Annotated in this window: 104 protein-coding genes (2 of these 104 running past the window's edge); 45 read left to right on the top strand and 59 right to left on the bottom strand. The window is 67.8% G+C overall.

Annotated elements, in window-relative coordinates; translation table 11 throughout:
• Nucleotides 1–99 carry the 3' portion of a LysR family transcriptional regulator gene (locus tag V1Y59_RS01205; protein ID WP_330503000.1) on the top strand. The gene continues 870 nt to the left of window position 1, outside the view, so the window shows 99 of its 969 coding nt (coding positions 871–969); its start codon lies beyond the left edge, outside the window; it ends in the stop codon at nt 97–99.
• Between the two features lie 12 nt (nt 100–111).
• Here the strand turns inward: V1Y59_RS01205 and V1Y59_RS01200 are convergent, their stop codons facing one another.
• The 9 genes from V1Y59_RS01200 to V1Y59_RS01160 form a co-directional block, all read right to left on the bottom strand.
• Nucleotides 112–1,326 (bottom strand): vWA domain-containing protein, encoded by a 1,215-nt coding sequence (locus V1Y59_RS01200; protein ID WP_330502999.1) that lies wholly within the window; start codon nt 1,324–1,326, stop codon nt 112–114.
• 4 nt (nt 1,327–1,330) lie between these two features.
• The gene (locus V1Y59_RS01195; protein WP_330502998.1) at nt 1,331–2,212 is read right to left on the bottom strand and encodes an AAA family ATPase; all 882 of its coding nucleotides are present in this window, start codon (nt 2,210–2,212) and stop codon (nt 1,331–1,333) included.
• Nucleotides 2,209–2,811 (bottom strand): nucleotidyltransferase family protein, encoded by a 603-nt coding sequence (locus V1Y59_RS01190; protein ID WP_330502997.1) that lies wholly within the window; start codon nt 2,809–2,811, stop codon nt 2,209–2,211. Before V1Y59_RS01190 ends, V1Y59_RS01195 begins: the two co-directional genes overlap by 4 nt.
• Nucleotides 2,808–3,734, bottom strand: a complete 927-nt coding sequence (locus V1Y59_RS01185) for an XdhC family protein (protein WP_330503229.1) — start codon at nt 3,732–3,734, stop codon at nt 2,808–2,810. Before V1Y59_RS01185 ends, V1Y59_RS01190 begins: the two co-directional genes overlap by 4 nt.
• A 39-nt stretch (nt 3,735–3,773) precedes the next feature.
• A complete protein-coding gene (locus V1Y59_RS01180; RefSeq protein WP_330502996.1) occupies nt 3,774–6,173 on the bottom strand; it encodes an aerobic carbon-monoxide dehydrogenase large subunit in 2,400 nt (799 codons plus the stop codon).
• Entirely contained in the window at nt 6,170–6,661 is a 492-nt protein-coding gene (locus V1Y59_RS01175) for a (2Fe-2S)-binding protein (protein WP_330502995.1), read from the bottom strand. Before V1Y59_RS01175 ends, V1Y59_RS01180 begins: the two co-directional genes overlap by 4 nt.
• 33 nt (nt 6,662–6,694) lie before the next feature.
• Nucleotides 6,695–7,588 (bottom strand): FAD binding domain-containing protein, encoded by an 894-nt coding sequence (locus V1Y59_RS01170; RefSeq protein ID WP_330502994.1) that lies wholly within the window; start codon nt 7,586–7,588, stop codon nt 6,695–6,697.
• 10 nt (nt 7,589–7,598) lie between these two features.
• Nucleotides 7,599–8,747 (bottom strand): XdhC family protein, encoded by a 1,149-nt coding sequence (locus tag V1Y59_RS01165; RefSeq protein ID WP_330502993.1) that lies wholly within the window; start codon nt 8,745–8,747, stop codon nt 7,599–7,601.
• Nucleotides 8,748–8,901: 154 nt separating this feature from the next.
• A complete protein-coding gene (locus tag V1Y59_RS01160) occupies nt 8,902–9,396 on the bottom strand; it encodes an NUDIX hydrolase (protein ID WP_330502992.1) in 495 nt (164 codons plus the stop codon).
• Nucleotides 9,397–9,510: 114 nt separating this feature from the next.
• On the opposite strand from V1Y59_RS01160, the gene V1Y59_RS01155 reads away from it, so the two are divergent.
• The 5 genes from V1Y59_RS01155 (at nt 9,511) to rsgA (ending at nt 14,276) form a co-directional block, all read left to right on the top strand.
• On the top strand, nt 9,511–11,214 hold the full coding sequence (locus V1Y59_RS01155; protein ID WP_330502991.1) for a nucleobase:cation symporter-2 family protein: 1,704 nt from the start codon (nt 9,511–9,513) through the stop codon (nt 11,212–11,214).
• A gap of 50 nt (nt 11,215–11,264) precedes the next feature.
• Nucleotides 11,265–11,501, top strand: coding sequence for a hypothetical protein (locus V1Y59_RS01150; RefSeq protein WP_330502990.1), 237 nt, complete (start codon nt 11,265–11,267; stop codon nt 11,499–11,501).
• Between the two features lie 2 nt (nt 11,502–11,503).
• Complete coding sequence (locus V1Y59_RS01145) at nt 11,504–11,890, top strand: VOC family protein (RefSeq protein ID WP_330502989.1); 387 nt, start codon at nt 11,504–11,506, stop codon at nt 11,888–11,890.
• Between the two features lie 78 nt (nt 11,891–11,968).
• Nucleotides 11,969–13,234, top strand: a complete 1,266-nt coding sequence (aroA, locus tag V1Y59_RS01140; RefSeq protein ID WP_330502988.1) for a 3-phosphoshikimate 1-carboxyvinyltransferase — start codon at nt 11,969–11,971, stop codon at nt 13,232–13,234.
• 1 nt (nt 13,235) lies between these two features.
• On the top strand, nt 13,236–14,276 hold the full coding sequence (gene rsgA / locus V1Y59_RS01135; RefSeq protein WP_330502987.1) for a ribosome small subunit-dependent GTPase A: 1,041 nt from the start codon (nt 13,236–13,238) through the stop codon (nt 14,274–14,276).
• A gap of 23 nt (nt 14,277–14,299) precedes the next feature.
• Here the strand turns inward: rsgA and V1Y59_RS01130 are convergent, their stop codons facing one another.
• Nucleotides 14,300–15,712 (bottom strand): chloride channel protein, encoded by a 1,413-nt coding sequence (locus V1Y59_RS01130; protein ID WP_330502986.1) that lies wholly within the window; start codon nt 15,710–15,712, stop codon nt 14,300–14,302.
• 148 nt (nt 15,713–15,860) lie between these two features.
• Here V1Y59_RS01130 and V1Y59_RS01125 point away from each other — a divergent pair, with 148 nt between their 5' ends.
• Nucleotides 15,861–16,781: a sugar phosphate isomerase/epimerase family protein gene (locus tag V1Y59_RS01125; RefSeq protein WP_330502985.1), complete on the top strand. Its 921-nt coding sequence runs from the start codon at nt 15,861–15,863 to the stop codon at nt 16,779–16,781.
• A gap of 44 nt (nt 16,782–16,825) precedes the next feature.
• Here V1Y59_RS01125 and V1Y59_RS01120 read toward each other — a convergent pair whose 3' ends face one another.
• On the bottom strand, nt 16,826–17,839 hold the full coding sequence (locus V1Y59_RS01120; protein WP_330502984.1) for a substrate-binding domain-containing protein: 1,014 nt from the start codon (nt 17,837–17,839) through the stop codon (nt 16,826–16,828).
• 259 nt (nt 17,840–18,098) lie between these two features.
• On the opposite strand from V1Y59_RS01120, the gene iolC reads away from it, so the two are divergent.
• From iolC to V1Y59_RS01100, 4 genes are read left to right on the top strand one after another with little or no spacing between them, the layout of a single operon-like run.
• Entirely contained in the window at nt 18,099–19,100 is a 1,002-nt protein-coding gene (iolC, locus tag V1Y59_RS01115) for a 5-dehydro-2-deoxygluconokinase (protein WP_330502983.1), read from the top strand.
• Nucleotides 19,097–19,981, top strand: a complete 885-nt coding sequence (gene iolB, locus V1Y59_RS01110) for a 5-deoxy-glucuronate isomerase (RefSeq protein ID WP_330502982.1) — start codon at nt 19,097–19,099, stop codon at nt 19,979–19,981. The genes iolC and iolB overlap by 4 nt, the downstream gene beginning before the upstream one ends.
• A complete protein-coding gene (gene iolD / locus V1Y59_RS01105) occupies nt 19,978–21,942 on the top strand; it encodes a 3D-(3,5/4)-trihydroxycyclohexane-1,2-dione acylhydrolase (decyclizing) (RefSeq protein ID WP_330502981.1) in 1,965 nt (654 codons plus the stop codon). Before iolB ends, iolD begins: the two co-directional genes overlap by 4 nt.
• Nucleotides 21,939–22,997: a Gfo/Idh/MocA family protein gene (locus tag V1Y59_RS01100; protein ID WP_330502980.1), complete on the top strand. Its 1,059-nt coding sequence runs from the start codon at nt 21,939–21,941 to the stop codon at nt 22,995–22,997. Before iolD ends, V1Y59_RS01100 begins: the two co-directional genes overlap by 4 nt.
• Before the next feature lie 201 nt (nt 22,998–23,198).
• Here V1Y59_RS01100 and V1Y59_RS01095 read toward each other — a convergent pair whose 3' ends face one another.
• From V1Y59_RS01095 to hpf, 9 genes are all read right to left on the bottom strand, one after another.
• A complete protein-coding gene (locus V1Y59_RS01095; RefSeq protein ID WP_330502979.1) occupies nt 23,199–24,401 on the bottom strand; it encodes a fatty acid desaturase family protein in 1,203 nt (400 codons plus the stop codon).
• Nucleotides 24,402–24,469: 68 nt separating this feature from the next.
• Nucleotides 24,470–25,795, bottom strand: a complete 1,326-nt coding sequence (locus V1Y59_RS01090; protein ID WP_330502978.1) for a fatty acid desaturase family protein — start codon at nt 25,793–25,795, stop codon at nt 24,470–24,472.
• A 180-nt stretch (nt 25,796–25,975) separates the two neighbouring features.
• Entirely contained in the window at nt 25,976–27,073 is a 1,098-nt protein-coding gene (locus V1Y59_RS01085; protein WP_330502977.1) for a GNAT family N-acetyltransferase, read from the bottom strand.
• A 97-nt stretch (nt 27,074–27,170) separates the two neighbouring features.
• Complete coding sequence (locus V1Y59_RS01080; RefSeq protein WP_330502976.1) at nt 27,171–28,295, bottom strand: ferredoxin reductase; 1,125 nt, start codon at nt 28,293–28,295, stop codon at nt 27,171–27,173.
• 105 nt (nt 28,296–28,400) lie between these two features.
• A complete protein-coding gene (locus tag V1Y59_RS01075) occupies nt 28,401–28,967 on the bottom strand; it encodes a DUF6912 family protein (protein WP_330502975.1) in 567 nt (188 codons plus the stop codon).
• 66 nt (nt 28,968–29,033) lie between these two features.
• Nucleotides 29,034–30,515, bottom strand: a complete 1,482-nt coding sequence (locus V1Y59_RS01070; protein WP_330502974.1) for a wax ester/triacylglycerol synthase domain-containing protein — start codon at nt 30,513–30,515, stop codon at nt 29,034–29,036.
• 117 nt (nt 30,516–30,632) lie between these two features.
• Complete coding sequence (locus V1Y59_RS01065; protein WP_330502973.1) at nt 30,633–31,199, bottom strand: Rv3235 family protein; 567 nt, start codon at nt 31,197–31,199, stop codon at nt 30,633–30,635.
• Between the two features lie 72 nt (nt 31,200–31,271).
• Nucleotides 31,272–34,136: a preprotein translocase subunit SecA gene (gene secA / locus V1Y59_RS01060; protein ID WP_330502972.1), complete on the bottom strand. Its 2,865-nt coding sequence runs from the start codon at nt 34,134–34,136 to the stop codon at nt 31,272–31,274.
• Nucleotides 34,137–34,245: 109 nt separating this feature from the next.
• Nucleotides 34,246–35,049 carry a ribosome hibernation-promoting factor, HPF/YfiA family gene (gene hpf / locus V1Y59_RS01055; protein WP_330502971.1) on the bottom strand — a complete coding sequence of 268 codons (804 nt, stop codon included), beginning with the start codon at nt 35,047–35,049 and terminating at the stop codon, nt 34,246–34,248.
• Nucleotides 35,050–35,574: 525 nt separating this feature from the next.
• Here hpf and V1Y59_RS01050 point away from each other — a divergent pair.
• The gene (locus tag V1Y59_RS01050) at nt 35,575–36,213 is read left to right on the top strand and encodes a ComF family protein (RefSeq protein WP_330503228.1); all 639 of its coding nucleotides are present in this window, start codon (nt 35,575–35,577) and stop codon (nt 36,211–36,213) included.
• Between the two features lie 19 nt (nt 36,214–36,232).
• On the opposite strand, the gene lpqB is transcribed toward V1Y59_RS01050, so the two are convergent.
• The 3 genes from lpqB to mtrA all read right to left on the bottom strand — a co-directional run bounded on the left by lpqB (nt 36,233) and on the right by mtrA (nt 40,444).
• On the bottom strand, nt 36,233–37,942 hold the full coding sequence (gene lpqB / locus V1Y59_RS01045; protein WP_330502970.1) for an MtrAB system accessory lipoprotein LpqB: 1,710 nt from the start codon (nt 37,940–37,942) through the stop codon (nt 36,233–36,235).
• Nucleotides 37,943–38,030: 88 nt separating this feature from the next.
• Entirely contained in the window at nt 38,031–39,770 is a 1,740-nt protein-coding gene (mtrB, locus tag V1Y59_RS01040) for an MtrAB system histidine kinase MtrB (protein ID WP_330502969.1), read from the bottom strand.
• Nucleotides 39,767–40,444 carry an MtrAB system response regulator MtrA gene (gene mtrA / locus V1Y59_RS01035; RefSeq protein WP_004023513.1) on the bottom strand — a complete coding sequence of 226 codons (678 nt, stop codon included), beginning with the start codon at nt 40,442–40,444 and terminating at the stop codon, nt 39,767–39,769. Before mtrA ends, mtrB begins: the two co-directional genes overlap by 4 nt.
• Nucleotides 40,445–40,562: 118 nt before the next feature.
• On the opposite strand from mtrA, the gene V1Y59_RS01030 reads away from it, so the two are divergent.
• The gene (locus V1Y59_RS01030; protein WP_330502968.1) at nt 40,563–41,198 is read left to right on the top strand and encodes a dTMP kinase; all 636 of its coding nucleotides are present in this window, start codon (nt 40,563–40,565) and stop codon (nt 41,196–41,198) included.
• A 68-nt stretch (nt 41,199–41,266) separates the two neighbouring features.
• Nucleotides 41,267–41,974, top strand: coding sequence for an Rv0361 family membrane protein (locus V1Y59_RS01025; protein WP_330502967.1), 708 nt, complete (start codon nt 41,267–41,269; stop codon nt 41,972–41,974).
• Between the two features lie 184 nt (nt 41,975–42,158).
• Here the strand turns inward: V1Y59_RS01025 and ahcY are convergent, their stop codons facing one another.
• From ahcY to V1Y59_RS00965, 12 genes are all read right to left on the bottom strand, one after another.
• Complete coding sequence (gene ahcY, locus V1Y59_RS01020) at nt 42,159–43,631, bottom strand: adenosylhomocysteinase (protein ID WP_330502966.1); 1,473 nt, start codon at nt 43,629–43,631, stop codon at nt 42,159–42,161.
• A 58-nt stretch (nt 43,632–43,689) separates the two neighbouring features.
• Nucleotides 43,690–43,872 carry a methionine/alanine import family NSS transporter small subunit gene (locus V1Y59_RS01015; RefSeq protein WP_330502965.1) on the bottom strand — a complete coding sequence of 61 codons (183 nt, stop codon included), beginning with the start codon at nt 43,870–43,872 and terminating at the stop codon, nt 43,690–43,692.
• Nucleotides 43,869–45,428, bottom strand: a complete 1,560-nt coding sequence (locus V1Y59_RS01010) for a sodium-dependent transporter (RefSeq protein WP_330432659.1) — start codon at nt 45,426–45,428, stop codon at nt 43,869–43,871. The genes V1Y59_RS01015 and V1Y59_RS01010 overlap by 4 nt, the downstream gene beginning before the upstream one ends.
• A gap of 192 nt (nt 45,429–45,620) precedes the next feature.
• Nucleotides 45,621–45,920: a WXG100 family type VII secretion target gene (locus tag V1Y59_RS01005; RefSeq protein ID WP_330432660.1), complete on the bottom strand. Its 300-nt coding sequence runs from the start codon at nt 45,918–45,920 to the stop codon at nt 45,621–45,623.
• 52 nt (nt 45,921–45,972) lie between these two features.
• The gene (locus V1Y59_RS01000) at nt 45,973–46,296 is read right to left on the bottom strand and encodes a WXG100 family type VII secretion target (protein ID WP_330502964.1); all 324 of its coding nucleotides are present in this window, start codon (nt 46,294–46,296) and stop codon (nt 45,973–45,975) included.
• 123 nt (nt 46,297–46,419) lie between these two features.
• On the bottom strand, nt 46,420–47,250 hold the full coding sequence (locus V1Y59_RS00995; RefSeq protein WP_330502963.1) for an ESX secretion-associated protein EspG: 831 nt from the start codon (nt 47,248–47,250) through the stop codon (nt 46,420–46,422).
• A gap of 1 nt (nt 47,251) precedes the next feature.
• Nucleotides 47,252–48,307, bottom strand: coding sequence for a PPE domain-containing protein (locus V1Y59_RS00990; RefSeq protein ID WP_330502962.1), 1,056 nt, complete (start codon nt 48,305–48,307; stop codon nt 47,252–47,254).
• 57 nt (nt 48,308–48,364) lie between these two features.
• Nucleotides 48,365–48,670: a PE family protein gene (locus V1Y59_RS00985; protein WP_330502961.1), complete on the bottom strand. Its 306-nt coding sequence runs from the start codon at nt 48,668–48,670 to the stop codon at nt 48,365–48,367.
• Between the two features lie 60 nt (nt 48,671–48,730).
• Nucleotides 48,731–50,086: a hypothetical protein gene (locus V1Y59_RS00980; RefSeq protein ID WP_330503227.1), complete on the bottom strand. Its 1,356-nt coding sequence runs from the start codon at nt 50,084–50,086 to the stop codon at nt 48,731–48,733.
• Between the two features lie 23 nt (nt 50,087–50,109).
• Nucleotides 50,110–50,418, bottom strand: a complete 309-nt coding sequence (locus tag V1Y59_RS00975) for a type VII secretion target (protein ID WP_330432666.1) — start codon at nt 50,416–50,418, stop codon at nt 50,110–50,112.
• 108 nt (nt 50,419–50,526) lie between these two features.
• A complete protein-coding gene (locus V1Y59_RS00970; protein WP_330432667.1) occupies nt 50,527–50,853 on the bottom strand; it encodes a YbaB/EbfC family nucleoid-associated protein in 327 nt (108 codons plus the stop codon).
• A gap of 10 nt (nt 50,854–50,863) precedes the next feature.
• Nucleotides 50,864–51,334, bottom strand: coding sequence for a hypothetical protein (locus V1Y59_RS00965; RefSeq protein WP_330502960.1), 471 nt, complete (start codon nt 51,332–51,334; stop codon nt 50,864–50,866).
• 314 nt (nt 51,335–51,648) lie between these two features.
• Between V1Y59_RS00965 and V1Y59_RS00960 the strand changes: the two genes are divergently transcribed.
• Complete coding sequence (locus V1Y59_RS00960; protein ID WP_330502959.1) at nt 51,649–52,869, top strand: CaiB/BaiF CoA transferase family protein; 1,221 nt, start codon at nt 51,649–51,651, stop codon at nt 52,867–52,869.
• A 427-nt stretch (nt 52,870–53,296) separates the two neighbouring features.
• The gene (locus V1Y59_RS00955) at nt 53,297–54,685 is read left to right on the top strand and encodes a MinD/ParA family ATP-binding protein (protein ID WP_431309077.1); all 1,389 of its coding nucleotides are present in this window, start codon (nt 53,297–53,299) and stop codon (nt 54,683–54,685) included.
• Here the strand turns inward: V1Y59_RS00955 and V1Y59_RS00950 are convergent.
• The gene (locus V1Y59_RS00950) at nt 54,682–55,314 is read right to left on the bottom strand and encodes a DedA family protein (protein WP_330502957.1); all 633 of its coding nucleotides are present in this window, start codon (nt 55,312–55,314) and stop codon (nt 54,682–54,684) included. The genes V1Y59_RS00955 and V1Y59_RS00950 overlap by 4 nt on opposite strands.
• Nucleotides 55,315–55,609: 295 nt before the next feature.
• On the opposite strand from V1Y59_RS00950, the gene V1Y59_RS00945 reads away from it, so the two are divergent.
• Nucleotides 55,610–56,659 (top strand): alpha/beta fold hydrolase, encoded by a 1,050-nt coding sequence (locus V1Y59_RS00945; RefSeq protein ID WP_330503226.1) that lies wholly within the window; start codon nt 55,610–55,612, stop codon nt 56,657–56,659.
• A 24-nt stretch (nt 56,660–56,683) separates the two neighbouring features.
• Here the strand turns inward: V1Y59_RS00945 and V1Y59_RS00940 are convergent, their stop codons facing one another.
• The 9 genes from V1Y59_RS00940 to infA form a co-directional block, all read right to left on the bottom strand.
• Nucleotides 56,684–58,708 carry a sugar phosphate isomerase/epimerase and 4-hydroxyphenylpyruvate domain-containing protein gene (locus V1Y59_RS00940; RefSeq protein ID WP_330503225.1) on the bottom strand — a complete coding sequence of 675 codons (2,025 nt, stop codon included), beginning with the start codon at nt 58,706–58,708 and terminating at the stop codon, nt 56,684–56,686.
• A 78-nt stretch (nt 58,709–58,786) separates the two neighbouring features.
• Nucleotides 58,787–59,656: a tRNA pseudouridine(38-40) synthase TruA gene (gene truA / locus V1Y59_RS00935; RefSeq protein ID WP_330502956.1), complete on the bottom strand. Its 870-nt coding sequence runs from the start codon at nt 59,654–59,656 to the stop codon at nt 58,787–58,789.
• 18 nt (nt 59,657–59,674) lie between these two features.
• The gene (rplQ, locus tag V1Y59_RS00930) at nt 59,675–60,310 is read right to left on the bottom strand and encodes a 50S ribosomal protein L17 (RefSeq protein WP_330502955.1); all 636 of its coding nucleotides are present in this window, start codon (nt 60,308–60,310) and stop codon (nt 59,675–59,677) included.
• A 57-nt stretch (nt 60,311–60,367) separates the two neighbouring features.
• Nucleotides 60,368–61,420, bottom strand: coding sequence for a DNA-directed RNA polymerase subunit alpha (locus V1Y59_RS00925; RefSeq protein ID WP_164308738.1), 1,053 nt, complete (start codon nt 61,418–61,420; stop codon nt 60,368–60,370).
• An 89-nt stretch (nt 61,421–61,509) separates the two neighbouring features.
• Nucleotides 61,510–62,115: a 30S ribosomal protein S4 gene (gene rpsD / locus V1Y59_RS00920; RefSeq protein WP_330432676.1), complete on the bottom strand. Its 606-nt coding sequence runs from the start codon at nt 62,113–62,115 to the stop codon at nt 61,510–61,512.
• A 25-nt stretch (nt 62,116–62,140) separates the two neighbouring features.
• Nucleotides 62,141–62,548: a 30S ribosomal protein S11 gene (gene rpsK / locus V1Y59_RS00915; protein WP_330432677.1), complete on the bottom strand. Its 408-nt coding sequence runs from the start codon at nt 62,546–62,548 to the stop codon at nt 62,141–62,143.
• On the bottom strand, nt 62,548–62,916 hold the full coding sequence (gene rpsM, locus V1Y59_RS00910; protein WP_330432678.1) for a 30S ribosomal protein S13: 369 nt from the start codon (nt 62,914–62,916) through the stop codon (nt 62,548–62,550). The genes rpsK and rpsM overlap by 1 nt, the downstream gene beginning before the upstream one ends.
• A gap of 200 nt (nt 62,917–63,116) precedes the next feature.
• Nucleotides 63,117–63,230 carry a 50S ribosomal protein L36 gene (gene rpmJ / locus V1Y59_RS00905; RefSeq protein ID WP_040515091.1) on the bottom strand — a complete coding sequence of 38 codons (114 nt, stop codon included), beginning with the start codon at nt 63,228–63,230 and terminating at the stop codon, nt 63,117–63,119.
• 75 nt (nt 63,231–63,305) lie between these two features.
• Nucleotides 63,306–63,527, bottom strand: a complete 222-nt coding sequence (gene infA, locus V1Y59_RS00900) for a translation initiation factor IF-1 (RefSeq protein ID WP_005170487.1) — start codon at nt 63,525–63,527, stop codon at nt 63,306–63,308.
• Nucleotides 63,528–64,018: 491 nt separating this feature from the next.
• Here infA and V1Y59_RS00895 point away from each other — a divergent pair, with 491 nt between their 5' ends.
• From V1Y59_RS00895 to fdhD, 14 genes are all read left to right on the top strand, one after another.
• Nucleotides 64,019–64,876: an MlaE family ABC transporter permease gene (locus V1Y59_RS00895; protein WP_330502954.1), complete on the top strand. Its 858-nt coding sequence runs from the start codon at nt 64,019–64,021 to the stop codon at nt 64,874–64,876.
• A gap of 4 nt (nt 64,877–64,880) precedes the next feature.
• Entirely contained in the window at nt 64,881–65,936 is a 1,056-nt protein-coding gene (locus V1Y59_RS00890) for an MlaD family protein (protein ID WP_330502953.1), read from the top strand.
• The gene (locus tag V1Y59_RS00885; RefSeq protein ID WP_330502952.1) at nt 65,933–66,961 is read left to right on the top strand and encodes an MlaD family protein; all 1,029 of its coding nucleotides are present in this window, start codon (nt 65,933–65,935) and stop codon (nt 66,959–66,961) included. The genes V1Y59_RS00890 and V1Y59_RS00885 overlap by 4 nt, the downstream gene beginning before the upstream one ends.
• Entirely contained in the window at nt 66,949–68,064 is a 1,116-nt protein-coding gene (locus V1Y59_RS00880; RefSeq protein WP_330502951.1) for an MCE family protein, read from the top strand. The genes V1Y59_RS00885 and V1Y59_RS00880 overlap by 13 nt, the downstream gene beginning before the upstream one ends.
• Entirely contained in the window at nt 68,064–69,179 is a 1,116-nt protein-coding gene (locus V1Y59_RS00875; protein ID WP_330502950.1) for an MlaD family protein, read from the top strand. The genes V1Y59_RS00880 and V1Y59_RS00875 overlap by 1 nt, the downstream gene beginning before the upstream one ends.
• Nucleotides 69,176–70,225, top strand: coding sequence for an MlaD family protein (locus V1Y59_RS00870; RefSeq protein WP_330502949.1), 1,050 nt, complete (start codon nt 69,176–69,178; stop codon nt 70,223–70,225). The genes V1Y59_RS00875 and V1Y59_RS00870 overlap by 4 nt, the downstream gene beginning before the upstream one ends.
• Complete coding sequence (locus tag V1Y59_RS00865; RefSeq protein WP_330502948.1) at nt 70,222–71,190, top strand: MlaD family protein; 969 nt, start codon at nt 70,222–70,224, stop codon at nt 71,188–71,190. Before V1Y59_RS00870 ends, V1Y59_RS00865 begins: the two co-directional genes overlap by 4 nt.
• A 38-nt stretch (nt 71,191–71,228) precedes the next feature.
• Nucleotides 71,229–72,077: a hypothetical protein gene (locus V1Y59_RS00860; RefSeq protein WP_330502947.1), complete on the top strand. Its 849-nt coding sequence runs from the start codon at nt 71,229–71,231 to the stop codon at nt 72,075–72,077.
• Nucleotides 72,078–72,080: 3 nt separating this feature from the next.
• A complete protein-coding gene (locus V1Y59_RS00855; RefSeq protein ID WP_330432687.1) occupies nt 72,081–72,917 on the top strand; it encodes an MlaE family ABC transporter permease in 837 nt (278 codons plus the stop codon).
• Nucleotides 72,918–72,953: 36 nt separating this feature from the next.
• Nucleotides 72,954–73,340 (top strand): phage holin family protein, encoded by a 387-nt coding sequence (locus V1Y59_RS00850; RefSeq protein ID WP_330432688.1) that lies wholly within the window; start codon nt 72,954–72,956, stop codon nt 73,338–73,340.
• 53 nt (nt 73,341–73,393) lie between these two features.
• Nucleotides 73,394–74,053: an SIMPL domain-containing protein gene (locus V1Y59_RS00845; protein ID WP_330503224.1), complete on the top strand. Its 660-nt coding sequence runs from the start codon at nt 73,394–73,396 to the stop codon at nt 74,051–74,053.
• A 36-nt stretch (nt 74,054–74,089) separates the two neighbouring features.
• Nucleotides 74,090–74,560 carry a nuclear transport factor 2 family protein gene (locus V1Y59_RS00840; RefSeq protein ID WP_330502946.1) on the top strand — a complete coding sequence of 157 codons (471 nt, stop codon included), beginning with the start codon at nt 74,090–74,092 and terminating at the stop codon, nt 74,558–74,560.
• A gap of 109 nt (nt 74,561–74,669) precedes the next feature.
• Nucleotides 74,670–75,119, top strand: a complete 450-nt coding sequence (dtd, locus tag V1Y59_RS00835) for a D-aminoacyl-tRNA deacylase (protein ID WP_330502945.1) — start codon at nt 74,670–74,672, stop codon at nt 75,117–75,119.
• Between the two features lie 53 nt (nt 75,120–75,172).
• Entirely contained in the window at nt 75,173–76,006 is an 834-nt protein-coding gene (gene fdhD, locus V1Y59_RS00830) for a formate dehydrogenase accessory sulfurtransferase FdhD (RefSeq protein WP_330502944.1), read from the top strand.
• Between the two features lie 54 nt (nt 76,007–76,060).
• Here fdhD and map read toward each other — a convergent pair whose 3' ends face one another.
• From map to V1Y59_RS00780, 10 genes are all read right to left on the bottom strand, one after another.
• The gene (gene map / locus V1Y59_RS00825; RefSeq protein WP_330502943.1) at nt 76,061–76,855 is read right to left on the bottom strand and encodes a type I methionyl aminopeptidase; all 795 of its coding nucleotides are present in this window, start codon (nt 76,853–76,855) and stop codon (nt 76,061–76,063) included.
• 31 nt (nt 76,856–76,886) lie between these two features.
• On the bottom strand, nt 76,887–77,441 hold the full coding sequence (locus V1Y59_RS00820) for an adenylate kinase (RefSeq protein WP_330432695.1): 555 nt from the start codon (nt 77,439–77,441) through the stop codon (nt 76,887–76,889).
• Nucleotides 77,438–78,763 carry a preprotein translocase subunit SecY gene (secY, locus tag V1Y59_RS00815; protein ID WP_330432696.1) on the bottom strand — a complete coding sequence of 442 codons (1,326 nt, stop codon included), beginning with the start codon at nt 78,761–78,763 and terminating at the stop codon, nt 77,438–77,440. Before secY ends, V1Y59_RS00820 begins: the two co-directional genes overlap by 4 nt.
• A gap of 252 nt (nt 78,764–79,015) precedes the next feature.
• Complete coding sequence (gene rplO / locus V1Y59_RS00810; protein WP_330502942.1) at nt 79,016–79,456, bottom strand: 50S ribosomal protein L15; 441 nt, start codon at nt 79,454–79,456, stop codon at nt 79,016–79,018.
• Nucleotides 79,456–79,638 (bottom strand): 50S ribosomal protein L30, encoded by a 183-nt coding sequence (gene rpmD, locus V1Y59_RS00805; protein WP_330432698.1) that lies wholly within the window; start codon nt 79,636–79,638, stop codon nt 79,456–79,458. The genes rplO and rpmD overlap by 1 nt, the downstream gene beginning before the upstream one ends.
• A 5-nt stretch (nt 79,639–79,643) precedes the next feature.
• Complete coding sequence (rpsE, locus tag V1Y59_RS00800) at nt 79,644–80,291, bottom strand: 30S ribosomal protein S5 (protein ID WP_330502941.1); 648 nt, start codon at nt 80,289–80,291, stop codon at nt 79,644–79,646.
• 46 nt (nt 80,292–80,337) lie between these two features.
• The gene (gene rplR / locus V1Y59_RS00795; RefSeq protein WP_330502940.1) at nt 80,338–80,742 is read right to left on the bottom strand and encodes a 50S ribosomal protein L18; all 405 of its coding nucleotides are present in this window, start codon (nt 80,740–80,742) and stop codon (nt 80,338–80,340) included.
• A 3-nt stretch (nt 80,743–80,745) separates the two neighbouring features.
• Nucleotides 80,746–81,282 carry a 50S ribosomal protein L6 gene (gene rplF / locus V1Y59_RS00790; RefSeq protein ID WP_330502939.1) on the bottom strand — a complete coding sequence of 179 codons (537 nt, stop codon included), beginning with the start codon at nt 81,280–81,282 and terminating at the stop codon, nt 80,746–80,748.
• A 12-nt stretch (nt 81,283–81,294) separates the two neighbouring features.
• Entirely contained in the window at nt 81,295–81,693 is a 399-nt protein-coding gene (gene rpsH / locus V1Y59_RS00785) for a 30S ribosomal protein S8 (RefSeq protein WP_330432702.1), read from the bottom strand.
• A 461-nt stretch (nt 81,694–82,154) separates the two neighbouring features.
• Entirely contained in the window at nt 82,155–82,823 is a 669-nt protein-coding gene (locus V1Y59_RS00780) for a hypothetical protein (RefSeq protein WP_431309070.1), read from the bottom strand.
• Between the two features lie 95 nt (nt 82,824–82,918).
• On the opposite strand from V1Y59_RS00780, the gene V1Y59_RS00775 reads away from it, so the two are divergent.
• From V1Y59_RS00775 to V1Y59_RS00725, 11 genes are all read left to right on the top strand, one after another.
• The gene (locus V1Y59_RS00775; protein ID WP_330502938.1) at nt 82,919–84,022 is read left to right on the top strand and encodes a PQQ-dependent sugar dehydrogenase; all 1,104 of its coding nucleotides are present in this window, start codon (nt 82,919–82,921) and stop codon (nt 84,020–84,022) included.
• Nucleotides 84,023–84,095: 73 nt separating this feature from the next.
• Complete coding sequence (locus V1Y59_RS00770) at nt 84,096–84,425, top strand: cupin domain-containing protein (RefSeq protein ID WP_330502937.1); 330 nt, start codon at nt 84,096–84,098, stop codon at nt 84,423–84,425.
• Nucleotides 84,426–84,539: 114 nt separating this feature from the next.
• Nucleotides 84,540–88,256: a nitrate reductase subunit alpha gene (locus V1Y59_RS00765; RefSeq protein WP_330502936.1), complete on the top strand. Its 3,717-nt coding sequence runs from the start codon at nt 84,540–84,542 to the stop codon at nt 88,254–88,256.
• Complete coding sequence (gene narH, locus V1Y59_RS00760) at nt 88,256–89,920, top strand: nitrate reductase subunit beta (protein WP_330502935.1); 1,665 nt, start codon at nt 88,256–88,258, stop codon at nt 89,918–89,920. Before V1Y59_RS00765 ends, narH begins: the two co-directional genes overlap by 1 nt.
• Complete coding sequence (narJ, locus tag V1Y59_RS00755) at nt 89,917–90,597, top strand: nitrate reductase molybdenum cofactor assembly chaperone (protein WP_330502934.1); 681 nt, start codon at nt 89,917–89,919, stop codon at nt 90,595–90,597. Before narH ends, narJ begins: the two co-directional genes overlap by 4 nt.
• Before the next feature lie 5 nt (nt 90,598–90,602).
• Complete coding sequence (narI, locus tag V1Y59_RS00750) at nt 90,603–91,349, top strand: respiratory nitrate reductase subunit gamma (protein ID WP_330502933.1); 747 nt, start codon at nt 90,603–90,605, stop codon at nt 91,347–91,349.
• Between the two features lie 22 nt (nt 91,350–91,371).
• On the top strand, nt 91,372–92,610 hold the full coding sequence (locus tag V1Y59_RS00745) for a nitrate/nitrite transporter (protein WP_330502932.1): 1,239 nt from the start codon (nt 91,372–91,374) through the stop codon (nt 92,608–92,610).
• A 182-nt stretch (nt 92,611–92,792) separates the two neighbouring features.
• Nucleotides 92,793–93,905 carry an endonuclease domain-containing protein gene (locus tag V1Y59_RS00740; protein WP_330502931.1) on the top strand — a complete coding sequence of 371 codons (1,113 nt, stop codon included), beginning with the start codon at nt 92,793–92,795 and terminating at the stop codon, nt 93,903–93,905.
• 11 nt (nt 93,906–93,916) lie between these two features.
• On the top strand, nt 93,917–94,579 hold the full coding sequence (locus tag V1Y59_RS00735; protein WP_330502930.1) for a MarR family transcriptional regulator: 663 nt from the start codon (nt 93,917–93,919) through the stop codon (nt 94,577–94,579).
• Nucleotides 94,579–97,812: a helicase HerA domain-containing protein gene (locus tag V1Y59_RS00730; protein WP_330502929.1), complete on the top strand. Its 3,234-nt coding sequence runs from the start codon at nt 94,579–94,581 to the stop codon at nt 97,810–97,812. The genes V1Y59_RS00735 and V1Y59_RS00730 overlap by 1 nt, the downstream gene beginning before the upstream one ends.
• Before the next feature lie 104 nt (nt 97,813–97,916).
• Nucleotides 97,917–98,519, top strand: coding sequence for a DUF4262 domain-containing protein (locus tag V1Y59_RS00725; RefSeq protein ID WP_330502928.1), 603 nt, complete (start codon nt 97,917–97,919; stop codon nt 98,517–98,519).
• 108 nt (nt 98,520–98,627) lie between these two features.
• Here V1Y59_RS00725 and V1Y59_RS00720 read toward each other — a convergent pair whose 3' ends face one another.
• From V1Y59_RS00720 to rplN, 4 genes are read right to left on the bottom strand one after another with little or no spacing between them, the layout of a single operon-like run.
• Complete coding sequence (locus tag V1Y59_RS00720) at nt 98,628–98,813, bottom strand: type Z 30S ribosomal protein S14 (protein ID WP_160900647.1); 186 nt, start codon at nt 98,811–98,813, stop codon at nt 98,628–98,630.
• A complete protein-coding gene (rplE, locus tag V1Y59_RS00715) occupies nt 98,813–99,394 on the bottom strand; it encodes a 50S ribosomal protein L5 (RefSeq protein WP_330432715.1) in 582 nt (193 codons plus the stop codon). Before rplE ends, V1Y59_RS00720 begins: the two co-directional genes overlap by 1 nt.
• A gap of 2 nt (nt 99,395–99,396) precedes the next feature.
• Nucleotides 99,397–99,714, bottom strand: a complete 318-nt coding sequence (rplX, locus tag V1Y59_RS00710) for a 50S ribosomal protein L24 (RefSeq protein WP_235724966.1) — start codon at nt 99,712–99,714, stop codon at nt 99,397–99,399.
• Nucleotide 99,715: 1 nt separating this feature from the next.
• The gene (rplN, locus tag V1Y59_RS00705; RefSeq protein ID WP_330432716.1) at nt 99,716–100,084 is read right to left on the bottom strand and encodes a 50S ribosomal protein L14; all 369 of its coding nucleotides are present in this window, start codon (nt 100,082–100,084) and stop codon (nt 99,716–99,718) included.
• 470 nt (nt 100,085–100,554) lie between these two features.
• On the opposite strand from rplN, the gene V1Y59_RS00700 reads away from it, so the two are divergent.
• The 3 genes in view from V1Y59_RS00700 to V1Y59_RS00690 are tightly spaced (at most 56 nt apart) and all read left to right on the top strand, a layout consistent with a single transcriptional unit that may run on beyond the window.
• Nucleotides 100,555–114,264: a non-ribosomal peptide synthetase gene (locus V1Y59_RS00700; RefSeq protein WP_431309076.1), complete on the top strand. Its 13,710-nt coding sequence runs from the start codon at nt 100,555–100,557 to the stop codon at nt 114,262–114,264.
• A gap of 56 nt (nt 114,265–114,320) precedes the next feature.
• Nucleotides 114,321–114,563 (top strand): MbtH family protein, encoded by a 243-nt coding sequence (locus V1Y59_RS00695; RefSeq protein ID WP_330502926.1) that lies wholly within the window; start codon nt 114,321–114,323, stop codon nt 114,561–114,563.
• Nucleotides 114,541–115,343, top strand: partial view of an ABC transporter ATP-binding protein gene (locus V1Y59_RS00690; RefSeq protein WP_330502925.1) — the 5' portion only. The gene runs 271 nt beyond the window's last position; the window shows 803 of its 1,074 coding nt (coding positions 1–803); the start codon lies at nt 114,541–114,543; its stop codon lies off the right edge, out of view. Before V1Y59_RS00695 ends, V1Y59_RS00690 begins: the two co-directional genes overlap by 23 nt.

The following is a 115,343-nucleotide window of genomic DNA, read 5'->3' as shown; positions in this document are numbered from 1 at the left end:
TTCGTCGCGACTCCCAAGGCGATGCAGGCGATGCTGCGCGGATCGGGCGTGCCGGTGAAGAACTTTCGGCCGGCCGTCTATGTCACGCTGTGGAACTGAGGCGATTCGCGATCATCTCCGGCGTAGCTCGGTGATGGCGGTGACCACGTCCGCCAGATCGTGGACGGTGGCGGCGGGCACCATGCGATCGCAGTACGGCAGGGCGGCGGCCATCCCACCGACCAGGGGTTCGTATCCCTCCTCGCCGGCCCGCGGGTTGAGCCAGAGCACCGCGAATGCGCGCCGCGCGATGCGCGCCATCGCCCTGTCCATCCGCGCCGGATCATCGGAATCCCAGCCGTCGGAAGCGATCACGCAGATAGATCCGCGCAAGGTCTGGGCATGCCGCGAGGCAACCAGCGCATCGAGGCTGGCCGCGATCCTGGTGCCGCCGAACCGGTCCACCACCTTGGCCCCGGCTTCCTCGATCGCGTCGTCGATCGACGACCTGGCCAGGATCGGCGTCATCCGGGTCAGTCCGGTGCCGAATGCGAAGGTCTCCCCGCGTCCACGGCGCGACAGGGCTCGCATCACGTGCAGATACGCGCGCGTGTAGGCCTGCACGGATTGCGACACGTCGCAGATCATCACGACGCGTCGGTCACGGGGCGTCGGTCCCTTGTAGACCACATCGGCGACCTCCCAGCCGGTGTGGCGCGAGCGCGCCAGAGTCCGGCGCAGGTCGATACGCCGACCGTCGGCGAGTGGTCGCTCACGACGGCCCCGGCGCCGCGGCCAAGCGGCGATCGCGCTGTCCAGCCAGGCCTCGACCTGGCGGAGTTGATCGGGGTCAAGCCGATCGAACGGAAGTCGGGAGATCGACTCGATCGAGCTCGGCCTCGGGATCCAGACCGGCGCGCCGGCCTCGTCGTCGACGGTATCCCCGTCGGCCGACATCCGGGGCAAGGTCGCCCACGGCAGATCCTCCGATGCGGCCGCGGCACCGCCCCGGGCGCCGGTCGCCGCATGCTCGAGACGTCCGCGTGGAGCAGACGCCGAGCCGCGCATCGCGACCGGATCGAGAGAGAACACCGCATCGTCGAATACCGCGGCGAACACCGCGTCGAAAGTTCGGAGATCGGATCGTCTGCACACCAGCGTGATTCGCGCACACCAGTACAGCGTTCGCCGGTCGGACACCCGGCCGCGAGGTAACTCGCCGAGAGCGCGGCAGAACACCGCCGCATCGGAATGGCCGACGGGCACACCCGCGGTGCGGAGACGATCGGTGAATCCGGCGGCGAACGCGGCGCGATCCACCCGGCCCAGAACCGGTGCGCCGGTCACGGCGTCACCGCACGTCCCCGCTCTCGAGCGCGCCCACCAGGGTGTCCCGATCGTCGGGGGTCTTGACCAGCGTGCCGAGCGTCGGTGCGACGGCGTCCGGGACAAGTTCGGCGACTCCGAGAGTGATGAGAGCCGACACCCAGTCGATCGCCTCGGCGATGCCCGGCGGTTTGTCCAGGTCGAGTCCGCGGACCCGGCCGACGAACACCGACGCGTCAGCGATCAGACTGTCGGGTGCGCCCGGCACGGTCCGGCGCAGGATCGCGGCCACCTGTGCTGCGCCGGGATAGGCGATCCAGTGATACAGGCAGCGACGCCGCAGAGCCTCGTGCAGTTCGCGGCTGCGGTTGGAGGTGAGCACGACCAGCGGACGCCGATCGGCCCGAATCGTGCCGATCTCGGGGATGGTGACCGCACCCTCACCGAGGAACTCGAACAGCAGCGCCTCGAATTCGTCGTCGGCACGGTCGATCTCGTCGATCAACAACACCGGCGGTCGCGGCCCACGATGACGGATCGCCGCCAGCAGGGGGCGTTCGGACAGGTACTCGGGCGCGTAGAGGTCGGCGTCGGCGAGTGCGTGACCACGGGTCTCGGACATCTTGATGGCCAGGAGTTGACGCTGATAGTTCCATTCGTACAGGGCATCGTGCGCCGCGAGGCCCTCGTAGCACTGCAGGCGGATCAGATCGGTGTCCAGAACTGTCGCGAGCGCCGTGGCGGCCGACGTCTTGCCCACGCCCGGTTCACCTTCCAGCAGGATCGGCATCCCCATCGATGTCGCAAGGAACAGCGCGGTCGCCAGTCCCTCGTCGGCGAGATAGTCGACGGCATCGAGATCCCGCGTGACCTGCTCGGGCGATTCGAACAGCCGGGCACCGCTCATCGCAGACGCACCTCGGCGGACCGCTCGACAAGCCTGCGGTAGTCCTCTTCGGTGTCGACATCGAGTGGGGTGTCCTCGTCGATGTCGACGGTGACGAGCGCGGGACCGGCCGCGTCGATGAGCTTCCAGACCCCTTTGTCGCCATGCAATTGCTCGATGTCGGGAATGATGCTGCGCCCCAGCCAGAACGGATGGCCGAGACCGTCGCGATAGCGGACGGCACCGAGGCGCGTTCCGGGTGCCGCGGCCAGCAATTCCCGAACCGCTGTCCGGCTGATCCCGGGCTGATCGCCCAGGAGCAGCACGGCGCCGTCGGCGGCGGGGTCGAGGACTCCGACCGCCCGCCGAATCGACGACGAGCAGCCCGATCGATGAACATCGTTGCGCACCACGGTGACACCACGCAGATCCACCTGCTCGACGATGTCGTCGGCGAACGCGCCGAGGGTGACGATAATCTGGTCGAACCCCTGGTTCCGCACGGTGTCGAGCGTCGCACCCAGCAACCTCGTCCCCGCATAGGGCAGCAACTGTTTCGGACGCCCCAGGCGACGGGATCCGCCTGCCGCGAGCACCACGGCGCACACCGGTGCGGTCATCGGGCTGCCTGCAGACCACCGGCGGAACGGGCGATGAAGGTGTCGCGGCATCCCTTACAGCAGAACCAATGTCGGCCGGTGTCGTCGACGTGCTCCGGGGTGTCGTCGGCGACGAGGATGGTCATCCCGCAGATCGGGTCGATCTCCCGCCGCGCCGCCGCGCCCGACCCGGCGATCCCGTCACGGCGGACGGCGGCCACCAACTCCGCGAACACCGACAGCGCAATCTCGGCCGGGGTGCGGGCACCGATGTCGAGGCCGACCGGCGTGTGCACGCGTTCGCGCTCTGCGGTCGTCAGACCCATCGCGTCCAGCACCGCGGCGCCACGCTTCCGACTGGCCACCAACCCGACGAACGGGACGCCGGAATCCAAAGCCCGGCGGATCATCCCGCTCTCGTCTCCACCATGGGTCGCGACGATCGCGGCGACCGCACCCCCGAACCCATCACGATCCGCAACCTCGAGCTCATCGACACCCACCTGGGCGATGTCGAAACCGAGCAGCCGCCCCTGGTCGACGACGGCCCGGGCGATGGGTGTCTCCCCGACGACGTGGACGACCGGCGGTGGTAGCACCGGCTCGATGAATATCTCCAGGGCCCCGCCGGACAGGCACGGATTGACCGCCACTCGCGCGCCGGGTGCCTCGGGGTAGGGCTCGGCGTCGCCCGGCAGAATCCGCAGCAGGACCCCTTGCCCCTCGGTGATCGCGTCGACGGCGGCGAGGCGCACCGACTCCGCCGCACATTGGCCGCCGGCGAAGCCATCCATGCGGCCATCGGCGGTCACCAGCGCATGATCACCCGGATGCGCCGACGTCGGCTGCGCAGCGCGCACCACGGTTGCGTGCGCGAACGGAATCCGTTGTCCCGCGTAGTCGGCGGCCAACTCGGCCAGCGATCTCCGATCGTCGGGTGTCATCATCGGTTCCTCTCGTCGCAGTTCACGCGTGGGTCGGGGTCAGATCGGCGGACGCGCCCGTCCCTGCATCGCCTCCCACACCCGTGATGGCGTTAGCGGCATGTCGGCGTGCCGGATCCCGTAGGGCGCCAGGGCGTCGATCACGGCGTTCACCACCGCCGGCGGTGAACCGACCGTCGCGGACTCCCCCACCCCCTTGGCGCCGATCGGATGATGCGGCGACGGCGTCACCGTGTACCCCGTCTCCCAGTGCGGCACCTCGAGAGCGGTCGGGATCAGATAGTCCATGAGCGAGCCGTTGAGGCAGTTGCCGGACTCGTCGAACTCGATCACCTCCATCAGCGCCATCCCGACGCCGTCGGTCAATCCGCCGTGCACCTGACCTTCGATGATCATCGGATTGATCCGGGTGCCACAGTCGTCGACGGCGACGAACCGGCGCACCTTCACGACCGCGGTGTCGGGGTCGATGTCGACCACGCAGATGTAGGCGCCGAACGGGTACGTGAGGTTGGCCGGGTTGTAGACCACCGATGCGTCCAGTCCCCCCTCGACACCGGGCGGCAGATCACCGGCACCGTGTGCGGCCATCGCGATCTCCGCGATCGTCACCGACGTACCCGGGTCACCCTTGACCCCGAAACTCCCCTTCTGCCACTCGAGGTCGGCCACCGACACCTCGAGCATGCCCGACGCGATGAGTTTCGCCTTGTCTCTGATCTTGCGTGCGGCCATCGCCGCGGCCGCACCGGACACCGGGGTGGACCGACTGCCGTACGTGCCCAACCCGAACGGCGTGTTGTCGGTGTCGCCGTGGACCACGTCGATGTCGTCGGGCGCGATGCCGAGTTCCTCGGCGACGATCTGCGCGTAGGTGGTTTCGTGGCCCTGCCCCTGCGACTGCACCGACAGCCGGACCACCGCCTTGCCGGTTGGGTGCACGCGCACATCGCATCCGTCGGCCATGCCGAGACCCAGGATGTCCATGTCCTTGCGGGGGCCGGCGCCGACCGCCTCGGTGAAGAACGCCACCCCGATGCCCATCAACTCGCCGCGATCGCGTTTGGCGGCCTGCTCCGCAAGGAGTCCGTCGTAGTCGGCGATCCGCATCGCCTCGGTCATCGCCGCGTCGTAGTCACCGGAGTCGTAGACCCACCCGGTCTTGGTGGTGTACGGGAACTGGTCGGGTTGGATGAAGTTCTTGCGTCGCAGGGCGATCTGGTCCATCCCGAGTTCGGCGGCGAGACAGTTCACCAGGCGTTCGACGAAGTAGACCGCCTCGGTGATCCGGAACGAGCACGCGTAGGCCACGCCGCCGGGCGCCTTGTTCGTGTAGACCGCGGTCATCGAGCAGTGCGCGGCCTCGAGTTGGTAACTGCCGGTGAAGACTCCGAAGAAGCCGGCGGGGTACTTCACCGGCGCGGCGACACCGTTGAAGGCGCCGTGATCGGCGAGCACGTTGCTGCGGATGGCCAGGATGCGTCCGTCGCGGGTGGCGGCGATCTCGCCGCGCATCACGTAGTCGCGGGCGAACCCGGTGCTCGTCAGGTTCTCGGTGCGGTCCTCCATCCATTTCACCGGCTTGCCGGTCACGATCGACCCGACGACCGCGCAGACGTATCCCGGGTAGATCGGCACCTTGTTGCCGAATCCGCCGCCGATGTCCGGGGAGATCACCCGGATCTTGTGTTCCGGGATGCCGGCGACGATGGCGTACAGGGTGCGGTGGGCGTGCGGCGCCTGCGAGGTGGACCAGAGGGTGAGTTTGCCATCGACCCTATCGAAATCGGCCACCGCACCGCAGGTTTCCATCGGCGCGGGATGCACGCGCGGGTAGACCATGTCCTGTGTGACGACCACGTCGGCCTCGGCGAACACGGCATCGGTGGCCGCTTTGTCGCCGGTCTCCCAGTCGAAGATGTGGTTGTCGGTCTTGCCGTCGAGGTCGTCGCGGATCACCGGCGCCGAGGGTTCCAGGGCCTTGCGCACATCATGCACCGGGTCGAGGATGTCGTAGTCGATGTCGATGAGTTCGAGGGCATCCCGTGCCGTGTAGCGATCTTCGGCGACGACCGCGGCGACCTCCTGCCCCTGGAAGCGGACCTTGTCGGTGGCGAGCACCGCCTGGACGTCGCCCGACAGCGTCGGCATCCAGTCCAGGCCCAGCCCTTTCAGCGTCTCCCCGGTGATGACGGCCTTGACCTTCGGCAGCGCCTCGGCCGCCGTGGTGTCGACGTTGACGATCCGGGCGTGGGCCACGGGCGACCGCAGGATCGCCATGTGCAGCATGCCGGGCAGTTGGACGTCGTCGACGTATCGGCCGAGGCCGCGGATGAAGCGCGGATCCTCCTTGCGGAGCATCCGCCCGTAGCCGACCGGTTTCTGGTTGTTGTCGACGAGATCCGCCGCAGCGGGTTCGGGAGGTGTCGTGAGAGTCATCGGATCGCTCCTTCGGTATCGGCAGCGTCCCCGGCATGCCGGGCCGCCCACTGCACCGACCGCACGATGGTGGTGTAGCCGGTGCAGCGGCAGATCTGACCGCTGATCGCCTCCCGGATCTCGTCCTCGGTGGGATCGGGGTTCTCGTCGAGCAGTGCCCGCGCGGTCATCAACATGCCGGGTGTGCAGAAACCGCATTGCAGCCCATGGCATTCCATGAATCCCTGCTGCAGCGGGTCGAGGGTGGTGCCCTGCTCCAGCCCCTCGACGGTGCGCACCTCGTGCCCGCCTGCCATGGCGGCGAGAATGGTGCACGACTTCACCGGGCGCCCGTCGATCTGCACCACACACGTGCCGCAGTTGCTGGTGTCGCAGCCCCAGTGGGTTCCGGTGAGCGCGAGATGGTCACGCAGGAAATGCACGAGCAGCAGACGCGGCTCGACGTCGCGGGACACCGATTCGCCGTTGACGGTCATCGTCACTTGCATCGAATTCTCCTCTGGGTCAGGGCTGTCGGGAGTTCAGGTTCCGGCGCCGGCGGTGGCGTCGATGCCGAGTCGCCGGGCACTGCGCCGCAGCGCCCGCCGGGTCAGTTCGTCGGCGAGATGCCGTTTGTACTCGACGGTTCCGCGGCCGTCGGTGACCGGCTCACATGCCTGCGCGGCGATCTCACCCGCGCGGGTCCATGCGTCCTCGGTGGGCGGCCGGCCGCGCAGCGCCTCCGAGATCGCCGGAATCCCGGTGGTGTTGGCGCCCACCGCCGCCAGCCCCACCCGCGCGTCGGCGACCACCCCGTCGGCCAACCACAGCGCCGCGCCCGCGGCGACGACCGCCCAGTCACCTGCGCGTCGTTCCACCTTCTCGTAGGCGCTCGCCCCACCGGCCCGAACCGGAATCCGCACCTCGGTGAGCATCTCGTTCTGTTCGACCGCGGTCTCGTACGGGCCGCGATGAAACTCTTCCATGGTGACCACGCGCTCGCCGTCGGCGCCGCGGATGACGCAGCTCGCGTTGAGGGTGGTGCACACACTGGACAGATCCTCGGAAGGGTCTGCCTGACACAGCGATCCGCCGAGGGTCCCACGATTGCGGACGACGGGGTCGGCGATCACCTTCTCCGCGTCGCGGAAGATGGGGAAGGCCTCGAACAGTGGTTCGTTGGCCAGGAGTTCGCAGTGGCGGGTCAGCGCACCGATGCGCACGTCGTCGTCGGTGAAGCGGATGTAGCCGAGTTCGTCGTGCAGGTCGTTGATGTCGATCAGGTACTCGGGGGTGGCCAGGCGCAGCTTCATCATCGGCAGCAGGCTGTGCCCGCCGGCGATGAGCCGGGCCTCGTCGCCGAGTCGGCCGAGCAGTCCGATGGCGTCGTCGACACTGGTCGCACGCTCGTACTCGAAGGGTGCCGGAACCTGCATGATGTCTCCTCTAGGGCGAGCTGACGGGGCTGCGGACGATGTCGGGGTGGATGTGGTCGGCGAGGCGGGTGAGGTTGATCCCGCTGCCGCCGCGTCGGACGGCGATGATCTCGGCGACGATGGAGACCGCGGTCTCGGCGGGCGTCCGGGCGCCGAGGTCGAGGCCGATCGGCGAGTGCAGCCGAGCGAGGTCGGCCTCGGTTGCCCCGTCGTCGCGCAGCCGGCGCAGTCGGTCGTCGTGGGTGCGCCGCGAGCCCATGGCGCCGATGTAGACGCCCGGCGGTGTCTCGAACGCCGCCCGCAATGCCGGCACGTCGAACTTCGGGTCATGGGTGAGAACGCAGATCGCAGCCCGCGAGTCGACGCGGCCGGCCGCGAGTTCGTTGCGCAGGTAGCGGTGTGGCCAGTCCACGACGACCTCGTCGGCGGCGGGGAAGCGGTGCCGCGTGGCGAACACACCGCGGGCATCGCACACGGTCACGTGGTAGCCGAGGGAGGCCCCGGCCTCCGCGACGGCCGCGGCGAAGTCGACCGCACCGAACACGATCAGCCGCGGCGGCGGGGCGAAGCTGTTGACGAACACCGCGATGTCCTCACCGGTCCGGAGTCCGCCGGCGCCGTACCGCAGCGTCGTCGACTCGCCGAGGTCGAGCAGACCCCGCGCGTCCTGCGCCACCACGCGGTCGAGGTCTGCGTCGCCGAGCGTGCCGCCCACACCGTCGGGCGTGACGACGAGGTGCCCGCCCACCGGCGGGTCCGCATGCTCCGAGGAGGTCACGGTCGCAGTCGCCACGGGCCGTCGTGCCGCGACGGCGTCGGCGAGCTGGTCGAGTGCGGGCCAGGTCGTCGCGGACACCGGTTCGCAGAACACGTCGAGCGTGCCGCCGCAGGTGAGGCCGACGGCGAAGGCGTCGTCGTCGGCGATCCCGTACCGCTCGGCGGTCGGCCGTCCCGTCCGCATCGCGTCACCGGCGAGTTCGTACACGGCCCCTTCGACACACCCGCCCGACACCGACCCGACGACCGTGCCGTCCTCCAGCCGCAGCATCGCGGCTCCCGGTTGCCGCGGGGCCGATCCGAAGGTCGCCACGACGGTCGTCAATCCGACCGTCTCGCCGTTGCGCCAGCGTTCCACCAGCACGGGCAGGACGTCTTTCATGTGCACATCCTCGATTCAGCGGACAGGGCTGTGTTCCGCGTCACAGGGCCGTGATGGTGTCCAGTCTGCGCCGGTTCCGCCCGGCGTCAACCCAAACCTCAGTATTCGCTGAAGTCAGGGCATCCTCACCTGCAACCGCGGCGGCAACATGCGGTCACAGCGCGGACAGCAGACGGTCGACGAACGCCGCCTGGGCGGGATTGAGCGCAGCGCGTGCGGTCGCCGGATCGACCCACTCGGCTCGATCGATCTCGGGGAACTCCTGGAATCGTCCGGACCGCGGCGGCCACTGCATCTCGAAGGTATTGCTGACCAGCGTCTCCACGTCGAAGTCACCTTCGATCGCGAATCCGGTGACGACCTTGCCACTCTTCAGGGTCACCTCGCCGAGTTCGATGACCGGCCCATCGGGCGGCGGGCTGCCCATCTCCTCGGCGAACTCACGACGCGCCGTCGCCAGCGGCGTCTCGTCGGGTTCGTACAGGCCCTTCGGGATCGACCAGGCCCCGGCGTCCTTGCGCGCCCACAGCGGCCCGCCGGGATGCGCGATCAGCACCTCGACGCCGCCATCTGCGCCATGGTCCGGGCCACCGTCCACCCGTCGATACAGCAGCAGACCCGCACTGCGCCGATTCGTCTGACGTGCCATCGCACCATTGTGCGCATACCGCGATGGTGACGTGCCGCACGATATATCTTCGCCGAAACATCACCGTCATACGATTGCGCCACAACGGAAACGACTGGCTCGTACACACTGCATATGGCGGTTCTCGACACGATCAGGCGCGGCAAGACTACACCTCATCCGGTGGATGAGATACCGCCGTTGGCCAAGCTCCTCCCCCTCGGTCTCCAGCACGTTCTCGCGATGTACGCCGGCGCCGTCGCGGTGCCGCTGATCGTCGGCGGAGCGATGGTCAGCGCAGGTCAGCTGGAACAGGGTGACATCGTCCACCTGATCATGGCCGACCTGTTCGTCGCCGGTATCGCGACGATCCTGCAGGCCGTCGGCTTCTGGCGATTCGGTGTGCGGCTACCCCTGATGCAGGGTGTCACGTTCGCAGCCGTCGGGCCGATGATCACCATCGGCCAGAGCCACGGCATCACCGCGATCTACGGATCGGTGATCTGTTGCGGCCTGTTCATGATCCTGGCCGCACCCGTTGTCGGGAAGCTCATCCGGTTCTTCCCGCCATTGGTCACCGGCACCATCATCCTCATCATCGGCGTATCGCTGATGCGCGTCGCCGCGGGCTGGTTCGGCGGCGGTACCGCAACCGGCGAGGACTTCGGTGAGCCCAAGGCGATCGCCTTCGGCTTCTTCACCCTCGCGGTGATCATCGCGCTGGAACGGTTCGCGCCGGGCCCGATCAAGCGCGTCTCGGTGCTGATCGGTCTGGTCATCGGCACGCTGGTCTCGCTGCCGTTCGGGATGGCGAACTGGGATGCCGTCGGCGAGAACCCCTGGGTCGGCATTCCCCAGCCCTTCCAGTTCGGTATGCCGACCTTCGAGATCTCCTCGATCATCGCGCTGATCATCGTGGCGCTGGTGATCATGACCGAGACGACCGGCGACATCGTCGCGGTCGGTGAGATCGTCGACAAGAAGATCACGCCGCAGAAACTCGCCGACGGTATGCGCGCCGACGGCCTCGGAACAGTACTCGGCGGTGTTTTCAACACCTTCCCGTACACCGCGTTCGCGCAGAACGTCGGCCTCGTGGCGATCACCGGCGTCAAAACCCGTCACGTCGCCACCTGCGCGGGCATCATCCTGGTGATCCTCGGACTGCTGCCGAAGATGGCGGCCGTCGTCGAGGGCATCCCGATGCCGGTGCTCGGCGGCGCCGGTGTCGCGTTGTTCGGCATGGTCGCCGCCAGCGGTGTGCGGACGCTGAGCAAGGTCAAGTTCAACAACACCAACGTGCTGGTCGTGGCCATCTCGGTGGGTGTGGCGATGCTGACCGAGGCGAAGCTCTACTACACCAACCGCGACCTGGGCGACGCGCCGGTCAACGTGTCGCTGGACCTGTATCACCAGTTCCCGGACTGGTTCCAGACCATCTTCCACTCCGGCATCTCCGCCGGCGCGCTGACCGCCATCCTGCTCAACCTGTTGCTGAACACCCGCAGCACCTCACCCGACCCGGTCGACTACCACAACACCGGCGAGATCGAGGTCGCCGACCCGACCGGCGCGAACCTCGCCGCCTCGGACTCGATCCGCGCCGCCGCGTTCGATCCGCGCGACGCGCTCGCCGCCGCCGACCCGGATTCGCCGCCGGACACCCTGCGCTACCTCGCCGAACACGATCCGGATCTGCATCCGTTCATCGTCACCAACCCGTCGGCGCCGAAAGACCTGTGCGACTGGATCAAGGAGCAGGGTGACCCCAAGGTCCTCCGCTTGTTCGAGACGTGGGACTCGCACACCGACGGCGGGTTCACCAGGCGCGGCTCCTGACCCTGCTCGGGTAACCCCTACGCGGGGCCATATCGGTTTATCGTTGGTTCATGTCCGACAGCCCCCGCGACGATCACCATCCGGCCGACGCCCTCCTCGACGACGACCCGGACAAACCGCACGAATACCCGCACGACTCGGCGTTCGCCTTCGGTGACGCCCAGGCAATCGGCGAGACCGCCCGGATCGCCAAGGAGAAAGCGATCTACGAGGCCTCCCGGCACGGTCACGACATCAATCGGGGCCACGCGGTGGGCGGCACCGACGGGTCGACCGACGGACAGTAGGCGTGGAGGTTCTGAGCAGTCGGGTCCTGCTGCGGTCGGCCGATCCCGAGCGGCTCCAGACGTTCTACCGGCACCGGCTGAAGCTCGCCGTGGCCCGGGAATATCCCGGCGGGGTGGTGTTCCTCGCGGGCAACGGGCTGATCGAGGTGCCCGCACACATGAGCGACGACGTGGGGACCGGCGGGGGCGCCGACGCCGCGCTGTGGCTACAGGTCCGCGACATGTCGGCCGCAGAAACCGAGCTCCGCGCAGCCGACGTCGACATCGTGCGGGAGGCCCGCACCGAACCCTGGGGCCTCGTCGAGATGCACATCGCCGACCCCGACGGCCGGACGATCATCCTCGTGGAGATCCCGGCCGATCACCCGCTGCGGCGGGACACCCGGTGACCGCGGCATCCCGGTGACAGCAGGCACGGTGACCGCAGGCACGGTGACCGGGCGATCGCCCATGACAGACTGGACCGCATGAGTATCTGGGGTGCGCCCACCGTGACGTCGCCGGTCGAGGCCACCGTGGAGCTGCCCGGCTCGAAGTCGATCACCAACCGGGCGTTCATCCTGGCGGCCCTCGCGGACGGTCCCTCCACCGTGCGCGGCGCGCTGCGCAGCCGCGACACCAATCTCATGCTCAGCGGGCTCAGCGGGCTCGGCACCGGTGTGCAGGTCGATCCCGACGACGAGACCACGGTGCTGATCACCCCCCAGGCCATGCGCGGAGCCGACGTCTACTGCGGCCTGGCGGGCACCGTCATGCGGTTCCTGCCCCCGGTGGCCGCCTTCGCGCACGGAACGGTCACGTTCGACGGCGACGAACAGGCCCGTACCCGCCCGCTGTCCACCATCCTCGACGCGCTGCGCGACCTCGGTGTCGCGGTCAGCGGAGAACGGCTGCCGTTCACCATCGACGGCACCGGCGCCGCGCCCGGCGGCGAGGTCACCATCGACGCGTCGGCGTCGTCGCAGTTCGTGTCGGGTCTCCTGCTGTCGGCGGCCCGATTCGACGACGGCGTCACGGTGCGCCACGTCGGTCCCCCCGTCCCGTCGATGCCACACATCGACATGACCGTCGACATGCTGGCCGAATCGGGTGTCGTCGTGCAACGCCCGAACCCCGAGACGTGGCGGGTGCCGTCGTCGGCCATCACGGCACTCGACCGTGACATCGAGCCGGACCTGTCGAACGCCGCGGCATTCCTCGCCGCCGCAGCCGTCACGAACGGGTCGGTGACGGTGCCGCGCTGGCCGTCCGCCACCACCCAACCCGGCGCCCAGATCGTCGACGTCCTCGCCGAGATGGGTTGCGCCATCGAGCTTTCCGGCGGCGCGCTGACCGTGCGCGGCCCGGAGAAGCTCACCGGCATCAACATCGACCTGCGTGCCATCGGCGAGCTGACCCCCACCATCGCCGCGCTGTGCGCGCTCGCCGACGGCGAGTCGGTGCTGTCGGGTATCGCACACCTGCGTGGTCACGAGACCAACCGCCTGGCCGCACTGACCACCGAGATCAACCGGCTCGGCGGCGACTGCACCGAGACCGACGACGGACTGCGGATCGCCCCGGCGACCATGCACGGCGGAGTCTGGGAGTCCTACGCCGACCACCGGATGGCGACCGCCGGAGCGCTCGTCGGCCTGGTGGTGCAGGGCGTCACCGTCGCCGATGTGGAGACCACACAAAAGACGCTGCCGGACTTTCCGGGCATGTGGCAGAAGATGATCGGGCATCCCTGAGGTGAGCCGGCGCGCCTCGAGCTACGACGAGTCCGACGTCCGGATACGTCCCGGCAAGGGCAGCCGACCACGCACCAAACAACGACCCAGCCACGACGACGCCGTCGACGCCATGGTCACTTCCGTCGACCGCGGCCGCTGGGGCTGCGTGCTCGACGGCGACCCGGATCGACCGGTCGTCGCGATGCGGGCTCGTGAACTGGGCCGGACGCCGGTGGTCGTCGGCGACCAGGTGTCCGTCGTCGGGGATCTGACGGGACGGCCGGACACGCTGGCGCGCATCGTGCGGGTGGCCGACCGTACGACCGTGCTGCGCCGCACCGCCGACGACACCGACCCGTATGAGCGCATCGTCGTGGCCAACGCCGACCAGCTGCTGATCGTCACCGCGCTCGCCGACCCGCCGCCGCGGACCGGGTTCGTGGAACGTGCCCTCGCCGCCGCCTACGTCGGCGGGCTCACCCCGATCCTGTGCCTCACCAAGTCGGACCTGGCACACCCGGCCGAGTTCGCCGGCGCGTTCGACGACCTCGGGCTGCCGATCGTCCTCGCCGGGCGTGACGACCCGCTCGACACGGTCAGCGGGATCCTCGACGGACACATCACGGCGCTGATCGGGCATTCCGGCGTCGGCAAGTCGACGTTGGTGAATCGTCTTGTGCCGGAGGCGGAACGGGCCACCGGCGAGGTCTCCGGCGTCGGTAAGGGACGCCACACCTCCACCCAGTCGGTGGCGATTCCGCTGCCCGGCACGCGCTCGCCGGAGCAGGGCTGGGTGGTGGACACCCCGGGCATCCGGTCATTCGGCCTCGCACACGTCGGACCCGACGACATCGTCGACGCCTTCGACGATCTCCGCGACGCCATCGAGGAATGTCCCCGTGGCTGCACACATCTGGGGCCGCCCGCGGATCCGGAGTGCGCCCTCGACGACCTCGAAGGACCGTCGTACCGTCGCGCGATGGCGGTGCGGCAGCTGCTGCTCGCGGTGTCCGGGCAGGTGGCCGAGGAGACCGAGGTCTCACCGCCGCCGGCCGAGTAGTGACCGTGGTCGGTGCCGGCGGGTCAGCTCACCGACTCCGCCAGCGACCCGCCGGTGTCGCGTCGGCGCGACAGCGCCGCGGTGGTCAGCCAGGCGGCGATCACCCCGAGCACCGCCGCGGGGACCGCATCGAGACCGACCGTTCCGGTCAGCAACATGCTGAACAGAAGCGAGCTGAAGACGAAGCCAGTTCCGGCGGTCATGCCCGCGGCCGCTCCGACGGCCAGCGCCCACGTGATCGAACAATCGAACACCAGGCAGCCGACCGACGCGAGGGCCACCCCGATGAAGATCGCCGGGAAGACCGGGCCGCCACGGAAACCGCAGCCCAGACAGATCGCGTAGGCAACCGCCTTGAAGACGAGGATCACCACCAGCGCCCCCACACTGGTCTCCGCCAGCACCAGCGGAACCGCTGTCTGGCCGGAGAACAGGATGTCGTCGGTGTCGGCGCCCAATGCGCGCGCCGCGAGTGCCAACAGACCGACCGCGAGCCCGCCGGCCAGCAGCAGGCCGTAGCGTCGCATCCGGTCGGCGGATGCGACCCGGTCGATCAGCTCGGCGGCCTTCTTGACCTGGAACATCAGGAGCGCCACGACGACACCCACGACGATCGCGAGCAGCAGGTCGATCACGCGCGTGCCCACGTAGTCGGGCATCTCCGGGACCGCCAACGTCATGACGCCCAGACCACCCCAGTCCCCCAGTCCGATGAAGACGATGTAGCCGATCGCCGCCGCGACGAGCCCGGGTAGCAATGCCGGCAGCAAGGCCGCACCGGCGGCCAGGCCGGCTTCCAGCAGCAGCAGACCGGCCACGAGCGGGCCGCCGAACAAGGCGGACACAGCCGAGAACGACCCCGCGGTCGCCAGCACCCGCTGGCCGGCCTCGGGCACCTTGGCGAACGGCACCACCAGCATGCCGACTGCCGATCCCAGTGCGATGAGCGGGGCTTCCGGTCCGAGGACGGCCCCGAACGCCAAGGTTCCGACCGCGGCGAGTGCGATACCCGGAGCGTGCTGCCACGGTGTCGGCGTGACGCCGACACCGTCGAGCGGTGAATGGCCGCCGTTGCCCGGCAGCAACGCGGTGGCCAGTGCGACGAGGATCGCACCGACCAACGGCAGACCGATCACCAGATACCACGGTGGTTCGCCGAGTCCGAGATGCTCCGGCAGATCGGTCCACAACAGCTCTTCGAGCCAGTGCACCGCACCCAGGAACGCCCACGCGAGCAACGCCGCCGGGATGCCGATCGCGGCGCCGAGGCCGATCAGCTTGAGGTAGAACACCCCTTCCTGCCGATCGGGATGAAGTTCCTCGGTGGTGCTCGGCCGTAGTCCTTCGGTCACCGGAGGAGCATCACCGGTGTCATGGGCGTTCTGGTCGGCAGCATAGGCGTCGTCGGTGTTCGCTTCGTCATCGGCCGAGCTCATCCGGCGACCCCTTCCTCTTGGGCGTGTGGCCGACTCACAATATCGGTGATCGCCGGTCGGCGCGGGCGTCACGTCCGGTGGCACACGCACCGCACCACGTCCGACGAACCGGGAGCGCCCACCGAAGTCGTTCGGCCACAATGAAGAGGTGGAGGAGTACGAGGTTCGAGACGGAGGAGCAGCCATCGACGGCGGCCGGATCGCCGCCGCCCCGATCTCGTGGGGCGTCTGCGAAGTTCCCGGATGGGGTTACCAGCTGAGCCCCGAACGCGTTCTGTCCGACATGCGCGATCTGGGTGTCACCGCGACCGAGACCGGACCGGAGGGCTTCCTCCCCGCCTCACCGGACCGACTGCACGACGTGCTGGATGCCTATGGGCTGCGTTGCGTCGGTGCCTTCATCCCGCTCGTTCTGCACCGCGACGATTCCGACCCGACACTTGCGGTGACCGAACTCCTGGATCGGCTCGAGGCATCCGGCGGCGACGTCGCGGTGCTCGCGGCGGCCACCGGTCTGCACGGCTACGACCACCGACCCGACCTCTCCGAATCCGAATGGGCCACGCTGTCGGCCAATCTGGACCGCATCGGAACGCTCGCCGAGGAACGCGGCGTCACCGCGGCGCTCCACCCGCATGCCGGGACGATGATCGAACGTCGCGAGGACATCGACAGGGTGCTGGAGAGTTCGTCGATCGGTCTGTGTCTGGACACCGGCCACCTGTTGATCGGCGGCACCGATCCGCTGGAGTTGGTCCGGCGCTGTCCGGACCGCATCACCCACACTCATCTCAAGGATGTCGACGTCGACCTCGCGGATCAGGTGCGCTGCGACGCACTCACCTACACCGACGCGGTCGAGCGTGGACTGTACGTACCCCTCGGAACCGGCGGCGCGCAGATCGCCGACGTGGTGTCCGCCCTGGCCGCTGCCGACTACGACGGTTGGTACGTCCTCGAACAGGACACCGTGCTCCCGGATGCGGAGTCGGGAGATCGAGCGGCGGTCGAGGTCGCTGCTTCGTTGTCGTTCCTCTACGACGTCGTGGCGCATCCCATCCGCACCTGATCCACGCGGCTTTCGTTGCCCTCCGGGTCGGCGGGCGTCGCGTTTCACCGGGTGCCGTCACGCACGTACTCAGCGACCTCGTCGACGTTGGAGCGGTCGACCCATGCCGGCCCCGTCAACACGGCCTGACCACCACCGACCGTGCTGGCATTGGTCAACGTCAGCCACAGGGCATCGACCGCCTCGTGGCCCTGCACATACGGCTGCTGGTCGACAGCCCACCGGACATCGCCGCCGCGGATGAGATCGATCAGGGCGGCGTTGGTGTCGAAGGTGACGATCTCGGCCGTCGATCCGGCGGCATCCCGCGACTCCACGGCGGCCTGGGCGATCGGCGCGCCGAGAGTCACGACGGAGTCCACGGACTGGTCCTGCCGTAGCTTGGCAGTCAGGGTGGCCACCACCGATGCCATGTCCTTGCTGTTGACGTCGAGAGTCTCGAACCCACCCCGGGTGAAGCCCTCTCGGACACCGGCACAACGCGATTCGAGGGCAACCTGACGTTGTTCGTGAATCACGCACAGCACGTTGGTACGGCCGTCACGGATCAGGCGCTCCCCCGCGGCCCGGCCGGCCAGCATCTCGTCCTGACCGAAATACTGCGCGACGCCGATGTCCTGCCAGTTGTCGAAGCCGGAGTTGAAGGCGACCACCGGGACTCCTGCGTCCAGTGCGCGCTGGACCACCGGCGCCATCGCGTCCGGCTTCGCGAGGGTGAGCGCGATCCCGTCGACGTCGCCGTCGATCGCCTCCTGGACGAGATTCGCCTGATTCGGCGCCTCGGGATCCGAGGAGTACTGCAGGTCGACGCCGTTCTTGCGGGCCGCCTCATCCGCGCCGCGGCGGACGACCTCCCAGAACGTGTCGCCGGGCACCTCGTGGGTGATCATCGCGACAGTCAACTCCGGCGTGCCGGCTGCGCCTGTACCGCCGTCGCTGTCGGGGGCGTCATCAGTACCGACACAACCGGCCACGACGAGGATCACCGACGACAGCACGGCCGAGAACGTGACCATCCGGCGGCGCGGGCGCGCGGGGCTCGCTGTGGAGGACAGCATCGTCGGCTACTCCCTTCGATCAGAGTGCCGTGGTGTGAAGGCGCTGTGGTGTTGTGGTGCTGTGGTGTTGTGGTGCGCTGGTGCGGTGATCGGCCGGACACCCTCACGTTCACGGTATAACGCCCCTCGCGCAGCCGATGTCACAACTTGATCAGGACATGGTCTTTGACTCGCGGCGGTACGTCGCGCACAGTGAACGCAGGCGGGCCGATCCCGTCCGATCGGGGCTGACCTGTCCGACCACGAGCAGGAGCAGTACGTGTCCGAAGTCCATGCGGCAGCAGAGCGTCCATCGGGGGGCGTCGACGTGCTGTGCATCGGCCGCAGCGGGGTCGACATCTACCCTCAGCAGGTCGGGGTCGGACTCGAGGACGTGCGCAGCTTCGGCAAATTCCTCGGCGGCAGTGCCGCGAACGTTGCGGTCGCCGCAGCTCGACTCGGGCGCAGCGCCGCGCTCGTCTCCGGTGTGGGCGACGACCCGTTCGGCCGATTCGTCCGCAGCGAACTCACGAGGCTCGGTGTCGACGACAGGTTCCTCGTCGTCGACCAGGAGAATCCGACTCCGGTGACGTTCTGTGAGGTCTTCCCGCCGGACCACTTCCCGCTGTACTTCTACCGCAGGCCAAAGGCGCCGGACCTGCAGATCGAGGCCACCGACATCGACACCGACTGCGTCCGCCGGGCCGGCCTCTACTGGTCGACAGTCACCGGTCTCTCCGAGGAACCCTCCCGCGGAACGCATTTCGAGGCGTGGGCGGCACGCGAACGCCGACCTCTCACGGTCCTCGACCTGGACTACCGGCCGATGTTCTGGTCGTCACCGGCGGCAGCCACCGAACAGATCCGACGCGCCCTCCCGCTCGTCGATGTCGTGGTCGGCAACCTCGAGGAATGCGAGGTCGCCGTCGGCGAATCGGATTCCCACGCGGCCGCCGATGCGCTGCTCGACCTCGGCGTCGACCTGGCGGTCGTCAAACGCGGGCCGAAGGGAGTACTCGGCAGGACACGCTCGCAGAGCGTCGAGGTCCCTCCGGTTCCGGTCACGGTCGTCAACGGCCTCGGTGCCGGTGACGGCTTCGGCGGCAGTCTCTGTCATGGGCTTCTCGCGAACTGGCCCCTGGAGCAGACTCTGCGACATGCGAATGCGGCCGGCGCGATCGTCGCGGGCCGCCTCGAGTGCTCGACGGCCATGCCCACCTCCGACGAGATCGCCGCCCTGGCTGAGCCGTTGACCACGCAGCCCGACGAGGTGCGCCGATGAAGTCCGAGTACCACATCCCCGCACGGTCGGCACCGCCACCGCTGACCGTGGACGTCACGCCTGAGTCCGCCGGCTGGACCGAGTCATCTCTCGCAGTCGTCGAACTCGGACCCGGAGATTCGATCACCCGATTCACCGATCTGGACGAGATCATCGTCGTACCGCTGGCAGGTTCGGCGACCGTCACCTGCGAGGGCACCGTCTTCGGACTCGCCGGCCGCGAGAGCGTCTTCGACGGTCCGAGCGACTTCGCCTACGTGGGATGCCGCTCCGAGTTCGTCGTCGCGAGCGCGGCAGGCGGCCGCTTCGCATTGTGTGGTGCACGGGCACGCAGGCGGCTGCCGTTCCGCCACGTCCCTGCGGCGGAGGTGCCGGTCGAATTGCGTGGCGCCGGCCACTGCAGTCGCCAGGTACACAACTTCGGGATGGCAGGCGTCTTCGAGGCCGACTCGTTGATTGCGTGCGAGGTCATCACGCCGGCCGGCAACTGGTCCAGCTATCCCGCCCACAAACACGACGAGCACAGTGCGACCGAGTCACAACTCGAGGAGATCTACTATTTCGAGTTCGGCGCGGAGGATCGTTCGGTGCCAGAACGGCTCCCGGGGTTCGGATACCACCGCATCCACGGGACTCCCGAGCGTCCGATCGAGGTCCTCGAAGAGGTCCGCAACGGCGACGTCGTCCTCGTGCCCCACGGCTACCACGGCCCGTCCATCGCCGCGCCCGGACACCACATGTACTACCTCAATGTGATGGCCGGCCCCGGCCCGGAACGGGCTTGGCGGATCAGCGATGATCCTGCGCAGAGCTGGATTCGGACGACCTGGGAGCGCGCGGACGTCGATCCCCGCCTGCCGCTGCACGAGAGGTCATCATGATGACGAACCGGAACCGCGAACCGACCGTCAGGCTGACCGTCGCACAGGCGGTGGTGCGTTTCCTCGCCCATCAGCACGTCGAGCGTGACGGGGAACGAAACAAGTTCTTCGCCGGCTGCTTCGGCATCTTCGGCCACGGCAACGTCGCCGGTCTCGGTCAGGCCCTGCTGCAGAACGAGATCGAGGATCGCGACGCCGGCCGAGACCTGTCGCTCGAGTACGTCCTGGGCCGCAACGAGCAGGCGATGGTCCACTCGGCGGTCGCGTACGCCCGGATGCGCAATCGTCTCGAGGCATGGGCGGTCACCGCGTCGGTCGGTCCGGGCGCGACCAACATGGTGACCGGTGCCGCGCTCGCCACCATCAACCGCCTGCCGGTGCTGCTGCTCCCGGCCGACACATTCGCGACCCGCGCCTCCGCTCCCGTGCTGCAGGAGCTGGAGGTCCCGTCGTCGGGCGATATCACCGTCAACGACGCGTTCCGGCCGGTCTCGCGCTACTTCGATCGCGTGTGGCGACCCGAACAACTGCCCGCTGCCCTGCTCGGCGCGATGCGTGTGCTCACCGATCCCGTCGAGACCGGCGCGGTGACCGTCGCGCTTCCACAGGATGTGCAGGCGGAGGCCTTCGACTGGCCGGAATCGTTGTTCGCCGAACGCACGTGGCGGGTCGCCCGCCCGATCCCGGAGCGCCGCGCGGTCACCGAAGCCGCAGAGATCATCCGGTCGGCGAAGCGACCACTCATCGTGGCAGGCGGCGGAGTCATCTACAGCGACGCCACCGACGCGCTCGCAGGTTTCTGCGCCCGCACCGGCATACCCGTCGGTCAGAGCCAGGCCGGCAAGGGCTCACTGCCCTATGACCATCCCCAGTCCGTCGGCGGCATCGGTTCCACCGGCACGACGGCCGCCAACGCACTCGCGGCCGATGCGGATGTCGTGATCGGTATCGGTACCCGGTACAGCGACTTCACCACCGCCTCCCGGACGGCGTTCGCCGACCCGGACGTCCGGTTCGTGAACATCAATGTGGCGCCGCTGGACTCGCTCAAGCACAGCGGTCACGTCGTGGTCGCCGACGCACGGGAAGCCCTCGAGGCCCTCGACGGGTTGCTGACCGGGTTCTCGGTCGACCCGGCCTACCGTGAGCGCATCGGGGAGCTCACCCGGGAATGGGAAGCCACCGTCGAACGCGCCTACTCCCCCACCGTCGTCGGCACCAATGTCGCCACCGGCGCGGACGCGCTCACCCAGAGCACGGTCATCGGGATCGTGAACGAGACCTCCGACCCTCGCGACATCGTCGTTTGCGCGGCCGGTTCGATGCCCGGCGACCTGCACAAGCTGTGGCGCACACGCGATCCGAAGGGCTATCACGTCGAATACGGATACTCGTGCATGGGGTACGAGATCGCGGGCGGGGTCGGCGTGGCGATGGCCTGCCCCGACCGCGACGTCATAGTCATGGTCGGCGACGGGTCGTATCTGATGATGGCAACCGAGTTGGTCACCGCGATCCAGGAGAACCTGAAGCTGATCGTGGTGGTTGTGCAGAATCACGGATTCGCCTCGATCGGTTCGCTGTCGGAGTCGCTCGGCTCGCAACGTTTCGGCACCGGCTACCGGTACCGCGACTCCGGTGGACGACTCGACGGCCCCACCCTGCCCGTGGACCTCGCGGCCAATGCCGCATCGCTGGGTGCCGAGGTTCTCCGCGCCGGCACCGCCGATGAACTCGCCGACGCGATCAAGGCCGCCAAAGCAGCCGTCCGCACCACGGTCATCCACGTGGAGACCGATCCGTTGATCGGCGGACCGGACAGCGAATCCTGGTGGGACGTACCCGTATCGGAGGTCTCGACGCTGCGTTCGACGCAGAAGGCGTACGACGTCTACGCGCGGTCCAAGGAAGCGCAACGGCCCTACCTGCGACCGACCACGCCCGGCGGAGAAGGCCGATGAACCCGGCGCGCATCGCCGTGGTCGGTGTCGGGATGATGGGTGCCGACCATGTCGTCCGGATCACCGAACGCACTGCGGGAGCGACTGTCGCCGTACTCAGCGACTATTTCCCCGACAAGGCCGAACAGCTCGCGGCCACCATCGGGGGCTGCCGGGTCGTCGGCGATCCGTTGGACGCCATCGCCGATCCCGGTGTCGATGCCGTCGTCCTCGCCTCACCGGGACCCGCGCACGAGAAGCAACTGGCGGCATGTCTCGATGCCGGAAAGCCGGTGATGTGCGAGAAGCCGCTGACCACAGACGTCATCTCCTCGCTGGAAATCGTCGAACGGGAAGCGTCACTCGGCCGCAAACTCATCCAGGTCGGCTTCATGCGTCGGTTCGACCGCGAGTACGAACAGCTGAAGTCGCTCATCGGCGACGGCGTGTTCGGCCGACCGCTGCTCGCGCATTGCGTGCACCGCAATCCGGCGGTTCCGCCGGGGTTCGACAGTTCGATGATCGTCAAGGACTCACTCGTCCACGAGGTCGACGTGACCCGGTTCCTGTTCGATGAAGAGATCACGACGGTGCAGATCATCACGCCGAGGAGCAATCCCGGTGCGCCAGTGGGTGTCGTGGACCCGCAGATCGCGATCTTCACCACCGAATCGGGCCGTCACGTCGACGTCGAGTGCTTCGTCACCACCGGCGTCGCCTACGAGGTGCGCACGGAGCTCGTCGGCGAACTCGGGTCGGCGATCATCGGCCTCGACCAGGGACTGATCCGCAAGCAGCGCAACCCTGTTCAGGCCGGACGCGGGGACGCCCGGAGAGTCGCCGGCATCTGGGGCGGCGACATCACACCGTCCTTCGTCGAGCGGTTCGGTGGCGCGTACGACGTCGAGATACAACGCTGGGTCAACGCCGTCCGCCGCGGCGACAACGTCGACGGCCCGGGCGCGTGGGACGGCTACGCGGCCGCCGCCGTGTGCGCCGCCGCCGTGACGGCACTCGAGACCGGGGAACCGCAGCGTGTCGAGATGGTTTCGCGGGCTTCGATTCCGGGGGCGTAGGGCAGGTCTCGATACGCCTCCTCACTCCGTTCGTCGGCTACTCGACCAGCGGTGGTGGGTCCTGCTACTCGGCCAGCGGTGGGTCTCGATACGCCTCGGGCTCGCTGCGCTCGCACGTGGCTACTCGACCAGCGTTGGGTGGGTTCCCTTTTCCGCTGATCGAGTAGCCACCGAGCCGCTAGGCGAGGTGGCGTATCGAGATCACCTATGCGACAACTTCTTCCGCCGCAACTCGGCGATCGCCGATCTGAGACCGCCTGCGGTGCGCGGCATCCCGGCGAAGCGCCGTTCCGACGCCGTCTCCGGTGCGTCATCGGCGGTGTCACGCAGGAACCGGTCCGGCAGCGCCAGCTTGTTGATGGTGCGCAGCGTCTTCATGTACTGCACGAACAGTGATCCGGTGGTGTACGGCAGGTCGTACTTGTCGCAGAGTGCGCGCACGCGCTCGGCGATCTCGGCGTAGCGGTTGCTCGGCAGATCCGGATACAGGTGGTGCTCGATCTGATAGCAGAGGTTGCCGCTCATGAACGCCATCGCCGGCCCGGCGTTGAAGTTCGCGGTGCCGAGCATCTGACGCAGGTACCACTGCCCCGGCGTCTCGTCGGTCAACGAGTCGGTGGTGAATTTCTCTGCACCATCAGGGAAGTGGCCGCAGAAGATGACCACATACGCCCACAGGTTGCGGATGACATTGGCCGTCAGGTTCGCGGTCAGCGTGTGCCGGTAGTTCGGCCCGGTCAACGCCGGGAACAGGACATAGTCCTTGGCCACCTGTCGACCGACCTTCCGGCCGAACTCCTTGATCTGCGGGATCGCCTCTTCCTTGGACTTCTTGCCCTGGGCGACGTCTTTCAGCGCGAGGTCGTGCAGCCCGATGCCCCATTCGAAGGTGAGCGCGAGCAGAACGTTGAACAGCGGCTGGAGGGCTCGCCGCGGTTCCCACGGTTCGTCGCGGGTCACCCGGAGGATCTTGTAGCCCACGTCGTCGTCCATGCCGACAACATTCGTGAACTTGTGATGGATGTAGTTGTGCGAGTGCTTCCAATGCGGCGACGCGCACACCATGTCCCACTCCCAGGTGGTGGAGTGCACCTCGGGATCATTCATCCAATCCCATTGGCCGTGCATCACATTGTGGCCGAGCTCCATGTTCTCGATGATCTTCGAGGCGGCCAGCGAGCCGGTGCCGAGCCACCACAGCCCCCGTTTGTGACTACCCAGGAGTGCCAGTCGGCCGACGACCTCGAGCGCGCGGTGCGCGACGATCGTGCGTCGGAGGTACCGGACGTCGCGGAGCCCCCGATCGGCTTCGACCTCACGTCGAAGTGCGTCGAGTTCCGCGCCGAGCGCCTCGACATCTGCATCGGTCAGATGGGCGTACTCGTTGATGTCGGTGATGGCCATTGCGGTTCATTATGCCCGTGGGCGGCCACGGCCTGCAGCCGTGGCCCCACGCGGTCGGGCGGGTTGTCTCAGGCGGCCCGCCGCTGCGGCGCGCTCGTCGTCGCCGATCCGGACGCAGCCCGAGCTCCACGGCGAGCACGCTTACCCAGTCCGGCGATGGCCGTGCGCAGACCGCTGCGACGCCCGGTGGCCGGGTCGAGGGTGCCCTGCAGCCGCGCTCCGTCGACGAGCTCCGCCTTGAACCGCCGCTCGGAAGCTGTCTCCGGCGCGTCGTCGGCCGTCGCCTTCAGGTATTTGTTCGGCAACGACAGCTTGGCGATCGTGCGCCACGCCTTCGCGTACTGCACCGGCAACGAGCCGGTGGTGTAGGGCAGGTCGTACTTCTCGCACAGTGCCTGCACCCGCACCGAGATCTCCGGCAGCCGATTGCTGGGCAGGTCCGGGAAGATGTGGTGCTCGATCTGGTAGGACAGGTTGCCGCTCATGAAGCCCATCACCGGGCCCGCGCGGAAGTTCGCACTGCCCAGCATCTGGCGCAGATACCACTCCGGCTGGGTCTCGCTGTCGACGTCCTGCTTGGTGAACTTCTCCGCGCCGTCCGGGAAATGACCGCAGAAGATCACCGCATTGGTCCAGAGGTTGCGGATCACGTTGGCCATCAGGTTGGCGGTGGCGGCCTTGCCGAACGAGCGGCCGTATCCGACGCGACGGCCGGCGACGGCACTGACCAGCGCCGGGTGGATGACGTAGTCCTTGGCGACCTGCTTGCCGACCTTCTTGCCGACGTCGGCGAGATCGCGGCGGAACTGCTCCTTGGCCTCCGGGGTGCGGCGCTTTTTCCCCAGCTCCAGATGCTGGACAGCGACGCCCCATTCGAAGAGGAGGGCGAGCACCGTGTTGTAGGCGAGATTGCCGAGGTAGAACGGCCGCCACCGTTGGTCGCGGGTCACCCGCAGCAGGCCGTAGCCCACGTCGTCGTCCATGCCGAGCACGTTCGTGTACTTGTGATGGATGTAGTTGTGGGTGTGCTTCCAGTGCGCCGACGGGTCGGTGTTGTCCCACTCCCAGGTGGTCGAGTGCACCTCGGGATCGTTCATCCAATCCCACTGTCCGTGCATCACATTGTGGCCGAGCTCCATGTTCTCCACGATCTTCGCCACGCCGAGGGCGCCGGCACCGGCCCACCACAGCGACCGCTTGGTCGAGCCGGCGATCAACGTGCGCCCGGCGAGTTCCATGCCGCGCTGGAATCGGATCGTGTTGCGGATGTAGCGCGCGTCCCGCTCGCCGCGGTCGGCCTCGATGTCGGCGCGGATCGCGTCGAGCTCCGCGCCGAGTGCCTCGAGGTCGGCATCGGTCAGGTGCGCGTACTCGGGGATGTCGGTGATCGCCATACAGTCCTCCCGGGTGTCAGTCGGCTGGTGCGACGGTGAGGTCGGGCGCTGATCGGCGCGCCTACCTACCATTCCGTAACCTACGCAAGCGTAGGTTGTCGGGGGCGGCGATGTCCAGCATTCGATGTTCCGGGCTCATGAATGTGATCGAGCCCACTGCGGGGCCGGCGCGAGATCCGGTCAGGCGTCCTCACGGAGCAGCTCGTATCCGACCAGGTCCTCGAGCACACCGCCCGAGCTGGCCGCCAGAGGCTGGGTCCCGAACTCGTGCATCCCCGCGCGCCGGGCCAGGGCCTTGCTGCCCTCGTTGGAGTCGGCGGCGAACATCGTCAGGCGACGGATGTCGAGAGTCTCGAAGCAATGCCGGACCGCGGCCGGGAACGTCTCACCGAGGACACCACGTCCGCGCGCTTCCGGATGGGTGTAGAAACCGATCTCCGCGCCGACGACGGGGTCGATCTCGAAGATCGAGATGTCACCGAGGTACTCGTCGGTCTCCTTGTCCGCCACCGCCCAGGTACAGGTCTCCCCTCGGGCCGCGGTCCACCATTTGCGGGTGCGTTCGGCCGCTGCGTGTTCGACGGTCAGCGGATCCGGCCGCCCGAACAGATATTTGCGCGAGATCGGGTCGTCGAGGGTTTCCCGGATGCGTTCGTCGTCGCCCTCCGCGAGCGGACGCAGGCGGAACCGCTCGGTTTCGAATGTGGTTGCGCGCCAGGAGGATTTGGGCTCGAAGTCGTCACCCGCGCGCCATTTCGCACACCAGGCGTCGACGACCTTGCTGTTCATCTCCAGCCAGTCGGGCATCTTGGCCAGCAGGGTGAAGCCGGCCGCGTGGGCGGTGCGCAGGCTGACCAGGTTGCCCTCCTCGGCCTCCCACCGCACCACCTCGACGTTGCGGTGTTCGACCGCGTACTCGATCGCGAGGACGATGGCACGGCGCGCGGTTCCCGCACCGCGCGCGTCCGGGTGCAGGACGAAGCCGATCTCGACCGCACGACCGGACCCTTTGAGTTCGACGCTGCCGACGAAACGATCGTCACGCTCGATCGCCCAGGTCATCGACTCGCCGGTCACCCACCCGGCGTGGGCACCGGTGATGTACCGCTCGGCATCGTTGCGGCCGTACGGCGAGGGCATCTTGGCCCAGCGCATCGTCAGCGGGTCGGTGGCGTACTCCACGACACGTTCCACATCGGCGGGTGTGTGGGCCCGCAACGTCACGACCCCGTCGGACAGAACAGGAATCTCCAGTGTTTCGGGCAATTCAGCGCGCACGCGGATCACCTCCGTGGTCGACTACCGGCCGTTGGATCCGAGCCTAACGCGATCGTGCCCACACGCGAACGGAACAGCGCAGCCGTGGTGCGGCGGATCACACGCCGAGCGTGCAGTCCCCGGCCGCGACGCTGATGCAGGTCTGGATTCGCTCGCCCTCGACGTGCTCGACGCCCGACCGGAGGTCGCGGACGCAGCCCTGCTCCAACATGACGACGCAGCTCTGGCAGATCCCCATCCGGCAGCCGAACGGCATCAGCACGCCGGCCGACTCGCCGGCCTCCAGCAGGGTCGTCGCGCCGTCGACCTCTGTTGACTGCCCCGACCGCTGGAACGACACGGTGCCGCCTCGTGCCCCGACGGCGCCCCGCTCGAGCGCGAAACGCTCGATGTGCAGCGAGTCGCCGACACCCGACTCGGTGAACATGGCCTGTAGGGAGTCGAGAAAGCCCGCCGGACCACATGCCCACGTCTCGCGGAGACGCCAATCGGGCACCAGGTTCTCCAGTCGCTGCGGGGTGAGCTGACCGTCGGAACGCGTGGTCTGGACGTGCAGGTCGATGAGCCCGTCATCGGCCATCGAGCCCAGTTCCTCGGCGAACAACAGATCGGCCGCCGACGGCACGGAATGCACCACCCGGATGTCGGTGTGCTGCCCACGGTGCCGGATCGTCCGCAGCATCGCGATGATCGGCGTGATGCCGCTGCCCGCGGTGGCGAACAAGATCTTGGCCGGTAGCGGCTCGGGAAGGACGAATTCGCCGCGCGGCGCCGCGAGTCGAACCACCGTGCCCGGCTCCAGTCCGGTGACCAGATGCGAGGACAGAAATCCCTCCGGCATGGCCTTGACGGTGATCGAGATGGTCCGGTCCTGTCCGCTGTCGACAGCCGAAACCGGCACCGACGTCAGCGAATACGACCGCCACGTCCAGCGGCCCTGCATGAGCACGCCGATGCCGACGTACTGCCCGGCGGCGTAGTCGAAGGAGAATCCCCATCCGGGACGGATGCGGATGGTGGCCGAGTCCTCGGTTTCGGCCGTCACCGACACGACTTTTCCGCGCAGTTCCCTCGCCGACCACAGCGGATTCGCCAGGTGAAGGTAGTCATCCGGCAGCAACGGGGTCGTGATCCGGGCGACCGCCGCACGCGCCCATCGTGAACCCCGGCTGCGGGTCGCGATCCCGGCCACCGGCTCCTCGAACCGCTCGAGCCACCCCACTCCAGCACCACCTCACCGTGACCACGGGTCACCTCGAACGGCATCGCCGACCATCAACCTACGGTCCCGTAGGTTACGCGACCGTGGTGACGGTGCAAAGCCCCGTCAGAGGAGTTCGAGCAGGAACGGGAGCTCCTGGGTCGCATACCAGGCGAGGTCGAAATCCTCGACGTCGCCGACGGCGAGCTCGGCGTCCTGATCGCCGAGATCTGCGGCGTCGACCACCACGACGGCGGCGCGAACCTTGTCCTCCGCCTCGGCGACGTCGACGTGCACCGATGCGATGTCACGCAGCGGCACCGGACCGTGGATCTTGATCACGGCGTCGTCGAGTTCGGGGTGCAGCGTCACATCGGCGACGTCGGCGGCGACCACCACTCGACGTGGCGGCAACCGTGGCGTGTCCCCCGGCTTGGTGGACCGCTCGTCGTCGGCGAGATCCGCGTCCGCGTCGGTGTCGCCGGACTCCGGCGCCTCGCCGGCCAGTAGGCGAAGGGAGGCGCGCGCGGCCTCCCGCATCGCGACCTCGGCCAGTTCTTCGTCGTCGCCGGAGACGAATGCCTCCCGCAGTGTCGGGGTGAGCGCGAAACCGGTTCCACCGATCGCCCGGAACTCGCCGACCTCGTTGAGCTGCATCAGCATTGCCAGTGTTGCCGGCAGATACACCCTCATCGCACTCTTCCCCTCACCGATCGACCTGCATCGACAAACAGCCCAACCCTAGTGCACGCCCCCGGGTCACTTGGTGGCCACGAGTTCGTCGTATGCCTCGGTCACGTACTCGGTCATGGCGGGTAGGTCGTTCATGACCCCGCGGTCGGCGAGGAACGCGAACTGCAGGTTGTCGTGGTAGTCGGTGATGCTGATGGCCAGCGCGCGCTGCGCCATCAGAGTCGGGATCGCATACATCGCGGTGACGGGACAACCGTCCACGAACCGGTTCGCGACGGGCGAGGTCCCCATCCCGACCGGGACGTTGTAGGCGCGGCTGTTGAGGCTACGGAACGCCCGCGAGCTGAGCTCCGGGAACGGCACCACCCCCAACTCGGGCAGGATCGGCTGTGGGCCGAGCGACAACCGACGAGAGGACTGCGCGTACCGATTGGCCAGCCCCGCGACCTGGGCGAGCCGGACCGCCGGATTGTCCTCGCCCACCGGGAGATCGGTGACGAAGCTGGGTTTGCCGACGGCGATCCAACGACCGTCGGTGTCGACCCGCCGTTCCACCGACGGATCGCGCGCCGACAACGGCAGGACGACGCGGACCGTGTCGGCCACGTGGACCGACTCGTCGAAGGACAGCATCCATCGGCGCATCACGCCGGAGATGATCGCCAGCTCGACGTCGTTGACGGTGCAGTCGTAGCGGTCGGCGATCTTCGCGCACCCGCGGCGCGGCACCGACGCGACCGCGAAGATCCGGGTCGAGGTCGTCGAGCTGTTGAGCGGGCTCGCCGGGGCCGAGTCGGTGAGCTGCTGCACGATGCTGCCGACCCGACGCACCACGTCCTCGGTGGTCGAGCGCATCTCGGCGACGATCGAGTTGCCGTGCACCAGCGAATCGACCAGATCACCCGGCCGCGAGATCGCCTCGGCCACCGCACCCAACGCCAGCGAGACGCCGCTCGGCGGCGACCCCGGCATCCACAGATCCTCGGTGAGTCGCTCGACGGATGTCTGCTCGTCGCAGATCGCCTCGCTGATCTCGAGGGCGGCGTCGTCGTCGACCAGACAGCGGTGGGTCTTGGTGAGGATCGCCTGCCGGCCGTCCGGCAACCCCTCGATCAGGTACATCTCCCACAGTGGGCGGGTCCGGTCGAGCGGACGCGACATCACGCGGGCGATGAGGTCCTGCAGCTGCGCGGTGTCACCTGGACGCGGCAACCCGGAGCGACGGATGTGGAAGTTGATGTCGAAGTCGGGGTCGTCGACCCACACCGGTCGGGCGAGGCCCAGGGTCACCTCCTGAACGACCTGACGGTATCGGGGAATCGTCTGGAGGCGATTCTCGACCAGCGCGACCAGGCCCGGGTAGTCGAGGGCCCGTGGGCCGCGTACGGCCGACGGCGAGTCGGAGGTCGAGGTCCGGTCGACGTCCGGCGCGGGCGGCTCGTCGGGTTCTGAGGGGTCGACGATGAGCAACGCCCCCAGGTGTGTCGTGGTCCCGGACTCGTCGAGGAAGTAGAACATCGCTTCGCGCGGGGACAGACGGTTCACCACGGTTGCGATCCTAGTGGCCGCGGGCCGGTAGCTCTGGGACGATGCCAGGTTGCACTCCGGCGCCCGACGCCGAAGCGGGCACCGATCAGGTCTGCCGGCCACGCGCCCGCCACATCGTCAGACCAGCGTGAAGGCGACGAGTTGCCAGCGATACTCGACGGTGCGGGTGAGTCCGGGCCGCGGCGTCCCCGGCGCCGGACGCACCCGGCGGGGCATCTGTTCGATCCGTCCCGCGAAGGCACGCACGCGTTGCCCGCGCCGGTAGCTCCCGAAGACCTCCGCGGCTCCGGGGCCGAGCATCTGTACGTGCAACCGCCGCAGCCCTGCCGTCTCGCCCCCGCCTGCGCCTGGTCCGGCGGCGCCCGTAGAACATGCGCGGACCAGCGCTTCCACGCTGTCGATGAGTGGGACGGGCGCGACCGGGTCGAGCTGAGCCAGGCTGCGACGGCGATCGACGACCTCGAGCACCAGGGTGATCGCACGGATCGCGAACCGCCTCGCGTCGATGCCCGCCCTCGACACCGCGACTGTCGGCGGCGCACCCCGCTGCCGGGTTCCGGCGGCCGGTGTGGCGGCGGGATCGGCGGCCGCGGGCAGGGCGACGATGTCACCGCTGTGGTCGACCGGATGCGGTGGCGGTTCGTAGGGCGCGGCGGGCCGGATCAGGACTCGAGGGGTCTCCATGAGTATCGGACGCACCAGCTCGACGACCGGTTCCGCTCGACCCCGAGAATTCTCGGACCTGGGGACGTCCGGTCAGCGACGCCGCTTCTTCGACTTCGGCGGCTTCTGCCGCGTGCCGCCCTTGGCGCTCTGTCGAGCCGCGGCCCGGCGTTCGCGCCGCGTCGCCGACACCAGTGCAGGATCGTCGAGTTCCTCTTCCTCCGAATGGATCTCGGTTCCGCCGCCTTCGGACGGCCCGGAGAACGTCATCGGCACGTCGCGCTCCTCGACACCGACCGCGCGGAGTGCCGGCGGCGCCTGCTGCTCGGGAGTCTCCTGCGCGGGAGTCTGCCCGTCTGGCGAAGCGTTGCCGTTCGCGGCGGCGAAGTCGGCGACATCGGGCGAGGAGAGGGTCGCCTGCGCCCCGGGCGCCGGGACCCGTGCGGGGGCCTGCTCGGTCTGGACCTGAACGTTGTAGAGCAGGCCGAGCGCCTCCTCCTTGAGGCCGTCGAGCATGCCGTTGAACATGTCGAAGCCCTCGCGCTGGTACTCCACGACAGGATCGCGCTGCGCCATCGACCGCAGATGGATGCCCTCGCGCAGGTAGTCCATCTCGTAGAGGTGGTCCTGCCACTTGCGGTCCAGCACGGTCAGCAGGATGGTGCGCTCGAGCTGGCGCATCGCACCCTCGCCGGCGATCGCCTCGATGTCCTTCTCGCGCGCCTCGTACGCGCTGCGGGCGTCGCCCACGAGGATGTCGTGCAGATCCTCGGCGCTGATGTCGTCGCGCTCGCCGTACTCGTTCTCGCCGACGACCTCTTTCGGGTCCAGGTCGATCGGATACAGTGTCCGCACCGCCGACCAGAGTTCGTCGAGATCCCAGTCCTCCGCGTACCCCTCGGCGGTGGCGCCCTCGACGTAGGCACCGACGACGTCGTCGATCATGGTCTGCACCTGCTCGCCGGGATCCTCGCCCTCGAGGATGCGGCGGCGCTCGCTGTAGATGACCTTGCGCTGCTCGTTCATGACCTCGTCGTACTTGAGGACGTTCTTGCGGACCTCGAAGTTCTGCTGCTCGACCTGCGTCTGGGCGCTGCGGATGGCCTTGGTGACCATCTTGGCCTCGATCGGCACGTCGTCGGGCAGGTTGACACGGTTCATGATCGACTCGAGCGCCGCACCGTTGAAGCGGCGCATGAGCTCGTCGCCGAGCGACAGGTAGAAGCGCGACTCGCCGGGATCGCCCTGACGACCGGAGCGACCGCGCAGCTGGTTGTCGATGCGGCGTGACTCGTGGCGCTCGGTGCCCAGAACGTAGAGACCGCCGGCCTCCTTGACCGCTTCGGCCTCCTCGGCCGCCGCTGCGCGGGCGACCTCGATCGCCTCGGGCCACGCGGCCTCGTACTCGTCGGGGGTGTTGACCGGGTCGAGTCCGGCCTTGCGCAGCCGGGTGTCGGCGATGATGTCCGGGTTGCCGCCGAGCACGACGTCGGTACCACGACCGGCCATGTTGGTGGCCACCGTGACGGCGCCGGTGCGGCCCGCCTCGGCGATGATCTGGGCTTCCTGCTCGTGGAACTTCGCGTTGAGCACGCTGTGCGGAACGTTCCGCTTGGCCAACTGCCGGGACAGGTACTCCGAGCGCTCCACGCTGGTGGTACCGATCAACACCGGCTGCCCCTTTTCGTGGCGTTCGGTGATGTCGTCGACGACGGCGTCGAACTTCGCCTCTTCGGTCTTGTAGATGAGGTCGACCTGGTCCTTGCGGACCATCGGCTTGTTCGTCGGGATGGGCAGCACACCGAGCTTGTAGATCTGGTCGAACTCCGCGGCCTCGGTTTCCGCGGTACCGGTCATCCCGGCCAGTTTGTCGTACAGACGGAAGTAGTTCTGCAGGGTGATCGTGGCGAGCGTCTGGTTCTCGGCCTTGATCTCCACCCGCTCCTTGGCCTCGATGGCCTGGTGCAGACCTTCGTTGAAGCGACGGCCGTCGAGCACACGGCCGGTGAACTCGTCGACGATCACGACGTCACCGTTGCGGACGATGTAGTCCTTGTCGCGGTGGAAGAGCTCTTTGACCTTGATGGCGTTGTTCAGGTAGCTGACCAGCGGCGAGTTGGCTGCCTCGTACAGGTTGTCGATACCGAGCTGATCCTCGACGAACTCGACCCCGGCCTCGTGGACGCCGACGGTCTTTTTCTTGATGTCGACCTCGTAGTGCACATCCTTCTCGAGGAGCGGCGCGATCCGGGCGAACTCCGTGTACCACTTGCTCGACCCCTCGGCCGGGCCGGAGATGATCAGCGGTGTGCGGGCCTCGTCGATCAGGATCGAGTCGACCTCGTCCACGATGGCGTAATTGTGCCCACGCTGGACCAGCTCCGGCAGCGAGTGCGCCATGTTGTCACGCAGATAGTCGAAGCCGAACTCGTTGTTGGTGCCGTAGGTGATGTCGGCGGCGTACGCCTCGCGTCGCTGCGCGGAGCTCATCCCGGTCAGGATGACCGCGGTGTCGAGGCCGAGGAACCGGTGCACCCGGCCCATCCACTCGGCGTCGCGCTTGGCGAGGTAGTCGTTGACGGTGACCACGTGCACGCCGTCACCGGAAAGCGCATTGAGGTAGGCGGGCAGCACGCAGGTGAGGGTCTTGCCCTCACCTGTCTTCATCTCGGCGATGTTGCCGTAGTGCAGTGCCGCGCCGCCCATGATCTGGACGTGGAAGTGCTTCTGCTCCAGCACACGCCACGCGGCCTCACGCGCCACGGCGAACGCTTCGGGGAGGAGTTCGTCGAGCGACGCACCGTCTTCGATGCGCTCCTTGAACTCGTCGGTCTTGGCCCGCAGTTCCTCGTCGGTCAGAGCCTCGACCTCGTCGGAGAGTGCCTCGACGTGCGACGCGATCGCATCGAGTCGTTTGACCATCCGGCCTTCACCGACGCGCAGCAGCTTGTTCAGCACCGTGGATCGAGTCCCTCACTCATGTCGACAACACACGAAATCCGGCCTGCAGCACAGTACAGACCGGATTCCATGGTACTCAGGCCGCCTTAGTGCAACCTGATCGGTGTCACGCGAGCCTGATCAACCCATAGTCGAACGCGTGACGCCGGTAGACCACCGACGGTTTGTCGCTCTCCTTGTCATGGAACAGGAAGAAGTCGTGACCGACGAGTTCCATCTCGTAGAGGGCGTCGTCCACCGACATCGGCACGGCCTCGTGCTCCTTGACACGCACGACCTGCCCGGGTTCGTGCAGTTCGACCCCGTCGTCCCAGGTCTGATCGGGGTCGTCGCCCTCCGCATCGGGCTGGGCGGTGAGCTGGCCGTCCCGCAACGGCGGGGCCCCGATCTCGGTGGCCTCGGCGACCGAGATCGGGCGGCGGTTGCCGTAGGACACCCGTCGCCGGTCCTTGACGCGACGCAGCCGCGATTCCAGCTTGTCCAGCGCGGCCTCCAGAGCTGCATAGAAGTTCTCGCCACATGCCTGGGCCCGGGCCTTGGGGCCCTTCCCGACGGCGGTGATCTCGACCTGTTGACAGACCTTGGATTGCCTGCGGTTGCGTTCGTGGTTCAGTTCGACGTCGAAACGGAAGATGGAAGGGTCGAAACGCTCCAGCCGGGCGAGCTTGTCGCCGACGTAGATGCGGTAGTGATCGGGGATCTCGACGTTGCGTCCACTGATGTCGACCTTGGCATTGGGTTCGGCGGGTTCGTCGGCGGCGACGGTGCCGGCAGGTCGGACGAAGGCGAAGCTGGGATCGAAGGCCTCGTCGGGGGACGAGGAGTTCTTCTTGCTCTCACGAGTCGGTTCGGGGGCGCGATCACCGACCTTCGACTCGCGGTGGCCTTTGCGGTGGATGACTGTTGACATATACAACTACCTCCTTGTGATGGTTCCCGGCGCGCGACTCCGGCGCCACGGCGCGACGTGTCCCGATCCATCGGTAGAGGCGGCATGCTGCCGCTGATGGGAGTGGGCGGGAGATCCGTTGACCCCGCTGCACCTGCTGCGACCTGACTCGTGCGAACGATCGCATCCGGGCGCGGCAACACCAGACCTCTTGTCGCGCTGACACCTTCGTCATCGGTAGGGAATCGAATCCATGCCAGCCGACGGCTGACACTCAGGGGCAGGGGCCTCACCTCCTCGCGAAAAGCGGCGGCTACCTGTTGTGCCTACGACCGTAGCCCGAAGTTCGCCTACTGGCCACGTTTCCGCGCAACCGCGTCGTCTCGCACTGTGCACATCCGGGCCGGCGATCCACAGATCGCGCGACGACGGGTCCGACCACGTCGACGGGGGCCGCCGGGGCGGCATCCTGTCGGTGTGCCCCGTGCGCGCCGAACCGGGCCGGCCGCCCACGCCGCCGAGATCCTCCGGTCCGGGGCAGATCTGATGGTCCCGACACAATGCGGTGGCTGCGGAGAACCCGGCACCGACTGGTGTGACGAGTGCGCGAGGACACTGACCGACAGCCCGGTGCGGCTCGAACCGCGAGTGGAGATCGGCGTCCCCGCATGGGCGCTCGGGCGCTACCGCGGAACGTACCGGTCGACCCTGATCGCCATGAAAGAACACGGCCGCCGTGACCTGATCGGCCCGCTCGGCAACGCACTGGCCCGGGGGATCGTGACCCTGGCGCAATGGGGCGAGATTCCGGACGGCGACACGCTGACCCTGGTGCCCGCACCGACCCGCGTATCGGCGGCGCGTCGCCGCGGCGGTGACCCGGTGGCCGCGATCGCCCGGGCGGCGGCCGGCCGACTCGGTCGGCGCGTGGCCGTCGCCGACGCCCTGGTCACTTCGGGCCGGGCGCGGGATTCGGCCGGTCTCGACGCCCGCGCGCGCGTCGCCAATCTCTCCGATGCCGTCCACGTGCGACGGCGGTTCGTGCCCCGTCTGTGCACCATCGCCGGCCCGGTGGTGCTCGTCGACGACATCCTGACCACGGGCGCGACCGCAGCCCAATCGTGCCGGGTGCTGGCCGCGCATGACCTGCACGTGAGCACGGTGGTCGTCATCGCGGCAGCCTGATGTCGGGGGCGGGGGCGCGTCAGGGCAACACGGGGATGACATCGGGCGCCATCGCCGGCTCGACCTCGGTCCAATACTGATCGGGCTGGCCGTTCGAGCTCCCGAGTCGCAGCACCCCGCGGGTGTCCCCCACGTACACCGTCGACTGGTCGGCGACGACGGCTCGCACCGGCGGCGACAGGTTGCCCGACAGCAGGCCGACGGCGGGCGTGCCGTTGATCGACAGCTGCACGACGGGCGACTCGAGCGCGTCCCGGGCGACCATCACCGTCGTCGGCGACGCCCAGTCCAACGACAGTGCCCGGCTCCCGATGTTGTAGGCGGCGATCCGCGGGTTCGCCAGTGACACAGCACCTTCCGCATTGGTGGCCACGACCGCGAACACCACCTGCCCGCCGACGATCAGCGCCACGCGGACACCGTCGGGCGCCACCTGCAGTTCGGTGATCGGCCCGCGGGCCACCGTGGCGATCGCCTCGGCGTCCACCGGCGCGAGGCGCTCGCTGTCGCCGGATTCGTCGCGTACCCACTGGACCGGCTGACCGTCCACGACGGCCCACACGGTGTCGGCGTCCTGGCCGAACGACGGTCGGGTGATCGAGTCGCCCGAGGTGACCACCGAGGGGGTGCCGCCGTACGGCCCGATCCCCAGTTCCAGCCGCGGTCCGCCACCGCCGCGGGCGCGCACCGAGGCCGTACGCTGCCCGTCCGCGGAGATCACCGCCGACCGCACCGCCGTACTGGTCCCCAGCGGCCCGTCCACGGGGACCGTTCCCGAATCGGTCACCTTGAGCATCGCACCCAGTCGGATGATGTTGAGACCGACGTCGGTGGCCGGCACCGCCGTGGGGTCGAACGACTGCACGTCGGCTGTCTGCCACCCGGGCGCGCGTTCAGGGATGAGCGGCCCCCCGTCGGCATTGATCACATACGGGCCGCCGATGTCGGCCGCGTCCAGCGTCCAGATGATCTGGGCGGCCAGCGCCGTTCGGTCGCGGGTGGAACTGGATCCGATGCCGGTCAACTCCACCCGCACCCCGCCGTCGGACAGCGATGTGACCGGTCCACGCAGGGCCGCCCCGTTGGGGAAGCCACTGTCCACGGCACCGTTGAGTTCGGATGCGGGCCCCGCGATCAACCGGGTGAGCAGTGCGGTCGGGTCGGAACCCGTGCCCGAGTAGAACCACCGCGGATCGGCGACCAGACGTTCGAGGCTGCGGTCGGTGAAGTACAGCGTCGCGGCGCGGTAGGCGGCGTCGAACTGGTTGCGATCGATCATGGTGCCGTTCGGCAACGGCCCGTCGATGCGCCACTGGTCCCCGGCGCGGGTCAGCGACAGACTCGTCTCCACCCGCCCCGTGGCGGGTAGCAGCTCCCCGGCGGTCGTCAAGGTGCCGACGTTGTCGCCGATGAGGCGCAGTCGCACGGCGTCTTCGCTGCGCTGGTCGACGAAGATGTTGATCTCGTCGACGATCAGCATGTCCCCGCGGTCGTCCCACTGCTCGGACGCCGCGGTGGTGAGGAACTTGCGTGCGGCCTCGTGCCCCGAGTCGGGGTCGGCGGTGGCCTGGAGGAACGAGCGGACGAGCGACTCCGGATCCATGTCCGCCTGCGGTTCCGGGACTTCGTTCGTCGGGCCCTGACGCTCGAACGCGGTGATCGGCTGGGGAGACGAACTCGTCGGGATGGACCCACACGCACTGAGGACACAGAGCATCGCGAGCAGCATCGAGACGACGATCCCGGTCGCTCCCCCGGGGCGCGTCCCGGGTGACCGGGACCCGAGCGACGGTGACACGGACGGCCGTGACACGGACTCAGCCGGAGACACTGCCACCTCCACCGCTGTTCTCCGGGACATTCGACTGCGCACCGGCCGAGTCGGCGGCCTCGTCCGGCCGGGCCTCCGGCCTGGGCGCCGCGGCACGCGTGGGCGTGGACCGCACCGGCCCGCCGACCGCCTTCAACGGCAGCGGACTGCCGAGGATCTTGTGACCCCGCAGCAACGGCAGGGTCAATCGGAAGCACGCACCCTTGCCGGGTTCGCCCCATGCCTCCAACCGCCCCTGGTGGAGTCGGGCATCCTCGATGCTGATCGCGAGTCCGAGACCGGTACCCCCCGAACGGCGGAACCGCGACGGGTCCGATCGCCAGAATCGGTTGAAGACGAGCTTCTCCTCCCCGGGACGAAGCCCGATTCCGTTGTCGCGCACCGTGATCGCCACCGCATCACCGTCGGATCGCATCGTCAGGACGACGGGGTTGCGCTCGCCGTGGTCGATGGCGTTCGCGAGCAGGTTACGCAGGATGCGCTCGACCCGGCGGGGGTCGATCTCGGCGATCACCGGTTCGGTCGGCAGGTCGAGGACCAGTTCGGTACCGGTTTCCTCGGCGAGGTGACTGACGGTCGCCAGTGCACCGTCGATCGGGATCGCCATGTCCATCCGTTCGGCGGCGAGTTCGGCCATACCGGCGTCGTGGCGGGAGATCTCGAGCAATTCGTTGAGCAGCGTCTCGAACCGGTCGAGTTCCTTGTCGAGTAGTTCCACCGACCGCTTGCGGACCGGGTCGAGTTCGTCGCGCCCCTCGTAGAGCACGTCGCTCGCCATCCGCACCGTGGTCAGTGGCGTCCGCAGCTCGTGACTGACATCGGAGGTGAACTGCCGCTGCAGGCCGCCGAACTCCTCGAGATGGGTGATCTGCTTGGACAGACTCTCGGCCATGTCGTTGAAGGACATGGCCAGTCGCGCCATGTCGTCCTCGCCCCGCACCGGCATGCGTTCCTTGAGCCGGCCGTCGGCGAACCGGACGGCGATCCGCGAGGCCGACCGCACCGGCAGCACCACCTGCCGGGAGACGAGCCACGCGATGGCGGCGAGCAACCCCAGCAGGACCACACCGCCGGTGACGAGGGTGCCGCGGACCAGATCGATGGTGTTCTGCTCGCTGGTCAACGGGAACACGAGGTAGAGCTCGAGACCGGGGACCGACGCGTTGGTGGGGGTGCCGACGACCAACGCCGGTTCGGAGCCTCCGGACGTGTTGGGAATCGACGTGTACTGGTAGGCGACCTGTCCGCCCTCGACCATGTCGCGCAGGTTCTCCGGGATCTCCGAGATCGGTCCGACGCCGCTGTCGCTGCCGTCCTCCCCGGTCCCCCGGACCACGAGCACGGTGTCAAAGGTGCCGATCGTGCCCGAGCTCTCACTGGTGTCCACATCCCGGTCGGTGAGCAGCGAGCGCGTCTGCCGAAGGCGGTTCTGCACCGACATGTTGCCGTCGCTGCTGGTCAGATCGCGTTCGACGGCGACCCGGGCCCGTTCGACTTCCTCGGTAGCGGCGGCGAGTTGCACATCGAGGAGCCGGTCGGTGATCTGGCTGATCAGCACGAACACGAGGATCAGGATCACCACGAACGACAGCACCAACGTCGACACCACGACCCGAAGCTGCAGGGATCGACGCCAGACCTTGCCGAAGGCGCGGCCGATACTGCTCGCGACGCGGGTGATGCGTCCGAAGGTGCTGTTGACGCGGCGGCGGGGTCGGCCGATCACGGTGGGCCGGCCTTGTAGCCGACCCCCCTCACCGTCAGCACGACCTCAGGGTTCTCCGGATCGGTCTCCACCTTGGCTCGCAGACGCTGGACATGCACGTTCACAAGTCTAGTGTCCGCCGGATGGCGGTAACCCCACACCTGTTCGAGCAGCACATCGCGCGTGAAGACCTGCCGCGGTTTCCGTGCGAGCGCCACGAGCAGGTCGAACTCCAGCGGCGTGAGCGAGATGGGCACGCCGTCCCGGGTGACCTTGTGGGCGGGGACGTCGATCTCGACGGGCCCGATCGACAGCAGTTCGGCCGGCTCCTCGTCGGTGCGGCGCAGCCGAGCCCGTACCCGGGCCACGAGTTCCTTCGGCTTGAACGGCTTGACCATGTAGTCGTCGGCGCCCGACTCCAGGCCGAGGACGACGTCGACGGTGTCCGACTTGGCCGTGAGCATCACGATCGGCACACCCGAGTCGGCCCGCAGCACGCGACACACGTCGATGCCATTCATTCCCGGCAGCATCAGATCGAGCAACACCAGATCGGGGCGGATCTCGCGAACGGCGGTCAAGGCCTGCGTCCCGTCGCCCACCACAAACGGTTCGAAACCCTCGCCCCGCAGCACGATGGTGAGCATCTCGGCGAGTGCGGCGTCGTCATCGACGACGAGGATGCGAGGCTTCATACTCTCAATGGTGACACTATCGTGACCCGACTGCGGAGATGACGCGCCGTACCGGGTCGCGCGACCCACCGTGTCGCCTCGCCCGGCGAGGGGGTCCGGTGCCGTTACCATCGCGCACGTGGGTCAACTCATTGCCGTCGAGGGACTCGACGGCGCCGGCAAGAACACCCTCGTCACCGGACTCGTCGATCGATGGCGCCAGGACGGACTGCGGGTGTGGACCTTGACCTTTCCGCGGTACGGGGAATCGGTGACCGCCGACCTGGCGGCCGAGGCCCTGCACGGCGAGCACGGGGACCTCAGTGACAGCGTGTACGCGATGGCGCTGATGTTCGCGCTGGATCGGGCGGGCGCCGCCGACGAGATCCGCGGTGCCGTCGCCGATCACGACATCGTGGTGCTCGACCGGTACGTCGCCTCCAACGCCGCCTACAACGCCGCACGACTCGGGCAGGGCGCCGACGGGGAGATGGTGTCCTGGGTGCGCGACATCGAGTTCCGTCGATTCGGCCTCCCAGTGCCCGACCATCACGTCCTCCTCGGCGTGGCTCCACAGGTTGCCATGGAGCGGGCCGCCCACCGCGAGTCGATCGACTCGACCCGCCGTCGGGACCTCTACGAGCGGAACACCGACCTCCAGCTGCGTGTGGATTCGGTGTATCGCGAACTGGCGGAAGCGAATTGGATGTCGCCGTGGCAATCGACCGCGGACGAGGACGTCGCCGAGCTGGCGGTACGTCTGCTGGACGAATGACCGTCCGTGACCGGCAATCGGCACTTCGATAGCCTGAAAGTTCAAGCCCCCCGACGGAAGGAGGCCGCGTGACCCATCAGCAACCGCCAGGGGGTCAGCCGCCCTTCGGCCCCGGGCCCGGTCAGGGCGGGCATCCACCTCTCCATCCCGGCGGTCCCCCGATGCACGGCGGCCCCGCCCAGCCCTACACGCAGAGCCACCCCTACGCGCAGGGCCAGCCTCCGGGTTGGCCGCCCGCGGTCGGATACGGACCGCCCTATCCGCCGCCGCGACCACCGCGGCGCACCGGGATGATCGTGGGAACCGTGCTCGGCCTGATCACCATCGTCGCGGTCATCGCGTCGGCAGTGTTCCTCACCGTCGCCGACGACGGCGCAGGGTCGTCGGCGGATTCCGTCGCCGGGGACGAGCTGGTCCGGACGCCCGGGCCGCCCGAGGGCGGCGCCACCGCGAGCACGGCCGACGAGAGCGGGATCCGCACCGCGATGCAGGCCTTTGTCGACGCGGTGAACTCGCGCAACGTCACCCGTATCCAGTCATCGGTGTGCAGTGCGATGCGTCCGCAGGTGACCACACCGCTGGACATCACCGGCTACGTCGTCCTGGAGGAGCTCACCGAGATCACCGTCACCGGCGACTCGGCGGCGTCGACGGTCACGACCCATCTCGAGTTGGGCAACCAGCGCTCGTCACCGAAGCAGAACGAGGAGAGTTTCGCCCGAGAGGACGGCACCTGGTACGTCTGCCCGGGGACCGAGTTGGACATCGGGACGTAGAAACTCCCAAACGTGCCCAGCACGGCCTTTCGTGTCGAGTGGGCGCTGTTTTCCGTCGAGTGTGCGCGGAAGAATGGTGGCATTCTTGCGACGGCTGCTGGGCCGCGCACACTCGACGGAAAACAGCGCCCACTCGACCTCCGTGCTCGGCACGTCGTGAGGTGACCTGGCGGCGGCGGTTACGTCAGTAGCGGTAGTGCTCGGGCTTGTAGGGGCCCTCGACGTCGACGTTGATGTACTCGGCCTGTTCCTTGGTCAGCTTGGTCATGGTGCCGCCGAGGGCCTCGACGTGGATGCGCGCCACCTTCTCGTCGAGGTGCTTGGGCAGCCGGTAGACCTCGTTGTCGTACTCGTCGTTCTTGGTCCACAGCTCGATCTGCGCGATCACCTGGTTGGAGAAGCTGTTGCTCATCACGAACGACGGATGGCCGGTGGCGTTGCCCAGGTTGAGCAGGCGTCCTTCGGACAGGACGATGATCGACTTGCCGCTCTCGAAGATCCACTGATCGACCTGCGGCTTGACGGTGATGCGCTTGGCGCCGGAGTTCTCCAGCCCGGCCATGTCGATCTCGTTGTCGAAGTGACCGATGTTGCCGAGGATGGCCTGATTCTTCATCTGCTGCATGTGGGCGAGCGTGATGATGCCCAGGTTGCCGGTCGAGGTGATGACGATGTCCGCGTTGCCGATGGCCTGCTCGACGGTGACCACGTCGTAGCCGTCCATCAGCGCCTGCAGGGCATTGATCGGGTCGATCTCGGTGACCTGGACTCGGGCACCTTGTCCCGCAAGGGATTCCGCGCAGCCCTTGCCGACGTCGCCGTAGCCGCAGATGAGCACCTTCTTGCCGCCGATGAGCACATCGGTGCCGCGGTTGATGCCGTCGATCAGCGAATGGCGGGTGCCGTACTTGTTGTCGAACTTGCTCTTGGTGACGGAGTCGTTGACGTTGATCGCGGGGAAGCTCAGTTCGCCTGCGGCGGCGAACTGGTACAGGCGCAGGACGCCGGTGGTGGTCTCCTCGGTGACACCCTGGACGGAGTCGGCGATCGTGGTCCACTTGGTCTTGTCGGTCTCGAACCGTGACCGCAGCAGTTCCAGGAAAACCTTGTACTCGGCCGGGTGGTCGTCCTCCGCGGGCGGGACCACCCCTGCCTTCTCGAACTCGGCGCCCCGCAGCACGAGCATGGTGGCGTCACCACCGTCGTCGAGGATCATGTTCGCCGGCTGATCGGGCCACGTCAGCATCTGCTCGGCCGCCCACCAGTACTCGGCGAGAGTCTCACCCTTCCAGGCGAAGACGGGCACGCCCTTCGGCTCGTCGGGAGTGCCGTGAGGGCCCACGACGATGGCCGCAGCGGCATGGTCCTGGGTGGAGAAGATGTTGCACGACGCCCACCGCACCTCGGCACCGAGGGACACGAGCGTCTCGATCAGCACCGCGGTCTGGACGGTCATGTGCAGCGATCCCGAGATCCGAGCGCCCTTGAGGGGCAGCACATCCGCGTACTCGTGTCGCAGTGACATCAGCCCCGGCATCTCGTGCTCGGCCAGTTCGATCTCTTTGCGGCCGAAATCCGCGAGTGACAGGTCGGCCACCTTGAAGTCGATCCCGTTGCGACTGTCTGCCTGAAGTGCGGAGTCCGCCACCGTGGTCATCTCGTCCCCTTCGTCGTCTGCCTTGTCTGAGCCAAGGCTATCCGACCGGAACCGGGGGCTACGTGTCGCGGGTGGGATGTGGCATCTGGCTGCGAGCTGCGTCGTCTGCGACCAGATCCGGGTCCTCGAACGGGCTGTCCGTCTTCTCGGGCCGCATCCGGAGATTCACGATGCTGGCTGCGAGTCCGCCCCACACGATCACCATGGCGATGATCATCATGACGATGGCACCGGAGCTCATCGAACCGCCTCCTTCTTCGGTTGGTCGTCGAGTGGCGGCCACGGTTGGAATCCAGGATAGTCGCGGCCCTTCCACGACGGGAGGGTGAAGACAACCGCCACGACGATCAGCAGGGCGATCGTGCCCCAGCCGAACACCCCGAGGTACCACGTCGGGTAGCCCTCGTAGCCCTCGTCGATGATCGAGATGATCTTCTGCACGAGCATGATCGTGAGGAAGACCGGTCCGACGACGCCGATGAGGGCGATCCACCACTTACCGAGCGGGAACGTCGAGACGGCGTTGAGATGTCTGCGGAGGATGTCGGCGTCGCGTGCCAGCCACACGGTGAAGACCGTCATGATGATCGCCGACGACACCACGCCGATGTTGTTGGCGAACTGGTCGACCGTGTCGAGTGCGATCAGCCCCGAGGTGGTGGAGAACAGGCCGATCGAGATGACGCCGCTGACACCCGCGGTGACGGCCGCGGCGACCACTCGGCTCAGACCGAACTTCTCCTGCAGAGAACTCTGGACACCGACCAACAGCGAGATCAGCGATGTGAAGCCGGCGACCACGAGCGAGCCGAAGAACAGCGCACCCCAGAAGCTGGCACCCGGCATCTCCGAGATGACGGCCGGGAACGTCACGAACGACAGGATCGGACCGGTCAGCCCTTCGAGCTCCGAGATCGCGGCCTGCTGCTGATAGGCGAGGAAGCCCAGCGCACTGAACACACCGATGCCGGCGAGGATCTCGAACGACGAGTTCGCGAATGCCACCACCAGACCGGAACTGGTCATGTTGGCCTTGCGTCGCTGGAACGACGAGTAGGCGATCATGATGCCGAAGGCGATCGACAGTGAGAAGAAGATCTGGCTGTAGGCCGCGATCCATACGTCGAGGTCCGACAGTGCCGACCAGTCCGGGGTGAACAGTGCGTTGAGGCCGTCGGCGGCGCCGTCGAGGGTGACCGCGCGGATGACGAGACCGGTGAATCCGACGAAGAGCAGGGGGATGAAGACCATGTTGATCTTCTCCACGCCTCGTGCGACGCCCAGGCACAGCACCGCCAGGATGGCCAGCCAGACGATGACCAGCGGGATGGCGACGTTGCCGACGACTGTCGTCGACACCTCGGGATCACCGACCTGCAGGTAGTCCTCCAGGAAGAACGTCGTCGTATCCGAACCCCATCGGAGATCGAACGAATACACGAAATAGCTCAGCGCCCACGCGATGACCGCGGCGTAGTAGACACCGATGACGAACAGCAGGCCGGTCTGGAACCAGCCGATGGCTTCCGCCTTCTGCCGGATACGGCGGAACGCGAGCGGGGCGACGCCCCGGTAACGATGGCCGATCGCGTAGTCCAGGAACAGGATCGGGATGCCGGCAGTCAGCAGTGCGGCGAGATACGGGACGATGAACGCGCCGCCGCCGCTCTCATAGGCGACGCCGGGGAATCTCCAGATGTTGCCGAGGCCGACCGCAGATCCGATGGCGGCCAGGATGAAACCCGAGTTCCTGGTCCATGTCTCACGGGGCGCGCCGGCGGCGTCAGGGTTGGCCACAGTACCTCCTCGACGGTCTCGCCCGACGCTATCGCACCAATGCCGGTTCTGCGCGCATAACCGCGCCACCTATCCCGCCGGGCGTGCGACGACTCTGCGTCTGATGTCGAGCCCGAGGCAGTGGCCGGCGGCTGCTCAGACGACAGTGGGGCCACCGAGGAGATCGGTGGCCCCACTGCGGCGCAAGGGGTCTCAGACCATGCCCTGAAAGCCCTTGCCGATCGCGCGGTCGGCGTTCATCATCGTGTCCGAGGCGTTCTGAACGCCTCGTCCGAGGCCGCTCAACTGCTCGCGGGCCTGCATGAACAACGCGTCCCAGCGCGCCTGCGCATCGTCGTACTGGGGCTTGGACCCTGACTGCCAGTTGTCGGCGAGCGCATTCACCTGGGTCTTGAGGCTGGTGGCGAGCTCTTCCAGCCGGCCGAACTGTGCGTGGATGTTGCCTGACAGGTCGCCGAGGCTTGCGGGGTTGTAACCGATCTTGCCGGACATTGCTGTCTCCTTCTGATGGTCGTGGTGGGTGTGTCCGGGGTGTGCGGACGGGTCAGATCTTCACGTGGGTCTGGTTCTGGAACGGCTGCGCCGCGCTGCTGTCGATGTCCTCGTACTCGGTGAATCCCGACATCAGGGCGTTCTCGATCTCCTGCAGAACGGCCTGGAGCTTGGTTGCCGACGTGTGCCAGTCCGCATTGGTCGCGCCGAACGCCTCGCTGGCCCGGCCCCACCAGGTCTCCTGGCCGGCCGCGGTCTGCTTCTGGATGGTTCCCAGAATCGCCTGCATCTCGTTGACGATGCCGCTGATCGACTTGACCGATGCCTGCGCGCCGGCTGTATCGAGATTGAGACCGCCCCCGGTTGGGTCACTCATGGTGTTCTCCTTCTGTGTTGCGGCACCGCATGGCGATGCCTCGGTGGTATCCGCGGTGTGTGGCCCGCTCGCGATGCTCCCGGCGCCGGCGACACAGATACCCTGTCCTTTCCCCCGCCCGGGTCATGGCATCCACCGTCCTTCGGGCAGGGTCTCGATCAGCAGGCCGGTGGCCTGCGTGATCCGATTGACACTGCCCGGGGACAGAGTGGTCCACACCCGCCCGTCCGGAGACTTGCTGGGACTGGCGACGATCCGACCCCTGTCGGTGTCGAAAACCGCCAGTGCACCAGAAGATTGTGTGCTGAAACCCCCCGACCAGGAGACCGCGACGATCTCCGACCGGCTGCGACAATTGGTCAGCCCCGACGCGATGGCGGTCGCATCCGGACCGGGTGCACCGAGGGCGCGAAGCGCATCGGCGACATCGCCGGAGCTGGTGCAGTGCGTCAGGCGAGTGGCGAGTTCTTCGGTGGGTGCGCTGAGCCCGGTGAACATCGCCGGTTCCAACGAAGGGAACTCACGTGCGAGGATCGCTCCGATCTCGGCCTCCGAGTTGACGTCCACGACGGCGAGGTCGACCTCGGATCCGTTGCGACGAGCGATCACATGCTCGTGTCCCCGGCGCGCGACACACGTCCGACGCGGATCGTCTGCGATGGGCTCGGTGCCCGTGTCCGCCGAGAATGTGCGGATCTCGAGTTGACGTTCGGGAGCCGCCAGGATGTGCAGTGCGGTGGCCAACCAGGCCACGGGCTCACCGTCGACGAGCAGTCGCCGCTCCCAGATCTGCTGGTCGGCCACGGCACGGCGCTCGGCGAGTTCGTCGCCGTCGATTGCGGTGTGCCACAGGTCGAGTACGACCGGCCAGGTCTGAACCCCCGCCAACTCTCCGACGCGACAGAGCACGTCGACGTCGAGTACCGCTGCCGATTCCGCGGTCAGGCCCCACATGTCAGAGCCCCTTCCGATGATCCAGCACGAGGGTCTCGTGGACGTAGCGCGGGTCGAGCGATCGACCCGAGGCATCATCCGAGCCGTGGTGCACCGCAGGCTTTTCCGCCATCGCGACTTCGGCCCACGTGGAGGGCGCGTCGACCGCGGCCTCGGCCGCGCCCGGTTCGTCGGCAGGCTCCGGAGCCGACGGACCGCGCGTCACCACGCGTTCGGCCGCGGCCGCGCCGTGGGGCGCCACCGGCGGGGCCACCGGTCCACCGTGGGGTGACTGCGCGCCGTGGGCAGGCGCAGTCGAGCCTGCGGTCGCCGTACCGGCCGGCGACCCACCGGCCAGGGTGGTCGGCACATAGTTCGTCTTCTCCACCGGCGCCACCGCGAAGCCTGCCATCGCCGCCATCGGCATCCCGGCCACCGCCGCAGGTGCCGTGGAGGACGACTTCTGCGGGGTGTGCACTGCTGCGCGCGCGGCCGTCTCACGAGCTGCGCGCTCCGCGGCGAGTGGTTGCGCCGACACGAGATTCGGCGCAGGCGGAACACTCTTCCACGGCTTGGCGGCCGCCTCCGATGCGGACTCGTAGGTCTGCATCACCCGAGCCGCACGCATCCGCTGGTCGTGTACTGCCCGTTCCGCCTGCGCGGCGGCGCCGACCAGCGCAGGTGCGATCGCGCTGACCGCGGTCGCGGTACGCATCGCCTCCTCGGCGAGGTCGACCTCCACCAGGTTCGGCATCGTCAGCCGTGCCACCGTGACCGCGGCTGCCTGGGCCTCCGCACGCCCCGCGTTCTGTCCGGCCTCTGCCGCGGCCTCGGCGAACCACGGGGCCAGGCGGCTCAATTTCTCGAACGACTCATTCGTGTGTCCGGACTCCCAGTGCACCGCCATGGCCGCGAGAATCGTCCCGTATTCGGCGGCGGCAGAGGCCATCTCGGATGCCACCCGACCCCAGGCCAAACCGGCCTCCGCGAGCGGGCCGGGCCCGGCGCCGTCGCCGAGATCAGAGGCGAGCTGCTCGGTGGTTCGGGCGTCCCAGATGACGCCGGTGAATCCGGTCACTCACTTCTCCTTTCTCGTCGACAGGTCGGGTCGGGGTCGGGTGTCGAGATCGTGCGGTCAGACGCGGAACTCTGCCGCCGCGTCGTCCTCGCCGCGCGCATAGACCTGCGCCTGCGAGCGCAGCAGCGCGGCGATCTTGCGCAGTTCCTCGACGCTGCGCGCGGAATCGGTGGAGAAGGCGTCGGCAACCGAGTTGAAGCTCGTCGCCGAGGTCTGCGAGACCTCGTCGCGGCCGGCCGCCGGCACCGTCAGGGCCGGGGTGAGTGCACCCAGCGAGTTCTCCAGACGCTCGGCGAGACGGTCGAGACGGCCTGCCGCCGCGACGAGTTCGGCGGGGTCGACGTTCAACGGTGCTTCGGACATGGCTCCTCGTTCCGGGATGTGTTCGGACGGTCGATGTTTCGCATTGTCGAGGTGGTAGGGCTACGTGTCGGTGGAGGTGGGTGTTCCACCCGACGGCGGACCGAGCCGGAGCTCGATGTCGGGCGACTCCGGGGCCGCCTGCGCTTGATCCTCCTGGCCGATGACAGCGGGGACGACGTCGGGCAACTCCCCTACGACCGCTTGCCCGTTGTCCTCGGTGACGAGGTAATCCGGCACCTGGTGTTCCTCATTGGACGCGCCCGCGCCGCGCGCCGCGCCCGCCCCGGCCATGGGGGCCATCGACGCGGGCATGGCACCCGTGGATGCGACGCCGCCGCGGGTCATCTGTGCCGGACCCGATGCGGCCGGCTCCGTCATACCGACGGTTGGTGTCATGAATGGTCGCGGCGCCAACGGGGAGGCACCGCCGCCGACGCCTCCCACTCCGCCACCACCACCGGCACGACTCATCCCGCCTGCGCCGCCGGCTCCTCCGCCACCACCGGGTCCGCCCGACCGTCCCGCGGCCGAACCGGCCACCGAGCCCGTTCCCGGGTACGGATCGGAACGAGCCGCAGACAGCATCCCCGACACCGGCGACGCGATCATCGACGGCAACTCCGAGGCCGACGACACCGCCGGCGCGACGCCGTCGAGCACCGCGCTGGCGACCGCGAAAGGCGATTGGGCCCCACCGGCCGCGGTCGGCGCGCCGGTCACGGCCACCGGCGCCCCATTGGCCGTCATCTTGGCGGTCGGGCCGAGGAGCTGGGCACGCGTCACCGCGACCTGGGCGGTCGCCTCGGCCAGTCCCTCGGATGCGAATGCGACCGCGAGGCCCTGCCCGGGCGGGGTCATGATGAGCGGCATCGTGCCGGCGATCTTGGTGATGGTGGCAGCGATGATCGCCTGCACCGCAGCCAATCCCGCGCCGACGATGCCGGCCGCGGCCTGGATGTCGATCGACATCCCGGTGCCCTGCGTGGAGACGTTCGCGGTGTCCGCGCTCGCCGCTGCCGACTTGCCCACCGCTGCGGTCGACGCGGTCCCGGACCACAGCTTGTCGAGCGCCTTCACCGCCCCGGAGCTCATCGACATGCTCGTCTGCAGCACCTGGGACAGGCCCTCGAAGATCGCCGATGGATCGAAATCGGCACCCGAGAGGTTTCCGGTGCCGAAACCGCCCAGGAGATCTGTCAGGGGTTTGACGAGCAGACTGAGATCGATCGGCGGCAAGGGCGGAAGTCCGGGCAGGGGCGCTCCCGGCGGTGGTAGGGCGGGCAACGCCGGTAGGCCGTGGCCGGACAACACATCTGCGACAGACGTGTCCAGGATGGGCCCGAGCGGGGTGGCCTCGATCATCTCCTGCACCGTCATGTTCATCATGGCGGGAACGTCGGGGATCGATACCGGCATCGGGCCGGGTGTCGGAACGCCGGTCACAGGACCGATCGGATCTCGGCGCCGGAGTTCGCGTCCTCGGCCTGGAACTGGGCGAGTCCGGCGAACGTGGACGCGGCGCTGCCCGCATGAACGGCTGCGAGACTGCCGACCGACATCAGGTGATTGGCCTGCGCCACGATGAACGACGCCAGGAACTCCTGCCCGATGAGCCCGAAGACCGGCACCATCACGGCGGTGTTGGCCGCCGCGTTGATGGACCCGGCGGCGCCGACCGCGGTCGCCATCGCCGCGCTCGTCGCCCCGAAGGCCTCGACCGCCTCTGGCACGACTGTCACATCATTCATCGCTGTCCCTCCCACTCAATGCTGTCGGTCTTGCTGTTGCCCGCCCCTGTCCGTCTCTTGGACGCAGCGGGACTCGATTCGGTTCCACCACCGGGGAAACTTCTCGGATCATTCGGTCCGTGGTCGCGCGTTGACGAGTTCGGCAAATGACTCGTTGAACTCCTCGGTGATCGCTGCGCGCTTCGCGAAAGCCCGTTGCGCCGCCAGCGCGGCGGTCGCGACGATCTGCTCACCCAGCCGCGCACCGCCGAGTTCATTGGCGCCGTGTGCCAGCCACAAGCCGGTCAGCGCACCCACCCCGTCGACCTCCACGGTCACCAGATCGTCGGCCGAGGTCTCCCGCACCGAGATCGCCGCATACTTCTCGTTGAGTTCGTAGAGACTGTTCAGTTGCGCATTCGCGCGCGCCTCGAGTTCATCCATCGCCCAGCTCATGCCATGCCCCCTAGACCGACCGCAGCCATGAGGACGGGGCGTCGAGGTGATGGTCGTCGAGTTGTTCGGCACGAGCGAGATCGTCGGCACGAGGCAGCTTCATCGCGTCCACCACATCGCGCTGCACACCCGATGCGAGAAGTTGTTCACGCAGCCGAATCCCCGCCACCATCGCCGACTGCCGGCACAGCCGGAGGATCTCGTCGGCAAGCGCCGAAGGTTCCTTGCCCAACGCGGAGTTGTCGATGCGAACAGACACGGGCAGTCCCTGCGGGGTGGTCACCACCGCGAGCGCACCCGAGCGCGACCGCGCGGTGGACAGTGCGTGCGCCGCGTCCACACCCGAACCGTCATCGTCCCCGTCCCGGGCACGATCCGGATCGGCGCCGTACTGTTCTGCGCCGTACTGTTCTGCGCTGACCCGATCTGCGCTGTGACGCCCTGGGCCGTGACGTCCTGGGCCGTGACCTGGTGAGGTCATGCCGGTTCCCCCCTCCGAACTCGATCCTGTGACTCTTGGACGCAGCCCGGTCGCAATCGGTTCCCCACGATCCACAGAAATTCGGACCTGGTCCCCCGACCGACCGTGCGCACGCCTCAGGCGGTCCACATCGATCCGACCGGCGAATCATGTCCACCGGTCATCGTGGCCGATCCTGCCATACCAGCCCGACTCCAACCACACAACACCCGGGTTTGGGACCGTTCGGATGACCGTCGTCGCGGGGTCCGGGCGGGCGAAACGTGTGATGCCCCGCTCGAGGGGCACCGAGTGTTATCGGCGATGCTGACTGTGTGACGCACACCGATGCAGCCGCACCCGGCGCCCTCGACGGCCTGCGGGTGCTGGAATTGGGCACGCTGATCGCCGGGCCGTTCGCCGGTCGCCTTCTCGCCGACATGGGGGCCGACGTCGTGAAGATCGAACCGCCGGGATCTCCGGACCCGATCCGCACGTGGGGTCAGGCCGAAGAGGACGGCGAGCGCGTGTATTGGACCGTCCACGCCCGCAACAAGAAGGCGATCACGCTCGACCTGCGCTCGTCTGCCGGCCGCGACATCTTCCTCCGGCTCGTCGACCACGCCGACATCGTCGTCGAGAACTTCCGGCCGGGAACACTCGAACGGTGGGACCTCGGCTACGACGTCCTCGCCGACCGCAATCCCGGCGTGATCCTGGTCCGCGTGTCCGGGTACGGCCAGACCGGTCCGGCATCGGCGCGCGCCGGGTACGCCTCGGTGGCCGAGGCCGAGAGCGGGCTGCGGTACCTCAACGGCTACCCGGGTGAGGCACCGCCTCGTCTCGCACTCTCCCTCGGGGACACCCTGGCCGGGATGTTCGCCGCCCAGGGCGCCCTGGCGGCGGTCTACCGTCGGACCGTCACCGGCCGCGGGCAGGTCGTGGACACCGCACTCACCGAGGCGTGCCTGGCCGTGCAGGAATCGACGATCGCCGACTACGACCTCGCCGGTGTCGTCCGCGGCCCCTCGGGCACCCGGCTCGACGGCATCGCGCCGTCCAATCTGTACCTGGCCGCCGACGGTCTTCGGGTGGTCATCGCCGCCAACCAGGACACGGTGTTCCGGCGCCTGTGCTCGGCGATGACACGTCCGGAGCTCGCCGACGACCCCCGATTCGTCGATCACCGCGCCCGCGGCGTCAACCAGGACGAACTCGACGCGATCATCGCGGAGTGGGCCATCGGGCACACGAGCGACCAGCTCATCGAGATCCTCGGCGCGGCCGGTGTCGTGGTGGGGCCGGTCAACACCGTCGCCGAGGTCGTCGCCGATCCCCAGATGCAGGCCCGCGACATGCTGGTTCCCCACCATGACGAGCGAATTGGACGCGACATCCTGGGCCCGGGTATCGTCCCGAAGCTGTCCGAGTCCCCGGGAAGTGTCCGGTCTGCGGGACCACCGCGTCCCGGGACGCACAACGACGAAATCTATCGCGACCTGCTGGGTCTCGACGACGAGGCGATCACCGCCCTGCGCGGCGAGGGGGTCATCTGAACGTTCTCCCGAGGGGCAATGAGGCTGGTCAGCGGGGCGCTGCGGCCGTCGCGGCATTCGGCGGCACCGCGAGTGTTCGTTAGACTCTGAACTCGCGACGGAATGCACGCCGTCGGACCACCTACAGGGGAACTTTTCGCACATGACGTACGACGACTCCGGGAGTTTCGACAATTCCGGTGTGCCGGCGCCCCCACCATGGCTTCAGTTCGCCGAGCCGGAGCCTGCGGAGGCGCCGCCATCGGCTCCACCGTCCCAGCGTCCGCCGGACCGGCAGCAGGCCACGCAACCCGACGATGGGCATCCCACGCCGTCGGGACCGCCCGGACCGCCCGGGCCACCGGGACCGCCCAACGGCCCGTTCGGGCACGGACCCGTCCCGCCGGGGAGGCCGATGCCGCCGGGCGCACCGGGACAGCCCGGACAGATGCCCCAACACATGCCTCCGGGCCGGCCGCCCGGACCGCCGCCGCAGTCGGCGCCTCCCGGGCGCGGACCTGCCGCCGGTGAGCCCGGTGTGCCGCCCGGCCCGCGCGTCGACGACGCCGGATGGTCGGAGCCGTCCGGAACCCATGCCACCGGGCCGGAACATGACCCCTCCGGCGGCTTCGGTGCGCCACCGTGGACCGATTCTCCTGCTCCGCAGGCCCCACCGCCGGAGCACCCGATGCCGCCGGCGGCTCGGGCACCGGAACCGCCGCTGAGCCCGTACGGCCCGCCATCGGGCCCGGCCCACCAGGGGCCCGCGCAACCGGGTCCGACACACCAGGGTCCGCCGCACCAGGGTCCGACACAGCCGGGTCCGGCACCGATGGGGCCGGGGAGCCCGTACGACGGTTATCCGATGGGACCGCCGGGATACGGCGACCCGCAGTCGGGCCCGGCGCTCGACGAGGTCGCGCTGATCCGCAAGGCGCGCAGGCCCCCGAGCCGCGGATGGCGACGGGCGGTGCACACGATCTCCGCGGGCGCCATCAATCCGGGCGAGTCATCGGCCGACCTCGAGTTCAAGCGACTGCTCGAACGCGTGAACCGACCTGTTCGCGGGGATTACCGGATCGCGGTGCTGTCGCTGAAGGGCGGCGTCGGCAAGACCACCACGACCGTCGGGTTGGGCTCGACGTTCGCCTCGCTGCGCGGAGATCGCGTCATCGCGGTGGACGCCAACCCAGACCTCGGAACACTCGCTCAGCGCGTGCCACAGCAAACCCGGTCGACGGTCCGCGACCTGCTCGCCGACACCAACGTCTACCGCTACTCCGACGTGCGAGCGCACACCTCGCAATCACCGAGCCGCCTCGAAGTACTGGCCTCCGAACGTGATCCGGCGATGGCCGAGGCGTTCAGCGAGGAGGAGTACCGCGGCGTGATGCGAATCCTCCAGCGCTTCTACAACATCATCATCACCGACTGCGGCACCGGCCTGAGCCATTCGGCGATGGGCGGTGTCCTCGACCTCGCGAACGCGATCATCCTGGTGAGTTCACCGGCGATGGACGGGGCACGAAGCGCCGGTGCGACTCTCGACTGGCTGGCCGCCCACGGATACGGCCACCTCGTCTCGCGCGCCGTCGTGGTGTTGAGTTCGTCTCGGCCGGGAGCCTCGACGATCGACACCGATCAACTGGGCCAGCACTTCCTGACCCGCTGCCGTGCGGTGCACAAGGTCCCGTTCGACGACCACCTCTCAGAGGGCGCCGACGTCGACCTCGATCTGGTCAGCAAACAGACCCGGCGTGCATTCGTCGAGTTGGCGGCCACCATCGCCGACGACTTCGCCTCGGTCGGAGACGAACGGGACCAGCCCTTCTACTAGTGGTCCGCACGCTCGCCGGGCACCTGACGCCTGTTGCGCACCCGGCGGTGGATCAGGGTGATGGCGGTCGGGACGACGACGGTGACCACAGAGGCGATGATGAACACCTCGATGTGGTCGCGGATGATCGGCACCTGGCCGAGGAAGTAGCCGAGGACGATGATGCCCGCGGCCCAGGTGAAACTGCCGAGGATGCTGAAGATCGTGAACACGCGGTGGGACATACCGGTGAACCCCGCCACGAGGGGCGTCAGCGTACGCACGATCCCGATGAAGCGGGCGAAGAACACCGTCAGTGCGCCGAACCGCTCGAAGTAGCGGTGGGTCTTCTCCAGTGGTTCCGGCCCGATCCAGCGCACGATCCGACCTTCGACCGCGCCGGTCCCGAGACGCCGGCCGATGAAGTAGCCGACCTGGTCGCCGATGATGGCCGCCATCGGGACCGCGACGCAGAGCAGCCACAGGGGCGCGAACGGATCCGGTTGCGCGGCAAACACCCCCGCGGTGAACAACACCGAGTCGCCCGGGAACACGAACCCGATCAACAGGCCGGTCTCGACGAAGATGAGGATGCACAGCCCGATCAGACCACCGGTCGCCAGAAAGTTGTCGACGTCGAAGGGATTCATCACCTCGCCTAACGACGTGGACGTTCCTCCGGCGAATTCCGGAGCCACGGCCGAGCGTCTGACACCAGAGTCGGGGTGCGAGGTTAACTCGATGCAACATCTTGGGCGAGATGTGCCAAACTGCGGTTTACTCGTGAGTAAGCAACATCAGGAGACCGCGCGCCGGCGGGGGGCGGACGCCCGCCTCGTCGGCCGGAACGTCGCCACCACAAGCCATCACATCGACGTGACATGAGGAGCCACCGTGTCCGGAACCACACACCCGCCGACCAGGGGTTCCCGGAGCCGTCCCCGCGTGCAGAACGGCAAGAGCCCCGCATTGCGCTCGGTGTCCGACACCGAGGTGCGCATCGAATACCACACGATCCACGGCTACCGGCGTGCCTACCGGATCGCGGGCAGTGGACCCGCGCTGCTGCTGATCCACGGCATCGGCGACAACTCCTCGACTTGGGATTCGATCATCCCGACACTGGCCCAGCATTACACGGTGATCGCGCCGGATCTCCTCGGTCACGGACGTTCGGAGAAACCCCGCGCCGACTACTCGGTGCCCGCGTTCGCGAACGGCATGCGCGACCTGCTGGTGGTACTCGGCATCAGCAAGGTGACCGTCGTCGGACACTCGCTCGGCGGCGGGGTCGCCATGCAGTTCTGCTATCAGTTCCCGCGCTTCGTCGAACGGCTGGTCCTCGTGGCCGCGGGCGGGGTCACACGCGAGGTCAATCCCGCCCTGCGACTCGTGTCGATGCCGGTCGCGCACGAGGTCCTCACGCTGCTGCGAGTCCCCGGGGTGATGCCGACGCTGCGACTCGCGGCGCGCACCCTGGCTGCCGCACCCCATGTCCCCGGCGTTCCCGCGACCGCATCCCCCAGACGGCTCCTCAACGATCACGAGGACCTCGTGCGGGTGCTCGGCGACCTCGCCGACGCGACCGCCTCATCGGCCTTTCTGCGCACGTTGCGGGCCGTCGTCGACTGGCGGGGGCAGGTCGTCACGATGCTCGACCGGTGTTACCTCACCGAACGTCTCCCCGTCTTGCTGATCTGGGGCGACGAGGACACCGTGATCCCCTACCACCACGCACGGTTGGCGCACGCCGCGATTCCCCACTCGGAGTTCGAGACCTTCTCGGGCTGCGGGCATTTCCCGTTCCACGCCGACCCCGACCGGTTCGCCAAGACCATCATCGACTTCATCGACCGCAACGAGGCGGTGGTCTTCGATCCCGCGAACTGGCGTCATCTGATGAGCGAAGGACAACGACCCGGGGACTTCAGCGGCGACGAGCAGACCGTCGAGGCGGTGCTCGAGGCGATCGAGGACGAACGCAGCGCCACCTGACGCCACATCGTCAACCGCTGCGTCTCACCGATCCGACAGGTCCACCGCCACCTCGCCGCGGGCATGCGGACCTCGTCCGGGGGCTGCGGCGCGCCGATGGATTTCGGCCGCCACCCGCACCGGCGAGTTCACCTCGCCATAACCCCGATATCCATTGCGGCGGCACACGATCTCGAAGAACAGGTCCTCCCCGACCGTCTCGGTGAAGAAGTGGAGGAACTCGCCACCGCGGTCATCGGCGTCGAACAGGATGCCGAGTGGCCGCAACCGCTCGATGAAGTCGTCGGACAGGTCATATCGCGCCTGCAGGTCGGCGTAGTAGTTGTCCGGGATGTGCAGGGGACGCAAGCCACGCGACCGGCATTCGGCAGCAACGGCGTAGATGTCGTCGCAGGAGAGTGCCACGTGCGTGAGGCCTCCCGGCCTCTTCAGCAACCCGTGGGTGTCGAGTTGGGTCGGCACCATCGATGCAACGACCCGCAGTTCCGAACCGGAGTCGACCGGCATCGTGAGCGCCTGGGTACGCATCGTGCCGACCGCGTCAGGGACATCGAGGCCGACCTCGACGCGCATGTCGAACACCGAGCGCAGCAGCAGCATCGCGCCCTCCCAATCGGCGGTCGCGATGCCGATGCCGATGTGGTCGACCCCCGTGTAGAGGTGTGGCGTCGGATCCGAATGCCGCGGGACGAGGTCGAAACGCTCCCGCCACTGCGCCGCGGACACGGCGGCTCTCAGGTCGATGGCCAGGGTGTCGGTCACCTCCAGACGCACCACGTCGTCGGCGGTACGTGCGTCCACGGACCCCGGCGCCCGCACCGGGGCCACCGGCACGTCGAAGGCCGCCGCACGGCGCGCCCAGGCGAGTGGATCATCGCTGCGCAAACCGATCTGGGCGATCGTGGGCATGTCCGGCGGAATCCCGGGTGCGCTCCACACGGTCCCGGCGGTCGGATCGACGACCACGGCGATCTCGCTGTCGCGATAGAGCCGCAACCCCGTCTCGCTGTCGACTCCTTGGAGGCTGAAACCGATGTGCGACAACGTTTCCGCAATGCGAGGCGCAACCACCGGACCGGCTGCGACCCGGACGGACACGACGTCGCCCGCCGACGCCCGAGGCGAGCGCCCTGCTGGCGCAATGGGTTGTGCCGGTGACGGCGCGGTGGGCTCGGCGATGGGTTCGGCCGTCAGTTCGTGGAGGTAACGCAACGAACGATGAGCGTCGAGGGCGGTGCGCGTGGGGTCGGCGTGCCGGAGGATGTCGCTGAAGACCTCGAGTGACCACGGGCCGTGATAGCCGGCCGCCTTCACCGCGCGAGTGAAGCCGCGCAGGTCGAAGTTGCCCTGGCCCGGGAAGCATCGGTGGTGCCGACTCCACTGCAACACGTCCATCTGCATCCGCGGCGCGTCGGCGAGTTGCAGGAAGAAAATCGACCCCGGCGCGAGATCGGCGATCGCCGCCGGGTCGTGCCCGCGCGACAGGACGTGAAAACTGTCCAGGCAGTTCCCCAACGCGGGGTGGTCGACCGCCGCGACGAGCCGCGCCGCGTGACGATAGTCGTTGACATGCCGCCCCCAGGCCAACGCCTCGAACGCCAGCCGCTTTCCCCGCCGGTGGGCCATCTCCGCCGCCCGCGCCAATTGGTCGCAGAGCCGATCGTCGTCGCCGACCGCGGCGTCCAGGGGCGACGAACACACCAGGAGGAGATCACAGCCCAGGTCGTCCATCACGTCGAACTTCCGGTCGAGCCGAACCAGGTTCCGCTCGAATCGCTCGTCGTCGCTGCTGTCGAGATCCCGGAACGGTTGGTACATGTCGAGGCGAAGCCCGCGCTGTGCCGCTGCCTGCGCGACTGCCCGCGGTGCCGCGGGTGACGCGACGAGGTCGGGTTCGAAGATCTCGACACCGTCGAACCCGGCCGATTCGGCCGCGTCGAGCTTCTGCTCGAGGGTTCCGGCCAGACAGACCGTCGCGATGGACGTGGGCGGCAGGCCGGCGGGCACGGCCTGCGCCGCATTCGGGGTGGAGCTGACCTCGAGACTCATCGCCGGCCTCCGGTTGGTGGTGTGCGACACACACAGATAATGTACCAAACGGTACATTAGCCGTCCTGCGGGCGTGGGTCACCCGCAGCAGCCACCCGACCGTACATCGCGGGTGACCTCGTTGCGCGCGGCGAGCTGACCGGCGGCCGGATAGTCGACGCCGACCAGGCACAGTCCCCTCGCGTCGGCCACCGGGATGCGACTGCTGCGTGACTTCTCCGCCAACAGCTCCCGACACCAGCCGACCTCGCGTCGTCCGTCACCGACGCTGGCCACCGCGCCCACGAGCGAGCGCACCATTGACCAACAGAACGCGTCGGCGCTCACATGCCCGACGAACACCCCGTCGGCATCGACCGTCCACTCGAAGCGCTGCAGATCGCGGATCGTCGTCGCGCCTTCCCGACGGCGACAGAAGGCGGCGAAGTCGTTGAGCCCGAGCAAGGTCCGGGCCGCCGCATTCATCGCGCCGACGTCGAGCGGCCGACGCCAGGACGCGGTGGTGCGCGCAGCGATGGGTTCTGCTCCCCAGACCGCATCGGTCAGTCGGTACTCGTAGTGTCGCCGCAGCGCCGAGAAGCGCGCGTCGAAATCGGAACTGACGCGCTCGATGCGCCGAACCCGCACGTCGTCGGGGAGCATCTTCGCGAGCCGGCCCACCAGCCTCGACGGGTCGCCACCGATCGATCGCGTGTCCAGCGCCGACTCGGCGACGTCGGCATGCGCGACCTGACCGGTGGCGTGCACCCCCGCGTCGGTGCGCCCGGCGACGGTCAGTCGGACCGGCCCGCGAAGGACGGTGGCAAGGGTGTCCTGGAGAACACCGCAGACGGTGCGCTGCCCCACCTGGGTCGCCCATCCGGCGAAATCGGTGCCGTCGTAGGAGATGTCGAGGCGCAGACGACAGAACCCGCCGTCACCTGATGTGGTGACGGCGGGTTCCGACAACTCTGCTGAGCTCAGCGACTACTTCTTGTCGCCATCGACGTCCGCATCCGCTGCCTCGGCATCGGGGGCGGTCGCCGCGGAGGACTCGTCGTCGACGGCCTCGGCCACGGCCTCGGCGTTCTCGACGGCCGAATCGTCGGCGTCGGCCTCGACGGCCTCGACCGGGTTCTCCGGGGTGTCGGCCTCGGCCACGTCGCCCTCGGTCGCGACGACCTCTTCGGTGTCGGCGAGCTTCTCCTCGGCGGCCTTCTTGGACGCGGCGACGCGGGTCGCACGGCTGGCCTCGCTCGACGCGGTCGACTCGCGCACCAGCTCGATCACGGCCATGGGGGCGTTGTCGCCCTTGCGCGGCAGCGTCTTGATGATGCGGGTGTAGCCGCCCGGACGATCCGCGAAGAACGGACCGATCTCGGCGAACAGGGTGTGCACGACATCCTTGTCGCGGATGTCCTTCATCACCTCACGCCGGTTGGCCAGCGAACCGGCCTTGGCATGGGTGATCAGCTTCTCGGCGTACGGACGCAGCCGTTTCGCCTTCGCTTCGGTGGTGGTGATACGGCCGTGCTCGAAGAGCGAGGTGGCGAGGTTCGCCAGCATCGCCTTCTGGTGGCTGGCCGACCCGCCGAGGCGGGCACCCTTGGTGGGCTTGGGCATTTCTCTTCTCCTAGAAGAAACTCACGATCTCTCGACCGGAAGGGTTGGGCGAGCGGCTTACAGCTGCTCGGTCTCAGCGAAATCCTCACCGGAGTCGGCGTCGAACGACGCGTCATCCGACCACGTACCGGTCGCCGGGTCGTATCCGGCCACCTGCGACGGGTCGAAGCTGGCCGGGCTGTCCTTGAGCGACAGACCCAGCGCGTGCAGCTTGACCTTGACCTCATCGATCGACTTCTGGCCGAAGTTGCGGATGTCGAGCAGATCCGACTCGGTCCGGGCAACCAGCTCGCCGACGGTGTGCACACCCTCGCGCTTGAGGCAGTTGTAGGAACGAACGGTCAGCTCCAGATCCTCGATCGGCAGGCTGAACGACGCGATGTGGTCGGCCTCGGCCGGCGACGGCCCGATCTCGATGCCCTCGGCCTCGACGTTGAGCTCCCGGGCGAGCCCGAACAGCTCGACCAGGGTCTTGCCCGCCGAAGCGAGCGCGTCCCGAGCGGTGATCGAGTTCTTGGTCTCCACGTCGAGCACGAGCCGATCGAAGTCGGTGCGCTGCTCGACACGGGTGGCCTCGACCTTGTAGGTCACCTTGAGCACCGGCGAGTAGATCGAGTCGACCGGAATCCGGCCGATCTCGGCACCCGACGCCTTGTTCTGCACGGCCGGCACGTAACCGCGACCCCGCTCGACGACGAGCTCGATCTCGAGCTTGCCCTTGTCGTTCAGGGTGGCGATGTGCAGGTCGGGGTTGTGCACGGTGACACCGGCCGGGGGCACGATGTCGGCGCCGGTGACGGTGCCCGGACCCTGCTTGCGCACGTACATGGTGACCGGCTCGTCCTCTTCCGAGCTCACCACGAGGCCCTTGAGGTTCAGGATGATGTCGGTGACGTCTTCCTTCACACCCGGGACGGTGGTGAACTCGTGCAGGACACCGTCGATGCGGATGCTGGTGATCGCAGCTCCGGGGATCGACGAGAGCAGGGTACGACGCAGCGAGTTGCCGAGGGTGTAGCCGAAGCCCGGCTCGAGGGGCTCGATGACGAACTTCGAGCGATCCTCGGCGATGATCTCCTCGGTCAGAGTGGGTCGCTGTGAGATGAGCATTTCTTGTGAATCTCCTCGTGGCCGACCGCTATTTGACGGCCTAGAAGTGGACCGAACAGCTGTTGCTGTCTGGCTGGACTACTCGAGGACTACTTGCTGTAGAACTCGACGATGAGCTGTTCCTGCAGCGGAACGTCGATCTGGGCGCGCTCGGGCACGTTGTGCACGAGGATGCGCAGCGTCGACGGAACCACCTGCAGCCAACCCGGGACCGGACGGTCGCCCTGGATCTCCTTGGCGATCTGGAACGGCACGGTCTGCAGCGACTTCGGCTTGACGTCGATGATGTCGTACTGGCTGACGCGGTAGCTGGGCACATCCACGTTCACACCGTTGACGGTGAGGTGTCCGTGGGTGACCATCTGGCGGGCCTGACGACGGGTCCGGGCCAGTCCGGCGCGGTACACGACGTTGTCGAGACGGGTCTCGAGCAGCTTCAGCAGCTCGTCACCGGTCTTGCCGGTGCGACGGTTGGCTTCTTCGTAGTAGCGACGGAACTGCTTCTCCATCACTCCGTAGGTGAAGCGCGCCTTCTGCTTCTCCTGCAGCTGGAGCAGGTACTCGCTCTCCTTGATCCGCGAACGGCCGTGCTGGCCGGGCGGGTAGGGGCGACGCTCGAACGCCTGGTCTCCGCCGATGAGATCGACGCGCAGACGACGGGACTTCTTGGTTGCGGGGCCGGTATAACGAGCCATTTTCTTCTACCTCTTCCTTTCCCGCTTAGACCCGACGCCGCTTGGGCGGACGGCAACCGTTGTGCGGCTGCGGGGTGACATCGGAAATGGTGCCGACCTCGAGGCCGGCAGCCTGCAGGGAGCGGATGGCGGTCTCGCGACCCGAACCCGGTCCCTTGACGAACACGTCGACCTTCTTGACGCCGTGCTCCTGGGCCTTGCGCGCAGCGTTCTCGGCCGCGAGCTGAGCCGCGAACGGGGTGCTCTTGCGCGAGCCCTTGAAGCCGACGTGACCGGAGGACGCCCAGCTGATGACGGCGCCGCTCGGATCGGTGATCGACACGATGGTGTTGTTGAACGTCGACTTGATGTGTGCGTTGCCGTGCGGGACGTTCTTCTTATCGCGACGGCGGGTGCCCTTCTTGGGGCCTGCGCTACGTGACTTGGGTGGCATTACTTCTTCTTCCCGGCGATGGTCTTCTTCGGGCCCTTACGAGTACGGGCATTGGTCTTGGTGCGCTGTCCACGGACGGGCAGGCCACGACGGTGGCGGAAGCCCTGGTAGCAGCCGATCTCGATCTTGCGACGGATGTCGGCCTGCACCTCGCGACGCAGGTCACCTTCGACCTTCACCGAGTTCTCGATGTACTCACGCAGCTTGGCGACATCGGCGTCGGTGAGATCCTTCGCCCGGAGGTCGGCAGAGAGCCCGGTCCCCTCGAGGATCTCCTTGGAGGTGGTACGACCAACTCCGTAGATGTAGGTCAGTGCGATCTCCAGCCGCTTCTCGCGGGGGAGATCCACACCAGCAACACGTGCCATGTGGCGTTTCCTTCACTTCTCAGAGGTCTGCTCCCAGTCCGTCCCGAAACTCTTGTCGGGCTCCGGCCTCTGAACCGAAGGTGGGCGACGACCCGTATGTCGCCGCTGGTGCTGGGAGGGCTTCACAAAGAATGTTCAGCTCTCGATTGCGTATTCAGTTGTGGTCTAAACCTTCAAGCGACCCCGAGGGGTGCCGATGATCAGCCCTGACGCTGCTTGTGACGCAGGTTGTCGCAGATCACCATGACCCGACCGTTGCGGCGGATCACCTTGCACTTCTCGCAGATCGGCTTGACGCTCGGCTGAACCTTCACGTCCGCTTCTCCTTGACTGGTCCGGGCACGGCGGCACCGCGCCCGATCTGTCCTCGCCCCTGGCTGGGGGAAGTCCTACTTGTACCGATAAACGATGCGCCCACGACCGAGGTCGTAGGGCGAGAGTTCCACGACGACCCGGTCCTCGGGCAGGATGCGGATGTAGTGCTGCCGCATCTTGCCGCTGATGTGGGCGAGCACCTTGTGACCGTTCTCCAGCTCAATACGAAACATCGCATTGGGCAGGGGTTCGATCACTCGACCCTCGACCTCGATGGCCCCGTCTTTTTTCGCCATGTCCTCCGCGATCCTTGGCTCCTCGCCGGGAACCGCGAGGCGATCCCCAGGACACGAAGCCCGGTTGAATCCGTGCTTATCCGTTACTGTGATGGCACCGATCGCTGGCGAACGGCCCACCGGAGGCGACCCCCACCGGCCTGCGGAATCCGCTCACTGAACGGATGACACGCAGAATCCGGCGTGCGACGCACACCGACGTTCAATGTTACGCGAACTGGCACAACAGTCCAAACCGCGATCACCGGCACCGTCGTCGACGCGGCGCGACGCCGGATTCGCACTCACATCCGGCCGGCCCTGCAGATCGGAATCCTGAATCCGCCGTGCCCTCACTCAATGGTGGTGTGATGTGGAACACTTGACCACATATATGATACATATGACACGAGCTGTTGCGATGGAGCCGCGGATGCAGCCCGGGCTCATTGCACCCAGCAGGTCTCGCGACGCCGAGAATGATTGGGCACGAAGGATTTCGGGGGGATTCCATGGACGCGCCATCGACTTACTCGCCGGTAGGTACCAAACCGCTGCGCGCGGTGATCGGCGGTGTGGACACGTCGTTGGCCTATCTCGGCCAGTTCGTGTCCTTCGTCTACTACACGATCCGGTACATCCCGACGACCCTCGTCCACTATCCCCGGCAGACGGTCCGTGCGGTGACCGACCTGGCCTGGGGCCGGGGGGCCGTCGTCGTGGGTGGCGGCACCGCACTCGTGATGGCGGCACTGGGGATCGCCGCCGGTGCGACCGTGGCGGTGATCGCGCACAGCACCCTCGACCTCGTCGGGCTGGGCGCGGTGTCGGGTGCCGCGTCGTCGTTCGCCATCACCCGTGAGTTCGCCCCCATCCTCGCCGCCGTCGCCTTCGCGATCCAGGCCGGCTGCCGGATCACCGCCGAGGTCGGCTCGATGCGCATCAGCGAGGAGATCGACGCCCTCGAGGTGATCGGCGTCCACGCCATGGCCTTCGTGGTCACGACCCGAGTCATCGCGGGCGTGATCACCACCATCCCGACCTTCCTCGTCGCACTGGTCGCCAGCTACCTGAGCAGTTCGTTGGTGGTGGGCTTCCGCGATGAGTCCGTCGGCGCCTACGAGCACTACTTCGACCAGTTCCTGAACTTCGGTGACCTGGTGTTCGCGACGATCAAATGCGTCGTGTTCGTCGTCGCCGTCACGCTGATCCACTCCTACAAGGGCTTCTTCGCGCGCGGTGGCCCCGAGGGGGTCGGAGTCGCGTCGGGACGTGCCATCCGTGCCAGCCTGGTGGCGATCATGGTCCTCGATCTGATCCTCACCATCGCCTTCTGGGGTATCAACTCCCCGTTCAGCTTCCGGGGCTGATCAGATGGCAGAGTTTCGTATTCCCGGGATGTCGGCGGAGCCGGCGACGTATCGGCGGCGCGCCCTGGCGTTCCTCGCCGGCGTCACGCTGCTCGTCGGCACGATAGTCGTCGTCGAACAGGCGATTCCTGACGATTCGATGCAGGTCACGATGTCCACGTCCACCGTCGCCGGCGGCATCCAGGCCGGGGCGTCGGTGGTTCTCAACGGCTCGCAGGTCGGTCGCGTCACGCAGGTCTCGGTGCCTGTACCCGACGTCTACGAGGTCACCCTCGAACTCGACCCGGAGAGGCTCGGGGACTCCACCGATGTCCTCACCGACACCGCGATGGTCAGCTACGCACCCGAGAACCTCTTCGGCATCGCCGCGGTGGTGCTCTACGGCCAGCCCGGTGGCGACCCGCTGCGCGACGGTTCCACGTTCTCGCCGCCCGAGCCGCAGGACGCCACTCTCACCACGCTGCTCCACAACCTGAGCGACCTGCAGAACGAAGCGTTCGACCCGTACGTCGGCGACGTTCTCGACATCGCCAATCAGGCGACCCAGGGACTGCTGCCGCTGTTCGGCGCCGTCGGACAGATCGCCAGTGACGTGGCCGACACGCAGGTGGTGACGCCGCGCGAGACCCTCCCGCAATACACACAACTGATCGCACAGGTCCGGGGCACCGTCGACGACCTGCTGCCCGGAATCAAACAGATCATGGACTGGCAGGCGCCACGCGAACCCGGCTACCTCGAGCGATCGCAGAAAGGTCTGGAGGCCACCGCGGGACCGTTCATCGACGACCTCACCCGACTGCTCGCCGACGACGCACTCGGACAGACGGCACCGTTGATGCCGGTGATCACCGAAGTGCTGCAGCGGGTGCAGGACACCTTCCCGGACGCCCGGCGCAACGGCATCCAGATCGCCACGCTGATCGAACGCCTGCGCCGTTCGCTGCCCGACGCCCCCGGTGGTCCGGTCCTCAATGTCGACGTGGTCCTGAAGTCGGCACCCGGCCTGGCCGCAGCCCTCGGCCTGCCGGCCACGCGTACAGGAGGTGGTCAGCGATGACCAGTTTCCGTCGAGCTCTGGTGTACCTCTTGGTCTTCGCGGTGCTGACCGTCGCGGGCGGTCTGTTCATCACCAACGCGATCATCCGCCCGGTCCAGGACGTCAACCGCGTCTACACCGCGGACTTCGTCAACGCCGCGGGCCTGAAGGTCGGCAACGACGTCCGCGCCCGCGGTGCCCGCATCGGCAAGGTCACCGCCATTGCGGTGCACCGCGACGAGACCAACTCCGCGAGCGTCGCACGGGTCGAATTCGAGCTCGCCGGCGACGCGCAGGTGCATCAGAACAGCAACCTCGCCATCCGGTACCTGAACCTGACGGGCATCCGGTACGTCGACCTCCAGGAGCCCGAACAGCCAGGTGCACCGGTACCCGACGACGAGCTCATCACGACCGAATCGACCACCCCGTCCTTCGACGTCACGCGGGTGTTCCGCGGTCTGGCGCCGGTGTTCTCGGCGATGAGTACCGAGGACATCAACCATTTCACCGAGAGTCTGCTGGCCGTGGTGGAAGGTGACGGCTCGAGCTTTCCGCAGTTCGTGAGCTCGCTGACGACGATGATGCAACTCGTCGACGACCGGTCGCAGGTGATCAACACGCTCGTCGACAACCTCGCCGAGCTCGCCGGCGCGGTCGACGGCCGCCAGGAGTACATCGATCCGATCATCGGATACATCTCCCGCTTCGGCACCGTGCTCGCCGAGTGGACGCCGGACCTGGAGAACCTCGCCAACGACACCGGCAATCTCCTCATCCAGGCCGACTACCTGCTCGCGGCGCTCGGTCTCGAGCCCAACCGGACGCCCGACGCCGACTTCTTCGTCAATCAGATCGAACCGATCGGCGAAGCGGTCATCGGCCTGCTCTCGCTGACGCCCGGCATTCTCGAATCGATCAATTCCGTTGTCCCCGCGCCGGATGCGCAGCAGGTCGACCGCACGTGCTCCAACGGCACGGCCGACCTGCCCGCCGAGGTGAAGCTGTTCCTGCGGGGAAGTCAGGTGACGTTGTGCAAACGCTGAACTACGACAATCTGCGCGAGAACCGCACGAGCATCCCGGTGTTGTCAAGCGTCGGTGCCATCATCCGTTCGCTCTGGGCATTCGGAATCGACCTGGTCAACCGCATGACCGACCACAAACCGAAGTCCAATCGCGGGCGTCGGCGCTCCGAACTCCGTTGGGGCGTCGCCGGTGTCGTGGTCAGTCTGGTCGCGGGACTGATCGCGGTCGGGGTCTACTGGTTCGCTCCCGGCCACTACCGTGTGGTGGCGCAGTTCGAGGAGGCCGGCCAGATGAAGGTGGGCAACAGTGTCCGTGTCGCCGGTGTCCCGGTCGGCACCGTCAAGAGCATCGACCTGCAGTCCGATCACGTCGACGTCGAGATGGCGGTCCGGTGGGGCACCTACCTCGGCGACCGGACCCGGGCGGACGTCAAGATGCTCACCATCGTCGGCGGTTCGTTCGTGGATCTCACCCCGGACGGCGACGCCTCGATCGGCGACGAGCCGATCCCGACCGACCGCACGTCGGTGCCCTACAGCCTCATGCAGACCTTCCAGACCATCCAGCCGAAGCTGACGGAGATCGACGCCGACCCGCTGCGCAAGACGATGTCCGACTTCAACGAGGCGCTCACCGCCAATCCCGGTGCGCTGCGCAAGAACATCACGCTGATCCACTCGATGCTCGACAACCTGCAACAGCGCCAGGACGAGTTCGGTTCGATGCTGCGCCTCGCCGCCGACTACGCCGAACAGATCAACGCCAACGGTGACGTGATCACCCAGCTGGCGCGCAATCTCTCGAGCTTCATCTCGGAGTACGCGGTGTTCGCTCCCCGACTGAACCTGGTCCTGCACCGCACCGGGCTGCTGCTCGAACGACTGCGGGGTGTCGTGCTGCTCTACAACGAGGACATCCAGCCCCTGATCGACCAGCTCGACGCCATCGGACGTGACTTCGGGCCGGCGCTGCAGCGATACACCCCGCTGATCGAGCAGGGCCGTGACCTCATCAATCGGCTGGAGGGCATGGTGGCCCCCGACGGCTCCATCGTCATCGACCAGAGCAACGTGGTGCTGTCGTCGGACTACTGCATCCCCATGGTGGGGGTGAAGTGCTGATGCTGGCGAAGATCCTCGGCTCGAAGTGGCTGATCTCCGGCACCGCCATCGTGGTGGTCGTCGCGTCCATGGCCGGCCTGTACGTCGTCGGCAGTGGACTCACCGGACAGAAGGAGTACTGCGCGGAGTTCGACGACGCGATCGGTTTGTTCCCCGGCAACCACGTCACCCGGCGTGGGGTCACGATCGGGACGATCACCGACGTCGAGCCCGGCCGGGGCGCGGCGATCGTCCGGTTCACCGCCGACGGCGCACAGCAGCTCCCGGCCGAGGTCAAGGCGGCCACCGTGGCGCCGTCTGTCATCGCCGTGCGCCAGCTCGCGCTCATCGGCGACGACACCGGGGGTGAGGCGCTGGCGGCCGACGAGTGCATCCCGAAGACGGCCACCAACACACCGGTGTCGATCTCCGAGTCGCTCGAGAGCATCTCGACGGTCGCGAAACAGCTCACCACCGCCGGCGGCCCCGACGAACTGCAGAACGTCCTGCAGTTCGTCGGCAACCTGGACAAGGAACTCGAGGGCACCGGACCGGAACTGAACTCGCTGATCAACGACCTGGCCGAGCCGGGCAACAGTCCGATGGCCGGCGCCCTGGTCGACACGGCCCGGGTCGTCGACAACGTCAGCGCCATGTCGACCGGACTCGCCGGGAACTGGGAGTTCCTCGAGGATTTCATCACCGAGATCACCGGCGTCATCGAGCCACTGGTGTTGCCGACCATCGACGAGGTCGTGCGGATCATCGGCGCCGTGCCCGAGACGATCCAACTGCTGACCAAGGTCGTCTCCCACTACGGGCACTTCGTCTGGCCGGCGCTCGACGTGGTCGTGCCGATCGCCCGACTGATCGGCAACGGCATGCGCAACTTCGGCGACATCCTGGGCATCGTGCCCGTGCTCATCCGGGCCTTCGACATCTCCTTCGACCAGCAATCCCTGGGGCTCCGCATCCGCTACACACCGCCGACCACCCGCATCCCTGCGCAGAATCCGGAGCTGACCTGCGCGAACATCAATCGTCTCGTGCCCGGACAGTGCACCGTCACCGATCCCGACGGCATGGAGATCGATGCGATCACCATGGCGCTGATGCTGACGGGAGCCAAGCCGTGACGGCGGGGCGGCCGACCGGACGCCGGTCCGTGACGATCCGGGTGATCGCACTGCTGATGGCCGGATGGTGGCTCACCGGATGCTCCGCCTACGCGTACTTCAGCCCGGAGGAACTGCCCACCCCTCAGTCCGTGCGCACCGGATGGATGCTGAACGTCGAGGTACCCACCGCGGTGAACCTCCCGTTGGCCTCGCGTGTCACGGTCAACGGCATCGAGTCCGGCGTCGTGTCCGACATCGTGCCCGCCACCGGACACACCGTGATCCGGCTCCTGCTCGACGACGCCCAGCCCGTCTCCGCGGAGGCGACGCTGGAGCTCAAACAGGACACGCTGCTGGGTGACACCTACGTCGCGATCACCAATCCGCCCAACCCTTCTCGGACGGCCCTCCCGACCGGCGGCACTCTGCCCGAGTCCCAGGTGGAGCGTCCGGTCCAGATCGAGCAGCTGATGGTCAGCCTGTCCAACTTCCTCGGCAGCGGTGACCTGATGCAGCTGGGCAACACATTCTCCACCGTGAACAACCAGTTCCCCCAGGATCCCGCGGAGGTACGCAAGATCCAGGCCATCCTGACCGACACGGTGAACACCTGGGCGGACAGCACCGGCGACATCACGTCGATCCTGCGCAACGTCACCGCGCTCACCGAGAAGCTCAAGTCGATGAAGAGCACCTTGGAGTTCACCCTCAGCCAGGGCGGGGTCGATCAGTTCCGGGCGATGAGCGACACCACCTACCTCGTCGTGGTCCTTGCCCGCCTGCAGCGGGCGCTCGGCCCGGCGATGCCGTTGGTCCCGGTGCTCACGAGTCTGACGCAGCTCGTCAACAACGTGGCCAAGCCCATGCTCATCCCGGGCTGGCCGGACAACGACGTGTCGAACGCCGAACTGTTCGTCGACGTCCTCCACGACAAGTTGGTCCCGTACTTCAAGAACGCGCCCGGCCTGAACATCCGGTCGCTCGCCATCGAACACAACGTCTCCGACCGCGAGATCGCGGGACAGATGGCGAATGTCTTCCGCATGTTGGGAATGACCCGATGAACCCGCAGACCTACCGGGAACTGGCGCTCAACGTCGCCGCCTTCGTCACCGTCATCGTCCTCTGCGGCGGATACCTGGCGACCCAGGCCTACGACTGGGATCCGTTCGAGGAACCCAAGACCGCGGAGATGGGTGTGACGAACACCGGCCTCATCCTGTCGGGCACGGGCGTCTTCGTCAGCGGCGTCCGCATCGGCGAGGTCCGCGAGGTCCAGATCCAGCGCGAGGGTGCCAATCTCGTGCTCGAATACGAGAACGCGCAACAGATCCCCGCCGACTCGACCGTGGAGATCGGGTTGCAATCCGCTCTGGGCGAGCCCTACATCAACTTCAGCGGAGGCAGTTTCAGCGGCCCCGCGCTCCCGGACGGCGCGGTCATCGAAGCCGAACAGATCGCCGAACCTGAGTCGATCCCCGGTATCTTCGAAGAGATCTCGACGATGTCGTCAGCCATTGCAGCGGGGCCGATGGCCGGGGTGCTGAAGACCGTGTCGGAGGCACTCGACGGCACCGAACCGGCGCTCGGCCAGATCAGTGACGGCACGCGACTCGTTGCGGCACTGTTGTTGTCACGTTCGGAGCAACTGCGGACGATGTTCAGCAACACGCAGGTCTACACGAGCAATCTGGGGTGGATCGTGAACACCCTTCCCGAGTTCTCCCAAGGCCTCGACCGGGTGATCACCGACTTCCAGGGCGCACTGCACACGACCGCCAACCTGGTCAACACCGTCGATCCGTACACTGCGATCACCGAAACCCTGCACCCGTTCTTCGAACGGTTCAACCCGTACCTGGAAGAGACGATCCCGCCGGTGATGGACGCCGTCGGACCCCTCATGCCGATCGTGACCGCACTCAACCAGACCGTGCCGCAGATCAACATGAGTGAGCTGCTGGCGCGCGCATTGGAACTGTTCGGCGCCGGCGACGGCATGCGGCTGGTCATCACCCAGCCGAACTGATGCCGGACACCATGCACACGAAGAACGGAGAAACGGCTGTGGCCGAAGACAAGACGCCGTCCGCACCGGACGACAACGAGAACACGGGCACCGACGACAGCACGGACCTCGACCGCTCGACGGACCCCGCGACCCGCCTGACCGAGAGCAGCGATGCGGACGGCGAGGCGGCCGGTGACGACACACCGAAGCGCGATGTCACAGACGAGACGACCCCGAACCGGTCCGGCTCGCCCGCGGATGACAAGCCGGCGGTCGACGACAAGCCGGCGGGTGCCTCGAGATCCACACGGCAACTGTCCATCTCGGTCGGCACCCTCGCGATCTCCGTGGTGGTGATCGCGCTCGTCGCCGCCCTGGTGACATTCGCCTACCGCGACTTCTCGGCGCGCGACGAGTTGAACGCCCTCAAATCCGAGGCCGCCGACTCGGCAGCCGCCGAGGAGGTCGCCGGACGCTACGCCGTCGCCGCGGCCACTCTGGATTACGAAGATCTGACTCCGTGGATCGCCGCGATGAAGGACGGGGTCAGCCCCGAGCTACAGAAGAAGTACGACGTCATCGGGCAGGCGATGGAACAGATCATCACACCGCTGCGGATGCAGACGACTGCCGAACTCGTTCTCGCCAAGACGACGGAGTCCAACGGCGACATGTTCCAGGTCGACGCCGTCGTCAACGTCAACACGACGAGCGTGCAGACCCCCGACGGCGGCAGTGCCGTGGCCGTTTACACAGTCACGCTCGATCGGTCGCAGGATTGGCTCATCACCGAGGTGGGCGACCCCACCGGGGCGATTCCCGGCAGCCTGGAAGGCGCTGCGCCCGAGGCCGCCCCGCAGGAGTCCGCCCCACCACCGCCGCCGTCGCCGGCACCCGGGGGCTGATCGATGACCCAACGAGTATCGCGTAGCCCGGCCTACGAGGCGTTCGCCGAGAACTTCTCGGAGAACGCCCTGGGTCCGGTCCGGACCCTGGGTCGCACCTTCCGCCTGTCCATCGTCTCGATGCTGCAACTCGCGCTCGACATCCTGCGCGGGCAGCTGAAGTTCCGCGAGGCGGTCGTCATGGCCTGGTACCTGGTGAGCGTCACCGCGCTGCCGGCGTTCCTGATGGCGATCCCGTTCGGCGTCATCGTCACAATCCAGATCGGCAACATCATCAACCAGCTCGGCGCACAATCGTTGCTGGGCGCGGCATCCGGGTTCGCCGTCATCCAGCAGGCGGCGCCACTCGCGGCCGGCATCCTGCTCGGCGGCGCCGGGGCATCGGCCATCGCGGCCGACCTCGGCGCACGCACCGTCCGGGAGGAGATCGACGCCATGCGCACCATGGGCGTGGATCCGATCCAGCGGCTGGTGGTCCCCCGGGTCATCGCTGCGGCCTTCGTCGCCCCGCTGCTCGCGGTGTTCATCATCGTGGTCGGTGTCGTCGCCGCGTTCTACCTGGCCGTCACCATGCAGGGTGTCGGACCCGGTAGCTACTGGCTGTCCTTCGGCGCCTTCGCATCACCACGCGACCTGGCACTGGCGCTGATCAAGGCGGCGATCTTCGGTGTGATCATCGCGGTCATCGGGTGTCAGCGGGGGCTGGAGGCCAAGGGCGGACCGCGCGGTGTCGCCGACGGGGTCAACGCGACAGTGGTGGTGTCGACGGTCGCGATCATCGGCGTGAACTTCGTGATCACCCTGATCTACACGGTCTTCTTTCCGCTGCAGATCGGCTGACGTCCGGGCGGCTGCGGATCTGGCACACTGACCCCCATGTCCGCCTTCCTGATTCGTTCCGCGTTCACGGGGTTCGCCCTGTGGATCGCGACGTTGATCGTGCCGGGACTCGACTTCGTCGGCGGGTCCACGGGGTGGGAGCAGTTCGGCATCGTCGTGGTGGTCGCCCTGATCTTCGGGGTGGTCAACGCGATCATCAAGCCGGTCGTGCAGATCCTGTCGATTCCGCTCTACATCCTCACTCTCGGCCTGATCCACGTCGTCATCAACGCCTTCATGCTCGAGATCACGGCATGGATCACCCGGAACACCACCCACTGGGGCCTCGAGGTCGACAGCTTCTTCTGGTCGGCCATCCTCGGCGCGATCGTCATCTCGATCGTCGGCTGGATGCTGGGTCTGCTGATGCGGGAGCCGGTGTGAGTCGGCGGACGGCCCGGGTCGCGGCGATCGTCGCGAGTGTGGCGGCGGTGCTGATGGTGTCCGCCTGCGGGAGCGGCGGCGGAGACGACCCGCGGACCGTGACCGTCGTCGGCAACGGCGAGGTCACCGGCACCCCGGACACGTTGCGCGCCGACATCGGCGTCGAGGCCACCGCCGATGACGTCTCGAGTGCGTTGAACGAGTCGAGTACACAGGTGAGTGCGGTGACCGACGCAGTCGTCGAGGCGGGCGTCGCGCGCGAGGACATCCAGACACAACAGGTGGACCTCAGTCCGCAGTACGCCAACCCGGCCCCCGGTTCGACCCGCGAGATCTCCGGATATCAGGCCACGAACACGATCCGGGTGACCATCCGTGACATCGCAACCGCCTCGGACGTCCTCGCCGCGGCCGCCACCGCGGGCGGCGACAACACCCGGATCAGCAACGTGGCGTTCGCCATCGACGACGATTCGGAGTTGATGAAGCAGGCGCGCGAGGCCGCGTTCACCGACGCCCGTGGTCGCGCGGACCAGTACGCGTCGCTCAGTGGGGATTCCCTCGGCGATGTGCAGACCATCAACGAGCAGACCAGCGGGCAGGAACAGCCGACGACAGTGCAGCGCGACTCGGTGGCCGCTGCCCCCGTTCCGATCGAACCCGGCCAGCAGACACTCACCTTCTCGGTCACGGTGACCTTCGAGCTGACGTAGCAGCGGGCCGGACCCCGACGGGCGTACCGTCGAGGTGTGGCGGAATCGGCCGGATGGTCACCTGCGCTGGATGAACTGATCCAGCGCAACGACGATGCCGCCCGGGCCTACATCAACGGAGAAGTCGACCGATTCCTCGACCTGGTGAATCCTGCCGACGACTACACCCTGTTCACTCCTTTCGGTGGCGAGGCGGTCTCGGACATGGATCGCAGCGAGGACGCCAAGCGCGCCACCGCCGAGTTCTTCCAGGGCGGCGAGGCCGCGCTCGAGGTCGCCGCGGCGCACAAGTCCGGCGACCTCGCCGTGCTGATCGCCATCGAACGACAACACGGTCGCGTCGGCGGCCGCGACCTGCCGGACTGTTCGCTGCGCGTGACGCTCGTCTTCCGGCACGACGACGCCGGGTGGCGACTTCTGCACCGGCACGCCGATCCCCTGGTCCATCCGATCGACTTCGACGCACTCGTCGGACTGCTTGGCGGCGCCGAGCCGTCGGGACGCTAGACGCTCGGGTTCCAACCATCCGCTCGGTGTGCTGGCCGAGCGTGTGGTGGGAGCCTGAGCGTTTCGGCCGATGCCATGCACAGTCACGCCGCATGGCACCCTGTTGCCCATGCGTGCAGTCATCCAACGCGTGACCGAGGCGTCCGTGGTCGTCGACGGCGAGACCGTCGGGGCACTCGACCTGGCGGACGGCCGTACCGGTCTCGTCGCACTCGTCGGCGTCACGCACGACGACACCGAGGAACTCGCGGCGAAACTCGCCGACAAGATCTGGCGACTCCGCATCCTCGACGGCGACGACGGCCGCGAGTGCTCGGCCTCCGACGTCGACGCACCGATCCTGGTGATCAGCCAGTTCACGCTGTATGCGAACACCGCCAAGGGGCGACGTCCCTCGTGGAATGCCGCAGCGCCCGGGCCGGTCGCCGAGCCGCTGGTCTCGGCTGTGATCGATGCCCTCCGCGACGCCGGCGCGACGGTCGCCACCGGGCGGTTCGGCGCCGACATGAAGGTCAGGCTCGTCAACGACGGCCCGGTCACCCTTGTCCTCGACGTCTAGTCGGCACATCGGGGGCCACGCCCGCGCAACCTCGCATCGGTAGTGTCGTCGCTGTGGGACGCATAACCGCCCGGCGACGGGTCACCAGGATTCGGCGAGATCAGCCGACAGCGGTACGCGCTGATGTCCTGGCCGTCGAGGAACCCCTCGAGATCAGGGTCGACGGCGTGCGTTTCGTCGTCACCATGCGCACCCCGGGCAACGACGTCGAACTCGCGATCGGCTACCTCGTGTCCGAAGGAATCGTCGCCGCAGGCTCCGACGTCGACACGGCCCGGTACTGTGCCGGCACGGACGCCGACGGGATGAACACGTACAACGTGCTCGACGTGACCCTGGCGCCGGGCGTTTCCGGCCCCGACCCGACGGCGGCGCGGCAGGTCACCATGACCAGCGCCTGCGGGGTCTGCGGCAAGGACAGCATCGACGCGGTGACGACCCGGTCCAGATTCGATCCGGCCGTCGACCCGCTGATCGTGAAACCGGATGTGCTGCTGGAACTTCCGGACCGGCTACGTGCCGGGCAGTCGGTCTTCGACAAGACCGGGGGGCTTCATGCCGCCGCACTCGTCGACGGTCGATCCGGCGAGCTCATCGCACTGCGCGAAGATGTCGGCCGACACAACGCCGTCGACAAGATCATCGGCTGGGCCGCCGCCGCGAACCTGCTCCCGCTGCGTGAACACATCCTGCAGGTGTCGGGCCGGGCCAGCTTCGAGCTCGTTCAGAAGGCGGCGATGGCCGGCATCCCGGTTCTCTCCGCCGTGTCGGCACCGTCGTCGTTGGCCGCCGAACTCGCCGAGGAACGCGGGATCACCCTCGCCGGTTTCGTCCGCGGGGACTCCATGGTCCTCTACAGTCGCCCGGACCGCGTGGCACCACCCTGAGCGCGAATTCTCGAGCTGCGCAGCGGGCCTGCGGAGCGCGGGCGGCGGCGTCGCTCAGCTGGGGCGGGGTGTGAGGATGCGCGGGCCGTCGCCGGTGACGACGACGGTGTGCTCCCAATGCGCTGCCCGGGAGCCGTCGTCGGTGACCACGGTCCAGTCGTCGTCGAGCACGGATGTCTCGGTGGTGCCCAGCGTCAGCATCGGTTCGATCGCGAGGGTCGATCCGATGACCAGACGTGGACCCCGATTCGGCTTTCCTTCGTTCGCCAGGAACGGTTCCATGTGCATCTCGCGTCCGATGCCGTGGCCGCCGTAACCGGCGACGATGCCGAACGCACGTCCGAACTTCTGTTCCGCGGCCCGGGTTCCGAGTTCGATGGCGTGCGAGATGTCGGTGAGCCGGGCGCCGTCGACCATCGCGGCTATCCCCGCCTCCATCGACAGACGCGTGGCCTCGGACAGTTCGGAATCCTCCGCGGAGAGCTCGCCCACGCCGAAGGTCCAGGCGGAGTCGCCATGCCAACCGTCGAGGATGGCGCCACAGTCGATCGACACCAGATCACCCTCGGCCAGGACCACATCCGACGACGGGATTCCATGCACCACAACATCGTTCACCGAGCTGCAGATCGAACCAGGAAAGCCGTGGTAGCCCTTGAACGACGGAACCGCACCGGCGTCCCGGATCACGGATTCGGCCACCTCGTCGAGTTCCAGCGTGGACACACCCGGTGCGGCCGCGTCGCGGACCGCGACGAGAGCCGCACCCACCACGGCACCGGCGGCAGCCATGGCGTCGACTTCGGCGGCGGTCCGGAACGGCACCGGCCGGGGTTTGCGAAAAGCCATGGATACGACCGCTATTCGGTGTGGACGCGGATCAGGACACGCCCGCGCCGAGCGCGCTCAGCACACGCTGGTGGACGTCCTGCACATCACCGACGGCATCGATGGTCTTGACCTCGTCGCCATAGTACTCGAGCAACGGCGCGGTTTCCTTGGTGTAGACCGACATCCGGTTGCGGATGACCTCTTCGGTGTCGTCGGCGCGGCCGCGGGCCATCATGCGTTCGACGACGACCTCGGTGTCCACCACGAACGACAGCACGGCGTCGAGGCCGGTGTCGAGCTTGGCGAGGATGTCCTTGAGCGCGTCGGCCTGCTCGGTCGAGCGGGGGAAGCCGTCGAGGATGAATCCCTTTGCGGCGTCAGGCTCGGCGACTCGTGCGCGCACCATGTCGACCGTGATCTCGGACGGCACCAGGTCGCCCGCGTCGAGGTAGCGCTTGGCCTCGATCCCGACTGCCGTGCCCTGGGAGATATTGGCACGGAAGAGGTCTCCGGTGGAGATGTGCGGGATGCCGATCGCTTCGGAGAGCAGCTCCGCCTGAGTGCCCTTGCCGGCGCCGGGGGGGCCGAGAATCACGAGTCTCACTTGAGGAATCCTTCGTACTTACGTTGCATCAGTTGACTGTTGACTTGCTTCATGGTGTCCAGACCCACACCGACCATGATCAGCACGGCCGTGCCCCCAAATGGCAGGTTCTGTACACCACCGCTGTTACCGATCTCGAGGAACAGGTTGGGCAGTACCGCGATGATACCCAGGTAGATCGAGCCCGGCAGTGTGATGCGGCTCAACACATAGCCGAGGTAATCGGCCGTCGGCCGGCCGGGCCGGATACCCGGGATGAAGCCACCGTACTTCTTCATGTCGTCGGCGCGCTCCTCCGGATTGAACGTGACCGCGACGTAGAAGTACGTGAAGAAGATGATCATCAGGAAGTACACGAGGATGTAGACCCAGCTACCGGGGTCGGTCAGATACTCGCTGATGTAGCGCTGCCAGGACGACTGCTCGCCGGCCGGGTCCTGCGTCAGCTGCAGGATGAGCTGCGGGAGGTAAAGCAGCGATGAAGCGAAGATCACCGGGATGACGCCGGCCTGGTTGACCTTCAGCGGCAGGTAGGTCGAGGAACCGCCGTACATCTTCCGGCCCACCATGCGCTTGGCGTACTGCACGGGGATGCGGCGCTGGCCCTGCTCGATGAACACGACGCCGGCCACGATCAGCAGCGCGGCGACACACACCAGGCTGAAGACCAGCGGACCGCGGGTGTCGAGGATGTTGCGGCCTTCCGCGGGGATGCGTGCGGCGATACCGGCGAAGATCAGCAGGGACATGCCGTTGCCGACGCCCCGCTCGGTGATGAGCTCGCCGAACCACATGACGACACACGCACCGGCGGTCATCACGAGCACGATGATGGCGAGTCCGAAGATGGACTGGTCGTTGATGATCTGATCACCGACCGAACAGTCCGCGAGCAACTGCCCCCGGTCGGCGAGGGCCACGATGCCGGTCGACTGCAACAGCGCCAACGCCACCGTGAGGTAGCGGGTGTACTGCGTCATCTTGGCCTGGCCGGACTGGCCTTCCTTGCGCAGCTGCTCGAAACGCGGGATCACCACGGTCAGCAACTGCACGATGATGCTGGCCGTGATGTAGGGCATGATGCCGATCGCGAACACCGACAACTGCAGCAGTGCACCGCCGGAGAACAGGCTGATCAGCGAGTAGATGTTCGCCGAGTCGCCTTGCGAGACCTCGTCGAGACATGCCCGCACGGTCTGATAGTCGACGCCGGGCGAAGGAATGGTCGCACCCAGTCGATACAGCACGATGATGCCGATGACGAAGAGGATCTTCTTCCTCAGATCGGGCGTCCTAAAGGCCGCGACGAGGGGGGAAAACACTAACTCCTCCTAGGAACGACCACGCAGCAAGGACTCGCATCCCCCACGTGCTCGGCAATCGACGTTGATCGAAGCGTCAAGACAACGCTTGAACTCTAACAGTCACGCCATCGGCCCTCGTCAGCGCGACGGCCGTTGTCCCGCTTGTCCGAGTGGCGACCCGCACCGTGGCGATGGTCGGCCCCGAACGGCGAGACCGCCGGAGGTCGGCAGCGAGTGTGCACTGCCGACCGCCGACGGAATCAAGGCGATTCAGAGTTCGGTGACGCTGCCACCGGCAGCGGCGATCTTCTCCTTGGCCGAAGCCGTGAACTTGTTGGCGGTGACGTCGACCTTGACGCCGAGTTCCCCGTCGCCGAGGACCTTGACGAGCTGGTTCTTGCGAACCGCACCGGCGGCGACGAGTTCGTCGACGCCGATGGTGCCGCCCTGCGGGAACAGCTTGGCGATGTCGCCGACGTTGACGACCTGGTACTCGACCCGGTTGTTGTTCTTGAAGCCCTTGAGCTTCGGCAGGCGCATGTGGATCGGCATCTGGCCACCCTCGAAGGCAGCGGGCACGTTCTTACGTGCCTTGGTGCCCTTGGTGCCGCGGCCCGCGGTCTTGCCCTTCGAGCCCTCACCGCGACCCACACGGGTCTTCTCGGTCTTCGCGCCCTCCGCGGGGCGAAGATGATGGAGCTTGATTGTCATTACTTGACCTCTTCGACTGTCACGAGGTGCCGCACGGCGTTGATCAGGCCGCGGTTGATCGGCGTGTCCTCACGGGTGACGGTCTGGCGGACGCCCTTGAGTCCGAGGGTCCGCAGGCTGTCACGCTGGTTGCTCTTGGTCCCGATGGTGCTTTTCACCTGGGTGATCTTGAGTTCTGCCATGGTGATCAGACTCCTTGTCCGGCGCGGGCGCGGAGCATGCCGGCCGGCGCGACGTCTTCGATCGGCAGACCACGACGTGCGGCGACCTCTTCGGGGCGCTGCAGCATCTTCAGCGCGGCAACGGTCGCATGGACGACGTTGATCGCGTTGTCGCTGCCGAGGCTCTTGGCGAGCACGTCGTGCACGCCCGCGCACTCGAGCACGGCACGCACCGCGCCACCGGCGATCACACCGGTACCGGGGCTGGCCGGGCGGAGCATCACGACACCGGCGGCGGCCTCACCCTGGACGGGGTGCGTCACGGTGCCGGCGATCAGCGGCACGCGGAAGAAGTTCTTGCGAGCCTCTTCGACGCCCTTCTGGATCGCGGCCGGGACTTCCTTGGCCTTGCCGTAGCCGACACCGACCATGCCCTGGCCGTCGCCGACCACCACGAGAGCGGTGAAGGAGAAGCGACGGCCACCCTTCACCACCTTGGAGACACGGTTGATGGTGACCACGCGCTCGAGCTGGTTGCGCTCCTCGCGCTCACGTCCGCCACGGTCGTCGCGACGGCCGCGTCCGCGGCGCTGGTCGCGCTGATCGTTGCCGGCTGCGGTGTTGTTGTCGTTTCCGGCGGGTCCGTTTCCGCCGTCACGCTGACGTCCGGGCATCAGAGGTTCCCTCCGGTCATGTTGGTCGTGCTGGTGTAGATGGTCATCAGAAGGTCAGGCCTCCCTCGCGGGCGGCGTCCGCGAGCGCGGCGATCCGTCCGTGGTAGTCCTTGCCGCCACGGTCGAACACGACGGTCTCGACCCCTGCTGCCTTGGCGCGGGCGGCGATCAGCTCGCCGACCTTGCGGGCCTGGGCGGTCTTGTCGCCGTCGACCGAACGCACGTCGGCCTCGATGGACGACGCGGCGGCCAGCGTCTTGCCGGCCAGATCGTCGATCAGCTGCACGTGGATGTGGCGCGAGCTGCGCTTGACCGACAGGCGCGGACGCTGCGGCGTGCCGTCGACCTTCTTGCGGAGCCGGAAGTGCCGGTTCGCGGTCGCCTTGCGACGGCGGGTCGACACGTCCTTGCCGATGGGCTTGCGAACAGTCTTGGTTGCGGTGTCACTCATGGCTTACTTACCCGTCTTTCCGACCTTGCGACGGATCTGCTCACCCTCGTAGCGAATGCCCTTGCCCTTGTAGGGGTCCGGACGACGCAGGCGGCGGATGTTCGCCGAGATCTGGCCGACTTGCTGCTTGTCGATACCCGAGATCGAGAACTTCGTGGGCGATTCCACGGCGAAGGAGATGCCTTCGGGCGCCTCGATCGGCACCGGGTGGCTGTAGCCGAGGGCGAACTCGAGGTCGGTGCCCTTGGCCTGCACGCGGTAGCCGACACCGAAGATCTCCATCTTCGTGGTGTAGCCCTGCGTGACGCCGATGACGAGGTTGTTCACCAGCGTGCGGCTGAGGCCGTGCAGGGAACGGTTGCGACGCTCGTCGTTCGGCCGGCTGACAACGATCTCGTTGTCTTCCTTGGCGACGGTGATCGGCTCCGCGATGGTGACGCTCAGTTCACCCTTGGGGCCCTTCACCTTGACGTCCTGGCCGTCGATCGTGACGTCGACGCCAGTGGGGATCTGGATGGGATGCTTTCCGATACGCGACATGTGAGGCCTCCCTTACCAGACGTAGGCGAGGACTTCGCCGCCCACGCCCTGGTTGGCTGCCTGACGGTCGGTGAGCAGACCCGACGACGTGGAGATGATGGCCACGCCGAGGCCGCCCAGCACCTTGGGCAGGTTGGTGGACTTTGCATACACCCGCAGACCCGGCTTCGACACGCGGCGCAGACCAGCGATGCTGCGCTCACGGCTCGGGCCGTACTTCAGGGAGACGACGAGGTTCTTGCCGATCTCCGCATCTTCGGTGCGGTAGTCGGTGATGTAGCCCTCGCGCTTGAGGATCTCGGCGATGTTCACCTTGATCTTCGACGACGGCAGGGTCACCTCGTCGTGGAACGCCGAGTTGGCGTTACGCAGACGTGTCAAGAAGTCTGCGATCGGGTCAGTCATGGTCATGGTTGACCGTCAACCTTTCTCGTAGCGGTTCCCATACAGCGCCGGACGCGGGAAAATGATCCCTGACCTGCGGTGGGCCTTCCACGAAGTGGATAGTTGTGCATAAGGTTCTCGCCGCCGATGCCCTTGGCTCTTCACCGGCACCGGCGACTATTCTGTTGTGATGGCGAGCCCGCAGAGCGCAGGCAACCGTTCAAGTGTAGAGAATTGGCTGGCCAGACCCAAATCGCTGCGGGATGGTCCTCGCGGGGGGTGTTGGCGGGCTCGGGTCACCGGGTTTCGATACGCGCCGGCTCGCAAGCTCGCGCGGCGCTACTCAACCAGCAGAAGTACCCCACCCCCACCGGCGATGAACTCGCGCGGCGCTACTCAACCAGCAGGTGGGGTGCTCCAGCGGCGATCGGCCACCCCCACTCGCTGATCGAGTAGCCGGCGAGCGGCAGCGAGTCGGTGTATCGAGATCAACCGGCGGAGAAATCGAAGTCGTAGCGCGACGTCGGCACCACGTCGAGGTTGCGGTCGGCCCCGAACCGCACGACGCTCTCCAGCATCCGCGTCATCCGTCGCTCCAACTCCGCCTGGTCTCCCCCACTGCCGTAGAACGCGTGCATGTCGGCGACCGCGGCCATCGGGAACAGTTCCTCGACGATCGCATCGACGAGCGGGGCATCCGGGGTCAGCGGCTCGTCGACGACGTTCTGGACGTACCCGAACGTCGCCTGGGTCTCGATGGCGACCTGGGTGTGCTCCTCCAACCAGCGCCTGAGCCACTCGGCCTGGGCCAGATCACCCGGCCGGCGCAGGAAGGCGACATTCGCAAGTGCGTCGACCCGACTACCGTCACCCGGCGTCGCATACGTCAGGGGTAGGCGTTCTGTCACCGACCAGGCGGCCACTCGCGGCACCAGGTCGGCGAGGAGATCGAGCACGGGTTGCGGCGCGGGAACCCAGAAACTCACGACCGCGTCGATCGGCGGATCGAGTTCACTGATGCGCATGGCCCCCGCCACGGCGCCATCGCACAGGTTCACCTGCACCCGTTCGGCGCCGGCGCCGAGGCAGGCATCCCGGAAGTCTGCCGACAGAAACACCGACAGGTCGTCACCCCACACGGCGGCCATCATCTTCATCACCGGCACGGTAGCCGGTCGTCGAAGCCAGGTGCACCGATTCACCGAGCCACGGTTCGGCCCAGACATCTGGCATTTCGGGCACCATCGAGAACATGGATCGCCGACAGTTCCTGACCGCGGGCGCCGTGGCCGGCCTCTCCGTGTGGGTGGCCTCGTGCGCGGATGCCGACCAGACCGCGGCGCCGTCCACTCCCCCGTCCTCGCCCGATCCGGCGACACCTGCCGCACCGGCAACAGAACCCACGGTTTCCGGCGTCGTCGCCGAGGGACTGAACGTGCCGTGGGCGATCGCCTTCCTACAGGACGGCTCCGCACTGGTGACCCAGCGCGACGACGCCACGATCGTGCGGGTCTCCCCGAGCGGCGACGTCGCGACGGTCGGTGACGTGTCCGATGCGGCCCCCCGCGGCGAAGGAGGTCTGCAAGGCATCGCACTCGCACCGGACGAGAGTGCGGTCTTCGTCTATTACACGACCGAGAACGACAACCGACTGGTCCGCATGGACTTCGACGGCAACCGGGTCTCGAATCCACGCCCGCTGATCACCGGCCTCGACATGGCGTTCAATCACCACGGCGGCCCCATCGTCCGGGGACCGGACGGCTACCTCTACGTCGCCGTCGGCGATGCGGCCGAACCTGATGTCGCCCAGGATGTCAACGCGCTGAACGGCAAGATCCTCCGGGTCGACGACGACGGCCGACCGGCGCCGGACAACCCGTTCGACAACGAGGTCTGGTCGATGGGCCACCGGAACAACGAGGGGCTGGCGTTCGACGCCTCGGGTCGGTTGTGGGCCAGCGAGTTCGGACAGGACCGGCGCGACGAACTGAACCTGATCGAACGGGGCGGCAACTACGGCTGGCCCGAGTTCGAGGGCGAGTCCGACGATCCCCGCTTCATCTCCCCGGCCGTCACCTGGTCGACGGATGAGGCCTCTCCCGCAGGGCTCGCGATCATCGGTGGCACCGCCTACATGGCGGCATTGCGGGGGCGGCGACTGTGGACGATCCCGCTCGGCGACGGATCGACGAGCGCCGTGGGGGAACCGCGCAGCCAGTTCACGGACACCTACGGACGCCTCCGTGCCGTCGCCGCGGCGCCCGACGGTTCGTTGTGGGTGAGCACCAGCAACACCGACGGGCGCGGGCGTCCGGCCACCGGCGACGATCGCATTCTGCGGGTCACGGTGTAGTCGCGCCGGTCGACACGTATCACTTCGACCGGAAACCGCGCTCGTGGCCGGAATCGGTGCCAGAGTTGACGGTATGGACGCCACGCACCTGCCCGAACTGGTCGACCAACTTCTCACCTCTGCGCATTCCGCTCGCAGCGGCCGGGCCGCGCAGACGCTCTACGGCAGCGCCGACCACCGACTGCGCCAGACCGTCATCGCTCTCGTCGCCGGAAACCGGCTCACCGATCACGAGAGTCCCGGCGAGGCAAGCCTTCAGGTTCTCCGCGGCCACGTCACGCTCACCACCGCGAACGGGGACTGGGAAGGTGTCGACGGGGACCTGGTGGTGATTCCGCCCGAACGTCACGGACTTGCCGCGCAACAGGATTCCGCCGTGCTGCTGACCGTGGTGACGGGCTGACCCCAGACCGCGACAAACCTCACACACGCCCAAAGACGATGTGAGCTCATCACGTTCACGCACTGAATTCCCGCATTTCACGAAACGGAGACCGAACACTCGTATCGTCGGGACATGGCCCGATCATCGGGGGTGGACGGTGAAGCGGCGAAGGCTCTGTTGGACATCGGCAGATTCTTCACCCGGTGGGACGAGACGGACGACGGCCGTGCGGTGTTCCGTCGCGGCGGGCGCGCCGGCGACGTCTTCTATCGCGACCGGTGGAGCCACGACAAGGTGGTCCGATCGACCCACGGAGTCAATTGCACCGGATCGTGTTCCTGGAAGGTCTATGTCAAGGACGGGATCATCACCTGGGAGACCCAGGAGACCGACTACCCGTCCGTCGGGCCAGATCGGCCCGAGTACGAGCCGCGGGGATGTCCACGGGGCGCGGCCTTTTCGTGGTACACCTACTCGCCCACCCGCGTCCGGTACCCATACGCCCGCGGCGTCCTGGTGGAGATGTTCCGGGAAGCCAAGGGGCGCCTGGGGGATCCGGTCCTGGCGTGGGCCGACGTGGTCGGCGACCCGCTACGCCGGCGCTCCTACCAACAGGCCCGCGGCAAAGGCGGTCTCGTGCGTGTCTCCTGGGACGAGGCCATCGAGATAGCCGCCGCCGCACACGTCCACACCATCAAGACCTACGGTCCCGACCGATGCACCGGTTTCTCGCCGATCCCGGCGATGTCGATGGTGTCGCACTGCGTGGGCACCCGGTTCATCCAGCTGATCGGCGGCGTGATGACGTCGTTCTACGACTGGTACGCCGACCTCCCGGTCGCCAGCCCGCAGGTCTTCGGCGACCAGACCGACGTCCCGGAATCCGGCGACTGGTGGGACGCGACATATCTGATGATGTGGGGCTCCAATGTGCCGGTCACCCGCACGCCGGACGCGCACTGGATGGCCGAGGTGCGCTATCGCGGGACCAAGGTCGTCACGGTCAGCCCCGACTACGCCGACAACACCAAGTTCGCCGACGAGTGGTTGCCCGCGCAGGCCGGAACCGATGCTGCGCTGGCCATGGCGATGGGTCACGTGATCCTCACCGAGTTCTTCGTCGCGCGGCGCACGCCGTTCTTCGACGACTACGTCCGCACGTACACCGACCTGCCGTTCCTGATCCACCTCGATGAGCACGACGGCGGCGAGAGCGTCGGCGCGACATACGTTCCCGGGAAGTTCGTGACCGCCGACGAGGTGACCGAGAGCGTCGCGGACGAGGACGTCTGGAAAACCGTCCTGCTGGACGAGAGCACCGGTGAGCCTGTGGTTCCCAACGGGTCCATGGGTTTCCGGTACGCCGAGTCCGGCATCGGGCGCTGGAATCTCGACCTCGAGGGCGTGACCCCCGCTCTCAGCCTGTACGGCGACGACGCCGAGCCGGTGGAGGTGTCGTTCCCCGCCTTCGACTCCCCCGACGGCAGCGGTACCGTGCTGCGGCGGGGTGTGCCCGCCCGGCGCCTCCGGGGCCACCTGGTCACCACGGTGTTCGACCTGATGCTCGCGCAGTACGGGGTGGCCCGCGACGGTCTGCCCGGCGAGTGGCCGAGCGGCTACGACGACGCCACCATCCCGTACACCCCTGCCTGGCAGGCCGAGATCACCAGCGTGCCGGCCGAGGCCGCGATCCGGGTCGCACGTGAGTTCGCGACCAACGCCGACGAGTCCGACGGCCGCTCGATGATCATCATGGGTGCCGGCATCTGCCAGTGGTTCCACGGGGACGCGACCTATCGGGCCATCTTGTCGCTGCTCATCCTCACCGGATGTATGGGCCGCAACGGCGGCGGGTGGGCACACTACGTCGGCCAGGAGAAGTGCCGGCCGATCACCGGCTGGATATCCCTGGCCAACGCGTTGGACTGGACCCGGCCGCCGCGCACCATGACCGGGACCTCCTACTGGTACATGCATACCGACCAGTGGCGCAACGACGGCTACTCCACCGGGTCACTGACCTCTCCGCTCGCCCGCGGCGTACTCGGTGAGCAGCACACCGCCGACGCCATCGCGCAGGCGGCACGTCTGGGTTGGATGCCGTTCTACCCCCAGTTCTCCGCCAACCCGCTCGACGTCGCCGCGGCGGCCGACGCCGCAGTCGGGGACGGCACCGCCGAGAACGTGGGAAGCTATGTGGCGCAACAACTCACCTCAGGCGAGTTGACCCCGGCGATCTCCGACATCGACGCCCCGGAGAACTGGCCCCGCACGTTGGTGCTCTGGCGCTCCAATCTGATGGGGTCGTCGGCGAAGGGCAACGAGTACTTCCTCCGCCATCTGCTGGGCACCCACCACAACGTGCTCGGCGACGAGAATCCCAACACGCCGCGCCCCCGCGACGTCACCTGGCACGACGAGGCACCGGAGGGCAAGCTCGACCTGCTGATGTCGGCCGACTTCCGGATGACGTCGACCACGCTGCTGTCCGACGTGGTGTTCCCCGCCGCCACCTGGTACGAGAAACACGATCTGTCCTCGACCGACATGCATCCGTTCGTGCACGCCTTCTCACCGGCGATCGACCCGCCGTGGGAGGCCAAGACCGACTTCGAGATGTTCCACCTGCTGGCGCAGAAGTTGTCCGATCTGGCGCGCACCCATCTCGGCGTGCGCCGCGACCTGGTCAGCGTGCCGTTGCAACACGACACCCCCGGCGAGACCGCCCAACCGCACGGCCGGGTGATGGATTGGTGGCACGGCGATGCGCCGGCGCGACCGGGTCGCAACATGCCGGTCTTCAGTGTCGTCGAGCGCGACTACACGGCGATCGCCGACAAACTCGCCGCGATCGGACCGCTGGCCGACTCGTTGGGTTTCACCGTCAAGAACATCACCTACGACCTGCCCGAGCAGACGGCGAAACTCGCCGACTCCAACGGGGTCATGCTCGGCGGTGCCGCCGACGGCCGTCCGGCGATCGACACCGACGAGAAGCTCGCCGAGGCGATCCTGACGCTGTCCGGGACCACCAACGGCGAACTGGCCGTCAACGGATTCCGCAAACTCCAGCAGCGCGTGGGCTTCCTGCTCGACGACCTGGCCCGGGGTTCCGAGGAGAAGCGGGTTCGGTTCGCCGACACGCAGCAGGCGCCCGTGCCGGTGATCACCTCCCCGGAGTGGTCCGGATCGGAGACCGGCGGTCGCCGCTACGCGCCGTTCACGGTGAACATCGAGCGCCTCAAGCCTTTTCACACGCTGACCGGCCGGATGCACTTCTACCTCGATCACGACTGGATGATCGACATCGGCGAGTCGCTGCCCATCTATCGTCCGCCGCTGGACATGCATCGCCTCTTCGGCGAACCGAAGTTGGGGCCGGATGGGAGCAAGCAGATCACGGTCCGCTACCTGACCCCGCATTCCAAATGGTCGATCCACTCCGAGTATCAGGACAACCTCTTCATGCTGTCGCTGTCGCGGGGCGGGCCCACCGCCTGGCTCAGCCCCGATGACGCGGCCTCGATCGACGTGTCCGACAACGACTGGATCGAATGCGTCAACGCCAACGGCGTCATCGTGTGCCGAGCGATCGTGAGTCACCGCATGCCTGCGGGGGTGTGTTACGTCCATCATGCCCAGGAACGCACGATCGACGTCCCGAAGTCGGAGGCGACCGGGCGTCGCGGCGGCATCCACAACTCGGTCACCAGGCTGCTGGTCAAGCCCAGCCACATGATCGGCGGTTACGCCCAACTGTCGTACGCCTTCAACTATCTGGGCCCGGCAGGCAACCAGCGCGACATGGTCTCGACGATTCGCAAGCGGAGCCAGGAGGTGACCTACTGATGCGCGTGATGGCCCAGATGGGCATGGTGATGAACCTGGACAAGTGCATCGGATGCCACACCTGTTCGGTGACCTGCAAGCAGGCCTGGACCAATCGGGCGGGTACCGAGTACGTGTGGTTCAACAATGTGGAAACGCGCCCGGGGCAGGGCTATCCGCGACGATACGAGGATCAGGAGCAGTGGCGCGGCGGTTGGACGCTGAACAAGCGGGGCCGGCTGCGGTTGCGCACCGGGGGTCGCCTGCAGAAGTTGTTGACGCTGTTCGCCAGTCCCGTCCAACCGACTCTCGACGACTATTACGAGCCGTGGACCTATGACTACCAGACGCTGGTGGACGCACCACTCGGCGACGACTTCCCCGTCGCCCGCCCGAAGTCGCTGATCACCGGCGAGGACACCAAGGTCACCTGGTCGGCGAACTGGGACGACAATCTCGGCGGCGCACCGGAGATGGGTGCGCTGGACCCGATCGTGGCGAAGCTGCGACGCGAGTCCGAGGATGCGATCAAGTTCAGCTTCGAACAGACCTTCATGTTCTACCTGCCGCGGATCTGCGAACACTGCCTCAACCCGTCCTGCATGGCGTCGTGCCCCTCCGGAGCGATCTACAAGCGATCCGAGGACGGCATCGTGCTGGTCGACCAGGACCGGTGTCGTGGCTGGCGACAGTGCATCACCGGCTGTCCTTACAAGAAGATCTACTTCAATCACAAATCCGGCAAGGCCGAGAAGTGCACCTTCTGCTATCCGCGGGTGGAGGTCGGGCTACCCACCGTGTGCTCGGAGACGTGCGTCGGGCGGCTGCGCTACCTGGGTCTGTTCCTCTACGACGCCGACGCCGTCACCGATGCGGCATCGACCCCCGACGAACAGGACCTCTACCGGGCCCAACTCGACCTCATGCTCGATCCGGAAGATCCCGAGGTCATCAAGGCGGCACGCGCACAGGGCATCCCGGACGACTGGCTGGACGCGGCACGTCGGTCACCGGTGTACGCGCTCGCCAAGAAGTACCGTGTCGCACTGCCCCTGCATCCGGAGTACCGCACCATGCCGATGGTCTGGTACGTGCCGCCGCTCTCACCGATCGTCGATCTGCTCACCGAACAGGGCCACGACGGCGAGAGTCACCGAAATCTGTTCGGCGCCATCGACAGTCTGCGCATCCCGGTCGACTACCTCGCCGAGCTCTTCACCGCGGGCGACACCGCGGTCATCGAGAACGTGCTGCGCACACTCGCGGCGATGCGCGCCTACATGCGCGATGTCACGCTGGGCCGCGAGCTCGACGCGTCGATCCCCGCAGCGGTCGGGATGAGCGAGGAGCAGATCTACCGCATGTACCGGTTGATGGCGATCGCCAAGTACGACGAGCGGTACGTGATCCCCACGGCTCACCTCGAGCAGGCACACGATCTCGAGGAGATGGGTTGCTCGCTGGACTACGACGACGGACCGGGAATGTTCGAGTCGTCGGCGTTCGGAGAGGCCAGCGGCCGCCCGGCACCGGTGTCCGTGGAGACGTTCCACGCTCTGAAGCAACGCCAGACCACCGACACCGCAGCCGGTTCCGAGACATTGGCCGGACGCACCAATCTGCTGAACTGGGACGGCAACGGTGCACCCGACGGCCTGTTCCCGCGGCGATCGGAACGCACATGAGGCTGCGGCGATCTCGCGGTGCGGACCGGGCGGTGATCCACCAGGCGGCGTCGGTGTGCCTGAGCTATCCCGACGACGACGTGCTCGCGATGATGCCATTGCTGGACGCCGCGCTCGCCGAGCAACCCGTCGACGACGCCGCCTCGTCTGCGCTCCGCGAGTTCGTCGCGTACGTCCGCGAGTCCGATCCGATGCCGTTGCGGCAGCAGTACATCGACACATTCGACCTCTCCCGCGAGCACACCCTCTATCTCAGTTACTGGTCGGCAGGCGACACCCGCCGTCGCGGCGCGGTGCTCGGCGAGTTCAAACAGCGATACCGCGACGGTGGGTTCCTCGTCGACCTGCGCGGCGAACTGCCCGACCATCTGCCGATCGTGTTGGAGTTCGCCGCGCGCGTCGACCCGCGTGCCGGCACCGACCTCCTCACCGAACACCGGCAGGCGCTCGAACTGTTACGCCTCTCGCTCATCGAACAACAGAGCCAGTACGCGCAGGTCGTCGCCGCCGTCTGTACCACGCTGCCCGGGGTCTCGCCGACCGACCGGCAGGCGGTGATGGCGATGCGTGACGCGCCCACGCCGATCGAGACCGTGGGGCTCGAGCCATTCGACCCCCGCCTCCTGCCGATCTCACCCAACCCCGTTGCACCCGAGTCGATGTCGCGAGCGAGGTGACCTGAATGGACGTGCTGCTGTGGGGGGTGCTGCCATACGTCACGCTGCTGTTGCTGATCGGCGGCACCATCTGGCGCTACCGCTACGACAAGTTCGGTTGGACCACACGCTCATCCGAGCTGTACGAGTCCCGTCTGCTGCGCATCGGATCCCCGCTGTTCCATTTCGGCATCCTCGTCGTGATCATCGGGCACGCAATGGGTCTGGTCATCCCGGAAAGGTGGACCGACGCGATCGGCGTGTCCGAGCACATGTACCACATCGTCGCGGCCGGCTTCGGCCTCGTCGCCGGTGTCGCCACCCTCGGCGGGCTGGCCATCCTCATCTATCGCCGCCGGCGAACCGGGCCGGTGTTCATGGCGACCACCGCCAACGACAAAGTGATGTACGTCGTCCTGACCGCCGCGCTGGTGCTGGGCGTCTACATCACCCTCATCGGGACATTGCCCGACGCCGAGGGCGTGAACTACCGGGAGACCGTCTCCCCGTGGTTCCGGTCGATCTTCCTGCTGCAACCCGACATCGACGCGATGAACGCGGCCCCGTTCCGGTTCCACATCCACGTCCTGGTCGGGATGCTCGTGTTCGCCATGGTGCCGTTCACCCGGCTCGTCCACGCCTTCACCGCGCCGGTGCACTACCTGTTCCGGCCCTACATCGTCTACCGGAGCCGCGACGTCGCCGACGCACCCGGCAGCCGTTCGTCCCGGCCCGGTTGGGCTCCCGTCGGAACGAAGGATCGTCAACGATGACACCCACGAAAGACCCGCAACGATGACCACCACGACCAGCAATCCCGCCGCACTCAAATCGGGCCAGAGTGTGAACCTCGCGCTGGCCACACTGGCGTTCTGCATCAGCTTCTGGGCGTGGAACCTGATCGCACCCCTCGGCGTCCGCTACGCCGAGATCATGAACCTGTCGTCGACCGAGAAATCGATCCTGGTCGCGATACCCATCGTCGTCGGCTCCGTCGGGCGCATCCTCACCGGCGCGCTCACCGACCGCTACGGCGGCCGGCTCATGTTCCCGGTGCTGCTGGTCGCAACCGCACCGTTCGTCGTACTCGTCGCCGTCGCAGGAGAACTCGGTTCCTACCCGATGATGCTCGTCATCGGCTTCTTCCTCGGCATCTCCGGCACGACGTTCGCCGTGGGCATCCCCTTCGTGAACGCCTGGTACGAACCGTCCAAACGTGGATTCGCGACCGGCATCTTCGGCGCGGGCATGGGCGGAACCGCGCTGTCGGCGTTCTTCACCCCGCGATTCGTCGACTGGTTCGGCTACGTCACCACACACGTCATCGTCGCGGTGGCGCTGGTCGCGGTGGCGGTCATCGTGTGGATGTTCATGCACGACTCCCCCGTATGGCAACCCAACCGCGCCGCGGTGACACCCAAGTTGGTTGCCGCCGCGAAACTTCCGATCACCTGGCAGATGTCGTTCCTGTACGCGGCGACGTTCGGTGGGTTCGTCGCGTTCTCCACCTATCTGCCGACCTACCTCAAGGACGTCTACGACTTCGATCTGCAGGCCGCCGGCACCCGAACCGCGGGCTTCGCACTCGCCGCGGTGATCGCACGCCCGATCGGCGGCGTCTTCTCGGACCGCTTCGGTCCGCGCATGATCACCTTCATCTCGTGCGCCGGCGCTGCGGTGCTCGCGATCTGGATGATCACCGAGCCTCCGCTCGAACTCCCCGCCGGTCTCAACTTCGTGTTGATGGCAGCGTGTATGGGCCTCGGCTCCGGCTCGGTGTTCACCTGGGTGGCGCAGGCCGCACCGGCCGAACGGGTCGGATCCGTCACCGGCATCGTCGGCGCCGCCGGCGGGCTCGGCGGCTTCTTCCCGCCGATGGTGATGGGCGCGACCTACAACGCCGAGGAACACAGCTACACGATCGGTCTCGCGCTACTGGTGGTGTTCGCGACCGGCGCGGCGCTGTTCACGCTCTTCGGGATCAAGAAGCGGGCGGTCCGCGAGTCGCCGACGGACGGGTCACCCGCTCCCTGAGCCCGGCGCGTGCGGAGGGTGCCTCCACGGAGCCCTTCGTGGCTCGTCGCTTGCGCTCCTCGCACCTCAGGGACCGGTGGGCGGCTCGTCGCTTGCGCTCCTCGCGCCTCAGGCGCCGGTGGACCGTGGGACGCTCCGTGCCGATGAGCCGCTGTCGGCGCGAAGCGATATATTCCTCACCGATGAAGCCTGTTCCCCCGCCACCGACGGTCGAGGACCGGCTATCGGAACACACCGCGCGACGCGACTGGATCGCCGGTGCCGCACGGACGGGCCGGGTGGTGCGGCTGGTCGACGTGCACCGCGCAGACATCGATGCCCTGATCGCCGACGTCGGGCGCGATCTTCCGGTGATCCTGGCCTACTGTGGCCCGCGGTCGCTGTCGGCCCGTGGCGTCGTCGAGGAGATCCTCGACGCGATCGAGCAGATCGTGGTGTCCACGGCACCCGCATGGCTGGGCTACGACGCATCCGTGGGCATCGACGTCGCCGACGCCGAGGACCGCGCCCGCGACCTGGCCGCGATCGGGGCCGACCATCGGCCCTTCGTCGTCGAACTGGCCCGGGCGGCAGCGACCGGATCACCGTGCCGCTCGCATCAGTCACCCGAGCTCCGCGCCCGCGGCCTGGTCCGGCTCCTGCGCCACGGATATGGCCGCGACACCGTGGTCCTCGCCGTCACCGCTCCCCCGGACCTCGACCGGACCACCCAGGACGTCGTGGCCGCAGGCGTCGGCTGGGTCGCCGAGCACGGCGACCTCCCGGTATGGCTACCGGCCGACACCCTCCCCGACGTGACCCGATGCTCGACGGTCCGCGGCCGTCTCCGCTCATCGCCGGTGGCCCCGTCGGGGCCCGTTTCCGAACCAGATGAGCCTGCGCCGCAGGTGATGTCCGCCAGCCGGCTCGAGGGCATGCCTGCTCCGCACAGCATCGCCGAGCAGACGTTGGAGCGCGCCCTGCGGCGCCATCCGTGGGCCCGCGACCGGCAATGGAACCGCCGGCTCGACGACATCGATCCGATGGCGCCGACGGCGATCGTGGACGTGCACTGGCCACGTGCCCGGGTGGTCGTCGAGGTCGACGGTGACGACCACCGGCAGCCCGGCAAATACGCCGCCGACCGCGCCCGGGACAACATGCTGCAACGTCACGGGTTCATCGTGCTCCGCTACCCGAATGCGCAGGTCCTCACCGATGTCGGACTCGTGGTCGACGAGATCCGCCATGTCCTCGCCGACCGTGTTGCGTCGGCACCCGTCCCACACCCGGTCACCCGTCCGAGGAGTCATTGACGTTGGAACACGTGTCGCTCACGCCATCACAGAGTGCGGTCCTGTTCGTCCTCATGTCGCAGGCCCGTGACGTGCCCAATCCGGAATTGCGGGCACTGGCACCCGAACTGACGAAGAAGAGCCGCGAGACATTGAACGACCTCGGACTCATCGACTCGGCGAAAGGGCCGCGCAACAGCTTCGTACACACCCTCACCGACCGCGGGTGGGCCTGGTGCGCACGAGAACTCACCGAAGCACCGCCGAAGGGTGCGCAGCCACCGATCCGGGCGCTGTACGCGGTCATGGCCGGTGTCGGACGATATCTCACCGCCGAGGATCTCCGTCTCCACGAGGTGTTCCGGGCAGAGGTATTCCGGGCAGAGGTGTTCCGGGCTGGGGCGACTCCGCTTACCGAGCAGAAGGCGGCATCGCCGCTCGAGGAACGTATCCGCGGCGCGTACGCGGAACTGGCCGCCCGACCCGGCGCCTGGGTCACCCTGTCGGCCCTGCGCGCCGGACTCGACGACGTCGACGCGGCCACTCTCGACAGCGCGTTGGTGAACCTGCAGCGCGCACCGGGGGTCAGCCTGATCCCGCAGGAGGATCGTGCGCTGCTCACCGACGCCGACCGTGCGGCGGCCGTCATCGTGGGCACCCAGGCGTGCCACCTCTTTGCCATCGAGGAGCTGTGATGGACGAAACGACCCGCCAGGCAATGGAATCGATCCGGCTCGACTGGGCCGCGACACCCGACGACGTGTGGGGGCCGCAGGCACCGCTGCATGTGCCGGGCCTGCATGAGCCCATCGTCGGCGACATCATGCGGGCGTTCGCCGATGCACAACGCAGCAAGGCCGCCAGTCCGCTCGGTGTCGCCGTGCGCGGTCCCGCCGGTGCCGGCAAGACGCATCTGCTCGGGCAGGTCCGCGAACGCGTACAGGACGCCGGCGGCTACTTCTTCCTGGTGAAGCTCCTCGACGGCGAGGACTTCTGGCGCTCGGTCCTCGTCGCCATGTTGGAGGATCTCAGCCGGCCCACCCCGACGCACCGCTCTCAGCTGGCGCAGCTGCTCGATCACCTCGGACGCGCCACCGGCGTCGGCCCGGACGACCTCTCGGCGGTCACAGGCGAGGTCGCCGTCACACCCGAGATCCTCAACCGGTACGTGACCACTGTCTACACCACGCACTCACGCCACCGACGGCGCTCCCAGCACATCCTGCGTGCGCTGGTGTTGACCGAAGCCGACGACTTCGCCACCAAGGACCTCGGCGAGGCGTTTCTGCATCTCGACGTCGACGACGGAGAAGAGCTGGCGGAGTGGGGTATCCGCAATGCTCGACTCGGCTATCAGGAGATCGTCGAGAACATCTCGCGCATCATCGCGTTCGACGGCGCGACCGTCCTCGCCATCGATCAGATCGACACGTTGATCGAGGCGGCGAAGTCGGAGAACCGGCACGACGAGAACTCCGTGGAGAAGGTCGCCCACGGACTGATGTCGATCCGCGAGACGATGAGCCGGACCGCGGCGGTGGTCTCGTCGATCACCGCGGCGTGGGAGTATCTGGAAGCCAATGTCATGGCGTCGGCGATGGACCGCTTCCGCCAACCACCGCGCCTGCAGCGTCCCGGTTCGGCGGATTTCGGCCGGGCGTTGCTGGCCAAACGTTTCGCGCCTTGCTTCGCCGAGGCCGACTTCACACCGCCGTATGCGACATGGCCGGTGACCGATACCGCGCTGGCCGCGTCGGTCGACTTCACGCCCCGGGAACTGATGCGGACCGTGGACCGCCACATCGGGGCATGTCTGCGCGCCGACGTCTTCCGCGAGATGGCGTCGTTGACCACCGACACGCCGGTCGAGACGATACCCACCGACGACGAGAAACCGGAACTGGCACAACTCGATCAGCGCTTCGCGGAGCTGCTCGCGGCGGCCGATCCGTCCCTCGCCCTGACGCCGGAGTCGGAGGATCAGACCGTGCCGGCTCTGTTGCAGGCCGGGTTTGCCTCCTGGATCGAGGCACTCGGCGACACCGGCGATGCCTTCCGCCAGGACCCCAAGCCCAGTCCCAAAGCCGTGCTCCACGGACGGATCGCGCGGATTCTCGATCCCGAGACCGATGCCGAGGAATCGTGGAGCTTCCGGGCCGTCTCGGCCACGCACCCACGCTCGGTGCAGGCCCGTCTCGCCAACGCGACGACCGCCGCCGGGCTGTCGCTCGGCAGCGCCGCACGCACCCTGGTCATCCTCCGCCGCGGCCCCTGGCCGTCGGGGGCCAAGACCGCGGAGATGGTCACCGAACTCCACCAGCGGGGTGGACGGGTCGTCGCCTGGACCGACGACGACATCACGATCCTCACCGCACTCGCGCGGATACGTTCGGAGCGTTCGGAATTCCTCAGCGAATGGACCGCCCGCCGAAACCCCGCCGCTCGAGTCGGTTTCATCGCGGAGATCCTCGAGCCCGCCGCGCGCGCCGTCCCGCCTGCCGCAACGGTCGACGACCTCGTCCGGACCGACCAGCCGGCGCGACACGAACGGCCACGGGGCCGTTCCGCCGTCACGCCCGATCGCAGCGGCGACCGCTACGCGGTGTCCGCGCTCAGCGAGTCGGCCACGAGTGTCGTGCTCGGCGCCGCCGCACGGCCACCTGCGCCGATCATCGGTGGCGATGCCGACGCCGGGACGATCACCGTGGGTGCGGAGGTCGGGTCCGGACGTCCGGTCACCATCGCACTCGAGGCCCTGCGCAAACACACCTCGATCTTCGCCGGGTCCGGCTCCGGCAAGACCGTCCTGATCCGACGGATCATCGAAGAATGTGCGCTGCAGGGTGTCTCGTCGATCGTGTTGGACGTGAACAACGATCTGTCGCGGCTCGGCTCGGCATGGCCGGACGACGAGCGCACGTGGGCCGACGACGCGGAACGCGACAAGGCCGCCGACTACATCGCCGGGACCGAGGTCGCCGTGTTCACCCCGGGCCGTTCGTCGGGCCGTCCGTTGAGCTTTCGCCCGCTCCCGGATCTGAGTGAGGTCGCCGACGACGCAGACGAGTTCGAGGCAGCCGTGGAAGCGGCGACGGCCGGACTCATCCCCCGGGCGATGGTCGGCGGCAAGACCGCCAAGGCCACGCAGTCACGGGCCGTGTTGATGGACTCTCTGCGCTATTTCGGTCGACGACACTCCGGCGGGATCGTCGAGTTCATCGACCTGCTGACGGACCTGCCCGACGACGTCAGCGGGCTGCGGGAGGCGCGCCGCTATGCCGCCGAGATGGCCGAGAACCTCAAGGCCGCACGCGCATACGACCCGCTCTTCGGCGGCACCGGAGCACCCGCGGACCCCGCGATCCTGCTCACGCCGTCTCCGGGGTATCGCGCCCGCGTCTCGGTGATCAACCTCTCCGCGTTGGCCAGCGATGACAAGAGACAGAACTTCGTCAACGAACTGCAGATGGCGCTGTTCGCGTGGATCAAGAAGCACCCCGCCGAGGGGCGGCCGCTCGGCGGACTCTTCGTGATGGACGAAGCGCAGAACTATGCGCCCGCCGACCGTGGCACCGCCTGCCTGCAGAGCACGTTGGCGTTGGTGTCGCAGGCACGCAAGTACGGACTCGGCCTGGTGTTCGCGACGCAGGCACCCAAGGGTCTCAACGCCAAGATCCCCGGCAATTCCGCCACGCAGTTCTTCGGCATGCTCAACGCACCTGTGCAGATCGCGACCGCGCAGGAGATCGCCCGCGCGAAGGGCAGTTCGATCGGCGACGTCGGGCGCCTGAGCACCGGCGTGTTCTACGTCGCGCGCGAGGGTGCCGGGTTCACCAAGGTGACGACCCCGCTCTGCTTGAGTCATCACCCGCCGAGTCCGCCCACCGAGGACGAGGTGGTCGGGATCGCGCAGCGATCGGCGGGCTGATCCGCGCTGCGCCGATGGCTCGTCTCCGTCGGTCGCTTGGAGTCGGATGAACCTGTCGGACCCGCCTGGTCTACTGGATCGCACCTTCGAACAAAGGAGCGAACATGTCGGACCACGCCGCCGCGATCCGGGGGTTGCCGCGCTGGCATCCCGAGCCACTCGTCCAGGACACACTGCACCGCATACGCGCGTACGGGTGGTCGGTCACCTCGGTGTCGGAGTTGTGCGCCGAGTGTGCGGACAAATGTGAACCGCCCGACTGCGCCTTCGCCTACTCGACCGGACTGACTCTGCATTCCATCCCCGAGCTCATCGTCTACGGTCTCGATGCCGCGACCTCGGCGGCGGTGATCAACGAACTCGGGGATGTGTTGCATCGGTGCGACTGGACCGAACTCGTACAGGCCGGCACGGAGATCTGCGTCGGCGTGTTGGACGTACCGGTCCGCCTCGTCGAGCTGATCGACAAGGACGACATGAGCATCAGCAACGTCCTGTTCCCCGATGCGCCGGCGCTACAGGTGGTGTGGCCCGACGACTGGGGCCGATTCCCGTGGGATGAGGACTATGCGCTCGAGCCGGTGCATCAGCCGGTGAAGGGCGTTCTCCCCGATCCCGAGGCCCGAGTCGTCGGCCGCCGCGTCATCTCGCGCAGTCAGGGGCCGAATCGACGGGAACGTCGGCGCCGCAAACCGACTGCCGGATAACACGATCGGCCCCACCTCCGTCGCGGAGGTGGGGCCGATCGTCAGATCTGCGATTCCGTTGTCGCCACGCCCGTGTGGCGTGCGTGCCGTACTACGGAATCGGAGGTGTCACCAGCTGGACTTCTGCACACCCGGGAGCTCACCGGCGTGTGCCATGTCGCGCAGGCACACACGGCACAGACCGAACTTGCGGAACACCGAGTGCGGACGGCCGCACTTGTTGCACCGGGTGTAGGCCCGCACGGCGAACTTGGGCTTCTTGTTGGCCTTGTTGACCAGAGCCTTCTTTGCCATCAGTTGTCCTTCACGGAGTTGTCTTTGAACGGGAAGCCCAGGTGACGCAGCAGCGCACGGCCTTCCTCGTCGGTGGTCGCCGAGGTCACGACGGTGATGTCCATACCGCGCGGCCGGTCGATCTTGTCGATGTTGATCTCGTGGAACATCGACTGCTCGTTGAGGCCGAACGTGTAGTTGCCGTTGCCGTCGAACTGGCGGTCCGAGAGGCCACGGAAGTCGCGGATACGCGGAAGGGCGATGGACACGAGACGGTCCAGGAACTCCCACATCCGGTCACCGCGCAGCGTCGCACGGGCACCGATCGGCATGCCCTCACGCAGCTTGAACTGCGCGATGGACTTGCGGGCGCGCCGGATCTCCGGACGCTGACCGGTGATCAGCGCGAGGTCCTCGACGGCACCGTTGATGAGCTTGGCGTCGCGGGCGGCGTCGCCGACACCCATGTTGACGACGACCTTGACCACGCCGGGGATCTGCATGACGTTGGCGTAGTCGAACTCGGTGTTGAGCGCGTCCTTGATCTCCTCGCGGTAGCGAGTCTTCAGGCGCGGTGGGGTCTTGATCTCAGTAGAAGTCATGATCAGATGTCCTTCCCGTTCTTGCGGGAAATACGGACCTTCTTGCCGGATTCCTCGTCCACGCGGTAGCCCACGCGGGTCGGGTTTCCGTCAGAGTCCACGACCATCACGTTCGACACGTGGATCGGGGCTTCCTGGGTCACGATGCCGCCGGAGGATGCGCCACGCTCGTTGGCCGAGGCGGCGGTGTGCTTCTTGATGCGGTTGACGCCCTCGACCAGGACTCGCTGCTCCTGCGGGAAGGCCTGGATGACCTTGCCCTTGGCGCCCTTGTCCTTGCCCGAGATGACGATCACGGTGTCACCCTTGTGCACCTTCATGTCAGATCACCTCCGGTGCCAGCGACACGATCTTCATGAACTTCTTCTCACGCAGCTCACGGCCGACCGGGCCGAAGATGCGGGTTCCGCGGGGATCGCTCTCACCGCGGAGGATGACGGCGGCGTTCTCGTCGAAACGGATGTAGCTTCCGTCCGGACGACGGCGCTCCTTGGTGGTGCGCACGATGACCGCCTTGACGACCTCTCCCTTTTTGACGTTGCCGCCCGGGATGGCGTCCTTGACAGTGGCGACGATGACGTCACCAATGCCGGCGTAGCGCCGCGAGGAACCGCCCAACACGCGGATGCAGAGGATTTCCTTCGCACCGGTGTTGTCGGCGACCCGCAGGCGAGATTCCTGCTGAATCACTCGTCAATCTCCTTGACCTGGATGTTGATGTCCGCCGGATTGCCGACCCGACGCACACGGTCCGCTGCCCACCGGACACGCGCCTGCCTGGGGTTTTCGTCTTCCGACGGCCATCCCAGTGGGTTCGCGAGCCGATTTGCGGCACGTCAATGCCGCAGGCAACCCCACAAGTGTAGGGGAATCCGCAGGTGGGGACAAAATCCCCGATGCTGTCGGCGCAATTCGGGGTTCCGTCGGCGATGCTACTTCGCGCCCCCGGCATCGGGCGGCAATCGGATCGAGACCAATCTGCGATCTGACGACACGCGAAGCACCCACAGACGGCCACCGTGACCGGCCACCCGGCCGACCACACCGCCGAGACGAGGGAGGACTGCGTGACCACCGACGACGCCATCCGGACCGACGCCCACACCGATCGGACCGATCCGGCCCGGACCGACGCGGCCCGGACCGACGCGGCATTGCCGATGACCGCTGCGCAACGCGGGATCTACTACGCCCAGCAACTCGAGCCCGAGGTTCCGATGGCGGTTGCGGCGTTCGCCGAGTTCCACGACGACGTCGATGCCGACGTGATGGAGCGCGCCGTCGCGGCGACATGCCGCGAGACCGAGTCGGGTCTGTTGCGTCTCGTCCCCACCGACGACGACGAGCCACGAGTGACGGTCGACCGCACCCGCACTGTTGCGCTGGGTCGCCGGGACTTCTCCGACGCCCCGGACCCGCGCGCGGCCGCGATGGAGTGGATCGATCACCATCGAGCCCAGAGCACCGATCTGTTCGGCGACCCGCTGCTGGAAACCCATCTGCTTCGGCTCGGCGACCGTCATCACATCTGGTACTGCTGGGGCCACCATCTGGCGTTCGACGGCTATGCGGCCATGTACATGATGGTGCGGGTCGCACAGCACTACACCGCGATGACGGACGGCAGCGACGTGCCGCCGGCCGACATCGCCTCGATGGCCGACATCGCCGATTTCGACGCCGAGTACCGATCGTCGGACGCGTTCGAGAATGACCAGGCCCACTGGTCGGCCACCCTGCTCGACGAGTCGGGCGAGTTCGCCGAGGTCACGTCCTTGTCGTCGCACACCGCCGCGGCGGCGCCGACGGCGACCGTCCGCGCGCACACGCTGCCGGCCGAACTCGTCGCCCGGATTCGCGGGCTCGCCTCCGCACACCGCGTCCGCCCCGCATCGGTGATCACCGCCGCGGTGGCTGCTTATCTCGGCCGGCTGAACGACCGCGACGACACTATGCTCAGCTTGCCGATGGCGGCCCGCGACCGCGACATCCTGCGGACCTCCGCCGGACTCACCTCCAACGTCGTTCCGGTGCGGGCGAACCTCGCCGATGACGATGGCACACCGGTCACCGTCGCCGATCTGCTCGGGTCGGTGAACCGCGAGATCAAACAGGCTGTCGCGCACCAGCGGTTCCGGCACGAGGACATCACCGCCCGAGTTCTGGGTTCCCCCAGCGGCCGACGCGGGTTCTTCGGGCCGATGGTCAACGTGATGCTGTTCTTCGAGCACATCGACTTCGGCGACTTGCGCGGTGAACTCAACGTGCTGTCCACCGGACCGGTGGAGGACGCGTCGGTCAACGTCTACGACGGATTCACCGGCGGGATGCGTCTGGACCTGGAGGCCAACCCGAACGTCTACTCCCCCTGGGAGATCCGAACGCACCACGAGCGCATCGTCGCGTTCATCGAGCGGTTCGTCACCGCCGAGGCCACGACGGCGGTCGCCGACGTCGAGGTGATGGACGCCGAGGAAGCCGAAACGATCCGACGCGACACGCACGGTGAGGACACCGACCCCGGCGCAACCACCCTTCTCGACCTGCTCGCCGATGCCGCTGGGCGCAACGGTGAGTGCCCAGCACTCGTCGGCGACAGCCCGGACAGCGGCACCGCGCTCAGTTACGCCGATCTGACCGCGCGCGCCGAGGCGGTCGCCGCCCGGCTACGTGCACGCGGCATCGGGCCGGAGAGCGTGGTCGGCGTCGCCCTGCCCCGCAGCATCGACCAGGTCATCGGATTGCACGCAACCATCCGCGCCGGCGCCGCATTCCTGCCGATCGACCCCCACGAACCGGCCGAACGACTCACGCACATCCTGACGACGGCGCAACCCGCGCTGGTGATCGCCGACGATGCGTTCGTCCCCCCGGTCGCCGCCACGAACACCGGGATTGTGGGACTCGACGAGTTGTCGACGTCGGGGTCGTCGCTTCGCGAGACCCGGGCGACTCGCCGGCGGATACGCGAGTCGGTCCACGGCGACCACCCCGCCTACGTCCTGTTCACGTCGGGGTCCACCGGAAAGCCCAAGGGCGTCATGATCTCCCACCGGTCGATCGTCAACCGCCTGCAGTGGATGCAGGCCCGCTACCCGCTGACCACTGACGACCGGGTCCTGCAGAAGACACCCGCCACGTTCGACGTGTCGGTGTGGGAGTTCTTCTGGCCGTTGATCTCCGGCGCCACGCTGGTGGTTCCGCGCGCCGACGGACACCGCGATCCGTGGTACCTGCGCGACGCGATCGCCACCCACCGGATCACGACGATGCATTTCGTCCCGTCCATGCTGTCGACGTTCGCCGCCGCACACTCCGACGACCAGGGACCGGCACGTTCGGACCTGGTCTCGGTGCGACAGATCTTCACCAGCGGTGAGGCGCTCACCGCGGAAACCGTCGCGGCGGCCGGGACACTGTCCGACGCCCCGATCCACAATCTGTACGGCCCCACCGAAGCGGCGATCGACGTGACCTTCCACGACCGTTGCGGCACCGACGCCGTCAACGTTCCGATCGGTTCTCCGGTCTGGAACACCAGCACCCATGTCCTCGACCACCGCCTGCGGCCGCAACCGGTCGGCGCGATCGGCGAACTCTATCTCGGCGGTGTACAGCTCGCCCGCGGCTACGTCGATCGACCGGACCTGACGGCCTCGCGTTTCGTCGCGGCCCCGGAGGGGGGCGGTGAACGGCTGTACCGCACCGGCGATCTCGTCCGTCGTCGCCCCGACGGCGAGCTGGACTATCTCGGCCGCAGCGACTCCCAGGTCAAGATCCGCGGTCAGCGCGTCGAGCTCGGCGAGATCGAGGCCGCGCTCAGCACGTTGCGGGGTGTTCGGGCCGCCGCCGTACTCGTCCGCGACGACCTCGTCGCCGACTCCGACGCGATCGCCGGGTACGTGATCGGCCACGACGACCTCCACGACCGCAACCTACGCGCCGAACTCGCCGACCGGCTCCCCGAACACATGGTCCCGACGGCCGTGATGGTGCTCGACGACCTGCCCACCACCGCCAACGGCAAACTCGATCGTCGCGCCTTGCCGGCGCCGCAACGGCCCGTCGGCACCGACCGCATCCCACCGGAGACGCCGTTGCAGGAGCTGGTGGCCGACACCGTCGCCACCGTCGTCGGTGCCACCGACATCTCGATGTCGGACAGCTTCTTCGACCTCGGCGGCAACTCGCTGTCGGCGACTCGCGTGTCCGCGCGCCTGTCCCGGGCGACCGGTCAACGGGTGGGCATCCGAACCATCTTCGACGCCGCCGACATCGCCGACATCGCCACCGCACTGCGCGATCTGGGTGTGTCCGACACCGTCGACCGAACCACCCGCGCCGATGAGGCCGAGGCGTCCACCGCAGCGGCGCCGACGGGACCGGTACCGCTGTCGCCCGCGGCCACGCGGCTGTGGCTGACCAACCGGATGGACACCACCGATGCGGCCACCTACAACATCCCGTTCACGGTGCGCCTGGTGGGACGGCTCGACACCGACGCACTCACCGCGGCGCTGCGCGACGTCGTCACGCGTCACGAACCGCTGCGGACCCGCGTCGTCGAGGTGGCCGGCAGCCCGTACGCCGACGTGATCGACCCCGCCGACGTCGATCTGCAGATCCCCGTCCTGACCGCCGACGACGCAGGGCCGGTCGGCGACTTCGCCTCGGCCCCATTCGATCTGGTCCGGGACATGCCGATCCGGGCACGCATCGTCACCACCGGCGACGACGACCACCACCTCACCGTCGTGATCCACCACATCGCGGCAGACGGCTGGTCACTGGCGCCGCTCGCCGGCGACCTGGCACACGCCTACCGCGCCCGCCGCGACGGCACCGCCGGGGATCTCGAACCGCTACCGCTGACCTACTCGCAGGTGAGCGCGCGCCGCCACGCGGAACTCGAGACGACCGCCGACGACGATCTCGCGTTCTGGACCGACGAACTCGCCGGTCTGCCCGGCGAGACGGAGCTGCCGTTCGACCGGCCGCGCCCCCGCGTACCGGATGCGGCCGGCGGTACCGTGCACACCGGTGTCGACGCGGCCACTCACCGCCGGATCCGCGACATCGCCGACGACCACGACTCGACGGTCTTCATGGCGTCGCACGCCCTGGTCGCCGCCCTGTTGCGCACCATGGGCCGCAGCTCCGACATCGCGGTCGGCACACCGGTGTCCGGGCGTGGCGATCCGGAGGCCGATGCGATGGTCGGCATGTTCGTCAACACCGTCGTGCTGCGCACCGACGTCTCCAAAGACGGCTCGTTCACCGACCTTCTGGCACACGTCCGCGACCGTGATCTCGCCGCGTTCGACCATGCCGACCTACCCTTCGACCGACTGGTCACCGAACTCAACCCGCAGCGCGGGAACACCCATCCGTTGTTCCAGGTGTCGGTCGCCGTCGAGGACAGCACCGCGATCGACCTCGAGTTCGCCGACCTCTCGGCCACGGCATCCCGTGTCGACACCGGACACACCAAGTTCGATCTGCAGTTCACGTTCACCGAACATCACTCCGCCGACGGCGGCCCGGGTGGAATCGCGATCGAGATTGGCTATGCCGCAGCACTGTTCGACCGGTCGACGGTCACCGCGGTCGCGGCGCGGCTGCGTCGGCTGATCCGCGCGGTCGCCGACGACCCGTACGTCGTGATCGGCGACGTGTCCCTGCTCGAGCCGGTCGAGCGTCTCGACCTCGTGCCCGCGGTCGGCGCCGGAGGGCGCCCGGTGGCGCACCTGACGCGGATTCTGGCGGCTGCCGCGAACGCGGAGCCGCAGCGCTCGGCCGTCACCGACGGCACCCGCACGCTGACCTACCGTTCGCTCGACGCAACGGCCAACCGGCTGGCACGCCTGCTGATCGCGCACGGGGCAGGTCCGGAACGCTTCGTCGCCGTGTCGATGCCGAGAGGCGTCGACTGGATCGTGACGCTGTGGGCCATCGCCCGGACCGGGGCTGCCTGGGTGCCGGTCGATCCGGAATACCCGTCGGAGCGCATCGACTTCATGATGACCGACTCCGGCGCGGACCTGGTGATCACCGACCGCGTCAGCGATCCGGGCGTGCAGACCGCCACGACACTCCGGCTCGACGACGACGCCGTCGTCGCCGAACTGGACCGACTTTCGCCCACCCCGCTCGCCGACGACGAGCGCCTCGGACCGCTCGACGTCGACCATCCCGCCTACCTGATCTACACATCGGGGACCACGGGCCGACCGAAGGGGGTCGTGGTCAACCATCGCGGCATCGCCGACTTCGCCGCCGAAGAGGTAAGCGCCTTCGGCCTCGGTCCCGACAGCCGCACCCTACAGTTGGCGTCCCCCAGCTTCGACGCGTCGGTGCTCGAACTGCTGATGGCGGTGTCGGCCGCGGCGACGATGCACATCGTGCCGCCCGGTGTCGTCGGCGGAAACGACCTGGCCGAGTTCCTCCGGGTGCGGCGCATCACCCACGCGTTCCTCACACCGTCGCTACTGACCACAATGGAGCCCGATCAGCTGCCCGAGCTGCGCACGCTGGTCATCGGTGGCGAGCATCCCAATCCCGAGGCCGTCCGCCGCTGGTCGGCGGGTCGTGCGCTGTTCAACGCGTACGGCCCGACGGAGACAACCGTCGTCGCGACGATGTCGGGCGACATCGACCCCACCGACGAGGTGCTGACCATCGGCCGCCCGATCCGGGGTATCGCCGCGATGGTGCTCGACGAACGTCTGCAGCCGGTCGCACCGGGCGCGGTCGGCGAACTCTACATCGCCGGGCCGCACCTGGCCCGGGGCTACCACGGCGTTCGGCCGCTGACGTCAAAGCGGTTCGTGGCCAACCCCTTCGGCGACCCAGGTGACCGTATGTACCGCACCGGTGACCTGGCGCGGTGGACGGGCGACACAGCGGCCCCCGCCGGTCGCCGGTTGGAGTTCCGCGGCCGCGCCGATCACCAGATCAAGATCCGCGGACACCGCATCGAACTGGGTGAGATCGATGCGGCGCTGGTCAGCGACGACGTCGTCGCGGCCGCCGTCACCACCACCCATGGCCCGGCCGCCGAGGCACGCCTGGTCGCGTACGTCACGAGAAGCGACGCCGCCCGCGGCACCGACGGTGAACTCGTTGCAGCGGTGCGTGATCGACTCGGCGGCCGACTGCCCCGGCACATGATCCCGTCGGCCATCGTCGTGCTCGACGAGATCCCCACGACGCCCATCGGCAAGGTCGACATGCGCGCCCTCCCCGACCCGGGACCCGTGGTCGACGCCGGGACCCGATTCGTGGCGCCGCAGACGCCGGCAGAGCAGGCGGTCGCCGCCCTGTTCGCCGAGCATCTCGACGTCGACGGCACCGATGTCGGGCGCGATCACGACTTCTTCGATCTCGGCGGCAACTCGCTGTCGGCGACGCAGCTCCTCTCCGGGCTCGAGGAGATCGCCGGCCGTCGAATCTCGGTGCGCGACATCTTCGAATATCCGTCCGTGGCGGCACTGGCGCGCCTCGCCGCCGGCACATCGACGGAAACCGTCGGTGCGGCAGAGAAGGTCCGCGGGTTGACACCCTTGCGACACGATCCGGACACCGAGGTGGCCCCCGGGCCGGCCCAGCAGCAGTTGTGGTTCCTGAACCGGCTCGCACACTCCGAGTCCGCCGACGGAGCCGCACAACCGACGTCCTCGGCGAGCGCGTACAACATCGCGTTCGCGCTCGATCTCCGCGGCGAGCTCGACGTCGACGCGCTGTCGGGGGCCGTGCTGCACGCGGTGGGGCGGCATGAGCCGCTGCGCACCGTCTATCCCGACCGCGACGGACTACCCGAGATGGTCGTGCGTCCCGCCGAGGACGTCGTCGCACCGCTCATCGCGCAGACAACCGATCCGTCCGGATGGCGCACCCAATCCCGTCGGCTGGCGACCACCGGGTTCGACCTCACGACCGAGGCGCCGTTGCGGATCGCGTTGCACCGCATCGTCGGCGCGGAGGCCGAACCGGGTGCCGATGATGCCGGGCCACACCACAAATTGACCATCGTCGTGCACCACATCGCGGCCGATGGTTGGTCGATGACGCCGCTGGCGCGTGACATCGCCGGGGCGTATGCGGACCTGCGCCACGGTCGGTCACCAGGCCAGGAACCGCTGTCGGTCGGCTACCGCGACTATCTGCGGTGGCAGGCCGAGAACCTCGGGGTCGACCCCGCACGCGGGCTGTCGATCCAGCCCGGACACGACCACACCGAGGACGGGCAGGACGGCACGCGGCAGGCCGAGCTCGCCGCATGGTGGCGCCGCGAACTCGACGGGATCGACGCCGCCCCCGCCCTGCTCCCCGACCGACCGGACCCCGCCACGCACGCCACCACCGGCGTCGTCGAGGTGGAGTTCGGCACCGATCTGCGTGCTCGGCTGCGGGACCTGGCCGACGGCCAGGCAACCGAATTCATGGCTGTGCACGCCGTCTTCGCCGCGCTGCTGCGGCGCCTGCACTCCGATCCCGACGTGCATGTGGGTGGCGACGCCGCCGACATCGTCGTCGGCACGCCCGTCGCGGGACGCAACGATCCCCGGTTGTCCGACCTGGTGGGAATGTTCGTCAACTCGGTGGTGCTGCGCACCCCGGTCGACGGGTCGGTGTCCTTCGGCGAGCTGCTCGACACGGTGCGTCGCAGCGACCTCGAGGCCCTGTCACAGTCCGACCTTCCGTTCGAGCAGGTCGTCGCAGCGGTCAATCCTCCTCGCACCGAACGTCATCCGCTGTTCGGCATCGTGCTCGCCTTCGACGCCGACGCCGACGACGGCCGGACGGCCGGTCATCGGATCGGACTCGACGGACTGCAGGTGACTCCGGAAGAGGTCGAGACGGGTTCGGCACGGTTCGACCTCGAGCTGCGCATCCGCGGCGACCGCGCCCGGTTCACCTATGCCGGCGACGTGTTGAGCCGCGCCCGGGTGCAGACCATCGCCGACGCCTTCGTCTCGCTGGCCTGGCAGGTCGTCGCCGATCCCGATCGACGCATCGATGACCACACCGTGGTCACCCGCAGCGCCGCCATCGCCGAGGCCGCCACCCGGCCACGCCATCTCGCCGACATTCTCGAGGCCGCCGCCGATCGGCACCCGGACCGGATCGCCGTCGAGAACGGCCGGGACACCATCACCTACCGTGACCTCGACCGGCGCGCCGACACATGGGCCCGCCACATGACCGGATTGGGGATCGGCACCGACGACGTCATCGGGGTGGCCCTCGAACGATCGGTCGACTCGGTGACCGCGGTGTGGGCGGTCGCGAAGGCCGGTGCTGCGGCCCTGCCGATCGATCCGGGATATCCTGCCGAACGGGTCGCCCACATGCTCGAGGATTCCGGCGCACTTCTCGGCATCACCGCCGCGGAACGCTTCGGCGAACTGCCCCAACATATCTGGTGGGTGAGCCCGGCGACACTGGACGCCGGCGCCACCCGGTCGACCCGCGGCAGTACGCGGCCCGGTCATCTCGACAGCACCGCGTACGTCATCTACACCTCCGGGTCCACCGGCGCACCCAAGGGTGTCTCGGTCCCCCATCGCGGGCTTGCCGGGTTCGCCGCCGAGCAGACCGCCCGTCACGGTGTCACCGCGGACAGCCGCACCCTGCACTTCGCGTCGCCGAGTTTCGACGCGGCGATGCTCGAGCTGCTGCTCGCCGTCGACGCGGGCGCGACGATGGTCATCGCGCCGCCGACCGTGTACGGCGGCGACGAACTGACCGACCTGCTCGCCGACAAGGCGGTGACCCACGCCTTCATCACGCCCGCGGCGCTGGCCGCCGCCGCACCCCGCGACCTACCGGCCCTGGAGACCGTGGCGGTGGGCGGCGAGGCATCACCGCCGGAGGTCGTCGCGCGTTGGGCACCCGGACGCCGCTACCTGAACTGCTACGGCCCCACCGAGACCACGATCGTCTCCACCATGTCGGACCCGTTGTCGCCGGGCGACGAGATCACCATCGGCACACCCGTCGACGGCATGACCGCATTCGTGCTCGATCACCGCCTCCGTCCGCTGCCCGAACGTGTGCCCGGCGAGCTCTACCTGACCGGACCCGGCGTGGCGCGTGGGTACCTGAACCGCAGAGACCTCACCGCGACCCGTTTCGTCGCGGCGCCGGCCGGCGACGGTGCGGTCATGTACCGCACCGGCGACATCGTCAGCCGCCGGCCCGACGGTGCACTGATCTACCACGGCCGCAGCGACAACCAGGTCAAGGTCCGTGGCTTCCGGATCGAGTTGGGCGAGGTGTCGTCCGCACTCGGTCGCCATCCCGCCGTGGACTGGTCGACCACTCTTGTCTCCGGCAGCGGCGCCGACGCCGTCCTCGCCGGATATGTCACGCTGCACGCGGATCTGGCAGCGGCCGACCGGCCGGACGGAACCGAGATCGTGAACGCGATCCGCGGGCGCCTGCCCGCACAGATGGTTCCGGCGTCGGTGACGGTGATCGACGCCATCCCGTTGACCGCGAACGGAAAGCTCGACCGCAAGGCGTTGCCCACGCCGACCACGACAGCCCGACCACACGCCGGCCGTGCACCACACACCCGGGCCGAACAGGTGGTCGCGCAGGTGTTCGCCGACGTACTCGGTCACGAGGACGTCTCCGCCGACGACGACTTCTTCACCCTCGGCGGTACGTCGCTGCAGGCGACCACCCTCACCAGTCGCCTCAATCACGTGCATCGCGGAGACCCGCTGCGGGTCCGGGCGATCTTCGACCACCCCACGGTGTCCGATCTCGCCGGCCGCATCGATCCCGTCGACCAGGCGTCGGACGGCGAGACCGCAGTCCCGGCAACACCATCCGCGGAGTTCCGATCCACCGAGCGTTCGTCCACCGTGCCGCTGGCACCGGTACAGCGCCGCCTCTGGTCGCTGACCCGCGCCGTCCCGGACTCCGCGCAGTACACGATCCCGTTCGCCTTGCGGCTCACCGGCGAACTCTCGGTCGAGGCCGTGCACGGCGCCGTGGTGGACGTCGTCTCCCGGCACGCCGCGCTGCGGACGGTGTACCCGGTGCGCGACGGTCAGCCGGTCGGGATCGTCCTCGACGACGCCGAGGACGTGGTCGGTGCGCTGCGCGTGCACCGCCACGCGGACCCGGCCGGAGTCGCCGACGAGATCGCCCGTCGCCCCTTCGATCTGACCGCGGATGCGCCGCTGCGCGTGGCCCTCACCGCCGCGGGACCCAACGAGCACGTGCTCGTCATGGCGATCCACCACATCGCCGCCGACGGTGCGTCACTGCCCGTGCTCGTCGGTGACCTGATGACCGCCTATCGCGAACGCCTCGCCGGCCGCACCGAGACGTGGCAGCCCGCCGAGGTCGACTTCCGCGACTTTGCGCACCACATGGCGGCGCAGGAGACGTCACGCGACGACATCGGCTACTGGGTCGAACGGCTCGCCGATGCCCCGGCGGAGACCACGCTCCCGCCGACGATCCACGGCACCGAGAGCGACACCGACACCGACACCGACCGGGGTGCCACGATCACGGTGGCGATCGACGACGACATCCGCGACGGACTCGCACAGTTCGTCGGCGACCATCGCACCACCGCGTTCTCGGCGCTGCACTGCGCGCTGGCGATCCTGTTGCACCGCATGGGGGTGGGCAGTGACGTGGTGTTGGGCACCCCGGTTGCCAACCGTTCCCCCGGCGCGGGCATCGGGGCGGACTTCTCGCAGGTGGTCGGGATGTTCGTCAACACCCTCGCGCTGCGCACCCGGATCACACCGGATCACAGTGTCGCCGACCTGATCGCCGAGGTCCGTGACGACGATCTGGCGGCTCTCGATCACCGCGACCTCCCGTTCGACGACGTGGTGAGCGAACTGAACCCGCCCCGCGAGGTGGGCCGGCACCCGCTGTTCCAGGTGGCGTTGTCGGTCCACGACTTCGCCGACGGCATCGACGGCGAGTCCCTGCCCGTCGACGACTCCCTCGTGGCCGAGATGTCGGAGATCGACAACGGCACGGCCAAGTTCGATCTGCAGTTCACCGTCACCGGGATGAGTTCCGACGCGGGCGGAGCCGCGGTCGAGGTCTCCTACGCCGCCGACCGCTACGGCCGTGACGACGTCGAGATGCTGACCACCCGCCTGATGCGGGTGCTGCGGGCGATGATGTGCGATCCACAGCGCACTGTCGGCGACATCCGCGTCACCGATCCGCTCGAGGTCGCACGACTGTGCCCCGGCAACGGGCCCGCGGCAGCGACACCGGTCACCTTCGGTGAGCTGCTCGACGAGGCGGCCCGGCGCAACCCGACCGGTCTGGCCGCCGTCACCGAGCACGCATCGATCACCTACGCCGAGCTCGATGCCCGCGCCAACCGGCTCGCGCGGCTGCTGCTGGGACGCGGAATCGGCTCGCACCCCGACGATGTGGCCGAACCTGTGGTCGCGATGGCCGTTCCGCGATCCATCGACGCGCTGGTGGCCATCTGGGCGATCGTCCGGACCGGAGCGGCATACGTACCGGTCGACCCGACCTATCCGGCGGACCGGATCGCTCACATGCTCGACGACAGCGGGGCGCGACTGCTGATCACGACCGAGGACGCCCGGTCCGCGGTGGACACCGGGACACCCACCCTCGTCCTCGACGACGTGGCCGTCCGCACACGTCTCGGGCACTCGTCGCCGGCCCCGCTCCAGGCGCATGAGCTGCCCGCGCCGATCCGGACCGACCAGCTCGCCTACATGATCTACACGTCCGGCTCGACCGGACGTCCGAAGGGCGTGCTGGTTCCGCACTCCGGGCTGACCGCGGTGCGTGACGAACTCCGGAATCGTCTCGCGCCCAACATGTCGTCGCGGGTGCTGCACTTCGCTTCACCCAGCTTCGACGCCTCGGTGCTGGAGTTCCTGATGGCGGCGGCCGGTGCGTCGACACTCGTCGTCGCGCCGACCGATGTTTACGGCGGCGCGCCGCTCGCCGATTTCATCGACCGGCACGGGGTGACGCACGCGTTCATCACCCCGGCGGCGGTGGCGACCATGGATCCCCACGCCGTCCCCACGCTGCAGGCACTCGCCATCGGCGGTGAGGCATTCGGCACCGAGTTGGTGCGACGCTGGGCACCCGGACGGAGCGTGATCAACGTGTACGGCCCCACCGAGACGACCGTAATCACCACCGGCAGTGCGGAACTGAGCGCCGACACCGAGCTCACCATCGGCACCCCGAACAACGGGGTCGGTGCGATGGTGCTGGACGAGCGGCTGCATCCCGTCCCACCGGGAGTGACCGGAGAGTTGTACCTCGTCGGTGATCAGGTCACTCGCGGCTACCACCGACGACCGCAGCTGACCTCGACCCGATTCGTTCCGGCCCCGATGGTTGCCGGCCCGGATCGTGCAGGTCGTCGGATGTACCGCACCGGCGACCTGGTCAGCTGGACCGCCGATGGCCGGCTCCGCTACGTCGGCCGAGGCGACAACCAGGTGCAGGTGCGTGGTTTCCGCGTCGAGCTCGGCGAGATCGACGAGGCACTGGCCTCCCGGCCCACCGTCGATTTCGCCGCGACCATCGTCGACGGCGGGAATGCCGACGGGGCCGCCGCCACGATCCGCAGCTACGTCACGGCCACGGGTGGTGCCGACATCGATCCGGAGGCACTGCGACGGGAACTGTCCGCACTCCTGCCGCGCCACATGATCCCGTCGTCGATCACCGTGCTCGAGGAGATCCCGCTGACCCCGGTCGGCAAACTTGATCGGCGGGCCCTGCCGGAACCGGATTTCGCGGCCCGATCGCGCGCACCGAGGTCGGGCGCGGAGTCCACTGTGGCCGCGGTGTTCGCCGACGTGCTCGGCATCGATGTCGCCGCGGTCGGCGCCGAGGACGGGTTCTTCGACCTGGGCGGCAATTCGTTGATGGCCACCACGGTCACCGCGAAGTTGGCGGAGCTGTCGGGCCGCGACATCAGTGCCGGAACCCTTTTCGGCGCACCGACTCCCGCCGAACTCGCCGCCGTCCTCGACGACGAGACCGGCGCTCAGGGAATGGCCGACGTCGACCCGTTCGCCACCCTGCTGCCGTTGCGTCGGCCGTCCGCCCACACCGATGAGGACACGGACAGCCCGCTGTTCGTCATCCACCCGGCGATCGGCCTGTCGTGGAGCTTCACCTCCCTGCTGCCGCACATCGAGCCGGGCCGACCCGTGTACGGCCTGCAGAACCCGATGCTGTCGGGCGGTCCGCAACCGCAGTCCATTTCCGAGCTCGCCGCCCGATACATCGAGCACATCCGGGCGGTGGCGCCGTCGGGACCGTACCGGCTGCTCGGGTGGTCGCTGGGCGGATTGATCGCCCAGGAGATGGCGGTGGCATTGAGCGAGGCCGGAGAGGTCGTCGACGAGCTGACGTTGCTCGACTCGTTCGTCGTCGCCGACCGCCCCGGTTTCGACGAGACCCCGTCGGTCGCCGAACTGTTGACCGAGTTCGGCCTGCAGGCGGAGGTCGCCGACGGGACCGAGCCGACCATCGACGAGGCATGGGATGCCGTCCGCGGCGCGGGCGGACCCCTGGCCGGGCTGGGCCGCGACGAGTTCGACGCCGTCCACCGCACGTTCCTCGCCGCCACCGGGCTGGCCGCCGACTGGCGACCACGCACCTACGACGGCGACGCCGTGTTCGTGACCGCCACCGCCGACCCGCCGCCGGGTGGTCCGGCGATCGGTGACTGGGCGGGCCGGATCACCGGGACCATCACCGAGGTGACGGCCGACTGCAGTCACGCCCGGATGTTGCTTCCCGAGAACGTGATCGGATATTCGGCTGTCCTCGACCGATCCGGGGAGCCCCACCAGACGAACAACACGTGAAAGACGTTCCGACAGAGATGTTCACCGACAGAGATGTTTACCGATAGGGAGGATCGATGACCAACCCGTTCGACAACACCGAAGGCGTGTTCCTGGTGCTCGTCAACGCCGAGAACCAGCACTCGCTGTGGCCCCAGTTCGCCGTTGTGCCCGACGGCTGGTCGGTGGTGTTCGGCCCGGCAGGCCACGACGAGTGCCTGACGTACGTCGAGGAGAACTGGCGGGACATGCGTCCGGCGAGCCTGATCCGGGCGATGGAGGGGAGTGAGCGCGTCCATGGGACGACACGCGATGCCTGAGCAGGCCACCGACGTCGCGCTCCGCCTCGACGGCGTGTGCAAGACCTTCCGATCAGGATTGACCGGACGCGGACCACGGGTGAATGCACTGTCCGGGATCGATCTCACCGTGCGATCCGGGACCGTGCATGCCCTGCTCGGTCCGAACGGGGCCGGGAAGACCACCACGGTGCGCGCCGTCGCCACGTTGATGCGACCCGACTCGGGGTCCGTCGTCGTCGACAGCGTGGACGCCGTTGCCGAACCCGACCGGGTGCGCGAGATGATCGGGGTGTCCGGACAATACGCCGCGGTCGACGGAAATCTCACCGGCTTCGAGAATCTCCGGATGGTCGCCCAGCTCTACGGCCACCGTCGCCGTGCGGCGGCCGAGCGGGCGCGGGCGATGATCGCCGACCTCCGCCTCACCGACGCCGCCGACCGGCCGATGCGGACCTACTCGGGCGGGATGCGACGCCGGCTGGACCTGGCCGGTGCCCTCATCAACGAGCCGTCGCTGGTGATTCTCGACGAACCCACCACCGGCCTCGACCCGCGCGGCCGCCGCCAGATGTGGGAGGTCATCACCGAGCAGGTCGCGGCCGGCACCACCGTGTTGCTGACCACCCAGTACCTCGAGGAGGCCGATGCGCTGGCCGACGAGATCACCGTTATCGACCGCGGTACGGTCCGCGCCCGGGGCACCGCTGCCGAGCTGAAAGCCACCACGGCCCAATCGATCTTGACCGTCGAGGTGGCGGGCGACGGCGACGACGCCCGAGTCCGGAGCGCACTGGCCGA

It is taken from the genome of Gordonia prachuapensis, assembly GCF_036350515.1.
GTDB lineage: Bacteria > Actinomycetota > Actinomycetes > Mycobacteriales > Mycobacteriaceae > Gordonia > Gordonia prachuapensis.
This window is presented reverse-complemented; position numbering and strand designations above follow the sequence as displayed.

Coding starts and splice junctions, on each gene's coding strand:
- V1Y59_RS01195 (WP_330502998.1), bottom strand. CDS start 2,212: ATGAGCGGTGCCCGGCTGTTCGAATCGCCCGAGCAGGTCACGCGGGAT.
- V1Y59_RS01190 (WP_330502997.1), bottom strand. CDS start 2,811: ATGACCGCACCGGTGTGCGCCGTGGTGCTCGCGGCAGGCGGATCCCGT.
- V1Y59_RS01185 (WP_330503229.1), bottom strand. CDS start 3,734: ATGACACCCGACGATCGGAGATCGCTGGCCGAGTTGGCCGCCGACTAC.
- V1Y59_RS01180 (WP_330502996.1), bottom strand. CDS start 6,173: ATGACTCTCACGACACCTCCCGAACCCGCTGCGGCGGATCTCGTCGAC.
- V1Y59_RS01175 (WP_330502995.1), bottom strand. CDS start 6,661: ATGCAAGTGACGATGACCGTCAACGGCGAATCGGTGTCCCGCGACGTC.
- V1Y59_RS01170 (WP_330502994.1), bottom strand. CDS start 7,588: ATGCAGGTTCCGGCACCCTTCGAGTACGAGCGTGCGACCAGTGTCGAC.
- V1Y59_RS01165 (WP_330502993.1), bottom strand. CDS start 8,747: ATGAAAGACGTCCTGCCCGTGCTGGTGGAACGCTGGCGCAACGGCGAG.
- V1Y59_RS01160 (WP_330502992.1), bottom strand. CDS start 9,396: ATGGCACGTCAGACGAATCGGCGCAGTGCGGGTCTGCTGCTGTATCGA.
- V1Y59_RS01155 (WP_330502991.1), top strand. CDS start 9,511: ATGGCGGTTCTCGACACGATCAGGCGCGGCAAGACTACACCTCATCCG.
- V1Y59_RS01150 (WP_330502990.1), top strand. CDS start 11,265: ATGTCCGACAGCCCCCGCGACGATCACCATCCGGCCGACGCCCTCCTC.
- aroA (WP_330502988.1), top strand. CDS start 11,969: ATGAGTATCTGGGGTGCGCCCACCGTGACGTCGCCGGTCGAGGCCACC.
- V1Y59_RS01130 (WP_330502986.1), bottom strand. CDS start 15,712: ATGAGCTCGGCCGATGACGAAGCGAACACCGACGACGCCTATGCTGCC.
- V1Y59_RS01120 (WP_330502984.1), bottom strand. CDS start 17,839: ATGCTGTCCTCCACAGCGAGCCCCGCGCGCCCGCGCCGCCGGATGGTC.
- iolB (WP_330502982.1), top strand. CDS start 19,097: ATGAAGTCCGAGTACCACATCCCCGCACGGTCGGCACCGCCACCGCTG.
- iolD (WP_330502981.1), top strand. CDS start 19,978: ATGATGACGAACCGGAACCGCGAACCGACCGTCAGGCTGACCGTCGCA.
- V1Y59_RS01100 (WP_330502980.1), top strand. CDS start 21,939: ATGAACCCGGCGCGCATCGCCGTGGTCGGTGTCGGGATGATGGGTGCC.
- V1Y59_RS01095 (WP_330502979.1), bottom strand. CDS start 24,401: ATGGCCATCACCGACATCAACGAGTACGCCCATCTGACCGATGCAGAT.
- V1Y59_RS01090 (WP_330502978.1), bottom strand. CDS start 25,795: ATGGCGATCACCGACATCCCCGAGTACGCGCACCTGACCGATGCCGAC.
- V1Y59_RS01075 (WP_330502975.1), bottom strand. CDS start 28,967: ATGAGGGTGTATCTGCCGGCAACACTGGCAATGCTGATGCAGCTCAAC.
- V1Y59_RS01065 (WP_330502973.1), bottom strand. CDS start 31,199: ATGGAGACCCCTCGAGTCCTGATCCGGCCCGCCGCGCCCTACGAACCG.
- hpf (WP_330502971.1), bottom strand. CDS start 35,049: ATGTCAACAGTCATCCACCGCAAAGGCCACCGCGAGTCGAAGGTCGGT.
- V1Y59_RS01050 (WP_330503228.1), top strand. CDS start 35,575: ATGGTCCCGACACAATGCGGTGGCTGCGGAGAACCCGGCACCGACTGG.
- lpqB (WP_330502970.1), bottom strand. CDS start 37,942: ATGCTGCTCGCGATGCTCTGTGTCCTCAGTGCGTGTGGGTCCATCCCG.
- mtrA (WP_004023513.1), bottom strand. CDS start 40,444: ATGAAGCCTCGCATCCTCGTCGTCGATGACGACGCCGCACTCGCCGAG.
- ahcY (WP_330502966.1), bottom strand. CDS start 43,631: ATGACCACGGTGGCGGACTCCGCACTTCAGGCAGACAGTCGCAACGGG.
- V1Y59_RS01015 (WP_330502965.1), bottom strand. CDS start 43,872: ATGAGCTCCGGTGCCATCGTCATGATGATCATCGCCATGGTGATCGTG.
- V1Y59_RS01005 (WP_330432660.1), bottom strand. CDS start 45,920: ATGTCCGGCAAGATCGGTTACAACCCCGCAAGCCTCGGCGACCTGTCA.
- V1Y59_RS01000 (WP_330502964.1), bottom strand. CDS start 46,296: ATGAGTGACCCAACCGGGGGCGGTCTCAATCTCGATACAGCCGGCGCG.
- V1Y59_RS00995 (WP_330502963.1), bottom strand. CDS start 47,250: ATGTGGGGCCTGACCGCGGAATCGGCAGCGGTACTCGACGTCGACGTG.
- V1Y59_RS00985 (WP_330502961.1), bottom strand. CDS start 48,670: ATGTCCGAAGCACCGTTGAACGTCGACCCCGCCGAACTCGTCGCGGCG.
- V1Y59_RS00980 (WP_330503227.1), bottom strand. CDS start 50,086: ATGCCGGTATCGATCCCCGACGTTCCCGCCATGATGAACATGACGGTG.
- V1Y59_RS00975 (WP_330432666.1), bottom strand. CDS start 50,418: ATGAATGATGTGACAGTCGTGCCAGAGGCGGTCGAGGCCTTCGGGGCG.
- V1Y59_RS00970 (WP_330432667.1), bottom strand. CDS start 50,853: ATGAGCTGGGCGATGGATGAACTCGAGGCGCGCGCGAATGCGCAACTG.
- V1Y59_RS00965 (WP_330502960.1), bottom strand. CDS start 51,334: ATGACCTCACCAGGTCACGGCCCAGGACGTCACGGCCCAGGGCGTCAC.
- V1Y59_RS00955 (WP_431309077.1), top strand. CDS start 53,297: ATGCCCCAACACATGCCTCCGGGCCGGCCGCCCGGACCGCCGCCGCAG.
- V1Y59_RS00950 (WP_330502957.1), bottom strand. CDS start 55,314: ATGAATCCCTTCGACGTCGACAACTTTCTGGCGACCGGTGGTCTGATC.
- V1Y59_RS00940 (WP_330503225.1), bottom strand. CDS start 58,708: ATGAGTCTCGAGGTCAGCTCCACCCCGAATGCGGCGCAGGCCGTGCCC.
- rplQ (WP_330502955.1), bottom strand. CDS start 60,310: ATGCCCAAGCCCACCAAGGGTGCCCGCCTCGGCGGGTCGGCCAGCCAC.
- V1Y59_RS00925 (WP_164308738.1), bottom strand. CDS start 61,420: ATGCTCATCTCACAGCGACCCACTCTGACCGAGGAGATCATCGCCGAG.
- rpsD (WP_330432676.1), bottom strand. CDS start 62,115: ATGGCTCGTTATACCGGCCCCGCAACCAAGAAGTCCCGTCGTCTGCGC.
- rpsK (WP_330432677.1), bottom strand. CDS start 62,548: ATGCCACCCAAGTCACGTAGCGCAGGCCCCAAGAAGGGCACCCGCCGT.
- rpsM (WP_330432678.1), bottom strand. CDS start 62,916: ATGGCACGTGTTGCTGGTGTGGATCTCCCCCGCGAGAAGCGGCTGGAG.
- infA (WP_005170487.1), bottom strand. CDS start 63,527: ATGGCGAAAAAAGACGGGGCCATCGAGGTCGAGGGTCGAGTGATCGAA.
- V1Y59_RS00895 (WP_330502954.1), top strand. CDS start 64,019: ATGGACGCGCCATCGACTTACTCGCCGGTAGGTACCAAACCGCTGCGC.
- V1Y59_RS00890 (WP_330502953.1), top strand. CDS start 64,881: ATGGCAGAGTTTCGTATTCCCGGGATGTCGGCGGAGCCGGCGACGTAT.
- V1Y59_RS00885 (WP_330502952.1), top strand. CDS start 65,933: ATGACCAGTTTCCGTCGAGCTCTGGTGTACCTCTTGGTCTTCGCGGTG.
- V1Y59_RS00875 (WP_330502950.1), top strand. CDS start 68,064: ATGCTGGCGAAGATCCTCGGCTCGAAGTGGCTGATCTCCGGCACCGCC.
- V1Y59_RS00865 (WP_330502948.1), top strand. CDS start 70,222: ATGAACCCGCAGACCTACCGGGAACTGGCGCTCAACGTCGCCGCCTTC.
- V1Y59_RS00855 (WP_330432687.1), top strand. CDS start 72,081: ATGACCCAACGAGTATCGCGTAGCCCGGCCTACGAGGCGTTCGCCGAG.
- V1Y59_RS00850 (WP_330432688.1), top strand. CDS start 72,954: ATGTCCGCCTTCCTGATTCGTTCCGCGTTCACGGGGTTCGCCCTGTGG.
- V1Y59_RS00845 (WP_330503224.1), top strand. CDS start 73,394: ATGGTGTCCGCCTGCGGGAGCGGCGGCGGAGACGACCCGCGGACCGTG.
- dtd (WP_330502945.1), top strand. CDS start 74,670: ATGCGTGCAGTCATCCAACGCGTGACCGAGGCGTCCGTGGTCGTCGAC.
- map (WP_330502943.1), bottom strand. CDS start 76,855: ATGGCTTTTCGCAAACCCCGGCCGGTGCCGTTCCGGACCGCCGCCGAA.
- rplO (WP_330502942.1), bottom strand. CDS start 79,456: ATGACAATCAAGCTCCATCATCTTCGCCCCGCGGAGGGCGCGAAGACC.
- rpmD (WP_330432698.1), bottom strand. CDS start 79,638: ATGGCAGAACTCAAGATCACCCAGGTGAAAAGCACCATCGGGACCAAG.
- rpsE (WP_330502941.1), bottom strand. CDS start 80,291: ATGCCCGGACGTCAGCGTGACGGCGGAAACGGACCCGCCGGAAACGAC.
- rplR (WP_330502940.1), bottom strand. CDS start 80,742: ATGAGTGACACCGCAACCAAGACTGTTCGCAAGCCCATCGGCAAGGAC.
- rplF (WP_330502939.1), bottom strand. CDS start 81,282: ATGTCGCGTATCGGAAAGCATCCCATCCAGATCCCCACTGGCGTCGAC.
- rpsH (WP_330432702.1), bottom strand. CDS start 81,693: ATGACCATGACTGACCCGATCGCAGACTTCTTGACACGTCTGCGTAAC.
- V1Y59_RS00780 (WP_431309070.1), bottom strand. CDS start 82,823: ATGAAGATGATGGCCGCCGTGTGGGGTGACGACCTGTCGGTGTTTCTG.
- V1Y59_RS00775 (WP_330502938.1), top strand. CDS start 82,919: ATGGATCGCCGACAGTTCCTGACCGCGGGCGCCGTGGCCGGCCTCTCC.
- V1Y59_RS00770 (WP_330502937.1), top strand. CDS start 84,096: ATGGACGCCACGCACCTGCCCGAACTGGTCGACCAACTTCTCACCTCT.
- V1Y59_RS00765 (WP_330502936.1), top strand. CDS start 84,540: ATGGCCCGATCATCGGGGGTGGACGGTGAAGCGGCGAAGGCTCTGTTG.
- narH (WP_330502935.1), top strand. CDS start 88,256: ATGCGCGTGATGGCCCAGATGGGCATGGTGATGAACCTGGACAAGTGC.
- narJ (WP_330502934.1), top strand. CDS start 89,917: ATGAGGCTGCGGCGATCTCGCGGTGCGGACCGGGCGGTGATCCACCAG.
- narI (WP_330502933.1), top strand. CDS start 90,603: ATGGACGTGCTGCTGTGGGGGGTGCTGCCATACGTCACGCTGCTGTTG.
- V1Y59_RS00745 (WP_330502932.1), top strand. CDS start 91,372: ATGACCACCACGACCAGCAATCCCGCCGCACTCAAATCGGGCCAGAGT.
- V1Y59_RS00740 (WP_330502931.1), top strand. CDS start 92,793: ATGAAGCCTGTTCCCCCGCCACCGACGGTCGAGGACCGGCTATCGGAA.
- V1Y59_RS00730 (WP_330502929.1), top strand. CDS start 94,579: ATGGACGAAACGACCCGCCAGGCAATGGAATCGATCCGGCTCGACTGG.
- V1Y59_RS00725 (WP_330502928.1), top strand. CDS start 97,917: ATGTCGGACCACGCCGCCGCGATCCGGGGGTTGCCGCGCTGGCATCCC.
- V1Y59_RS00720 (WP_160900647.1), bottom strand. CDS start 98,813: ATGGCAAAGAAGGCTCTGGTCAACAAGGCCAACAAGAAGCCCAAGTTC.
- rplE (WP_330432715.1), bottom strand. CDS start 99,394: ATGACTTCTACTGAGATCAAGACCCCACCGCGCCTGAAGACTCGCTAC.
- rplX (WP_235724966.1), bottom strand. CDS start 99,714: ATGAAGGTGCACAAGGGTGACACCGTGATCGTCATCTCGGGCAAGGAC.
- V1Y59_RS00700 (WP_431309076.1), top strand. CDS start 100,555: ATGACCGCTGCGCAACGCGGGATCTACTACGCCCAGCAACTCGAGCCC.
- V1Y59_RS00695 (WP_330502926.1), top strand. CDS start 114,321: ATGACCAACCCGTTCGACAACACCGAAGGCGTGTTCCTGGTGCTCGTC.